Genomic DNA, 111,897 nt, shown 5'->3' with positions numbered 1-111,897 from the left:
GACCTCGCCGTTCGGGAACAACGGCTACAATCCCGAAGGCGTGCGGATCGGCCAGGACAAGAGCCGCCACGGCCGGGCGGTGAAGGTCTGGGACAAGCGCGAGTACAAGAACCTCGACGACAGCGTCGAACTGGGCACCCGCAACATCAAGGTCGCCCTACGCCGCCTGCGAAAGTTCGCCCGCACCGGCGCGGCCGAGGAACTGGACCTGAACGGCACGATCAAGGGCACGGCTGAGAAGGGCTATCTAGACATCCAGCTGCGGCCCGAGCGCCGCAACGCCATCAAGGTGCTGATCTTCTTCGACATCGGCGGCTCGATGGACGGCCACATCAAGCTCTGCGAGGAGCTGTTCAGCGCCGCCAAGACCGAGTTCAAGAACCTGGAATTCTACTACTTCCACAACTGCCTCTACGAGACGGTCTGGAAGGACAACAAGCGCCGCCACACCGAGAAGATCCCGACCTTCGACGTGCTCCACAAGTTCCCGGCCGACTACAAGGTGATCTTCGTCGGCGACGCGACCATGAGCCCGTACGAGATTACCTATCCGGGCGGCAGCGTCGAGCACTGGAACGAAGAGCCCGGCGCGATCTGGATGCAGCGCGTCACCGACATCTACCAAAGCTGCGTCTGGCTGAACCCGACGCCCGAACGGCACTGGGACTACACCCAGTCCATCGGCGTGATGAAGCAGATCCTGTCCGACCGGATGTATCCGCTGACCCTGGAAGGCCTGGACAAGGCCATGCGCGAGCTGGTTCGCGGCTGAGGGAAGCTACCGCGCCGGCGCCGTCTCGCCGAAGAAGTTCGTGTCGATCACGGGCTGCCCCACCACCGGGACAGCCGGCGCCGCGGCGTGGTCGGCCTCGATCGTGGCCCCGATGCGGAAGGTCGCGGTGTTGGCGCCGCCCAGCAGGATGAAGACGTCCTCGTGTCCGTCGCCATCGATGTCAAAGCCCACGCGCGTACCCGCCACCGTGCGGGTGACGTCGGCGACAAGATGCGCCGTCGCCTCGCCCAGCACAGCCTCTTGAGCGGCCAGCACATCGCTGACGGCCGTCGTGCTGACGACGGTGAGCTGCCCCTTGCCCAGGACGGCGAGATGGTCGCCCTGAGCGGCGGCGTAGTCGAGGACCACGCCCAGAAGCGCCTCGGCCTTGTTCGTCGGCGCCTTGGCCGAGATCAGGAAGGTGTCCGCTCCGGTCCCCCCGCTGGCCACCACGCGGGCGTTCATGACGATCCGGTCGTTTCCGGCGCCGCCATCAATGCGGTCGATCCCGCTGCGCGCGCCGCCGCCGTCGATATGGTCATCCCCGGCGCCGGCGCGGATCACGTCGCCGTCCGCCGTGCCGACGACGTTGTCGTTGCCAGGGGTGCCGTTGATCACCGACGCCGTCCCGGCGAACCCTTGCGTACCGCCAGCCTCGCCTGTCTTGGGAGCGTCAGACTGCTGGAGCTGGGCGGGAGGCTCCGAGGTCGGCGGCGCGATCGCGATCGTCTGCGCCTGCGCCGCCTTTGACACCAGGAGACCCGCCAGGGCCGACCAAGGCGCCTCGATCGCCGACGCCGTGACGCCTTCGGGCTTGATGGGCGGCTGGGTCACGTTCTCGTTCGCCGGCGCGTCCAGCGGGACGCCGCGGCTTTCGGCCCGATCCTCGCCGAGGTTGAGAGCGGCGATCAGCTTGGACGCCACGCCTTCGATCGCCAGATCGTCGCCGCGCGGCAGGCTGCCGAAGTCCAGGCGAGAGATTTCGCCAAAGCCGGCGTCGCGCAGCTCCAGGTAAAGACCGACCGCGATGACCAGCGACAGGAAGGACTGCGCCTCGCGACTGGCGGGATTGAAGGACACGACCACGCCCGCCGGCTCCTCGGACGCGCCCGAAGCCAGCATCTGGCGCAGCGCGCTCCACAGGCTGCCGACCTGATGGAACATGTCGACGGCGGCGTCGTGGACGACGAACTGGCCGTCAATCCGGGCCACATGGACCAGCACGTCCTGGTTGGCGTCGGTCACGACGTACCAGGGGTCCCCGGAGTCCGTCTGGCCGAAGATGGCGTCGACCTCGCCGTAGCTCTTTTCCAGATGCTGGGTGAGCAACAGCAACAGGCCCCGCTCGCTGGCGGTCCAGTCTCCGGCCGGCGGCCGGGGCGCGAAGGCGAGAACTTCACCCATCGCGGCGCTCGTCAGCCTTGCGCCGCCCGCTCGGCGACGGCCGGCGCGTCCGCGTCGGCGGCGCCTTCGAACAGCAGTCGGTGGAGCTCGGGCTCATAATAGCGCAGCAGGGTTCGAGCGAATTGGCTGGGATCCAGGCCGAGGCTTTCGGCCCAGACGGCCTGGGCTTCGATCGGCACCCGTCCCAGGCCGTTCTCAACCTGGGATACAAACGTGTAGTAGCGCAGTCCGGTCCTCTCGGCCAGTTCCGCCTGGGTCAGACCCGCGGCCTCGCGCGCGGTCTTCAGCCAGCGCCCGGCTTCACGTCGGAGAGACTTGGTCAGCGCCGCCTTGGCGGGATTCATCGCCGTTCGTGACATCGCAAAGCCGTTTCAGCGCTCCCAGGTGAGCGCCCCCTAGTTGTTACACATTGCATAAAAACGCAACAACCTGTTGCGCGGCGCGTTCGGCCCCTTGCGAACCAAGGAACCATGAACTACAGTTTTTACGCAACTATTTTGAACGCAGCGAGCGCATGTACATCGCCATCGATTCCACCGCCACCCGCGTCGCGTCAGCGAAGGCGTCCCCGCGCGTGTCGGTGATCATGGTCGTCTATATGACCGGCCCCGCGCTGATGGAGAGCGTCCGGCGCGTGCTGGCCGAGCCCGTCGTCAGCGAGTTCGTCATCGTCGACAACGGTTCGTCCCTGGCCGACGCGGCCTGGCTGCGCGAACTGGCCCGGCGCGAGCGGCGCGTGCGGCTGCTGCAGGGGTTGGGCAATATCGGCTTCGCCCGCGCGGCCAACCTCGGCGCGACCAGCGCCAAGGGCGACGCCCTGGTTTTTCTCAATCCGGACGCCTTCCTGACCCCGGGCGCCATCACCGCGCTGCTGGACGCCGCCCGCGACCGGCCCTCGCCGTGCGTGATCGGCGCCCGGGTCTTCAACACCGACGGAACCGAACAGCGGGGCGCGCGGCGCGGCGAGATTACGCCCGTCACGACCCTGCTTAGCCTCTCGAAGCTCAGCGCCTTACTGCCCCCGCTGCGCCGCTTCGAGATCCACCGGGAGGGTGAGCCCCCGCCGCCCTACCCGGTGGACACCCCCACCATCTCCGGCGCCTGCTTCCACATGTCGGCCGAGGATTTCCAGGCCCTGGGCGGCTTCGACGAGGGCTATTTCCTGCACGTCGAAGACATCGACCTGTGCTGGCGCGCCCGGCGTCAGGGCGGCAGCGTGCTGTTCCAGCCCAACGCCCACATCGTTCATGTCGGCTCGACCAGCCGCGAGAGCCCGCTCGTGATCGAATGGCACAAGGGCAGAGGCCTCGTGCGCTACTTCCTCAAGCGCGCCGATCGGAAACGGCGCAAGGCGCTGGCCCTGGCCCTCGCCCCGCTGATCCTGTTCACCGCCGTGGCCCGTCCGCTGCTGCGCCAGTTGCGACGCGGCCGGATGGGGCGCCCGGTCGAACGCCTGCGCCCCGTCTTGGCGGAAAGATCGATCTCCAGCGCCCCGTCGGCGTAATTTGCATTGTACGGATCGATCTTGACGCTTGCGCCAAATTCGAACGGTCGTAAGACTTCCCCACGGGTAAAGGGGATTATCGAGTGAGTCCGACGACCGACGCCGCCGCCTCCGTCGAAACCGAGGGCGCGGAGACCGAAGCCGCCACCAAGAACCTGGTGTTCGTCGCCGCCGAGCGTCTGTTCGCGTTGCACGGCTTCCAGAACGTCTCGGTGCGCGACATCACCGCCGCCGCCGGCGTCAACCTGGCCTCGGTGAACTATCACTTCGGGTCCAAGGACGCGTTGCTGTTCGAGATCTTCAAGCGGCGCACGGCCGAGCTCAATCGCGAGCGGGCCAAGATGCTGCACGAGGCCAATGACCGCAACGCCGGCTCCCCGCCGCTGCGCGAGATCCTGGCCGCCCTCCTGACCCCGCCCCTGCGCTGGCTGGCGCCCGACCACGAGCGCCGCATCTCGCTGCAGTTCCTGATCCGCGCCCGCAGCGAGGGCACCGACGAGATCCGCCAGGTGCTGAAGACCGACGTCTCGCACCTGCGCCGCTTCTCCGACGCCCTGCTGCGCGCCCGCCCCGACCTGTCGCCGGAAGAAGTGTACTGGCGCCTGCACTTCACGCTGGGCATGCTGCACAACAACCGCTTCGCTGAGTTCGACCGGCTGAACGTCCTGTCGGAAGGCCAGACCAGCGAAGCCGACGTGTCCGCCCTGCTGGAGCGGATGCTCAACTTCGCCGAGGCCGGCTTCCGCGCTTAAGCGGTTCGGCGGAACCCAAGTCTCGGTCGTGCTTTTGGGTTCGACATGGGACGGCTGCGCATCCTGCACGAGACGCGGTACTATTACGAACGGCCGGTGGGCTTTGGTCCCCAGCGGCTGATGATCCGGCCGCGCGACAGCCATGCCCTGCGCATCGTCGAGGCCTCGCTGCGCCTGTTCCCGCCGGGCGACACCCGCTGGAGCTATGACGCCAACGGCAATTGCATCTGCACCTTCCAGCCGAACGGGCGGGCCGACGCGATGCGGGTGGCCAGCGAACTGATCATCGACCGCTATCCTGCTCCTCTGGTCCCGCAGCGGATCGAGAACCCCGACACCCTGACGCCCATCGTCTATTCGCGCGAGGACCGCGCGACGCTGGAGCCGTTCATCGCCCCGGTCACCGACGACCCCGACGCGGTGCTGCTGCGCTGGCTGCGGGGCCTGGCCAGCCACCGGGACGAGCCGGCCCTGGCCTTTCTGCTGCGGGTCAACGACCTGATCCACCAGCAGTTCGAGTACAAGGCGCGCGAAGAGGAAGGCGTCCAGTCGCCGGTCGAGACGCTGGAGAAGCGCAGCGGCGCCTGCCGCGACCTGGCCTGGCTGATGGTCGAGGGCCTGCGCCGCCTGGGCTACGCCGCCCTGTTCGCCACCGGCTACATCCACTCGCCCAACACCCAGATCCGCGGCGCCGGCGCGACCCACGCCTGGTGCGAGGTGTTCCTGCCCGACCTGGGCTGGCTGGAGTTCGACCCCACCAACGGCCTGGCGGAGTCGCCGGACCTGATCCGCGTGGCGGCGACACGCACCCCGGCGCAGGCCCTACCCGTCTCGGGCGCGATCATCGGCGATCCGGGCAAGGCGCGCCTTCACGTCTCGGTCGACGTACGGTTGGTCGATGAAATGGGGCGCGCGGCATGATATGGTGAACAGCGTACCGGAGGAACGGTCATGACCAGCGGCTTCCAGAACCAGAACCCGATGACCAATGTCTGCTTCCCCAAGGCCGAGCCCAAGCCTCAGCACGGCCAGAAGCCCGATCTGGCCTGCGTCAAGCTGAAGGAAAAACGGACGTTCCAGCCTCGTCCCGGCCACTGACACTTTCGGGTCTCTAGACCCCTGTCCCGCACGGGCGTAACACGCCCGCGTGTCCGATCCCTCCAAAGAGCCTGAAGCGTCAGAGTCCGCGACGTCCCCGCTGTCGACCCGGCTGGTCTCGATCGCCGTCGCCAGCGCGCTTTTGATGGAGTTCATCGACTCCACCGCGCTTTCCACCGCCCTTCCGACCCTGGCCCGCGCCTTCGCGGTGGATCCGATCCACCTGAAGCTGGCTCTGACCTCCTACATTCTTGCGTTGGCCGTGTTCACCCCCGCCAGTGGCTGGGCGGCCGAGCGGTTCGGGGCGCGGCGCGTCTTCCTGTCGGCGATGGCGGTGTTCCTGCTGGGCTCGGCGCTATGCGGGCTGTCGCGCAATCTGGAGGCCCTGGTCGCTTCGCGCATCATCCAGGGCCTGGGCGGGGCGATGATGACGCCGGTGGCGCGGCTGATCGTGGTCGGCGCGACGCCCAAGGCGCGACTGCTGTCGGCCATGGGCTGGTTCACCATGCCCGCCCTGGTCGGCCCGCTGATCGGCCCGCCGATCGCCGGCCTGGTGCTGAGCGTCGCCGAGTGGCCATGGATCTTCTACATCAACCTGCCCGTGGGCCTCCTGGGCGCGATCGCCGTGATGCGATTCGTGCCGCCCAGCCCGCCCCAGCGCGACCTCGGACGGTTCGACACCCTGGGCTTCGCCCTGTCGGCGGCGGCGATCAGCGGGCTGGTCGTGGTGGCCGAAACCTCGGGCGTCGGCCTGCTGCCGCCCTGGGTCCAGCTCGTGCTGCTGGCGCTCTCGGTCGCCTGCGGCCTGGTCTATCTGAAGATCTGCCGGCGCACCGGTCGTCCGATCCTGGACCTCTCTCTGCTGCGCTATCCGACCTACCGGGCCAGCCTGCTGGGCGGGACGCTGGTGCGGTTGGGCATCGGCGCCAGCCCGTTCCTGATGCCGCTTCTGCTGCAGGTGGCCCTGGGCTGGAGCCCGCTGAAGGCCAGCTTCGTCACCCTGACCACGGGCGTCGGCGTGCTGATCGCCCGGCCGTTCGCGGCGGCGGGCCTGCGCCGGTTCGGCTTCCGCACCTCGCTGGCGGTGTTCGTGACGCTCACGGGGCTGTTCACGGCCGCGCCCGGCTTTTTCACGCCGGAGACGCCGATGGTCGTGATGATGGCGGCCCTGCTGCTCGGCGGGTTCTGCCGGTCGAACCAGTTCATCGCCGCCAACACCATCGCCTATGCCGACGTGCCCGACAGCAGCACGGCCGCCGCCTCGACCCTGTCGGCCGTGGTCCAGCAGGTCGGCCTGGCGCTGGGCGTCAGTTTCGGCGGCGTGATGCTGCACGTGGCGCGCGGTTCGGGCGGGACCCTGACGCCCGACCGGTTCGTCTTGCCGTTCATGGCGATCGGCCTGGTGACCCTGCTGGCCCTGCCCGTCTACCTGGCCCTCGACAAGGACGCCGGCGCGGCGATCAGCGGGCGGGCGAAGTCGGCTTAGGCCTTCCGTCGCCGACCGCCGCGCGAGTGGCCGGCGGTCATCGGATCGGGCTTGGGCGGCGGGACCCAGCCCTCGGGCTTTCGCGGAACAGGCTGGTCCGTCCCCAGGCCCATGCGCCCGGGAACCTGGCGCTTGAAATAGGACGCCTGGGGCGGATCCTCGACGTCGCGCACCAGGGCGCTGTGCTGGATGGACAGGATCTCGTCGCGCAGCCTGGCCGCCGTCTCGAAATCCTGAGCGGCGACGGCGTCTTCCAGCTGCGTCTTCAGATCGTCGAGATGGGACATGGCGTTCTCCGGAGACAGGCCTGCCCCCGAAGAACGCGCGAGCCGAGCTTTAGGCGCGGGCCGCGGCGATGCGGGCCCGAGCGATCTCGTCGGCGACCAGGTTGGCCGGACGCTTCTCGGCGATCGACTGGTCGATAACCTCGGCCAGGGTCAGGGCCAGACGGTCCAGCTTGGCGGCCACCCAGGCCCCGTCGAACGACGTCCCGGATTCCAGGCCGCGAATCTCGGCGGCCACATTGATGATGCCGCCGCCGTTGATCACGTAGTCGGGGGCGTAGAGCAGGCCGCGCTCGAACACGGCCTGGCCGATCGTGGCGTCGGCCAGCTGGTTGTTGGCGGCACCGGCGATGATCTTGGCCTTCAGGCGCGGCAGGGTCGCGGCCGAGATGGCGCCGCCGAGCGCACAGGGGGCGAACACGTCGGCCTCGACATCGAAGATGGCGTCGGTCGGCACGATCTGGGCGCCGGTCTTGGCGGCCACGGCCTCGAGGGCGGGCTGGTTGACGTCGGCGATGGTCAGGCGCGCGCCGGCGGCGTGCAGCTTCTCGGCCAGATAGCCGCCGACATGGCCGACGCCCTGGATAGCGACATGGACGCCGTTGAGGTCACGGTTCAGAGCGCGCTCGACGCACAGTCGTACGCCCCGGAACACGCCCTCGGCCGTGACCGGCGACGGGTCGCCCGAGGCGGCGGCGTGGCCTTCCAGGCCAGCGACGAAGCGGGTGGTCTTGCGGGTGCTTTCCAGGTCGGCCGGCGAGACGCCGACGTCCTCGGCGGTCCAGTACTGGCCGTTCAGGCTGTCGACGGCGCGGCCGAAGGCCTCGAACAGTTCCGGCGTCTTCTGGCTGCGGCTGTCGCCGATGATCACGGCCTTGCCGCCGCCCAAATCGAGCTCGGCCATGGCGTTCTTGTAGGACATGCCGCGCGACAGGCGCAGGGCGTCGGTGATCGCCGCGTCGGCGCTGGAATAGTCCCACATGCGGCAACCGCCGGCGGCCGGGCCGCGGGCGGTGGAATGGATCGCGATGATCGACTTCAGACCGGTTTTTTCGTCGAAGAAAGCGTGGACGCCTTCGTGTCCCTCGAAATCGGGGGAATCGAACAAGGTCATGCCGTCGGTCTCGCCTCAGCCAGAATGAATTGGCGCGGGGTTTACGCCCCCTCGCCGCCCCGAACAACCCTCAAGACCGGCGCCGCGACAACTTCGACTTGGCGAGCTTGGGCGGGTCCAGGGCGTTCATGGCCTCGACCGAAGGCGGAATGGCCGGCGCGCCCGACGGCGGCCACGACGCTGCCGGGCCACGCAAGAAGGCCTCGGCGTCGCCCCAGACCCGCTCGGCTTGGCGGTCGACCAGCAGCAGGTGATAGCCGTTGGCGTAATAGGCCGTCCGGGCGCCGTCCGGCAGGCGACGAACCGCCTCGACCGTGGGCTCACGCGGGATGATCTGGTCGCGCGCGCCGTAGAACCAGGCGACCGGAACGCGGATCTGGTCGGTCGAGCGCCACCCCCGCTCCATCAGCCCCACCAGGCCGTAGATCGCGTCCGACCGCGCGCCCCAGATCATCAGCGGGTCGCGCCCCATCCGGCGCAGCTCGTCGATATTGTCGCTGGCCATGATGTTGCGCGCCAGCCAATCGGGCGGCTTGACCACCCACTCGCCCATCAGATGGGCCGTGGCCCACAGGCTGACGCGGTTGGGCAGCGGCTGATTGGACCAGCCCCAGACCGCCGGGGCGAACAGCATCAGCTTGTCGACCGGCGGCGGATCGCTCGAGGCCATGGCGCAGATCGCCAGCGCCCCGCCCATGCTGATCCCGGCCAGGGCGACCTTGGCGTTCGGATGCCGCTCGCGAACGGCGGCGACCAGGGCGCGCACATCCTCCAGCACCAGATCGGTCGGCGCCCAGACGCCGCGCTCGGGCGAGCGCCCGAAGCCTCGGACATCGAGGGCATAGGTCGCGATCCCGCGCCCCGCCCACCAGGCCGCCGCCAGGTGATAGGCGTTGGCGTAGTCGTTCATGCCGTGCAGGCCGACGATTACCCAGTCCGGCTCCGTGGCGGGCAGCCAGCGCATCAGGCCCAGCCGCGCGCCGTCGAAGCTGACGAATCCGTCGTCGAGCAGCCTTGGCCCTCGGAACCCCAACGCGGCGAGCTCCGGCCTCTGCGCCAGCGGCGCGCAGGCGGTCAGGCCCAGGGCGGAGGCCGAAAGGATCAGGGCGCGACGGTTCATGACCCGAGGATTTCCCCGATCCGCTGGCGAAGATAGGGCGTCACCTCGGCCTCGAACCACGGATTGCGCTTCAGCCAGGCGGTGTTGCGCCACGACGGGTGCGGCAGCGGTAGGACATTCGGCCCAAAGTCGCGCCAGGCGGCGATGGTGTCGGTCATGGTCCGGCCGGTGCGCCCCGGCAGCGCCCAGGTTTGCGCGTAGCTCCCGACCAGCAGGGTCAGCTCGACGTTCGGCAGCTGCTCCAGCAGCCGCGCCCGCCAGGTCGCCGCGCAGCGCGGCGGCGGCGGATAGTCGCCGCCCTTGGGGTTCGTGCCCGGAAAGCAGAAGGCCATGGCCGCGACGCCGATCTCCGGACGGCCGTAGAAGGTCTCGCGATCGACGCCCATCCACTGGCGCAGGCGATCCCCCGAGCGGTCGTTGAAGGGCAGCCCCGTCTCATGCACCACACGCCCCGGCGCCTGGCCGGCGATCAGGATGCGGGTCTCGGGTCGAACTCGGACCACCGGCCGGGGCGTATGCGGCAGGTAAGGCGCGCAAGCCCGGCAGGCGGCGATGTCGGAGAGGAGCGCGTCGAGCGACATGTCGCCAATCTAGGAACGCGGCCCTCGCCTCCCAAGCCTAGTCCTCGTCGCCGCCAACCTCTTCCTCGAACGAGGTCGGATCGCCTTCCATGCGCAGGCGGATGCGGTAGACGCCGCGGAACTTCTCCGGATTGGTCGGCTTGTTGTGGCGCAGGATCACGACCTTGCCCTCGCGGGCCAGCTCGATGGCGTTGGTGCGCACATGGCCAAGGATCTGCTGCCAGCGCTCGGGCTGGATGGCCTTGGCGACGTTCATCGGGTCGATCGACTTGCCCTGCGGCAGCGCCGCCAGCTGGGACAGGATCGTGTCTTGGATCGGGGAGGTCATGGGCGCTCCCATGCCACGGATTGTCAGCAGAGGCGAGACCGGGCGCTTGCGCGCCGTCGCCGCGGCATCTAACTGAACATCGATAATATCGAGGGGGATGCGATGGACGGCGGCAACGAAATCACCAGCGGGCCTCGCATCGTCGAGTCGGGCGACTGGGCCGGCTGGCGGACCTGGTCGGGCCTGGACCCGTTCGAGGACCAGTCCGGCCCCTTCTATTTCCGCGAGGGCGAGGACGGCCGCGTCACCACCGCCTTCCGCGCCGAGACAAAGCACATGAACGGCGGCGGCTTCATGCATGGCGGCTGCATGATGACCTTCGCCGACTTCTCACTGTTCGCGATCGCCTGGAAGGAGCTGGCCGACAGCCGCGCTGTGACGGTCAGCCTGAACGGCGAGTTCGTCGGCCCCGCCCGTCCGGGCGACCTCGTGACCGCCACCGGCGAGGTGGTGCGCGCCGGCGGCTCCCTGCTGTTCGTGCGCGGCCTGGTCTCGACCGGGACCGGCCCGATGCTGAACTTCTCGGGCGTGATCAAGAAGATCAGGGCGCGGTGAGCAGATGATGCTCCCCCGCGATGCGGGGGAGCCGTCACGGAGTGACTGAGGGGGCTAATGCGGCATGCGTCCAGCTTGCCCCCTCCGGCCCTCTGGGCCACCTCCCCCGCATCGCGGGGGAGGATCTAAACCCCCGCCTTCGCCGCGGGGCGCTCCATCATCCCCTTCAGCCAGCGGTTCACGTGCGTGAGCTCCTCGGGCGGCCGGAAGCGGACCATGCGGGCGAAGTCGATGCCCGTCACCGCCAGGATGTCGGCGATGGTCAGGCGGTCGGCGGCGATGAATTCGCTTTCGGCCAGGCGGCGGTCAAAGACCTTCAGCGCCCGCTCGGCGGCCTTGCGGTTGGTCTCGGCGATCTCGGGAACCTGGGTCTCGATCGCCGCCAGCGCCGGGTGGCTGTGGCGCACGGCCATCATCAGCGGCGTCGACAGCAGCATCTCGGCGCGCCGCGTCCACATCTCGATCACCGCCGTCTCCAGCGGATCGCGGCCGAACAGGTTCGGCTCCGGATAGACGCTCTCGAGATAGCGGCAGATGGCCACCGACTCGGTGATGCACGTGGTCTCGTCGATCTCCAGCGCCGGCACGTTCGGCAGGCCGGCCTTGGCCAGGTAGTCGGGCTGGCGGTGCTGGCCGCCGAAGATGTCGACATCGACGATCTCGATGTCCTCGATCCCCTTCTCGGCCATGAACCAGCGCACCCGCCGAGGATTGGGCGCGCGACGGCTGTCGTAGAGCTTCATAAGAAAAATCCTCCCGGCTTTTGACCGGGAGGATGCTTGGTTTTCGCAAGGGAATGAAAGGGCCTTAAAGCCCGAACAGCGACCGCGGCATAAGGCCGACCAGCGAGCCGGTCAGGCAGGTCGCCAGGAAGCCGGCCATCATCGCCTTCCAGACCAGGCTCAGGATTTCCTGGCGGCGCTGGGGGACCAGCACCGAGAAGCCGGCGACGTTCATGCCGACCGAGCCGATGTTGGCGAAGCCGCACAGCGCGTAGGTCATGATCATGCGGGTGCGCTCGTCCAGCGCCGTCCCGCCGACCTTGGCCAGCTGGATGAAGGCGGTGAACTCGGTCAGGATCAGCTTGACGCCCAGCAGGCCGCCGGCGGTCCCGGCTTCCTTCCATGGCACGCCCATGGCCCAGGCCAGCGGCGAGAAGATCACGCCCAGGCCGCGGGCGATGCTCAGCGGCTGACCGCCGACCGGCGGCATGGCGCCCAGGATCTTGTCGACCATGGTGGCGAGCGCCACGAAGACGATCAGGGTGGCGCCGACGTTCAGGGCGATCTGCAGGCCGTCGGTGGTGCCCTTCATCACGGCGTCGATCGAGCTGCCATAGGACTTGTCCTCGGTGGCGAGGTCGAGGTCGGCGCCCTTCTCCATCGGATCCGAGGGCACGATGATCCGCGCCAGCAGCACGCCGGCCGGGGCCGAGATGATCGAGGCGGTCAGCACGTGGGCGGCGGCGTTGGGCAGCACGTCGGCCAGGATGGTGGCGTAGGCGACCATGGTCGAGCCCGAGACGCAGGCCATGCCGACCGCGATCAGCATGAAGAGCTCCGAGCGCGACAGCTTGTCGAGATAGGCGCGGATGAAGATCGGTCCCTCGATCTGACCCATGAAGATGGTGGCGGCGGTGGCCAGGGCCGGCGGGCCGCGCAGGCCCAGCGTCTTCTGGAACAGCAGGCCAAAGCCCTGGGCCAGCCACTTCAGGATCCTCCAGTGCCACAGCAGCGCCGACAGCGCGCAGACCACCAGGATCACGGGCACGACCCGGAAGGCGAAGATGAAACCCGCGCCCGGATTGGTCACCGTGTAGGGCTGATCGCCCCCGGCCAGGAAGCCGAACACGAAGGCCGTGCCGGCCTGGGTCGAGGAGGCGAGGCCCTCGACCGCGCCATTGACGCCCTGCATCAGCTTCTGAGCCTGCGGCAGGCCGAACAGGACCAGCACCAGCAGCACCTGGACGATCAGGGCGGCGATGGCCAGCACCCAGGGGAATCGCTTGCGATTTTCGGAGACGAGCCAGCAGAGGCCCAGGGTGAGCGCCAGACCCGCGAGGGCCTGAACGTTCTCGGGACGGAACATCAAGACGAAGACCTTACAAAAGGGCGACGCCCCCGCGACGCCCGCCAAGGCGCGAAATGACACCAAGTCAGCCGTCGCACGCAAGCGGATTACTTAGGAACTGGTTAAGGAAGGCGCGCGGCGCCTAAGTCAGAACCCGCTTACCAGCGAAACCGCCACCCCGGCCGGGCGCGAGAACCAGCGCCGGCCAGGGTGGCGCCTCAAGATTAGGCGGTGACGTTGGTCCCGCCGCTCGCCGTGCTGGACGAGGACGACGTGCTCAAGGCCGAATCCAGCTGCGCCAGCAGCTTCTGCATCAGATCGGCCGCGACGTTGGAGCTCGACAGCAGGCTGGTCAGGGACGAGGTCGAGCCGCTGCTGCTATCGGCGTCCTTGCCCTTGTCGAGCAGGGCGTAGAACTCCCCGCCGCTCAGCGAACCATCGCCGTCCTGATCGGCCGTCTTGATCAGATCGGAGGCGGCGCTGGCGGCGTCCGTGCTGTCCGAACCGTTGGCGGCGGCCAACTCGTCAGCCGAAACGACGCCGTCCTGGTTGGCGTCCAGGCTCTCGAAGACGCCGCTGGAGCCACTGGCTCCGCCCGCCTCGCCGGGCGGAGGACCGGGGGGCGGCCCGCGCATCGCCTGCGCCGACGAGCGGCTGGAGGCCGCGTTGGAGATCGCGCTGGAGATCTCGTCCTTCGACAGGCTGCCGTCGCCATCGGTGTCGAGCGCCGACACGATGTCGGAAGCCATCTTGCCGCTAGCGTCCGCCGGCGCGTCCGAGGGCGCGTTGGCCGAGAGGGCCGACGAGATCTCGCCGGCGCTCAGCAGGCCGTCGCCGTCGGCGTCGCCAGCCGACATGACCGAGCTGGCGACGTCGTCGACCGACTGGGTGGAGAGCAGCGCCGAAAGCATGTCGCCGCCGAAACTTTCCGACGGTCCGCCGCCGCCGCGCATCGGAGGAGGACCGCGATCCTGCCCCGCGCCCTGCATCTTTTGCCCAATGGACTGGAACTCCGCCTGCGATAGCTGTCCATCGCCGTCGGCGTCGGCGGACTTGAACGTCGCCGCCTGTTGCAATTGGCGCAGCTGCGCCAGGCTCGTAGAGGACGTGGCGCTGGTGACGCTCATGATCGCTCTCCCTCTGTGAAGGCGCCGAAAGGCCGGCGCGGGAGAGGTCGAGCGAAAAATGTTCCAGCTTGCGGCGTGTTGCAGCCCGGAAATGAAGCCTTGGCCGGCCGCCGCGCCAGCCTTACCCCGATTTAACTTGGACCTTCACCGATCGCCGGTCATTCCTGCGACCTAGGGTTTGGGGAGCGAGAGTCCGAATGTCGTTGGCCTTGTCCACTCTGCTATACGAGTGGCGTCGTTACATGGCGGCTGTTGTCGCCCTCGCCTTCTCAGGGCTGCTGGTGCTGGCCCAGGTCGGCATGTTCGTCGGCATCGGGAAGGGCTTCACCGCCCAGATCGACCGCGCCCGCGCCGACATCATGGTGCTGGGCCCGGGCGCCAAGGCGCTGTTCGGCGGCCCTTCCGGCCTGCCCCGGCGCATGATCCCGCTGGTCTACAGCCACCCGGAAGTGACCCAGGTCGCGCCGCTCGACGGCTCGGGCGGTCGCTTCCAGAACATCCTGTCGCCCGAGCAGCAGGCCAAGGAAGAGGCTCGCGCCAAGCGCGCCAGCAAGGGCGAGAAGGGCGGGGGCGGCGGCACGGCCCGCAAGACCGAATTCGTCAACGTCACGGTGATCGACGCGATCCCCGGCTATGTCACGGTGCCCACCGACTACACCCAGTCGATGATCGAGGCCCTGCGTCGCCCCTACGCGGTCGCTGTCGACGAGACGGCGCTGAAGCGCCTGGGCGTCAAGAAGGGCGACAAGGCCCTCTACAACGGCAAGACCATCAACATCGCCGTCGTCACCCGCGGCTATCCCAACATCATCCAGCCGACCCTGGTCATGTCGCGCGACACCCTGCGCATGCTGGGCGAGGCCGACACCGGCCAGCGCGTCGGCCCGCTGATGGTCGAGATCCGCGACCCGGCTCGCGCCGAGATCGTCGCCGCCCAGCTCAACAAGAAGGCCGACGGCAAATTCCGCGCCTGGACCCGCCAGGAGCTGGCCGACGCCAATTCCAACGCCATGCTCGAGGACCAGATCATCGGCATCATGCTGGGCTTCTCGGCCTTCCTGGGCCTGCTGATCGGCGTCGCCATCACCTGGCAGACCCTGCGCGGGGCGATCATGGCCAACATCAAGGAGTTCGCCAGCTTGCGCGCCCTGGGCGTGTCGATGGGCGACCTGCGCAACATCGTCATGGAGCTCAGCTTCTGGGTCGGCGTCGTCGGCGTCCTGGCGGCGGGCCTGCTGACCTGGCTCGTCACCCTGCTGGCGACCGCCGGCGGCGTCCCGATGTACTTCCCGCCGACGCTGGTGATCGTGGTCGCGGTCTTCCTGATCGTCATCGCCATGCTGTCCGGCTTCCTGTCGCTGGGCATCCTCAAGAACAGCCAACCCGCGGACCTGCTGCGATGAACGGCGACAACGCTCACAAGAAGGGCGAGAGCGCCCTTGTCGCGAAGGGCCTCGTCAAGCGCTTCAAGACCGGCCGCACCTTCATCGAGGTGCTCAAGGGCGTGGATTTCGACGCCAAGCATGGCGACGTGACCATGGTCATGGGCCCCTCGGGCTCTGGCAAGTCGACCCTGGTGGCGGCGCTCTCCGGCCTGCTGATGCCCGACGAGGGCAAGGTCTCGGCGCTGGAGGCCAAGGACCTGTGGGCCCTGCCCAAGGGCAAGATCGACAAGTTCCGCCTCGACCACTGCGGCTTCATCTTCCAGGGCTTCAACCTGTTCCCGGCCCTGACGGCCAAGCAGCAGGTGATGACGGTGCTGAAGTACCAGGACGTCAGCCCTGGCGAGGCCGCCAAGCGCGCCCAGGCGGCGCTGGAATCGGTGGGCCTCGGGCCCCGCGTCAACCAGCGCCCGTCGGAGCTGTCGGGCGGTGAGAAGCAGCGCGTGGCCATCGCCCGGGCGCTGGCCAAGAACCCGAACCTGATCTTCGCGGACGAACCGACCTCGGCCCTCGACGGCAAGAGCGGCGAGACCGTGATCCGACTGCTGCGCGCGGCCGCCACCGAGCGCGGCGCGGCGGTGATCTGCGTGACCCACGACCCGCGGCTCGAGGCCTATGCCGACCGCGTCATCCACATCGAAGACGGCCGGATCCTGGACGACGTGCGCCGCACGCCCGACGCCAATCCCGCGCCGCTCAGCCACTGATTTTCTGGGGGAACCACCATATGCCCGGCTTCCTGCGCCGACCCGCTTTCTGGATCGCCATCATCGTCGTCGTGCTGCTTGGCGGCGGCTTCTTCTACATGAAGGGCCAAGCCGCCGAGAAGAAGAAGAAACTCGAGGCGGCCGCCGCCCGCGAGGAGCCCTCCCCCTACGCGGCGATCGCCCAGGGCAAGGCCGACGTCGAGGGCGGCGTGATCCAGGTGGCCGCGCGCCGCCAGGGCATCGTCCGCGAGGTGTTCGTCCAGGAAGGCGATATCGTCAAGGCCGGCCAACCCCTGGCCAAGCAGGAGGATGATGACGCGCGCCTGGCCGCCCAGACCGCGAGCGCCGCCCTGTCCTCGGCCAAGGCGCAGTTGCAGCTCTATCAGGTCCAGCTGCGCACGGCCCAGCGCGAGTATAACCGTCTGCAAGGCCTGACCGCCTCGAACTTCGTCGCGGCCCAGCGTCTGGACGGCGCCCGTGACAAGATCGCGGAGGCCCAGGCCAATATCGGCGCCCAGCAGGCGGCCATCAGCGTCGCCTCGGCCCAGCTCGCTCAGGCCCAGTACACTCAGGAACTGACGGTGATCCGCGCGCCGGCCGACGGCCGCATCGCTCGCCGCCAGGCCAATCCCGGCGCCGGCGCCTCGACCCTGAACGTCACCGCGATGTTCGACCTCGAGCCGAACACCCAGCGCATCGTCCGCGCCGAGATCGTCGAGGCCGACATCCCGAACGTGACGATCGGCCAAGAGGTCGAGATCCAGCCTGAAAGCGATCCCAGCAAAACCTATGTCGGCAAGGTGCTGCGCCGCGCCGCCGTCTTCGGGGCCCGCAAGCTGGCGTCGGACGATCCCAGCCAGCGCAGCGACGAGCGCGTCGTCGAGGTGGTGGTCAGCGCCGACGGCGCCCCGCTGCTGGTCGGTCAGCGCGTCCTGGTCAAGTTCATGAAGCCCGGCCAGAAAGCCGGCGTGAAGCGCGACAAGCCGACCCCGCCGGTGGCGGGCGGGAAGACGAAGAAGGCGTAGGAAAAGAGCCCTCCCCGTATCAACCAGATCCTCCCCCGCGATGCGGGGGAGGTGGCCCAGAGGGCCGGAGGGGGCCGGCTCGGCCAATATCCAGCTCGCCCCCTCCGTCGCTCCGCGACACCTCCCCCGTGTCACGGGGGAGGATCTTTTACGGGCGTTCGCGGCGCTCTATCATCCGCGTATCCGGAATCGAACCCAGCGATTTCAACTACTTCCCACTTTTACACGCCCCTCCATCATCCGCGTTGAAACCGCCCGTATTCTCTACCCACCTCGTCGCGAGGAAAGGGCGCATGGCCAGCGACCATTTGCGGCGGCGGGGGGCGATCGAGCGGGGCTAGGTTCGAGGGGGATACTCGGACGGTCCGGGGATCTGGTTGCTGGCCAGACCCGCCCGCCGTTGGCGTGGTTGAAGGCAAAAGGGCGTGTCTGGCTGGAAGCCCGTCCTCTTCGACCGCTGGGTCTTCTGGAAACGGAAGCGCCCAGGTCCCGGTAAGGCCTGAACAGGGCCACCCGACGGGACGCTGGCGGATAACGGTCGCGCGGAGCGTCGGGCTTCGTCGAAACGGTATTTACTACTCAAACCTCCGGACGTCGTCCGGCGCTCCGCGTCCCTTTCCATCCCTTCAGCGGGCGACCGCGTGAAGCGGCGGTGACGCGCCTAAATCCTCCCCCCAGCGGGGGAGGTGTCGGCGCGCAGCGACGACAGAGGGGGAAGAGACAAGCTCAGCAGGACTTCCCCCTCCGTCCGCTTCGCGGACACCTCCCCCGCTGGGGGGAGGATTTAGAGGAGGAGCCTCCCCTTGACCTCCCCTGTCCCGCGCCGCACAACACGGCCAAACCAAACACGCGTTTGAGGGAGACTTGGGCATGGCGGACATCCGCTTCGACGGCAAGGTGGCGATCGTGACGGGCGCCGGCGGCGGGCTTGGCCGACAGCACGCCCTGGAGCTGGCGCGTCGCGGCGCCAAGGTGGTCGTCAACGACCTGGGCGGCAGCGTCGACGGCTCGGGCGGCTCGTCTGAGGCGGCGCAGAAGGTGGTCGAGGAGATCAAGGCGTTCGGCGGCGAGGCCATCGCCAACGGCTCGTCCGTGACCGACGACGCCGGCGTCGCCCACATGGTCAAGCAGGCCATGGACGCCTGGGGCCGCATCGACATCCTGATCGCCAACGCCGGCATCCTGCGCGACAAGACCCTGACCAAGATGGAGCTGGCCGACTTCGAGCTGGTCATGCAGGTGCACGTGTTCGGCACCTTCAAGCCGATCAAGGCGGTCTGGGACATCATGAAGGCCCAGAACTACGGCCGCATCGTCGTGACGACCTCGTCGTCGGGCATGTACGGCAACTTCGGCCAGAGCAACTACGGCGCGGCCAAGATGGCGGTGCTGGGCCTGATGAACACCCTCAAGCTCGAGGGCGCCAAGAACGACGTGAAGATCAACGCCATCAGCCCGGTCGCGGCCACCCGCATGACCGAAGGCCTGATGCCGCCCGAGGTGCTGGCCAAGCTGGCGCCGGAATATGTCACGCCGGGCGTTGTCTACCTCTGCTCGGAAGAGGCCCCCACCGGCGCGATCCTGACCGCCGGCGCCGGCGCCTTCGCGCTCTCGCGCATATACGAGACCGAGGGCGTCTATCTGGGCGAAGGCGGCCTGTCGGCCGAAGAGGTGCGCGACAGCTGGGACAAGATCACCGACGAGGCCGGCCAGAAGGCTTACTTCAACGGCGGCGAGCAAGGTCAGAAGTTCTTCCGAAAAATGGCGGGCGGTTGACGTTGGCGGAAGCAATCCGTCTCAATTGTCAGGCTAAAGGCATAGTTTTGACATAACGATGATTGATCTGGGGTCCTTGCGACCCCAGATCTTTAACGAAACTGACAAAATTCACGCTTCGATCAATTTAGAGCAACATTCTTCCTCGAGGTGCGTTAAAGCGGCGCTCAAAGGCGCCGTCGGGTGATCGGCGAGCCTAGAAATTTAACAAGGTCGTCAGTCTCATGTCTTTTACGCGTAACCGCCTCGCCGCCGGCGTCGCCCTCCTGACCCTCGCCGCCGCCACCCAAGCCTCGGCCTCGGCGTTCTACATCCAGGAACAATCCGTTCGCGGCGCGGGCCGCGCCTATTCGGGCGAAGTGGCCGACACCGGCGTGGCCAGCCTGTGGTGGAACCCGGCCTCGATCGCCCGGGTCGAACGGGGCGAAGTCTACACGGGGCTGCACGGCATCCTGATCAACTCCGAAGCCGCCAACAATGGCTCGACCATCACACGCCCGGGCCAGCCGACGGCCGCCATCTCCGGCCAAAGCCGCGCCAGCAATCCGCTGCTCAACGGCCTCGTGCCGAACCTCGGCGGCGCCTGGCGCCTGAACGACAAGATCGTCGTCGGCCTGTCCACCGCCGCCCCGTACAACTTCACCACCAAGTACAGCTCGACCAGCGTCGCGCGCTATGACGCCCTGAAGTCCCGCCTGACCTCGGTCGATATCCAGGGCACGCTCGCCTATCGCCTGAGCGACAAGCTGGACCTGGGCGTCGGCCTCAGCGCCGAGTACATGGACGCAAACCTGACCAACGCCCTGCCGCAGATTTCGCCGCTGCTGGCCGACACCGGCCGCCAGGCCCTGACCGGCGACGGCTGGGACTACGGCTGGAGCGCCGGCGCCCAGTATCACCCGACCTCGACCCTGACCTTCGGCGCCAGCTACCGCTCCAAGATCAAGCACACCCTGAAGGGCAATATCGACGTGTCCGGCCTGGCGAGCCTGCTGGCCGCCAGCAACGGCTCGTTCGACGGCGAGGCCGAGATCACCACGCCGTGGATCGCCACGATCGGCGGCCGCTGGGCGGTCACGCCCAAGACCACCCTGAACGCCTCGGTCAACCGTATCGGCTGGAGCGAGTTCGACGCGATCCGCGTCACCCGCTCGACGGGCACGACCGTGATCCCGCAGAACTACAAGGACGTCACGACGATCGCCGTGGGGGTGGACTACCAGTATAGCCCCCGCCTGACGCTGCGCGCCGGCGTGCAGAAGGATCCGACCCCGACGCCGGACGTCGGCCGCACCGCCCGCGTGCCGGACGGCGACCGCATGATGTACTCGACCGGCGCGACCTGGGCCGCCAAGTCGAACCTCAAGCTGGACGTCGCGGCGACCTATATCGACTTCGACGACAGCGCCATCAACCGCAGCGACGTCTTCTACGCCGGCACCGCCGCCGCGACGGCGACGGCCCTGAAGGCCAATGCGACGGGGTCGGGCGTGGTGCTCTCGGCCGGCGCCCGCCTGACCTTCTAAGGCGCGCGACGCTCAAAAGGCAAAGCCCGCTCGGAGCGATCCGGGCGGGCTTTTTCGTGGCCTATCCGACGGCTTTCCAGAGCGCTTTCGCCGCCCCGACGAACACCTGAGCCGCCTGGCCCTTGGGCTCGCCGATGACGGCGGGAACGCCCTCGTCGCCGCCGATCCGCACGCCCATCTCGATCGGCACGCGGCCCAGCAGCGGAACCTTCAGCCGCTCGGCCTCGGCCACGCCGCCGCCCTCGCCGAAGATCGGGATCGGGGCGCCGGTCGAGGGATCGGCGAAGAAGGCCATGTTCTCGATCAGGCCCAGGATCGGCGTCGCCGTCTTCTCGAACATCACCGCCGCGCGGCGGGCGTCGATCAGGGCGATCTCCTGCGGCGTGGTCACCAGCACCACGCCGTCGATCCGCAGCTTCTGGACCAGGGTCAGCTGAATGTCGCCGGTGCCCGGCGGCAGGTCGACGACCAGCACGTCGAGAGGCTCTTTCTCCGAGCCCCAGGCGACGTCGTGGATCATCTGGCGGACCGCCGACGAGGCCATCGGCCCGCGCCAGATCATCGCCTTGCCCTCGTCGACGATGAAGCCGATCGACATCAGTCTGACGCCATGGGCTTCCAGCGGCTGAAGCTTTTCGTTCTCGAACAGCGGGTCGCCGTCGACGCCCATCATCTTCGGCGCCGAGGGGCCGTAGACGTCGGCATCGAGCAGGCCGACGCGCAGGCCCATCTGGGCGAAGGCGACGGCGAGATTGGTCGAGACGGTGGACTTTCCCACGCCCCCCTTGCCCGAGGCCACGGCGATCACGTGGCGGACATGGGCCGGCTTCTCGGCTTCCGGCGGCGGGACCATGCGGGCCTGCGGGTCCTCGGAGACCTTGGCGCCCTTGCGGACCCGGGTCGCGCCCTCGGCGGCCTGGGCGGTCAGCACGACCTGGGCGACGTCGACGCCGGGCAGAGCGGCCAGGGCCTTCTCGGCGGCTTCGCGCACCGGAGCATAGGTCGCGGCCTGGCTGGCGGGGACCTCCAGCATGAAGCCGGCGCGGCCATTGCGGACCACCAGCCCCTGCACCAGCTCGGCCGCCACCAGCCCTCGCCCGCTGACGGGGTCGAGGATGCGGTCCAGCGCCGCGCGGGCGTCGTCGAGGGTAGCGGGGGTTACGCCGGTCACGTCAGTCAGGCCTCGTGTTGCGGGCCCTCATATCCGCGCCGCGCCCGGCTTTTACAAGAGCGGGCCGGCTTCGGAGGCTTCAGACCGACGCCTTCAAGAGGTCCATCACGTGATGCAGGCTGTCGGCGATGTGGACGCACTTGTCGTGCATCTCCTCGTTGGGATCGAGGATGTCGGGCACCATCACCGTCATCATGCCGGCCGCGTGGGCGGCGCGGACGCCGGGGTGCGAGTCCTCCAGCGCCAGGCAGTAGCGGGGATCGACGCCGATGCGCTCCGCCGCCAACAGGTAGGGATCGGGGTTGGGCTTGTGACGCGCCACGTCATGGTGCGCGACCACCGCGTTGAACCGGTGCAGCAGGTCGAAGCGCCCCAGATAGCGCTCGACGGCGGCCATGCCGTTCGAGGTGGCGATGCCGCGCGGCAGGCCGCGATCATCAAGGTAGTCGAGAATTTCGACCACGCCGGACTTCAGCTTCGTCTCGGCTTCCAGGAGGTCCTCCACGTCGGACCAGACCCGCTCGAAATAGGCCTGGACCGGAAAGGTCTCGCCATAGAGCTCGCGCAGCATCACCCCGCACTCGGGATTGGTCTTGCCGACCATCGAGGCGTAGGTCTCGCCGGTGAACTGAACGCCGAAGACGGTCCCCGCCTCGATCATCGCCGCGCGATAGACGATCTCGGTGTCCAGCAGCAGGCCGTCCATGTCGAAGACCACGGCGTCGACGCGGCGAGGGAAGCTCACGAAACAAACTCCTCGGCCTTGTAGCCCTGGAAGTAGAGCAAGGTCGTCAGGTCGGTGTGATCGACCTTGGCGTCGGCCTGCGCCGCCACGATCGGCTTGGCGCGGTAGGCAACGCCCAGGCCCGCGGCCTCGATCATCGCCAGGTCGTTGGCGCCGTCGCCGACCGCCAGGGCGTCGGCCGGCGTCAGGCCCAGGGCCGCCGTCTCCTCGCGCAGGGCGGCCAGCTTGGCCTCCTTGCCCAGGATCGGGTCGCCGACCTCGCCCGTCAGGGCGCCGCCCTGCTCGATCAGGGTGTTGGCCCGGTTCAGGTGGAAGCCCGCCGCTTGCGCCACGCGGCTGGTGAAGAAGGTGAAGCCGCCCGAGACCAGGGCGCAGCGCGCGCCGTGCTGGGCCATGGTCGTGACCAGGGTCCGCGCGCCGGGGTTCAGTTGGACCCGCTGGTCGTAGCAGCTCTGCAGCGCATCGACCGACAGGCCTTTCAGCATGCCGACCCGCTCGCGCAACGCGCCCTCGAAGGCCAGCTCGCCGCGCATGGCCCGCTCGGTGATCTCCGAGACCTGGGCCTTCACGCCCGCGAAATCGGCCAGTTCGTCCAGGCACTCGACGTTGATGATCGTCGAGTCCATGTCCGCGATCAGCAGGCGCTTCTTGCGGTTCTCGACCGGCTGGATGGCGAAGTCGATCGCCAGCTCGGCGAACCCAGCCTTCACAGCTTCCAGATCGCCGCTATTGACGAAGACGTCGGCGGCCAGCGGCCCCAGATCCTCGCGGTGGCTGGACAGCAGGCGTTCGACGCGCGAAACGGCTTCTGCGTAAGCGTCGGGGCTTGCCCCCACGATGGTGAGGACGGTCGGCATGGTGGAGAGTTCGGACATCGCGCCCCGCATCTGGCTGATCGCGGGCCCGACCGCAAGCGGCAAGTCGGCCTATGCGCTGCAATTGGCCGAACGGATCGGCGGCGAAATCGTCAACGCCGACTCCATGCAGATCTACGCCGGCCTTCGCGTGCTGACCGCCGGCCCTTCGCCCGAGGAAGTCGCCCGCGCCCCACACCACCTGTTCGGCGTCGCCGATGCGGCGGTCGGCTGGTCGGTCGGACGCTGGCTGGAGGCCGCGACCGCCGCGCTCTCCGAGATTGCCGCGCGCGGAAACCCAGCCATCGTCGTCGGCGGCACGGGACTCTATTTCCGCGCCCTCACCCACGGCCTGGCCGACGTGCCGCCGGTGCCCGAGACCCAGCGGGAGATCTCCGGCCTGCTCTATGCCGCGCGGGGCGAGGCGGAATTTCGCGAGATCCTGAAGCCGCTCGATCCGGAGGCCGAAGCCCGCATCGAGGTCGGCGATCGCCAGCGCCTGGTCCGGGCCCACGCCGTGGCCATCGCCACCGGCAAGTCGCTGACCGCGTGGCAGACCGACACCAAGCCCGCTCTAGAACCTGGAAGCTGGAAGGGTCTGGTGCTGGATCCGCCGCGCGCCGAACTCTACGCCCGCTGCGACGCGCGCCTCGCGGTCATGCTCGAGCAAGGCGCGCTGGAAGAAGTGCGGGCGATGGAGGCGCGCGGGCTGGACCCGTCCCTCCCGGCCCTCAAGGCCGTCGGCTATCGCGAGTTCGCCGCCCATCTGCGCGGCGAGACCACGCTCGACCAGGCGCTGGAAGCCGCGCGGCAGGAGACCCGCCGCTACGCCAAGCGCCAGCTGACCTGGTTCCGTAACCAGACGCCGGACTGGGAGCGGATCAGCGCTCCGTGACCCGCGCGGCGCCTCCGGGCGGTCGGGGCTTCACCGCAGTCGGTTGGCGGATCGGTGTTTGCGCGCCCGCCACTTCCCCCTAAGGAGAGGATCGACAGCCCGAGGAAATCCGATGTCCGACCTTGCCGCCCTCGCCGAACGCGTCGCCGAACGCCTGATCGCCCGAGGCGAGACTGTCGCCATCGCCGAGTCCTCAGCCGGCGGCCTGATCTCGGCGGCGCTGCTGGCCGTGCCCGGCGCGTCGAAGTTCTATGTCGGCGGCGCGGTCGTCTACACCGCCCGGGCCCGCCTGACCCTGATGGACATTCCGCAGAAGGCCATGGACGGCCTGCGCTCGGCCAGCGAGCCCTATGCCGAGCTGCTGGCGCGCGTGGCCCGCAAGAACCTGAAGGCCACCTGGGGCCTGTCGGAAACCGGCGCCGCCGGCCCCGACGGCAATCGCTATGGCGACGCGCCCGGCCACTGCTGCATGGCCGTGGTCGGCGAAGAGACCTCGGTCACCGCCACGCTGGAGACTGGCTCGGCCGAGCGTCCCGCCAACATGCAGGCGTTCGCGGCGGCCGCGCTGGCGCTGCTGGCCAAGACCCTCGAGGCCTGAGCCTCAGGCCGAGACCACCCACGGCGGGATGGTCGCGAACAGGGCGTAGGCCAGCGCGTCCATCGCCTTCTGGCTCAGGCTGGTATTGTTGAGCAGCACGACGGTCGTCTGGTCGTCGAACCTGTGGCCCAGCACCGAGCGATAGCCGGCCGCATTGCCCGTCTCCCAGGCGAAGGCGCGCGGCATGCCGTCGGTGAACAGCGTCTTCACCCGCCCGCCCAGGGCGTAGTTCTGCTCGGGCCAGTTGACGGTCAGCAGCTCGCGCTCGCGCCCCGGCGGCAGGAAGCCCCCGTCGAAGACCGCGTGCGCGGCCTTCAGCAGGTCGCCCGCCGTGCTGACGAAGCCGCCGCTGGCGGCCATGAACGGGAAGCGCTGCATCGGCTTGCGCGTCGGCGGTTCGGCCGTCACGTACGAGACGGCGATGTCCGACGGGTCAGAGGTCCAGGTGCGCGAAAGGCCGAGCGGCGTCAGCACCAGCTCGGTCATCGCCTGGGCGTAGGTCTTGCCGGTGACGGCCTCGATGATCGCCGTGACGATGATCCAGTTCGTCATCTGGTAGTCGAACTTCGTCCCCGGCTCGAAGATCAGGTCGCCGGAGCACCACAGCCTAACGGCCTGCGCGGTCGTGAAGGTCTTCGTGAAGAGGTCGGGATCCGGATTGGCCTTGGTCCAGGGCGTGAAGCCGTTAGGGACGCCGCTGATATTGCTCATCAGCTGGCGCAGAGTGACCTTGCCGCCGGTGTCGGCGCGGTAGTCGGGCAGCCAGCGGATGATCGGCGCGTCCAGATCCAGCTTGCCGGCCTCGGCCAGGCGCAGCAAGGCGATCGAGGTCAGCCACTTGGATATCGAGGCGATCAGATAGGGCGTGTCCAGGGTGGCCGGTCGCTTGGCCTCGATGTCGGCGAAACCCACGGTGCGTGAATAGACCGGCTTGCCGGCCTTGCCGATCAGAACCACGCCCTGGAACGGTTGAGCCTGGAGGAAGGCGTCCACCGCCTTGTCGGCCGCGCCGCCCGAAAGCGCCGCCGACGACGACTTGGTGGCGACGCCCAGCGCCGCGGCTCCAGCTAGAAATTCGCGCCGACCGAACACTGAACGCTCCTCGATTGCGGAAGCGCGACGGTGAGGGGGAAAACCTGCCCCTGTCACGTGAAACTGCGGTAAGGTCACGCCCACCCAGAAAGGCACATCCTTGCGGCAATGCGCGCCTTGACGGGTTAACGCTCGCATGCGATCACCCATTCTGTAGCTTTGGAGCAAGACTCGTGCGCAAAACCATGATCGTACTTATGGAGCGGCCGTCCGCGACGTGACCTTAGAAGTCACGCCGTAGTTCGGTCGCGCGCGCAAAGGTCCTTCGGGACCTTTTTTCTTTTCCACCTACTCCCTTCCCGCTTCCCACCGGATCTGTCCCATGACCGCCCACCAGACCATCGAGAGCCAGGCTCCCGCCCAGACCAGCGATCGCGCCATGACCGGCGCCGAGATCGTGGTTCGCGGCCTCGTGGACCAAGGGGTCGAGGTGCTGTTCGGCTATCCGGGCGGGGCGGTCCTGCCGATCTACGACGCGCTGTTCCACGAGCCGCGCCTGCAGCACATCCTGGTCCGGCACGAGCAGGGCGCGACCCACGCCGCCGAAGGCTACGCCCGCAGCTCGGGCAAGCCGGGCGTCGTGCTGGTGACCTCGGGCCCCGGCGCGACCAACGCCATCACCGGCATCATGGACGCCCTGATGGACTCGATTCCGATGGTCGTCATCACCGGGCAGGTCCCAACGCACCTGATCGGCACCGACGCCTTCCAGGAAGCCGACACGGTCGGCATGACCCGCTCGTGCACCAAGCACAACTACCTGGTCAAAGACGTCCGAGACCTGCCCCAGATCATCCATGAGGCCTTCAAGATCGCCACCACCGGTCGCCCCGGCCCGGTGCTGATCGACATTCCGAAGGACGTCCAGTTCGCCAAGGGCGAGTATCTGGCCCCCGAAGAGGTCCAGTCGACCCACGCCTACGCGCCGCGCGTCAAGGGCGACGCCGGCCGCATCGCCGAGGCCGTCAAGATGATCGCCGGCGCGCGTCGTCCGATCTTCTACACCGGTGGCGGCGTCATCAACGCAGGCCCCAAGGCCAGCGAGGCGCTGCGGGCGTTCGCGGCCATGACGGGCGCGCCGGTCACCTCGACCCTGATGGGCCTGGGCGCCTTCCCGGCGGCCGATCCAGCCTGGCTGGGGATGCTGGGCATGCACGGCACGTTCGAGGCCAACAACGCCATGCACGACTGCGACGTGATGATCTGCGTCGGCGCCCGCTTCGACGACCGCGTGACCGGCCGCCTGGACGCCTTCTCGCCGGGATCGAAGAAGATCCACATCGACATCGACCCATCGTCGATCAACAAGAACGTCCGCGTCGACCTGCCGATCGTCGGCGACGCCGCCTCGGTGCTCGAGGACATGGTCGCCGCCTGGAAGGCCGCGAACTTGCAGCCCAACAAGGCCGCCCTGACCGACTGGTGGGCGCAGATCGATCAGTGGCGCGCGCGCCAATGCCTGAAGTACGGCGCGTCCGACACGGTCATCAAACCGCAGTACGCCATCGAGCGCCTGTACGAGCTGACCAAGGACAAGGACGTCTACATCACGACCGAGGTCGGCCAGCACCAGATGTGGGCCGCCCAGTTCTTCCGCTTCGAGGAGCCGAACCGCTGGATGACCTCCGGCGGCCTGGGCACCATGGGCTATGGCCTGCCCGCCGCCCTGGGCGTGCAGCTGGCCCATCCGAACAGCCTGGTCGTCGACATCGCCGGCGAAGCCTCGATCCAGATGTGCATCCAAGAGCTGTCGACGGCGATCCAGTTCGACCTGCCGGTCAAGATCTTCATCCTGAACAACGAATGGATGGGCATGGTCCGCCAGTGGCAGCAGCTGCTGCACGGCGAACGCTACAGCCACTCCTACTCGGACAGCCTGCCCGACTTCGTGAAGCTGGCCGAGGCCTATGGCGCTCACGGCATCCGCTGCGACGATCCCGCCGAATTGGACGCCAAGATCCTGGAGATGATCAACAGCGACAAGCCGGTGATCTTCGACTGCCGCGTCGAGAAGCACGAGAACTGCCTGCCGATGATCCCGTCGGGCAAGGCGCACAACGAGATGATCCTGCCCGAGGAGGTCGAGGACCTGGGTAGCGTCATCGACGAAGACGGTCGCCGGCTGGTCTAAGCCGCGGAACGGGTTAGAAGAAGAGCAACATGACCACGAACACCCAACCCGCCCCGGCCTCGGCCTACGACCTCAGCCCCAACGAGCAAGTCGAACAGACGGCGACGTTCGCCCTGCTCGTCGACAACGAGCCGGGTGTGCTGCATCGCGTCGTCGGCCTGTTCGCCGCGCGCGGCTACAATATCGAAAGCCTCACGGTCGCCGAGACCGACCGCAAGGCCCACACCAGCCGCATCACCGTGGTGACCCGCGGCACCCGCCAGGTGCTGGACCAGATCGAGGCCCAGTTGAACAAGGTCGTGAACGTCCGCCGCGTCCACGACGTGACCCGCGACCCGAACGGCGTCGAGCGCGAGCTGGCCCTGGTGAAGGTGCGCGGCTCGGGCGTCGACCGCGTCGAGGCCCTGCGCATCGCCGAGATCTTCCGCGCCAAGCCGGTCGACACGACGCTGGAGAGCTTCGTGTTCGAGATTTCGGGCGCGCCGTCCAAGATCGACAAGTTCCTGGACCTGATGCGCCCCCTGGGCCTGGTGGAACTTTCCCGCACCGGCGTCCTTTCCATCGAACGGGGCGTCGAGGGCATGTAGCGGAGATGGGCGGATGAGCGGCCTGACCGGAGTGATCGCGGGGCTGGCCCTCGCGGCCCAGCAGGCCCCGCCGCCGCCCGATCCCGCCGCCTGGTGGTCTCCCAAGGTCCAGCGTCCCTCGTCCGAGGTCGAGCCGCTCTACGGCCGTCGCCTCGGAAAGGCTGAGCGGCCGATCCCGATCGATCACGGCGTCGAGCCCCTGCTCTACCGGCTCTGGGGCCTGCAGCCGCTGCAGAGCCAAGTCCTGCGCAAGGGCGAACTGATCCTCGAAGTCTGGGCGAGACCCGCGGGCGATGTCCGTCAGGCCGTCACCCGCCTCACGCTGCGCGACGACGGACGCGCCTTCGTCCAGGCGCGCGCCGGCCTAGGTTGCTGCGCGCCGGAGATCGCCCGCCGCGTCGACATCAACGCCGAACTCGACCGGGCGTCCGCCGAGACGTTGAGATCCGTCGCCGCCGATCCCGTCTGGAGCCAGCCCCGCTCGGTCATCGTCGATTATGGCGGCGGAGCGGTTTCGGCGTTGTGCGTCGATGGCGTCTCCTGGGACGTCACCCTGCTCATCCCTGGCCAGGCTCGCCAACTGCGGCGCGCTTGCGATGACGCCGAGGTCGGTTCGATCGCGAGGATTCTCACGACGGCCTTGGGCCCAACGATCGGGCGGGACCCGCGCTTCGACGCGATCTTCCCAAGAGGCGCGGACTTCTCGCGGCAAGCCGGCGCCTACGCGGCGCTGATCCAGTCCGGCGGTCGTCTGATCCCAGGCCAGACCAGCCCGCCTCCGGCCGCTACGCTCCCGCCGCCGCCATCTCCGGCTGCTCCCGAAGCCGCGCCACGTCCCTGAGGGGCGGCGCGCCGAACAGGCGGGCGTATTCGCGGCTGAACTGCGAGGGGCTGTCGTAGCCGACGGTGTGACCCGCCGTCGCCGCGTCCAGCCGCTGGACCAGGATCAGGCGGCGGGCTTCCTGAAGGCGGATCTGCTTCTGGTACTGCAGCGGCGACAGCGAGGTGACCGCCTTGAAATGCTGGTGCAGCGCCGAAGGGCTCATCCGCGCCTCCTCGGCGACGACGTCGATGCTGAACGGCTGGTCGAAATTGCGCTTGATCCAACCAATCGCGCGGTTGATCTGGCGCAAGCGGCTGTCGCGGCGAGCGATCTGGGCCAGACGCGGCCCGTGCGGGCCGGTCAACAGGCGATAGAGAATCTCGCGTTCGATCAACGGCGCCATCACCGCCACATCCTCGGGCGTGTCCAGCAGCGAGACCATCCGGTGAACGGCGTCGAACAGCTGGGGCGTCATGGCGCCAGCCGACATCCCGCCCACCAGCGGCGCGACCGCGTCGAGGCGCGCGGCCAGGCCGGTCTCCATGATCATCTCGCTGATCAGCTTGGCGTCCAGCACGATCCGGAAGCTGAGATACGGCTTGTCCGGCGAGGCCTCGACGACCTGGCCAGTGACCGGCACGTCGATCGAGGACAGGAAGAAGTTGCGTTCGTCATACTCGTGGATGGCGTCGCCCACGGTCACGCGCTTGCGCCCCTGCGCCAGAACGCAAAAGGACGGATCGTGAAGGCCGTGATTGGGCTCGCTGGGCTGGGACAGGCGATACAGGTTGACCCTGGGGCAGCAGGTGTCGACCGGCCCTTCCTCCGGCGTGAATCGTTCAATCAGGGCGGCGAGCGCCTCGCGCGTACTCATGGCTTTTCCTTGTGCGGACGAGGCCATTTGTAAGCCTTGCACGATCCTCCGTCACGCGACGGCGTTCGGTTCCGGAGGATCGTGCAATCATGCCGGAGCATCGATCTACCGACTGGACGTCCCGGCGCCCCATAGTGGCCTCGTTCCGCTCCCCGACGCGGCCAACTCCAAAAACCTGAGCTCTGCGATGAGACGCTACACGCCCCGACGCGGCGGCGTGACGGCTCCGCGCTGGTTCGTCGCCGCTCTCCTGGGCGGGACGGCCGCGCTGACCGCCGCCACCGCCGTGCTTCCGAAACCCGCGCCGACGCCGCCCCAGAACGAAACCTTCCAGATTGGGAGCCTCGCCCGATGATGATGTCCGCCATCGTTCCCCACATCCCCGTCGCCGGCGTTTGGACCTCGCCCGACGGCCACATCTCGCTTGAACTGCGCGCCGACGGCCGCTTCATCGAGACTCGCGACGACTTCGCCGACGTGTTCACGGGGGTCTATGTCCTGGTCGGCGAAACGCTGAAGCTGTTCGAGGACCGCGGCGCGGTCGTCAGCGGCACCTTGTCCAATGGCCGCCTTAGCCTGGGGACAGTCCAGCGCCCGGCCTTCCATACCGAGGGCGAACACCCTATATTGTGATTGTCCGGCTTCGGCCGAACTATGGGGATAAACGCGCACGTAATAAGCGGACTGGACCCGGGTGCGATTCCCGGCGGCTCCACCAAATCTCTCCCAAGTTATCATGGGACTGCATGGGGCCGATCAGCATCGACAGACGTGTAAAGGTGACTGCTTTCTCTCGGCTTGGCCCACCGTTTCGGGCCTTTATCTAAATGCGAACGATAACTTCGCTGAAGAGTTCGCCGTCGCCGCGTAATGCGGCGCCGTTGAATTCGCCTCTTAAGTCCTAGGGGTTCAGATCCCTAGGCGGGGCCCGGAGGGAGCCTGCCAACAGAATCCCTCCACTCTCATATGCATTGCCGAGGCTCCCTCCTCTCTTTTCGAGAGCGTCGCAAACGGTTGCGCCGCGCCCCGCGCGTGACGACCGCGACCTTGGCGCGCGGACCACATCGGAGAGCTTTGCGATAGGCGTTCGACACGCTAGGCTCGCGGCTTCGTTTTCAGTCCGAAGTATCGACCTCAGCGCATGTCCCAGACCGAACAGCCCGAAGACCTCATGCAATACGAGGCCATGGCCCAGGACGCCCTGCGCGGCGTGGTCAGGGCCGCCCTGAAGAAGGCGGCCGAGCCGGGCGGCCTGCCTGAGCCCCACCACCTCTACATCACCTTCAAGACCAAGGCCGCCGGCGTCTCGGGCCCGCAGGACCTGCTGGGCAAGTATCCGGACGAGATGACGATCGTCCTGCAGCACCAGTACTGGGACCTCGCCCCGGGCGAGAGCGTCTTCTCGGTGACGCTGAAGTTCGGCGGCCAACCCAAGCGCCTGACGGTGCCCTATGCCGCCGTCACCCGCTTCTATGACCCGTCGGTGCAGTTCGCCCTGCAGTTCGCCCCGCCCGAGATCGTCGAGGATGATCCCGAGCCCCAGGACGAGCCCGAAGCCAAGGGGCCCGCGCCGTCCGGCGACGAGGGTCCGAAGATCGTCTCCCTGGACCAGTTCCGGAAGAAATGAGCGACGTCGTCTCCGACGCTCCGCAGACCCTGAGCGACGAGGCGATCCTCGCGCGCTTCCGCGCATCCAAGAACCAGCCCAGCGGATCCCAGACCCTGGGCTTCGAGCTGCTGGCCGTGCGCCAGGCCGATCGCGAGATCGAGGTTGGCTTCAACGCGCGCGCCGACCTGCTCTGCAATCCGATGGGACAGATCCAGGGCGGCTATGTCTGCGCCATGCTGGACGAGGCGATGTCGGTCGCTGGGATGATTACCTCGGGCATGACCCATGTCGTCCCCACGCTGGAAATGAAGACCAGCTTCCTGCGCCCAGCCATGCCCGGCGCGCTGCGCGGCGTCGGCCGCGTGGTGAAGTGGGGCCGCACCGTGTGCTTCATGGAAGGTGAGCTCTACGACGCCGAAGGCCGCCTGCTGGCCAAGTCGACCGGCACGGCGCTGCCGACGCCCTTCGCCAATTTCAAGAAGAAGTAGCCGAGGGGGACGGGCCATGCGGGCGGCGGCGGCGGTCATCGGACTTCTGGCCCTGCTTCTCGCCCCCTTTTCCGTCGCCTGGGCCGGCCCGTTCTCGAACTGGACCGCGGTCGTCGTCGCGGGCGACTACCACGCCCATTCCGGCGGCCCGACCGAAGCCTTCGACAACGCCCGGCGCGATGTCTCCAAGGCGCTGGTCGAGCTTGGCTTCGACAAGGCCTCCATCCAGCAGTTCTCGGTGCGTCCCAAGCGCTATCCCGCCGACGCGCCAGGGACGGCGGATGCGCGAACGCTCTATGACTCTCTCCGCGCCAGCGCTCAGACCGCCAAGGCCGGCTGCCTGTTCTACATCAGCTCGCACGGCGGGCCGGACGGCGCGATTCTCGGCGAGGAGTTGCTGCGCCCGCATCTGCTGGCCGCCATCCTTGACGACGCCTGCCCTAATCGACCCAGCGTCGTCGTGATCTCCGCCTGTTTTTCAGGCGTGTTCATCCCGCCCCTGCAGAAGAGCGACCGGCTAATCCTGACAGCCGCCCGCGCGGATCGCGCCTCGTTCGGCTGCGGCGAGAGCGACAAGTACCCCTATTTCGACGCCTGCTTCCTGGCCTCCGTCCCCGACGCGCATGACTTCGCCGCCCTAGGCGCGCGCGTTCAGACCTGCGTCGCGCGCCAGGAAAAGGAGACCGGCGCGGAGCCTGCCTCCGAACCCCAGGTGTGGATCGGCCCGGCTCTGCGTCCCCTGCTGCCGCTCTACGCCTTCGAGCGATCTCCCCCCAGAACGCCTTGAGCGGTATCGGGTTTGACCCGCGCGGCAAGCAGGTTACACAAACCCTAGAAGTTACTGCTTCACCCAGGGGACATCGTTGACGTCGCGCGTTTCGCCCGCGGCCGCCCTCGCGGCGGCCTTCATCGCACTATGGTCCGCTCTGGGTTCGGAGGCGCGCGCTCAGGACGCCACGCCGACACCGCCGCCGGCCAGTGACGCGCCCGCAGTCGAGCCGGGCCCCCGCCCCTATTCCAGCCTGCGTCCGCGTCGCGTCCGTCCGGCCCAGCGCCCCGCTGAATCGCCCAAGCCCGCGACCGTTGCTCCGGCCACCCAGGCGCCGAGCCTACCCGCCGCCCAGCCGGTGGCGGTCGGCGTCGCCCCGCTGCCCCGCCCGGAACTCGAAGCCTTCGTCGACGGCGTGGTGCAACGCGCCATGACCCGCGACCACATCGCCGGCGTGACCATCTCGGTGGTCCAGAATGGTCAGGTGGTCCTAAAGAAGGGCTACGGCTTCGCCAATCTGGGCCAGCGCCGCCCCGTCGATCCGGACAAGACCCTGTTCCGTATCGCTTCGATCTCGAAGACGTTCACCTGGATCGCCCTGATGAACGAGATCGAGTCGGGCCACATGCGCCTCGACGGTCCGGTGAACCTCTACCTGCCCGAGCCGCTGCAGCTGAAGGACCAGGGCAAGAAGACTCAGGTTCGCTTGCGCGACCTGATGACCCATACGGGAGGCTTCGAGGACCGCGCGATGGGTCAGCTGTTCGAGCGTGATCCCAACCGGATCCGCCCGCTGGCGGACTATCTGCGCCAGGAACGTCCGCGCCGGGTGCGCGAGCCCGGCCTGCTGCCAAGCTATTCGAACTATGGCGTCGCCCTGGCCGGCGCCGCGGTCGCCAACGTCACCGGCAAGCCCTTCGAGCAGTTGATCAGCGAAGAGATCATCCTGCCGACCGGCATGCGCCATACGACCTTCCGCGAGGCGCGGCCGTGGCGCGACAACCTGCCGGCGCCGATGTCGGAGGACCTGGCCGCCGAGCTGTCCGATGGCTTCTCCTGGACGTCGCTGGGCTGGAAGGTTCAGCCGCGTGAGTTCATCGGCCAGGTGGCGCCCGCGGGTTCGGCCTCAAGCACCGCCGGCGACATGGCCAGGTACATGACCCTGCTGCTGAACGGCGGCGTGATCGACGGCAAGACCGTGTTCTCGCCCAAGACCGCCCAGGCCTTCCGCACGCCGATGTATCGCCCCGCCCCGGAAGCGGCCGGGTGGAACGCCGGCTTCCAGGACATCCCGCTGCCCGGCGGACGGCGCGGTTTCGGCCACGCGGGGGCGACGCTCTTTTTCCACTCGAACATGGTCATCGCGCCGGACCTGGGCCTGGGCGTCTTCATCTCGGTCAACACCGACAGCGGCGTGAACCTGCCCGCCACCCTGCCCGCGACGATCATCGAGCACTTCTACGCCAAGCCGCCCGCCGTGCCGCCCGCCAGCGCTATGACATACGAGCAGGCCAAGCTCTATGAAGGCGACTACCTGACGACCCGCCGCGCCTATGGCGGCCTGGAAGGCTTCATCAACCGCATCATCGGCCGGGCCACGGTGCGAGCGACGGCGGACGGCCGCCTGTCCATCAGCGAAGGCGGTTCGGCCGCGCTGTTCAACGCCGCCGGACGACCGGGCGTCTTCAAGGCAGTGGACGGCCCGCTGATCATCGTGTTCGACGCCAACGGCGATCGTCCGTCGCGCTTCTACGCGGCGCGCGGTTTCGCGACCTATGAGCGGATCGGCCCCATGCGGTCCGCGAGCCTGCTGCTGGCGACGGTCGCCCTGGCCGGACTCGCCAGCCTGGCGACCGTGCTGGGGACCATCGTCCGCAACCGTCGCGAGGCCCGCCAGACGCCGGTCCAGGCCCGCGCCAGCCAGATGCAGACCGCCCAGGCCGTGCTGTGGCTGATCTCGGCCGTGTGCATGGGCGTCTTCGCGATCCGCTCTTCGGACCAGACGGCGGCCTTCTTCGGCTGGCCCAGCGGCTGGCTGCTCAGCGCCTCGGCCTGCGCCCTGGTCGCGGCGCTGATGTCGGTGCTGACCCTCGGAGCCCTGCCGATGGTGTGGCGCGGCGGCCGCCGGGTCGACAGCTGGACCGCCGGGCGCAAGGTTGCCTTCACCTTCACCGCCCTGCTGTTCGTGTTCCTGAGCGTGCTGCTAGGTCTGTGGGGCTATCTGCTGCCCTGGAGCTGAGGCGCGGCTCTTAGTCCTCCAGGGTGCGCCGCATCAGGTTGGTGCTCAGCTTGCGCACCTGGATGACGATGCGCTCGCGATCGCCCGGCCGCCGCTCGACCAGCAGCCGGGCGACCTGGGCGTCGTCGTGGAAGGCATAGCCCTTGATCGCGTCCAGCAGCGCCTTGGCCAGGTTGTCGAGATCCATCCACGGCGGCTCGCCGACATATTCCATGCCGATCTCGACGCTGAACTCGCCCCAGGCCGGGCGTGAGCCGCGCCAGGACTTGCGGAAGAACTCGTAGATCAACGGCTTGTAGTACTTGCCCTGGGTCGTCAGGCCATCGACGACCAGCGTCAGCTCCCCGCCGGCCTCGCGCGCTCGCACCTTGCCGTGATGCGTCCAATCCGATCCATCGAGAACCTGACTCACGCGTCCATCATCCCGGCCAAGGCCATCACCGTGTTCCAGTTGCGCGTGGTCCCGACGGGCGAACGCTTGGTCTTCTTCCAGTCCCGATCCAACACCGAGTCGGCCATGCTGATCGGAAAGTCGAGATAGAGCTCGCAGGCGCCGACCACAAAGCGTTCCGGCCCGGTGATCGCCGCGCGCAGGATCGCCTCGTCCTGCGCCGGCAGCGGCGTCTTCAGGAAGTTGACGATCACGTGGCTGGGGTGGTCGGCCGCCTCGGCCTTGAACGGATTGCCGTCGATGATCGCCCGGATCTGCGCGGGCGAGCGCACCATGAAGTCGGTCCGCAGCCCCATCCGCGCCTCCAAGGCGTCTTCCAGCGCCCTCTCCAGCGCCACGCCGCCTTCGTGGTCGCCCCATAGAACGAGATTGCCGCTGGCGAGGTAGGTCCTGGCGTCCTTGAAGCCCGTATCCCGCGCGATCCCGAGCAGGTCGTCCTTCAGCACCTTGCGCTTGCCGGTGTTGATCGAGCGGGGCAGCGCCACATAAGGGCTCATGCGGGTCTCCTTCGCGTGGGCGAACATTGCCCTCCCGGCGCTCAAGGTCTAGACCGCGCACGACCGTTTTTCCGGAGATCGCCGCATGACCGCTACGCGCACCGAGACCGACACCTTCGGCCCCATCGAAGTCGCCGCCGACCGCTACTGGGGCGCGCAAGCCCAGCGTAGCCTCGGCAACTTCAAGATCGGCTGGGAGAAGCAACCCCTCCCCGTCGTGCGGGCCCTGGGCATCGTCAAGCGCGCCGCCGCCGAGACCAACACCAAGCTCGGCAAGCTGGATCCGAAGCTGGCCGAGGCCATCATCCAGGCCGCCAACGAAGTGATCGACGGCAAGCTGAACGACCACTTCCCGTTGGTCGTCTGGCAGACCGGCTCGGGCACCCAGTCGAACATGAACGCCAACGAGGTGATCTCGAACCGCGCCATCGAGATCCTGGGCGGCGAGATGGGCAGCAAGAAGCCCGTCCACCCGAATGACCACGTCAATATGAGCCAGTCGTCGAACGATACCTATCCGACGGCCATGCACGTGGCTTGCGCGGAACAGATCGTTCGCGACCTGCTGCCGGCCCTGAAGCACCTGCACACGGCGTTGAAGGCCAAGTCGGACGCCTGGGCGGACATCATCAAGATCGGCCGCACCCATACGCAGGACGCCACCCCGCTGACGCTGGGCCAGGAATTCGGCGGCTACGCCCAGCAGGTCGAAAACGGCATCGAGCGCATCGAGCAGACCCTGCCCAAGCTTATGCAGCTGGCCCAGGGCGGCACCGCCGTCGGCACCGGCTTGAACGCGCCGATCGGCTTCGCCGAGGGCGTGGCCGAGGCCATCGCCGCGATCACCGGCCTGCCCTTCACGACGGCCCCGAACAAGTTCGAGGCCCTGGCCGCCCACGACGCCATGGTGTTCAGCCACGGCGCGATCAACACGGTCGCCGCCAGCCTGTTCAAGATCGCCAACGACATCCGCTTCCTGGGTTCGGGCCCGCGCGCCGGCCTTGGCGAGCTGTCGCTGCCGGAGAACGAGCCCGGCTCGTCGATCATGCCAGGCAAGGTCAACCCGACCCAGTGCGAAGCGCTCACCCAAGTCTGCGTCCAGGTGTTCGGCAACCACGCCGCCCTGACCTTCGCCGGCAGCCAAGGCCACTTCGAGCTGAACGTCTTCAACCCGGTGATGGCCTATAACTTCCTGCAATCGGTCCGCCTGCTGGCCGACGCGGCGATCAGCTTCACCGACAACTGCGTGGTCGGCATCGAGCCGCGCATCGACAACATCAAGAAGGGCGTCGAGAACTCGCTGATGCTGGTCACGGCCCTGAACGGCCGCCTGGGCTATGACATTTGCGCCAAGATCGCCAAGACCGCGCACAAGAACGGCACGACCCTGCGCGAGGAGGCCGTCGGCGGCGGCTATCTGACGAACGAGGAGTTCGACCAGTACGTCCGTCCGGAAAAGATGGTCTCGCCGGGCTGAGGCGCAAGCTACCGAAACGATCGAAGGGGTCGCCGAGAGGCGGCCCCTTTTCTTTTGCGCCTAGCGCCGGACGACCTCGAGGCCGACGGGCGCCAGGGCGATGCGGGCGAACTGCAGGTCCTTGATGGCGAACGGGATGCCGATGATGGTGATCCCTTCGACGACCGCGACCGCGACGTGGCCCAGGGCCAGCCACCAGCCGGCCAGCACGAACCAGATCACGTTCAGGCCGCAGCCCAGAGGCCCGGTGCCCAGGTCCTGGCGGCCGGTCAGGATCTCGCGGCTGACGATCTCCTTGCCGAACGGCCAGAAGGCGAAACCGGCGATCCGCCAGGCGGCGGCCGCATAGGGCAGGCCCACGATGGTGATGGCCAGGATTAGGCCGGCGAGCAGCCAGCCCAGGCCCATGACGAAGCCGCCGAAAAAGAACCAGAGAACGTTCAGAATAAAGCGGATCAAGTTCGCGTCCCCGTCAGGCCAAGCCGGCCCCAGACCGCTTAGGTGGCCCTGTTCCGCGCGCCTGTGAAGATCGCCCGGGCCGGATTACGCCGAATTCACCGCGCGGTCCGAGGGTCTAGGCCGTCCGGCTGACCGCGAAGTCGGCCAGGCTTTCCAGGGACTCGCGCCAGTCATTGGCCGGGAAGATCGCCAGCGCCGCCTTGGCCTTGTCGGCGTACTCGGTCGCCAGGTCCAGGGTCGCGTCCAGCGCGCCGGTGCCGATGATCAGCTCGCGGGCCCGGCGGAAGTCGGCCTCGGTCTGCTCGCGACGGCCGACGGCCCGCTCCCAGAACTCGGCCTCGCGCGGCCCCGAGCGGGCGATGGCCAGCAGCAGCGGCAGGGTCGCCTTGCCTTCGCGGAAGTCGTCGCCGGCGTTCTTGCCCAGCGTCTCGGTCGCGCCGCCGTAGTCGAGGGCGTCGTCGACCAGCTGGAACGCCAGGCCCAGGTTCAGGCCGTAGGCCTTCAGCGCGTCGGTCCTGGCCGCGTCGACCCCGGCCGACACCGCGCCGGCCTCCGAAGCCGCGGCGAACAGCTCGGCGGTCTTGGCCTGGATGATCTCGAGATACAGCGCCTGCGACAGGTTCAGGTCGTGGCTGCGCATCAGCTGCATGACCTCGCCCTCGGCGATGACGCGGCTGGCGCGGGCCAGGATCTCCAGCGCCTTCATCGAGTTGGTCTCGACCATCAGCTCGAAGGCGCGGGCGAAGAGGAAGTCGCCGACCAGCACGCTCTGCGCCCCGCCCCAAATCAAGTGCGCGGCGACCTTGCCGCGACGCAGGGCGCTGCCATCGACGACGTCGTCGTGCAGCAGGGTGGCGGTGTGGATGAACTCGACGGCCGCGGCCAGCTTCAGGCAGTGGTCGTTGTCCGAGCCCGCCAGGCGCGCGGCGGCGACGGTCAGCAGCGGGCGCAGGCGCTTGCCGCCGGCGGCGATCAGGTGCTCGGCCAGAGCCGGGATGATCGGCACGTCGCTCTGCATGCGCTCGGTGATCAGGCGGTTGACGCCGGCCATGTCGGTCTCGGCGAGGCGCACGAGACGATCCACCGAGCCCGACGTCCGGGGGAGGGTCGCTGCGGCTGCGTCCAAAACCATGATCTCCTTGCGGCGTCCCCCTCTTCGCTATCCGGAGGGATCTACCGTTGCGAGGGACAATGGTGGCGGGATAGGTCAGGGTCAAGGCGAGCACAAGGCCCCAAAAGCATTGGACGATCGACAGGTGACGGAGGATCGGGTTCTGGGGGGCCGCGTGCGGCTGCGCCAGAAGGCCGACGGCTACAGGGCCGGCATGGACGCGGCCCTGCTGGCGGCCGCTTGCGACGCCCTGCCCGGCCAGCGCGTGCTGGAGCCTGGCTGCGGCGTCGGCGGCGCCTTGCTGGCCGCGGCGACTCGCCGGCCGGAGGTCCTGTTCCAGGGCGTCGAGCGCGACCCGGCCCACGCCGCCCTGGCCGTGGAGAACGCCAACCTCAACGGGCTGTCGGCGCGAGTCGCCATCCAGACGGGCGATGTCGATTCGGGCTTCCGGGCCCTGGGCCTGCCGGTCTTCGACGCGGTGATGACCAATCCGCCGTTCTTCGATGACGCCGCGACCCTGCGCGCCCCCCACCCCGCCAAGAGCGGCGCGTGGATGGCCGACGGCGGCTTAAAGGCCTGGACGACCTTCTGCCTGAAGGCCGTGCGCGAGGGCGGGACGATCACGATCATCCACCGCGCCGACCGCCTGGCCGACATCCTGGCGCAACTGGCGCCCAAGGCCGGCTCGTTCCGCATCCGCCCGATCGCCCCCTTCGCCGACGCCCCGGCCAAGCGAGTGCTCGTCCGCGCGATCAAGACCGGCAAGGCCCCGCTCGTCTTGCTGCCGCCCCTGGTGCTGCACGACCGCGACGGCGGCAAGCACACAGCGCAGGCCGAGGCGATCCTGCGGGGCGAGGCGGCGCTGGGGTGGTGAGCGCGCCCGCGCACGGCTTCGCCGCCTCACGCGGCTGGCCGCTGAAGGGATGGAAGGGACTGCGGAGCGTCCGGGCGACGCCCGGAGGTTGGAAGTGTGTGTACCGTTTCGACGAAGCCAGACGCTCCGCGTAGCCGTTATCCGGTGAGCCAGCGGGGCGCGGGGTTTTAACCCGCTCCCGACAGTCGGCCCCCGACGGGCGGGCCGGGGCGACGAACCCCGGTCCCGGAACGCCCGGGCGATTTCAGCCCGAACCTGTCGCGCCGCCGAAGTCTTCGCCGCCAGAGCTTCGTCCCGATGTTTCAGGGAACCTGCACCTGGATCCGTCGCGAAGACGCCTTCCCGAAGAAAGACCGGCGAGCGCTTCCCGCTCGACCACCCCCAACAGCCGTCACGATCGCCGGCCGGACGTCCCTTCCGCGCTATCGGGTGAGATCAGTATGGAGGCGGTTTTTACGCGGATGACGCAGCGGCGTCTAAAATCGACAAGCGATTGATTTCATTGGCTGCGATCTCGCCAACTACGAGCGTTCGGCGCCGCGAATACCCTCTCTCATGGAGAGAGGGATTTTCGCGCCTGCCCCCGCTAGTCAGAGCCCCGTCCCCAGCGACGGGAGCCATCCTTACATCTCACGGCGAGACGATCGCAGGGCTGTCCGGGTTGCTCAAGGACCGCCCTCCGGGCGGCCGCGCCGCGGCGGCGAAGCCGTCCTTGACCAACCCGGTCAGCCCTGCACGCTGCGGCCTCCAAGAGATGTAAGGTTCGCACCGACCTCGGGAGGTCGGCTTGCGGCCCTTTGCGGACAAATCCTCACCCTGTGGGAGAGGTGTCGGCCCGAAGGGACGACGGAGAGGGGAGCGCAGCCGAATCTCAGCTCCACGCCCCCCTCCGGTCGCTGACGCGACCACCTCCCCCACAGGGGGAGGATTTGAAGCGCGTCCGCTCGCCACCCATTCCGGACCTTCCGAAGGTCCGCTTCCCCCTACTCCGCGTAGAGCCCCAGCGCCTCCAAACACAGCTCCAGCCCCGTCAGATCCCGCAGCGGGTCGTGGGTGACGATCACGAACAGCCGCCGCGCCTCGCCCCACAGCATGACGGTCTCGGGCAGGCCGTGGTCTTCGACCTGGCAGTCGTCGGCGTCGCGCCAGACGCGGTTCTCGTCGAGCGTGGCGCCCAGCATCTGGTCGACGCGGGCGACGTACTCGGCCTCGATCTCGCTGGCGACGTTCAGATAGGCGAAGATCGGCCGGCCCAGGCCCGCCAGCACGCCGGCCTCGAACACGGCCGCCGTGTCGGCCGAGGGGCCTCGGAACGGGGTCAGGTTGACGATGGCGGCGTCGGCCTGGCGCAATTGCGCCATGCGGGCGGCGTAGAACTGCCTCGCCGCCAGCTCGTCGCCGCCCTCGCCAGGCGGCATGACGGCGGGGACCAAGGGTTCGAAGCCGGCGTCCAGGCACATCGCCCGCTCGCGGGCGGCTTGGGCTTCGGAATCGGGGAGCCAGACCTGGGGGCCGGCGAGCCATAGGGAACGGACGGGACGCATGCGCCTTACGTCTGGTCCCGAGGCCACCCTGTCAATGTTTGTCGGAAGGCTAGATGACGTCCATCGCGCGAAGAACCCTGTTGGCCGGCGGTCTCGCCGTCGCCGCCGCGTCCCTCGCCCGCGCCGCCCGCGCCGCCCCGGCCCAGCCCTGGTTGGCCTATGAGCGCCGTCTGCGCGGCCTGCTGGCCGACCCGCCCGGCGGCGACTTCGACGAGGATTTCGAGCAGACCCTGCTCGACTTGAACAATCTGATCCGCCGCCGCGAGGGCGCGGCGGCGCTGGCCTGGGATCCGGGCCTCGCCGCCGCCGCCCGCGCCCACGCCGCCGACATGGCCGTGACCGAACGCTTCGACCACCTGACGCGGGAGGGCTACTCCCCCGCCGGCCGCGTCGGCCTTTTGGCCCGCGACCTGGTCGGCGCGCCGGCCGAGAACATCGCCATGCGCCGCAACGCCGACGGCGCGGTGCGTCCCGACCAGATCATGAACCAGTGGCGCGACAGCCCGGGCCACCGGGCCAATCTGGTCGCGCCCAGCTTCACCCATGTCGGCTACGGCGCCCTGCGCCAGGGTCCGCGCGTCATCGCCGTCGGCGCCTATGCCGAGGTCGCAGCGCGCCTGGCGGCCCCCGCCCCGCTGCGGGTGCGCGGCCCGGACGAGATCGCCCGGGCGCTGTCCAACGCCGCCCCGCCGATCCGCCAGTTCTCGGTGTCCGAGCCCGGCGGCGAGGTGCTGACCGTCACCTATGTCGAAGGCCGCCCGCCCAGCGTGCTGCAGCCGGGCGCCTGGCAGCTACGCCCGCACCTGTCCTCGGGCGAGCACCGATACCAGCTGGGCTGGGGACCGGTGTTCGTCCTGGAATAGCGGCTCAGGCGACCAGCTCGACCAGCAGCTCGTCCAGCTGTTCGAACTGCACCTGGAAACCCTGGGCCGAGCCTTGAAGCGCCTCGTCGCAGGCCGCCTTGCTGGGATAGAGCTCGCTCAGCGTCAGCAGCGTCTTGTCGCCCTGGGCCTCGAAGGTGACCGTCGTGACCGACACCTCGCCGCCCTCCTCGTTGGTCCAGACGATGCGCGAGGGCGGGGTCACGTCGGTGTACTTGCCGAAGAAGGCCATGCTGTTGGCGGCGTCCAGCCCGAACTCCAGGCGATAGCCGCCACCGGTGCGGACATCCATCTCGCAGGCGCGCAGCGGCACGCCCAGCGCCTTGGGGACCCACCAGCGCTGGAAGAGCTCAGGCTTGGACCAGGCCTCGAACACCAGGCGCACAGGGCCGTCGAAGACGCGGGTCACGACCAGCTCCCGGTCCGACTTGCGCGTCACGACCGTCTCATTCTTTCCGGACATCCGGGTCCTCCCTCTGCTTGAGTTCCTCGACAACGTCGTCCAGCGCGTCGAACCGCAGCGCCCAGCGCTGGCGATAGCGCTCGATCCAGGCGGCCTCTTCCTCCAGCCCGCCCGCGGCGAGCCGGCAGGTGCGGACGCGGCCGATCTTCTGGCTCGTCACCAGCCCGGCCTCCTCCAGCACCGCGACGTGCTTCTTCATGCCCGTCAGGGTCATCTGGAAGTGGTTGGCGAGCTCGGTGATCGACGCCTCGCCACGGCTCAGCGCCTCCAGCACCCCGCGCCGGGTGGCGTCGGACAGGGCGGCGAACGAGGCGTCGAGGCGGGCGGCTAAATACTGAACCATTTGGTTCAGTTATGCACGGAGAACGTCGTTGCGCAAGCCGCAAACGAAAAGCCCCCGGCCTGGGAGGGCCGAGGGCTTCGTGGGATAAGCTTTGGGTACTGAAGCTAGAGGCTCGAAAGCCATTTTTGCTTGCCGCGCGATGGCCGCCGAAACCGGCGACCACTTTCGGCTATCGCGCTTTAGTTCTTGGCCTGATCGACCAGCTTGTTCTTGGCGATCCAGGGCATCATGTCGCGCAGGCGACCGCCGACTTCCTCGATCTGGTGCTCGGCCGCGCGACGGCGAGTGGCTTTGAACGAGGGCTGGCCCACTTGGTTTTCCAGCATGAAGTCGCGGACGAACTTGCCCGACTGGATGTCTTCCAGCACGCGCTTCATCTCGGCCTTGGTTTCCGGCGTGATGATGCGCGGACCCGTCACGTACTCGCCGTACTCGGCGGTGTTCGAGATCGAGTAGTTCATGTTGGCGATGCCACCCTCGTACATGAGGTCGACGATCAGCTTCAGCTCGTGCAGGCACTCGAAATAGGCCATTTCGGGCGCGTAGCCGGCTTCCACCAGCACTTCGAAGCCGGCGCGGACCAGCTCGACCGTGCCGCCGCACAGGACGGCCTGCTCGCCGAACAGGTCGGTCTCGCACTCTTCGCGGAAGTTGGTCTCGATGATGCCCGAACGGCCGCCGCCGATGGCGGAGGCGTAGGCCAGGCCGAGGTCGAGGGCGTTGCCGGTGGCGTTGTGGTGCACCGCGATCAGGCACGGCACGCCGCCGCCCCTCTGGTACTCGCCGCGCACGGTGTGGCCCGGGCCCTTCGGCGCGACCATCAGCACGTCGATGGTGTTCTTCGGCTCGATCAGGCCGAAGTGGACGTTCAGGCCGTGGGCGAACAGCAGGGCCGCGCCGTCACGGATGTTGGGGGCGATGTCGTTCTTGTAGATCGCGGCCTGGTGCTCGTCCGGCGCCAGGATCATGATCAGGTCGGCCCAGGCGGCGGCCTCGGCCACCGTCATGACCTTCAGGCCCTCGCCTTCGGCCTTCTTGGCGGTCGGCGAACCGGCGCGCAGGGCGACGGCGACGTTCTTGGCGCCGGAGTCGCGAAGGTTAAGCGCGTGGGCGTGACCTTGGCTGCCATAGCCTACGATGGCGATCTTCTTGTCCAGGATGCGGGCGATGTCGGCGTCGCGGTCGTAGTAGACGCGCATGTTTTTTCTCCAGGACTGGTCGATCAGGGTCGCCCCACGCAACGGAAGAGCGACGAAGGCCGGGCGTTTGAGCGTTTTTTTGCCGTTTCGTCAAGGCGGAGCCGACAGAACGCGGAAATCGCGAAGCCTTCGCGACCCCGTTTTAGGCGGAGGTTCGCGGCTTCGCCATGGCGGGGTGAAAAAACCCGCGCCGCCGGCGCGAAAAAAGGGCGGAGGATCGCTCCCCCGCCCCGCCTTGATCACCAGAAGAGATCGCGCCAGACGCTGAGCACCTGGCCGCTCCAGATGTCGACGAGGATGGCGTCGTCGCCGACCCGCACCCACTCGCAACCGATCGGCGGCTGGGGCAGGCCGTACCGCCAGGCGTCGAGATAGTAAGAGCTTCCGTACCAGCCGCCCGGCAGATAGTCGCCGAACGACCAGCTCCGCACATACCAGCCGCGCGGATAGCGATAGACGGGCGCGCGATAGCGCTGCGGCGCCGAATAGAAGGGACGATAGCTATAGCGGTCATAGCGCGGCCGCCCGCGATCGCGGTCCCGGTAGCGGTCGTGGCCCCGGTCGTTCCATTCCCAGCTACGATTGTCGTTCCAGCGATAGTCGTTGCGATCCCGGTCGCGGTTGTCGTTCCAACGATAGTCGTTGCGGTCGCGGTCGCGGTCGCGATCACGGTCGCGGTCACGATCCTGCCAGCCAGGACGGTTGTTGTCGTTGCGGTCCCCGCCGCCCCGGCGGTCGTCGCCGCCGCGATCGCGGTCGCCGTCCGGACGCGCGGGTTGAGGCTGGCCCTGCGGCGGCTGCGGGCGATCGCCCCGGTTCCAGCCCCCGTCGGGCTGGCGAGGACCGCCGCGATCACCGCCCCGCTCGCCTCGATCGCCACCGCGATCCGGGCGCGGACCGCCGTCCCGCTGCTGCTGTTCGCGCTGCTGTTGCTGCTGCTGAGCGACCACCGCCCCCGCCGCGCCGGCCTGAGCCGCGCCCGCCAGCAACGAAAGCGCCAGGGCGGTCGTGATCACACGTTTCATATCTTGCTCCGAAGGGCCTTGATGGCAGACCCGGGCTTGTCCCTTGATAGCAGTCTCGGACTCGCCGGATGAACCGAGCTTGAACATGGACGGTGGAGACACGATGGCCGCGCATCCCAATGACATCGTCGCCTTCTGGCGCCAGGCCGGCCCGACCAAGTGGTTCGCCAAGGACGCGGCGTTCGACTCCGCCATCGCGCTGAAGTTCGAGCAGACCCACTACCGCGCCTCGATGCGCCGATATGACGCCTGGGCGGAAACGGCCGAGGGCGCGCTGGCCCTGCTGATCCTGCTGGACCAGTTTCCGCGCAACATGTTCCGCAACACGCCGCACGCCTTCGCGACCGATCCGCTGGCCCGCATGTTCGCCCGCGCCGCCATCGCCGCCGGCCACGACCACGACCCCAGCATCGAGCCCACGCTGCGCCCCTTCTTCTACCTGCCGTTCGAGCACTCGGAGTCGCTGGTCGACCAGGAGTTCAGCGTCCAGCTGTTCGCCGGCCTGCAGGCCGACACCGGCGACGAGGAGTCGATGAAATGGGCGCTCGCGCACCGCGACATCATCGCCAGGTTCGGCCGCTTCCCGCACCGGAACGGGGGCCTGGGCCGCGAGACCACGGCGGCCGAACAAGAGTTCCTGGATGAAGGCGGCTTCGCTGGCTAACGGCGCCGTAACTTTGCTTTGTAAAAATTCACCTGTACGAGTGCGCCCGCACACTTGTTCGGGGAATGCCAAGATATGAAAGCCTTCCGCAGCGCGCTGATCGTCGGCCTGACGCTTTCCGCCCTCACGCCGGCCACCGGCTTTGCTCAAGCCAAGGCCAGCAAGGGCCAGCAGATGCAGACCCAGGCTTCCGGCGAAGTCCCGCGCTGCACGCGCAAGCTGGGCACGCTGTCGATCGTCGACGGCGACGACTCCAGCGGCTGGACCCAGTACAACCTCGCTTCGCCGCAGAAGGTGCTGCGCGCCATCGTCCAGCGCTCGGGCTGCTTCAACCTGGTCGATCGGGGCGCGGGTCTCAGCGCGGCCGAGAAGGAGCGCGCCATCGGCGGCAACCTCGGCCTGCAGCGCGGCTCGAACGTCGGCCAGGGCCAGGTGAAGGCGGCCGACTACGTGCTGGTCGCCGAGGTCCAAGGCAGCAACAGCAATGTCGGCGGAACGGCCGTGGCCGGCGCCATCGGCGGCCTGATCGGCGGTCGCGTCGGCGGCCTGGTCGGCGGCATCAAGACCAAGAAGCTGGAAGCCAACACCGTCCTGTCGCTGACCAATGTCCGCACCACCGAGACCATGTCGGTGTCGGAAGGCTATGCGGTGAAGAACGATATCGGCTGGGGCGCGGGCGGCGGGCTGGGCTTCGCCGGCGCGGTGGGCGGCGGCTATGAGGACACCGACATCGGCCGCATCGTCACCCTGTCGTTCATCAACGCCTATTCGAAGATGATCGGCGACCTCGGCCTGCTGTCGGAAGCTGGTCCGGCCGCCGCGACCGCTCCCGCCAAGACCTTCACCGCCCAGCGCCCCGTCGCCATGCGCGCGACCCCGGTCGCCGGCGGCAAGCTGATCCGCACCCTGCCGGCCGGCGCCATCGTCTATCCGACCGGCAAGCAGCAGGAGCTGTGGTGGGAAGTGGCCGACGAGAACGACAATGTCGGCTGGGTGCTGAACACGGGTCTCGCGCCGAGCAAGTAGCAATTTGTGAGGTGGTCTCCTCAACGATCCTGAGGAGACCACTAGTTTGCACCTCGAGCCGACTCAGCCTCCCCTTACGGTTAACGACGCTAAGCGAACATCCGTCGTTATTGCTTTCAGCTAAGCATTCCTGAGGCAGAAAAGCCGCCGCAACGACTATCCACAGAACTTTGTGCGTAAGCTGTGGTTAACCAACTGCGCCCACAAGCGTTGTGGATAAGTGCGACTCGTACTGTGAGGTCCCGTGTACGATAGCGAGTTCAATATCGCGGCATCGCGCCAGATGCCTCAGACCGATCAAGTCAACTCGATCGGTGCTCCCTTGAACATTCATACCCCGCTCGCTGGTGTCGCCCACGACCACCCCGAATGGCAATATCTCGACCTCCTGCGCGACATCCTCGACCACGGCGTCCAGCGCGGCGACCGCACGGGCACGGGCACGCTGGGCGTCTTCGGCCGGCAGATCCGCTTTGATCTTTCCAAGGGCTTCCCGGTCCTGACCACCAAGAAGCTGCACCTGCGCTCGATCATCATCGAGCTGCTGTGGTTCCTGAAGGGCGACACCAACATCGCCTATCTCAAGGACAACGGCGTGCGCATCTGGGACGAGTGGGCCGACGAGAACGGCGACCTTGGCCCGGTCTATGGCAAGCAGTGGCGCTCGTGGGCCACCCCCGACGGCCGCGTGATCGACCAGATCAGCAACCTGGTCGAGAACCTGAAGACCAATCCCAGCAGCCGCCGCCACATCGTCTCGGCCTGGAACCCGGCCGATGTCGACGACATGGCCCTGCCGCCCTGCCACTGCCTGTTCCAGTTCTTCGTGGCCGATGGAAAGCTGTCCTGTCAGCTCTACCAGCGCAGCGCCGACGTGTTCCTGGGCGTGCCGTTCAACATCGCGTCCTACGCCCTGCTGACCCTGATGGTCGCCAAGGTCGTCGGCCTGGAGCCGGGCGAGTTCGTCCACACCTTCGGCGACGCGCACCTCTACCTGAACCACCTCGACCAGGCCCGCGAGCAGCTGACCCGCGAGCCTTATCCCTTCCCGACCATGACGATCGCCGACAAGCGTGACCTGTTCGGCTTTGAGTACGAGGACTTCACGCTGGAAGGCTACCAGGCCCACCCGCACATCAAGGCCGAGGTTTCTGTTTGACCTGGGCGACGGATCGGCTGGATCAGCTCGCCTCCGGTGATGCAATCCTCCCGCCCGTCGTGCAGACCCTGAAGCTGGGCGCTCTGGACGCCTGGGGGCCGGGCTGGGCCCGGAAGACCTGGCGGCCCTCGCCGGAACTGCTCAATGTCGACGGCTCGCTGTTCGGCGGCTATCTCGCCGCCCTCGCCGACCAGATCCTGGCCTTCGCGGCCATGACCGCCGCTCCCGCCGACGCGGCCTTCCGCACCAGCAACCTGAAAATCGACTTCATCCGCGTCGGCAAGGCCGAGCCGCTACGCCTGGAAGGCCGCGTCGTGGCCAAGACCAAGTCGATCATCCACGTCGAGGCCGACTTCTTCCGACCCGACGACGAACTGATCGCCCGCGCCAGCGCCCAGCAGATCATCACGCCGTTTGGCGGCTAGGGCGGTCCAGCGCCTTGAGCAGACATGACGATCGTCCGAGATGGGTGGATGCCGGGCGTCGACTGCCGCATTGTCGGCAGTATGCGCTCGATCCGTCTTCAAGTCGCCGCCGTGGGCGCCTACGCAAGTCTGAACCTCGCGGCGTGTTCTGCTCCGGCCCCTCCTGTCGCACAGGTCGATGCACAAGCGATCCTGCCCGCCGCTGGCCTAAGGAAGACGGACTTCGTTCGGCACTACATGCTGATGACAGTCCGCGACCGTGATGAGCTTCCATTCACCACCTCTGGCGAACCGCCCGAGCTAGACTCGCCCCGAAGAGTATGGGTTGCGGTGTTCGTGCGGACCCCTAGTGTTTGGACGTCCGCGCCTGCGGGAGTCCACCTTGTGCGCGAGCGAGATCAGTTTCCAGAATACTTCCATGGGGGCTGTCAGGTCGTGAATTTGATCTAAGACGCGGCCACGGGAAAGACGCTGTCCAGCTGGTGTAACATCGACACCGGAGTCTCAAGCGACAGGCCAACACCTATCCCTCATTTCGACGCGAAGAACTCGCCGTTTCGTTAGTGCAAAGCAGCCCCACACCGCGTCGGTCATGGGTAGGAGGCGGACCTAGGTGTCCAAGGTAGTTGCCCCCCAGCATCCACCTCACCCCTGCCACATGCACTCAAACGGGGTCTTGGCTCGACCTATAGTCGCGCTAGGATGCGGCTCGCCCAACTCATGAGGATTGCATGGCGCGTTTGGACAGGTTCGCGGCTGCCCTTGGCTCAGCGCTCGCGATCGTAGGGTTGTCGGGCTGCAGCAGAGAGAGCCAGCAAGATTCCTACGTGCGCGCGCAGGCGCTCGATCTGGTCCAACGCGAAGACAGGAGCCGAAAGCCAACGCGAATAGAGGACGCGATCCTGTCGGCGGACAGGAAAGCCATTTGCGGGCATGCCAAAATTGGGTCCCGCAAACACGTCCCCTTTATCATCAATTACGCGAAGCCGCTTCCGGAAGCCGGCCTTTTCGCAACCGTCGACTTGGTCCTCCTAGTTCCGCGGTATCGCGGCGCCCCTCTGGAAAGTGAGACCGCTCAGGCGAGCAGGATTACGAGCAAATGCCGCGACGCCGGCATCGCTCTTAAAGTTCCGAACTAATCAACACCCAAGGTTGATTCTCAAATAACACGACTTCAGGTTTATTCCGTCTCATTGACGGAGGTCGACTATGAGTGGTCCACCAGTTCCTCAGTACGGGCATTTCGGGGGTAACGGCGATAACGATGCCTGGGAACAGGCAGACCGGTACGCCACGTTTATGGCGAACGGCTACAATATTGCGAGCCATGTTGGCGGGCCGCCAGGCGGCGGCAATCTAGATGATCCACGGGACTATTACGCACCGGTGACGGTCCATATTCCCAGAACCGCAGCAAATGTGGCTTTCGTTAAATCGGTGCTGCAAGAGATCGATCGCGTCCCGATCAATGATCTCGACACCGCATATCTGAATCACGACTTAGGCTACGTCACAGACAATGCGATGACGAATGTTGTCAACAATGTCGTCATGGGCGGATCGGTCTGGACCGTTCTGACTTTCGATGGCGGTACACTCGACCCCTACGGGCGCCTTTATGGCAACGCTTCCATCCCCTTCATCGTAGGCATTGGCAGTACTTACAACGTTCTTACCGCCACAAAGAACACAACGCCTTTGCCGCCACAATGGGTCGCAGACACAGTCTACGTAACTTCAACTACATCCAATTCGAATAATACCATCGACGTCGGGATGACGCTGGTCTCTTCGGGAACAACAATAAGCACGAATGTCTCATTTACCTCCCAGGTCTGGAATAGCTTCACCTCGGCGCTCGGGTCTACCTGGAGCAATATCTCGTCCTCATTGAGCGGAGCTTGGGATTGGTTCAAGTCGCACATCTTCGGCAGCGACAACGCCAGCTCCAACCTCATGTTCAATCCGTCCGACGCTTTGGGCGTGCAACTCTCGACCCCGGACAAGATCAAAGACTTGCTCTATGGCACGAGCAACTCAAACACCTACCAGTACGTAAAGGTCTCAGCCGGCGACCGGATCGATCCGTCGAAATATTCTGAGTATGATGACAATCGCGACGGCGTCATAGACCTCAACGACAAGATCGCAGCCTCGCTCGGCATTGTGACTACCAACACATCGACAACCCCAGGCACAGCGTCCCTCAGAGCGCTTACCGCGGCCGACGCCATCGATGTGACAACGGGCCGTAACACTGACGGCAGCTTGGCGACGCTCGGTGCCACGAAGGACTTCTATAACCTTGTGACGGCGGTCGGCGGTGACGGAGCCGACTTCGATTGGGCTATCGCGCCCGATCGTGGAAGCGTCGCCCTTGTGGGCAACATCGACGCTCAGCCCTACGGCGCGGCTATTGCGTGATACCTGCTCCGCAACTGGGGCTAATAGGCTGTCTTGGCCCCGCGCGAGCGGGGCCATTTGCTTAAGAATAAAAACGCCAAGCTTTCGCTGGGCCCCGTATTCAACCTCTTCGAAATTGCTCGGCCGTATGCGTTGGGCAGCACCGCAAAGCCCGTTGATTACAGAAGCAACCTCGGGTGGGCAACGCAGCCTAACGCAGAGAACCACTAGTCCTGTGCGGCCTCAGCGCGACGCGCAAGTAGACTTCCCCTACTTCTGACTTGTGTCGAAAGCCGCCCTTCGCCCCCCGCCGCCGCTCTACGGCCTCAGCACGATCTTGCCCGCCAGCTTCGCCGACTGCAGCAGCGCCTGAGCCTCGCCGGCCTCACTAAGCGGCAAGACCTTGGCGATCGTCGGCTGGATCGCGCCCTCTCCGATCAGCTTCAGAACCTGGGTGAGGTCCTGGCGGTAGGCCTCCGGCCGGGCGTCGCGCCAGGACGTGACGTTGTAGCCGACGACGCCCCGGCTTTCGCTGAACAGCTTCAGGGCCGACAGGCGATCGGCCAGCAGCATCTTCAGCATCGCGCCCGGCCGCGCCTTGCCGCCCCTGGTCGCGTCATAGCCGCCGTAGAGCACCGCGGTCCCGCCATCGCGCAGGGCGGCCAGCGAGGCGGTCTTCAAGTGCGGCCCGCCGACATGGTCAAAGGCCGCCACCACGCCGCCACCTGAAATCTCGATCGCCCGCGCCGCAACGGCCTCTGCGCGGTAGTCCACATGCACGCCGCCCTTGGCCTCGACCTCGGCCTTCTTGCCCGCCGAGGCCGTGCCGACCGCCTTGACGCCGGACAGCCGCGCCAGATCCAGCAGAAGCCCGCCAACGCCGCCCGCCGCGCCGTGGACCAGCACCCACTCGCCCGCCACGGAGCCGGCGACGCGGTGGAACATCTGCCAGGCGGTCAGGCCGTTCAGCACGCCGGCGACCAGGGCCTCGGCCGGCGCCCCCTCCGGCGCGGCGACAAGCCAGCGCGCCTCGACATTGCGCCGCGTGGCGTACGAGCCCGTGACCGTCAGGGCCGCCACCCGCTGGCCGACCTGGAAGCCCTCGACGCCTGGCCCCAACGCCTCGATCCGGCCGACGAAGTCGTAGCCCGGGGTCACCGGGGCCTTCACCCCCGGATAGAGGCCGGTGCGCATGACGATGTCGGCGAAGGCGACGCCCGCCGCCTCGATCGCCACGCGCGCCTCGCCGGGGCCCGGCGGCGGCGGCGCGATCTCGCGCCCGCGCAGGACCTCGACTCCGCCCGTCCGGGCCATGTGCATCTCGAACGCCGTCGCCGACATCGCGCCTCTCCCCGTCCTGTGTTCTTGGAAGCCAGAGTGATCAACGTTCAGGTTTCGATCAAGCCATGGCGCGCCAAGCCGACGCCCGCTAATCAAGAGCCATGACCCTGCCCACCCTCGCCATTGTCGTCGCCCGCGCCGCCAACGGGGTGATCGGTCGCGACGGCGACCTGCCCTGGCGGCTGAAGTCGGACCTGGCCCTGTTCAAGGCCAACACCCTGGGCAAGCCCATCATCATGGGCCGCAAGACCTGGGACAGCCTGCCGCGCAAGCCCCTCCCCGGCCGGATGAATGTCGTGCTGACCCGCGACCAGAGCTTCGAGCCCGAAGGCGCGATCGCCTGCGAAACCTGGTCGGAGGCCGTGCAGATCGCCAGGGAGCAGGCCGCCGACGATGGCGTCGACGAGGTCTGCGTGATCGGCGGCCGCGCCCTGTTCGAGCTGGCCCTGCCCAAGGCCAGGCGGCTCTATCTCACCGACGTCGACGCCCAGGTCGATGGCGACGTTCATTTCCCCGTCTTTGACGAAAACGCCTGGACCGAGGTTCGCCGCGAGGCGCACGCCGCAGGCGAGGGTGACGATCACGCGTTCGTATTCAGAGTATTGGAGCGCCGCTGACGGAACGCGCCGAGGACGTAAACCCGATCGCAACGACAACCTGCGACACCCACCCTGGATAGGGGGAACCAACCTTGATCGCGGCTATCCGAATTCCGTCGCGCGACGACCAGACTTTGCGGATCGCGGGCCTCTTGGCGGCCTTCGGAGGCTCCATCGTCTTCAGCCTGTTCCTGGCTGGCGCGACCCACAACCTGCCGTCGATCTGGACGGCCAACGCCGTGATCATCGCCGGCCTGCTGACTCTGAAGGGCAAGGCGCGATGGATCATGCTGGCGCTGGCCGGCGTCGTCCACGTCGCCATCGAACTGATCGCTGGCGTGCGCCTCTCGTTCATCGTGCTGGTGGTGCCGCAAGACCTGATCCAGAACGTCCTCATCGCCTGGAGTCTGGAGCGTCTGGGCCTGACCAACCGGATGCGCAGTCCGTGGGGCCTGGCTCGCCTGACCGCCGCCGCCGCGGTGCTGGTTGTCGTGTTCTCGACGATCACGACCGTCAGTCTGGCGCTCTCTCGCGGCAGGCCCATGTGGAGCGGCTGGGCCGACTGGATCCCGCCGAACGTGCTGGGCCTGTTCCTGGCGATGCCGACCACCATCATGCTGATGGACCGCCGCCATAAGCCGATGTTCCCGGCCTCGCCCTGGCAGATCGCCATGCTCACGGCGCTGGTGGTCATCAGCGCGGTGGCGATCTTCACCTGGGATCCTGGCTTGCAGGCCCTGCTGTTCGCCCCCGCCATGCTGGCCGTGTTCCGAGGCGGGCCTCGGGCGGCGGCGATCCTGGTCATCGCATCCCTGGCCGCCTCGATCCCCGCGGTGCTGCATAGCGTCGGCATCGACCGCAACGCGGCGCTGACGCCCCTGCGGCACGCCGTGATCTTCCACGTCATGCTGTTCGCGGTCTGCCTGACCGCCGCCATGATCCTGGAACGGCAGAAGCGCCTGCAGGCCCTGATGACGCGAGGCCGTGACGCGGCCCGCGACGCCCAGGCCAGCGCCCAGGCCGCCAACAAGGCCAAGTCCGAATTCCTGGCGACGATCAGCCACGAGATCCGCACGCCGCTGAACAGCATCCTGGGCTTCGCCGACCTCGTGGCCGGCGACCCTGGCCTGTCGCCCGACAGCCGCCGACGCCTCGATCTGATCAATCGCGCCGGCCGCTCGCTGGTCGAGATCATCAACGACCTGCTGGACTTCTCGAAGCTGGAAGCCGGCCGGATGGAGCTGGACCCGGGGCCGCTGGCGCCGGCCGTCGTGCTGCGCGACGCGGTGGCGATCGCCGGCCCCGCGGCGGAAGCCAAGAAGCTGGCTTTGAGGATAGAGATCCAAGGCGGGGACGAGCGGCCGCTCTTCCTGCTGGACGAAACGCGCCTGCGTCAGGTGCTGCTGAACCTGCTGTCCAACGCCATCAAGTTCACGCGCGACGGCGCCGTCACCGCCCGGCTCGACGTGTCGGACCAACGACTTCGGTTCGAGATCTCGGACACCGGCATCGGCATCGCGCCCGACGTCCAGGCGCGTCTGTTCCAGCGCTTCACCCAGGCCGACAGCTCCATCAGCCGCGGATATGGCGGCACCGGCCTGGGCTTGGCGATCAGCAAGGCTCTGGTCTCGCGCATGGGCGGCGAGATCGGCGTGATCAGCGCGCCGGGCCGAGGGTCGTGCTTCTGGGTCGAACTGCCCGCGATCCCCGCGCAGCCGACGCCCACACTGGACTCGGCGGCCTCGTCGCCGGCCGACCTGCGCGGCGCCCGGGTGCTGCTCGTCGACGACCACCACGTCAATCGCGAGCTGGGCTACGCCCTGCTGACGCTGGGCGGGCACGAGACGATCACCGCCGAGGACGGGGCGACGGCGGTGTCCCTGCTGCGCGACCAGGACTTCGATCTGGTGCTGATGGACGTGCACATGCCCGTGATGGATGGCCTGGCCGCCACTCACGCCATCCGCGCCATGGAGGGCGCCAAGGCTCGCGTGCCGATCCTGGCGCTCAGCGCCGACGTCATGCCCGAGCAGATCGCCCGCTGCCTCGCCGCCGGCATGGACGGCCACCTGGCCAAGCCGATCGTTCGAGAGGATCTGCTGGCGGCGGTGGCGCGCTTCACCGCCGCTTCGCCCGCGACCGTTACCCTCTAGGCGCTGACCGACCAGGGGAACGGAACCCTCGCCAAGTTCAAACGCGCGTTTATAGTCTCCTCATCGCCCGTGAGAGGCGAGACAGGGAGAGACGCGCGATGGACATCCAACTGGCGGCCGAAGGCCTGCAGTTTCCCGAAGGCCCCGTGGCCATGGCCGACGGCTCGGTCATCGTCACCGAGATCCAGGGCCAGCGCCTGACGCGGATCTGGCCCGACGGCCGCAAGGAGACGGTGGCGCAGACCGGCGGCGGCCCCAACGGCGCGGCGATCGGCCCCGATGGCGCGCTCTATGTCACCAACAACGGCGGCAGCTTCGCCTTCTTCGAGGCCAATGGCCTGAACATTCCCGGCCCGACGCCGCCGACGCACACGGGCGGCTCGATCCAGCGGGTGGACCTGGCGACCGGCGCGGTGACCACGCTCTACGCCGAATGCGACGGCAAACCCCTGGTCGGGCCCAACGATCTGGTCTTCGACAAGCAGGGCGGCTTCTGGTTCACCGACCACGGCTGCTCGACGCCGGACGGCCGAAAGTACGGGGCGCTCTACTACGCCCTGGCCGACGGCTCGAAGATCACCCGCTGGCGGGACCACTTCGTCTCGCCCAACGGCGTGGGCCTCTCGCCCGACGAGAAGACCGTCTACATGGCCGACACCATGCTGGGCCGGCTATGGTCGTTCGACGTGGCTTCGCCCGGCGTCCTGGCCGAGGCCGCGCCGCTGATGCCGGGCAATGTGGTCTGCAACCTGCCGGGTTACCAACTGCTGGACAGCCTGGCGGTCGAGGCCGGCGGCAAGATCTGCGTGGCGACGATCATCAACGGCGGCGTCACCGCCTTCGATCCCGATGGCTCGACCGAGCACTACGCCTTCCCGGACGTCATCGTGACCAACATCTGCTTTGGCGGCGCCGACATGCGCGACGCCTGGATCACCGCGTCGGGGACGGGGAAGCTCTATAAGGCGCGGTGGCCGCGGCCGGGGCTGAAGCTGAACTTCAACGGGTAGTTCCTCCCCCGCGATGCGGGGGAGGTGGCCCAGAGGGCCGGAGGGGGCTACGCGGCAAACGTCCAGCTTGCCCCCTCAGTCGCTCCGCGACAGCTCCCCCGCATCGCGGGGGAGCATCTTACGGCAGGCCTAGTACAGAACCCCCAGGGCCTGACGCTCGAAGCTCTTCAGCTCGTCGTTGCGGCCCTCGTGGACCTTCACGACCCATTCCGGATCCTGCAGCAAGGCGCGGCCGACGCCGACCAGGTCGAACTCGTTGCGCTCCAGGCGTTCCAGCAGGCGGTCCAGCGAGGCGGGTTGGCTGCCTTCGCCGCCGAACGCCGCGATGAACTCGCCCGACAGGCCGACCGAGCCGACGGTGATGGTCGGGGCGCCGGTCAGCTTCTTGGCCCAACCGGCGAAGTTCAGGTCGCTGCCCTCGAACTCCGGCTCCCAGAAGCGGCGCTGCGAGCAGTGGAAGATGTCGGCGCCGGCGTCGGCCAGCGGCTGCAGCCAGGCTTCCATCTCCTGCGGCGTGGTCGCCAGGCGGGCCGCGTAGTCCTGCTGCTTCCACTGCGACAGGCGGATGATCACCGGATAGTCCGGGCCGACGGCGGCGCGAACCGCCTTCAGGATCTCGGCGGCGAAGCGGCCGCGCTCCCCGATCGTCGGGCCGCCCCACTTGTCGGTGCGGACATTGGTGCCCGACCAGAAGAACTGGTCGATCAGATAGCCGTGGGCGCCGTGCAGCTCGACCGCGTCGAAGCCCAGGCGCTTGGCGTCGGCCGCCGCCTGGCCGAAGGCGGCGATGGTGTCGGCGATGTCGGCGTCGGTCATCGGCTCGGTGAAGGGCGTCCCGCCGGCCTTGGACAGGCCCGAGGGGCTGTCGACCTTGCCCAGCTGATCCGGCCCCTTGGCGGCGCCGACGTGCCACAGCTGCGGGGCGATCAGGCCGCCGGCGGCGTGGACCTCGTCGACGACCTTCTTCCAGGCCGCCAGTTCCTTCTCGCCGTGGAAGCGCGGCACCTTGGCGTCGTTCAGCGAGGCCGGACGCGCGACGCCCGTGCCCTCGGTGACGATCAGCCCGACCTCATTCTCGGCGCGGCGGCGATAGTAGGCGGCGACGTCGTCGGTCGGCACGCCGCCGGGCGAGAACGACCGCGTCATCGGCGCCATCACCACCCGGTTGGGCAGCTTCAGCGACTTGAACTCGAAGGGCTTGAACAGGGCGTCGATGGCCATGGGGAATCCATTGCGAAGGGACTAGCCCGCGATCCAAACATTTGTTCGCGAGCTAGGCCATGCAGAAAAACTGGAACCGAAGGTGTGACGGGCAGGATTAAAGCCCCAGCACCATCTTGGCCATGATGTTGCGCTGGATCTCGTTGGAGCCCGCGTAGATCGAGGTCTTGCGATAGCTGAAATAGGCCGGCGCGGCGGGCGCGGCGTAGTCGGGGCCCGCCCTGCCCTCGTTGCTCTTCGACCAGGTGTCGCGCACGAACGGCGCGGCGTAGGCCCCGACCGCCTCGAGGGTCAGTTCGGTGATCGCCTGCTGCTGCTCGGAGCCGACGCACTTCAGCATCGACGAGGCCGGGCCGATGGCCTTGCCCGCCGAGCGACCGGAGAAGATCCGCAGCTCGCTGGCGTCCAGCGCCTGGACCTGGATCTCGAGATTGCTGATCTTGCTGCGGAAGTCGGGATCGTCGATCAGCCGCCCGCCGTCGTCGGCCAGCTCCAGGGCGGCGATGCGCTTGACCTTCTTAAGCATGTGCATCAGGCCCGGCGCATAGGCGTTGCCCCGCTCGAACTCCAAGAGGTACTTGGCGTAGGTCCAGCCCTTGTTCTCCTCGCCGATGCGGTTGGCGACCGGCACGCGGACATTGTCGAAGAAGACCTGGTTGATCTCCTGCTCGTTTTCCGGCGGACCGTCCAGGGTGGGCAGCGGCTTGATCTGGATGCCGGGCGTGTCCATCCGCAGCAGCAGGAACGAGATGCCCTCCTGCGGGCGCCCCTCCGTCGAAGTGCGGACCAGGCAGAACATCCAGTCGGCCCACTGGGCGTGGGTGGTCCAGATCTTCGAGCCGTTCAGCACATAGTCATCGCCGTCCCGCTCGGCCCGCATCTGCAGGCTGGCGAGGTCCGAGCCCGACCCCGGCTCGGAATAGCCCTGGCACCACCAGACGTCGGAGCTCAGGATCGGCGGCAGGTGCTGGGCCTTCTGCGCGTCGGACCCGAAGGCCATGATCACCGGCGCGACCATCTTCAGCCCCATCGGCGACGAGGTCGGAACGCCCGCCAGGCTCATCTCCATGTTGAAGATGTAGCGCTGCGAGGCCGTGAAGCCCGGCCCGCCATGCTCGACGGGCCAATCCGGCGCCGCCCAGCCGCGTTCATAGAGCTTCTTCTGCCACTTCACCTGGCCGGCCTTGTCCAGATAGCCGTTCTTGGACTGGCTCATCTGGCGGCGCAGGTCGTCGTCATAGGCGGTGGCGATCCAGTCGCGCACCTCTTGCTGGAAGGCCAGATCCTCGGCCGAGAACGCCAGGTCCATCGCCCTACTCCACCGCGTCGAGGTACTCGATGTTCGGGGCGGCGGCCATGGTCGGCCCCATCGCCGCGCCGGCGGCCTTGAAGTAGTCGGTGCCGCCGTGGTGCTTGAGAGCGTCGGTCGAGGCGTAGAGCTCCAGCACCTTGTAGACGCCGGCTTCGGTCTTGGACTTGGTCAGCTGGTACATCAGGCAGCCCGGCTCGTTGGCCTTCACCTTGGCCGCGAGGTCCAGGAACACCTTTTCGAATTCAGCGGTCTTGTCCGGCTGGACGTACAGAGTCGCGACGACGCCGATCATGCTTGCCTCCCAACATTTGTTTGAAAGGCAGGATGGGTCAGGCGCGCGGCCGGGGCAAGGGCGACGTTGGGGAAGGCCGGTGGGCTACGCGAAATCGCGCACACCCTTCTCCCGATCTCCCCGGCGAATGCAAGGGGCCCAGATTCATCCGGAGAGTCTTGGGATGACGCGCCAGCCGCCGCGCGAGAACACAGTGGAGGGTGGGTTCGATCTGGGTCCCGGCATCCGGCGGGAAGATCGGAGTGAGTCTACGGCCGCTCGTTCCAGCCGTAGGCGACCCAGGAGTGGCCGCCCACGTTGCGGGCTTCGATCAGGCTGGGATCGGCGTTGCGGGCGCTGGCCATCTTGCGGCCCCGGAAGGCGAAGGCCGCCAAGCCGAACAGCGCGCTGCCGATGAAACCAACCACCACGACGGTGGCGGCGAAGACCACGGCCAGGACCGCGCCGATCACCACGGCCGCCGACGTCGCGAGCGCGCCCGCGATCCAAGCGAGGTTACGCAAGGGCGAAACTGCGGCGGTGTTAGTCATCGGCGTCCTCTCGTCACGCTCATGATCCTTCTTAGGTGGTTCACAAGCGCTGAACATCAACTGAACACCCGCCGATCGCGGATGAAAAGCCTTTTTCCCTCGCTCGAAGCGAGACGAAACGCCTCACCTCAACCGGCGGCGGCGAGTCCCAGTTCCCGCCGTTCGCGCATCACCGTCGAGAAGGCGGCGTTGATCGCGGCGGCCTTGGCCTCGGCCACCTCGATGAACTCGGCGGGCAGGCCCCGCGCGCGGGCCCGGTCAGGGTGCGCGTTGGTCAGAGCGATCTTCCAGGCCTTGTGGACCGTGGCGTCGTCGGCGTCGGCCGGCACCTCGAGGATGGCGTAAGGATCGTCGGCGCCGACGCCCAGGTGCGTGGCGCGCAGGCGACGGAACGCCAGCGGCGACATGCCAAACAGGCTGGACACCCGCTCCAGGTAGGCCAGCTCGTCGTGGGTGACCACGCCGTCGGCCTTGGCGATGTGGAACAGGCCGTCGACCACGTCCTCCAGCAACTGCGGGCAGCTGGAATACCGCTTGGCCAGACGCTTGGCGTAGCTCTCGAAGCCGTGAGTCGTCTGGCGGGCCAGCTCGTACAGGCGGTGGATGTTCGGTTCGGAGGCGGGGTCCGGCTGGAACACCTCGGTGAAGGCGGCGAACTCGTGCCCGTCGGCGCGGCCGTCGACCTTGGCGAGCTTGGCGCCCAGCGCCGTCACCGCGGTCGAGAAGGCGGGATCCTCGCCCGGCAGGCCGCCCGGACATTCGGTGCAATCGGCCAGGTCGAGGCGCCGGGCGGCGATGTTCGCGATATTGCGCCAGAAGCTCATGAATCGCCTCGAAACCAGCGACGGACATTGACGGATACGGGGGGCGACCCGGTGCGGATCACCTCACGGAAGGTGCTTCTAGCACATTGAGAATGATCATTCACATGACTTCGTTGCAATGCGGCGAAAGCGCATGGTCGTAGGCGGGGAGCCGATCTCCCTCTCGCCCGTTATGGCTCCGCTTGGCGATCGCCACGCAACGGTCCCAATCCGGACCGAAATGATCTAGTCACTCCGTACTGAAATTCGAAAGGACCTCCGCCGCATGGCGAACGCCCTCTTTCTCGCTCTCGCGCTGTTGGCCCAGGACGGCCAGGCGAGCGCGTCCCTGAACGCCCCGCCGACCGACGAGTACGGCTATGTCGCCTGGTGCTACGGCGCTCTGGGCGGTTACGCCAATCTCTACGACCGCGTGATGCCGGAGGTGACGCGGATCGAGAAGGCGTTCCCGGGTCCGGACGGCGTGCAGGCCGCGCTGAAGACCTATCCGGAAATGCGCGCCCAGGCGCAGAAAGACCTCAAGACCTTCGCCTCGGCGATCACCGCGGCCGAAAAGGCCAGTCCGCGTCCGATCTCGGAATATGGCGCGGCCCAGGTCAAGCGCGGCGCGGCCATCTGGCAGGGCGCCGGCTCGGTCGACAAGGCGCGGCTGGCCCAGATGTGGATGAGCTGGAGCCCGCCCGGCGACTGCGAAAAGCGCGCCAAGGCGCTGGAGATGAAGTCGAGCATCCTGGGTCGGGCGCTGAACTATAACGCCGTCTCGGCGACGACGCCCTCGCCAGCGCCCGCCACGCCGAGCGCGCCGCCGCCGGAGGCGCCCGCGCCGCGGCCGGCTCCCGAATCCGCTCAGCCCAAACCCGAGGCCGCCCAGCCCGCGGCGGAAGCCGCCAAGCCGGCCCCGGTCGCAAGCGCGCCGCCCAAGGCCAAGGCCCCGGCGCCGGCCAAGAAGCTGCCGCCGATCGGCGGCAACGAGATCATCGTCGATCCCGTCAACCCGGTTCCCTGCGCCGGCAGCCTGATGCCCGCCAAGCGCGGCGGCCGCGACGTTCTGATCTGCAAGCCGAACTGACGGCAAATCCTCCCCCTAGCGGGGGAGGTGTCGGCTCGAAGAGACGACGGAGGGGGAAAGAGGCAGGCTCTCCAGCACTTCCCCCTCCGGCCCTTCGGGCCACCTCCCCCGCTGGGGGGAGGATCTTTACCGCTCAACCAACACCCCGCTCTCCGCCAGGGCCTTGAACCACCGGTACGAGGCCTTCGGCGTCCGCACGCCGGTCTTGCGGTCCATCGCCACCAGGCCGAACTTCGAGGTGTAGCCGAGGTCCCATTCGAAGTTGTCGATCAGGGTCCACTCGAAATAACCGCGCACGTCGCAGCCGGCTTCGCGGGCCGCCAGCACCGCCTGGAGATGGCGGCGCAGATAGGTGATGCGGAACTGGTCGTCGAGGATCGCCGGGCCCGTGCTGAACGGGTCGGAGCAGCCGTTCTCGGTGACCAGCACGGGCGGCGCGCCATAGTCGCGGCGCACCCTGTCCAGCACCTCGAACAGACCCGACGGATCGATATGGCGGCCAAAGGCGTCCAGCTCCGCGCCCCTGGGCGGGGCGGCCTGGGCGATCTTGCCGGGCGCGTTCAGGTCCAGGCGGACATAGGCGGGCGCGTAATAGTTCACGCCCAGGAAGTCGACCGGCTGGCGCGTGATCGCCATGTCCCCGTCACGGACGACGCCCTTCAGGAAGTCGTCCATCGCCTTGGGATAGGTCCCCTTGAACAGCGGGTCGAGCCACGCGCCGTTCCACAGCGAGTCCAGACCGTCCGAGGCCAGCCGGTTCCAGATCGCCCACGGCCCGCCCGCCGGGCGGCAGGGCTGCAGCGCCATGGTCGTGCCGACCTTCAGCCCCGAGCCGCCCGCCCGCAGCGCCCGCATCGCCAGGCCCTGGCCAAGGTTCATGTGGTGGATGACCGGCCCGAGCAGCTTGTCGTCCTTCAGGCCCGGAGCCTGCTCGCCCAGCACGTGGCCGAACACGGCGTGCACCGCCGCCTCGTTCAGCACGATGTAATTCTTCAGTCGGTCGCCCAGTTTTTCGACCACCGCGTGGGCGTAGTCGGCCAGGCGCTGGGCGGTGTCGCGGTTCTTCCAGCCGCCCTTCTCCTGCAGGCCCTGCGGCAGGTCCCAGTGGAACAGCGTCGCGTAGGGCGCGACGCCCTTGGCGAGTAGGGCGTCGACCAGCCGCGAATAGTGATCCAGCCCCGCCGGGTTCACGGCGCCCTCACCCGTCGGCAGGATGCGCGACCAGCTGATCGAGAAGCGATAGGCGTTCAGGCTGGCCCCCGCGATCAGGTCGACGTCCTCCTGGAACCGGCGATAGCTGTCGGTGGCGACGGTGGCGTCCGAGCCGTCCTTGACGTGACCGGGGACCTTTTCGAACCGGTCCCAGACGCTGGGCCCGCGTCCGTCGGCGGCTTGCGAGCCCTCGGTCTGGAAGGCGGCGGTCGCCACGCCCCAGACGAAGTCCTTCGGGAATTGCCGGCTCTTGGGCTTCAGGTCGGTCTCGCCCGGCCCTTCACATCCCGCCAGTCCCAGCGCCGCGCCACCCAGGGCCATGGCCCCCAGCGCTCGCCGGCTCACGCCCGAGCGTTCCATGTCGTCCCCTCCCTTTTTCGTTGGGAGGAGGATGCGTTGGGATATCACGGTTCGCAATCCTCCCCCTAGCGGGGGAGGTGTCGGCTCGAAGAGACGACGGAGGGGGAAGAAGCAGGCGCTCAAGCACTTCCCCCTCCGGCGCTTCGCGCCACCTCCCCCGCTTGGGGGGAGGATTTTCTGTCTCTACGCCGCCGCGCCGCGCGCTCGGGCCAACGGGTCGTAGTTCAGGATCGGCGACAGCCAGCGTTCGGCGGTCGCCAGGTCCCAGCCCTTGCGGCGGGCGTAGTCCTCGACCTGGTCGGCGTCGATCTTGCCGACCCCGAAATAGTGGGCCTGAGGATGGCTGAAATAGAGGCCCGAGACCGCCGCCCCGGGGGTCATGGCGTAGCTCTCGGTCAGTTGCAGGCCGGTGGCCGCCTCGGCGTCGAGCAGCTTGAACAGCGTGCCCTTCTCGGTGTGGTCGGGCTGGGCCGGATAGCCGGGCGCGGGGCGGATGCCCTGGTACTTCTCGGCGATCATCACCTCGGTGTCGGCCGCTTCGTCGGGCGCATAGCCCCACAGCTCGACGCGGGCCTTGTAGTGCAGCCACTCGGCGAAGGCTTCGGCCAGCCGGTCGGCCAGGGCCGAGGCCATGATGGCGTTGTAGTCGTCGCCGGCCGCCTTGAACTTGGCGACAATCTCGTCCTCGCCATGGCCGGCGGTGACGGCGAAGCCGCCGACATAGTCCGCGCCCTGCCCGATCGGCGCGACGAAGTCCGAGAGCGCGACGTTCTGCTTGCCTTCGCCCTTGTCCATCTGCTGGCGCAGGGTGTGCAGGCGCGAGAACTCGGCCACGCGGGTCTCGTCGGTATAGAGCACGATGTCGTCGCCCTGGGCCTGAGCCGGCCAGAAGCCGATCACGCCCTTGGCCCCGAACCACTTCTCGGCGACCACCTTGTCCAGCATGGCGCGCGCGTCGCGATAGAGGTCGGTGGCGGCCTGGCCGACCACGTCGTCCTCCAGGATCTGCGGGAAGCGGCCGATCAGCTCCCAGCTGGCGAAGAACGGCGACCAGTCGATGAACGGGACCAGCTCGGCCAGCGACGGCTCGAACACCCGCGTGCCGATGAAAGCGGGTTTCGGCGGTGTGTAGCCCTTCCAGTCGATGGCGAAGGCGCGCTCGCGGGCCTCCTTGATCGAGGCGCGGGCCTTAGTGGTCTGGCCGCGCGTGTACTGCTCGCGGACCTTCACGTATTCGGCGCGGGTCTCGGCGATGATCCGGTCGCGCTCGCCCGGCGACAGCAGGCCCGAGACCACGCCGACGGCGCGGCTGGCGTCGACGACATAGGTCGTCGGGCCCCGGCGATAGGCCGGCTCGATCTTGACCGCCGTGTGGGTGCGGCTGGTGGTGGCGCCGCCGATCAAGAGCGGGATGTCGAAGCCCTGGCGCTCCATCTCGGCGGCCACGAACACCATCTCGTCCAGCGACGGCGTGATCAGGCCCGACAGGCCGATCATGTCGACCTTGTGCTTCTTGGCCTCGTCCAGGATCCGGTCGGCGGGGACCATGACGCCCAGGTCGATGACCTCGTAGTTGTTACACTGCAACACGACGCCGACGATGTTCTTGCCGATGTCGTGGACGTCGCCCTTCACGGTCGCCATCAGCACCTTGCCGGCGGCCTGGCGCGCCTGGCCTTCCTTCTCGGCCTCCATGAACGGCATCAGCCAAGCCACGGCCTGCTTCATGACGCGGGCCGACTTCACGACCTGGGGCAGGAACATCTTGCCCGCGCCGAACAGGTCGCCGACGACGTTCATGCCGTCCATCAGCGGGCCTTCGATCACGTGCAGCGGCCGCTCGGCGGCCAAGCGCGCTTCCTCGGTGTCGGCCTCGATGAACTCGGTGACGCCATGGACAAGCGCGTGGGTCAGGCGCTCGTTCACCGTGCCCTCGCGCCAAGCTAGGTTGGCGACCTGCTGCTGGCCCTTCTCGCCCTTGTAGCGGGGAGCCATCTCGACCAGGCGCTCGGTGTTGGTCTGGTTCGGGTCGCGCTGGGGACGATTGAGGATCACATCCTCGACGGCCTCGCGCAGGACCGGGTCGATATCGTCATAGACCGGCAGGTCGCCGGCGTTGACGATGCCCATGTCCATGCCGGCGTTGATCGCGTGGTACAGGAAGACCGAGTGGATCGCCCGGCGCACCGGCTCGTTGCCGCGGAAGCTGAACGAGACGTTCGACACCCCGCCCGACACCCGCGCGTAGGGCAGCATCTGCTTGATGCGCCGCGTGGCCTCGATGAAGTCGACAGCGTAGTTGTCGTGCTCCTCGATCCCCGTCGCCACCGCGAAGATGTTGGGGTCGAAGATGATGTCCTCGGGCGGGAAGCCGACCTTGTCCACGAGGGTGTTGTAGGCCCGCTCGCAGATCTCGACCTTGCGCTTTTCGGTGTCGGCCTGGCCGACCTCGTCGAAGGCCATGACCACCACGGCCGCGCCGTAGCGCAGGCACAGCTTGGCCTGCTGGAGGAACTTCTCCTCGCCTTCCTTCAGGCTGATCGAGTTGACGATCGCCTTGCCCTGGACGCACTTCAGGCCCGCCTCGATCACCTCCCACTTGGAGCTGTCGATCATCACCGGCACGCGGGCGATGTCGGGCTCGGCGGCCATCAGGTTCAGGAAGGTGACCATGGCCTGCTGGCTGTCCAGCAAGCCCTCGTCCATGTTGACATCGATGACCTGGGCGCCGGCCTCGACCTGCTGGCGCGCGACCGACAGCGCCTCAGGGTAGTTCCCTTCGACGATCAGCTTCTTGAACTTGGCCGAGCCGGTGACGTTGGTGCGCTCACCGATGTTGACGAAGACGGGTCTCATAATCGCTTAGGCCAATTCGAACGGTTCGAGCCCCGCCAGGCGCATGGCCTTGGGGCGCTCGGGGATCTGGCGGGGCTTCACGCCGCGCACTTCGTCGGCGACGTGGCGGATGTGGTCCGGCGTCGTGCCACAGCAGCCGCCCAGGATGTTGACCAGGCCGTCCTTGGCCCATTCGTGAAGGGCGTGGCCGGTCTCGTGCGGCTCCTCGTCATACTGGCCCATGGCGTTGGGCAGGCCGGCGTTCGGATAGGCCGCGACCAGGGTGTCGGCGATGCGGGCCATCTCGGCGATGTGCGGGCGCATCAAATCAGCGCCCAGAGCGCAGTTGAAGCCCACGGCGAACGGCTTGGCGTGCTTGATCGAGTTCCAGAACGCCTCGGCCGTCTGACCCGACAGGGTGCGGCCCGAACGGTCGGTGATGGTGCCGCTGATCCAGATCGGCAGCTCCTCGTGGCCCTCGTCGCGCAAGTCGAGGATGGCCTTGATCGCCGCCTTGCAGTTCAGGGTGTCGGTGATCGTCTCGATCAGGAAGAGGTCGACCCCGCCCCGGTAGAGCGCGTCCACCTGCTGGCGATAGGCCTCGTAGACCTGGTCGAAGGTCACCTTGCGCGCGCCCGGATCGTTCACGTCCGACGACATCGACAGCATGACGTTCAGCGGCCCGATCGAGCCGGCGATGAACTTGGGCGAAGCGGGGTTTTCGGCGTTCCAGCGGTCGGCGACCGAGCGGCCGATCCTCGCGCCTTCGATATTGATGTCCCAGACGTCCTGTTCGCTCAGATGATAGTCGGCCTGGGCGATCGTGGTGCCCGAGAAGGTGTTGGTCTCGGAGATGTCGGCGCCAGCCGAGAAATAGGCGTCGTGCAGCTCCGCCACGAGGTCCGGCCGCGTCAGGCACAGGATGTCGTTGTTGCCCTTCATCTGGCCGTCGTGGGCGGCGAAACGCTCGACCCGGTAGTCGGCCTCGGTCAGGCCCTTCTTCTGGAACATCACGCCCCAGGAGCCGTCGAGGATCAGGATGCGCTCCTTGGCGGCGGCTTTGAGCGCGGCGACGCGATTGGAGCGGATGGAAAGGTCGGTCATCGGTGAAACTCCGGGGCGCGAGCGCCCCCTCCGTCACGCCGCGTATCCGCGGCGCGCCACCTCCCCCGCTGCGCGGGTGAGGAGGAATGTACTGCATCCTCCCCCGAGAAACGGGGGAGGTGGATCGGCGCGAAGCGACGAGACGGTGGGGGCGCTCTCATCGCGCGCCTCCGCCCGCCTGCTGGCGCGCCAGCTCCTTGTTGAAAGCGGCCTCGTAGCCGTCGACGAACCGGCCAAGCTCGGCCGGATCGACGAAGGCGTTCGGGTCGCCGCGCAGCTGCTTCTGGCGCTTGGCCAGCAGATCCCCCTGCTCCTCGTGGCTGGGCAGCACGACGTCGGTCGGGAGGGTCCGCATCTTGGCGAAGCTGGCGCGATAGTCGGCGACGATCGTCTTATGGCCCTTGTTGCCGACCAGCACGTTGCCCGCCACCGACAGCGAGCACGGGAAGGTGACGTTCAGCGGCCGCCCCTTCTCGATCACCGCCGTCGTCCAGGTGGTGCAGCCGATCGTATGGCCGGGCGTCAGGTGGGCCACCATGGCGGTCTCGCCCAGCTTCAGTTTGGTCTCGTCGCCAAAGGCGCGGTCGACCTTCACCGCCGGGAAGGGCGTCGGGCCGTTCTCGTTGTCGCCGATGTGGTGGCCCTGCTCGATCGCCGGCTCGTCGCCGCGCGAGATCCACAGCTTGGCGGTCGGGATATCAGCCTTCAGCTGAGCCAGCCCGCCAGCATGGTCGAAATGGGCGTGGGTGTTGATCAGGATCTTCACGTCCGCCAGCTTGAAGCCCAGCGTGGCGATGTTGCGCTCGATCTGCTTGCCGACCTCGGCGTTCGGGCCGCCGTCCAGGATGACGTGGCCCTCGGACGAGGTGATCAGCCAGGACGAGATGCCTTCCGTCCCGACGTAATAGATGTTGCCGACCACGCGGTAGGGCTTGGTCGGCTTGGTCCAGCTGGCGGGCATGTCGGCGCGGGCGGCCGGCGCGAGGGCCAGGACCGACGCCGCCAGGGCGATGACGAGACGCTTCATGCCGCGGCCTCCGCAGGGGCCGGCGAGGTTTCGCGCAAACCCAGCACGCGGCAGATCGCATAGACAAGGTCCGCGCGGTTCAGGGTGTAGAAGTGGAAGTCCTCGAAGCCTTGCTCCTGCAGCTTGGCGCACATCTCGGTGGCGACCGAGCAGGCGATCAGGCGGCGGGTCTCGGCGTCGTCCTCCAACCCGTCGAACAGGTTGGCCAGCCAGCCCGGGATGGTGGTCTGGCAGGCGGCGGCCATCTTCTTCAGGCCGCTGAAGTTGGTCACCGGCATGATGCCCGGCACGATGGGGATCGTGATCCCGGCGGCGCGGACCTTGTCGACATAGCGCAGGAAGGCGTCGAGATCGAAGAAGAACTGGCTGATGCCCAGCGTCGCCCCGGCGTCGACCTTCTGCTTCAGCACGTCGATGTCGTGCTCCAGCGAGGGGCTTTCCGGATGCTTCTCGGGATAGACCCCGACCAGCACCTCGAACGGCGCCACGCCCCGGATGGCCTTGGTCAGTTCGGTGGCGTTGGCGTAGCCGTCCTCGCGCGGGACATAGACCCCGCCGATGCCGCCCTCGCCAGGCGGCGGATCGCCGCGCAGCGATACAATGTGGCGGACGCCGATGTCCCAGTAGTCGCGGATCACCTCGTCGACCTCGGCGCGCGAGGCGCCCACGCAGGTCAGGTGGGCGGCGGGCTTGAGGCTGGTCTCGTCCAGGATGCGCTTGACCGTCCGGTGCGTGCGCTCGCGGGTCGAGCCGCCGGCGCCATAGGTCACCGAGACGAAGGCCGGATCCAGCGGCGCCAGGCGGGTGATCGCCTGCCACAGGCTCTCTTCCATCTGCGGCGTCTTGGGCGGGAAGAACTCGAACGAGACGCGAGGACGCTCCGTGCGCTCGCCGGCGCGGGCGACAGGACCGATCACGCGGCGGGTGGGCGGAAGGGTCATGCGGCGGTCCTTTCGGCGGCGACGCTCAAGGGACGACGCGCGGTCCAAATCTTCACGGTCAGCCCTTCGCCGGTCGAGGGCGGCAGGGCGATGTTGCTTTCCAGCTGAAGACCGCCGGCCCGCAGCCACGGGACGATCTCGCTGTCGTCGAAGCCCAGGCGACGGTGCTGGTGCACCTCGCGTAGGAACTCGTGGTCGTGCGGGGCGAAGTCGGCGATCAGCAAGAGGCCGCCGGGCGCGACCAGGCGCGCGGCCTCGGCCACCGCATTGGCGGGATCGGACAGGTAGTGCAGCACCTGGTGCACGGTGACGAGATCGGCGCAGCCGCCCGGCAGGCCGGTGCGGAAGATGTCGCCGTGACGCAGCTCGCAGCTGGCCAGGCCCGCCTTGGAGACCTCGTCGCGGGCAATGTTCAGCATCTGCTGCGAGAGATCCAGACCCAGGGCGTTGCTGGCGCGCTTGCCCAGCAGGGTCAGCATGCGGCCCGCGCCCGCGCCCAGGTCGACCATCTCGTCAAAGGGCCCCTCCCCGGTCGCACGCAGGATCGCGGCCTCGACCTCGGCCTCGTCGACATACAGCGAGCGGATCTCGTTCCAGCGCGCGGCGTTGCGGGCGAAATAGGCCTGGGCGTCCATCGAGCGCTCGGCGCGCACCGCGGCCAGCTTGTCGGCGTCCAGGCGGATGACGGGATCGGTGTCATCGATCAGATCCAGCGCCTGCTCGACCAGGAACCGACCGGCGGACTTGGCGGCCAGGCGGTAGAACACCCAGGCGCCGTCCGGGAAGCGCTCGACCAGACCCGCCTCGGCCAGCAGCTTCAGGTGCCGCGAGACGCGCGGCTGGCTTTGGTCGAGGATGCGGCACAGCTCCAGCACCGACAGCTCCTCGGCCGCCAGCAGGGCCAGGAGACGCAGGCGCGTGGACTCGCCGGCGGCGCGCAGCACCTCGACGACCTGTTCGGCGGCTAACTTCATAGGGACATAAAGATATCTTTATGTCCGTTTTGGCAAGAGGAAATTATGCCTCGGCGTCGGCCTTGGCGGCTTCCCAAAGCTCGATTTTCACCCCGGCCGGGTCCATCAGCCAGGCGAACCGCCCATAGCCTTCGTCCTGCCGGCCCAGCGGCTCGACACCCTCGGCGGCCGCCCGCGCCAGAACCCCATCGATATCATCGACGATGAAATTGATCATGAACGGCGCGGCCGACGGCGCGAAATAGTCGGTGTCGGCGGCGAACGGCGACCAGGTCGCCTGGCTGCCCTTCGGAGGCTCGAACACCGCCCCGCCCCAGTCGTGAACCTCGAATCCCAGCACCCGCGCGTACCACTCGCGCACGGCCTTCGGATCCTCCGACTTGAAGAAGAATCCGCCGATCCCGACAACCTTGGCCATATCCGCCCTCGCCACCACACTCGTTAAAGGAGAAATAGAAATTTTACCACCATAGGAGACCCGACTTTATCAAGAGGAACTATCATGGCCGACACGGATAACCAGACCATCGCCTCTTGGGTCGACAGGCTAAACAACCTACTGCCATTGGCGACAACTGCCGGATTCATCTTGGCACTCGCCTTTTTGGCTGGCGTCTTCGATGGCTGGAATCTTTCTATCATTCAACTGATCGAGCCTGGTGAAGTTCTGCTTCCCGGATTTTTCCTGGCGAGCATTTTCATCTTCTTAGCCGGCGTAGTGCTCACCGCTCACGGACCGTTCAACATGATCCTCGGCAAGCTCAAGTTCGACCGAAGAATCCACGTCTCTGCACTAATCGTCATTGGCTTGATGTGGGCGTGGATCCCGGGTTGGCTCCACCCTCCAACTTGGATGCAGGCCTTAGCCTCCATCGCTGCGTTGGGATGCGCAGCAAACATCGTGGCGAGTCTTCCGGCATTGCGCGGTGCCAACACCATCACGTTCTTTGCGGCGCTGATCGCGTTCAGTCCTCTTCCAGTATGGGGAGTTACCGCCTGGGACATATCGACCCAAACGGTCATAAATCGAGGCTTTGCGGGCGGCCTATCTGTAACCAAAGCAAACGGCGCACCGTGCGATGGAAATGTGCTGTGGCTCGGAGGCAAGACGGTGGTGGTCCGCTGTGGCCTATTAAACGAGGGCGTTCAGGTCATGCCTTTCAGGGACGATCTTAAATTGGTTCACCGCCCGACGACTTCACACTGACCAATGGCGACCGCCCCAAGCCGTCACCGCGCCGCGCCCTAAGCCGCCACCGGCGTGGCCAGCGGCTCGCCGTGGAAGTAGCGGCGCAGGTTCTCCAGGGTAAGGTTGACCATGGCCGGGATGCTGTCCAGCGTCGCGCCGGCTGTGTGGGGGGTCAGCACGACATGGGGAACCCCTTCCCACCGCGCGGCCGGCGTCGGCTCGTGCTCGAAAACGTCCAGGGCGGCCATGCCCAGCGCGCCCGACTTGAGGGCGGCGATCAGGGCGTCCTCGTCGATCAGCGAACCGCGCGCAACATTGACGATCAGCCCCTGCGGCCCGACCGCCTCGATCACGGCGCGATCGATCATGTGCCGGTTGTCGGCGTCGGGCCGGGCGCAGACGACCAGGACGTCGCTCTCGCGGGCCAGGGCCATCAGGGTGTCGGCGCGCGGGTAGTCGCTGTCCTTTGAGCGCGGCCCCCACCAGGCGATCTTCATTTCAAAGGCGGAAAGTCGACGCGCCACCGCCTCGCCGATATGGCCAAGACCGACGATCCCGGCCTTGCGGCCGCGCAGCCCGTGGCGCGGCGCCATGCGTTCGGCGTGGGTCCAATGACCGGCCCGTACGCGCTGGTCGCCTTCGACGATTCCGCGCCAGGCGGCCAGCACAAGGCCCACCGCATGGTCTGCCACATCGGCGGCGTTGAGGCCGGTGGAATGGGTCACGGCGATGCCGTGCGCCTTGCACCACGGGACGTCGATGCCGTCATAGCCGACGCTGACGCAGGCGATCAGGCCCAGCTGCGGCATCTCCGAGAGCATGCCCCGCCCCAGCGCCATCTCCCCCGCATGGACGATCGCCTTGATGCTGAGGCCGGGGCCTTCGAGAAAGGCCAGCCGATCCGGATAGTCCCACAGGCGATGCACCTGGTACGCGCCCTCAAGCAGCGGCTGCAGCGGCAGCAGCATCTCATGCGAGATCAGGACGTGCGGCTTCTCGACGGGGGTTTGCGGCATCCAGGCCTCCATGGGCGGCCATGAACCTGGCCGACTTGCTCAAGGACCAAGCTACTCCACGCGGAGCGCTTATCCAGAGCTAAGCGGCGTACGGAGCGCCCGCCACCGTGAGGCTGATCACGACCTGGTGACGCCCTGAGGCCGCGGCAGGCGGCCGCTGGACGGCCAAGCTGTGAACAACGAAGGTCCAGGAACGTTCCGGGCAGGACGCCATACGGCGTCCCAGGCCCGGAGAAACCACGATGTTGACCAAGACGCTCGCCGCGACCGCGGCGCTCTCGATGCTGGTCGGCGGCGGCTCGGCTCTCGCCCAGTCGAAATCTTCCGCCATGGTCGGCCCCAAGGAACCGATCCCCTACTCCCAGCTCAACGCCTATATGAAGGCCTCGCCCAAGGCCCGCGCCAGCAAGGACTGGTGGGCCAGCTCGCCGACCGCCCCCACCGGTATGTCCGCCGACACCTCGGCCACCGCGCCGGACGCCAGCACGATGAGCGGAGCGGTGAACCCGCCGGCCCCAAGCGCGTCCAGCATGCCCTCGACCCCGCCGATCGACGGCGGCGCGCAGCCCAACGGCTCGACCCTGCCGAACCCGGCCACGCCCACCGACCCGATGGGCTCGTCGACGGCCACGCCGCCTCAGCCGAAGTAAGCTCGAACGTCCGGGACGGTCCAGCGCCGTCCCGGCGTCAGGCGCCGCTATAGATGAAGTCGGACCTGTAGTAGCCCTTGGCGGGATCCAGGATATCGACCGCGAACGGCGCGGAGCCGTCGGCGAGGTCGGTCAGCCAGGCGTCGTTGGACTTCACCATGACGCCCAGATCGGCCTTCTGCGCCTCGGCCAGAAGCCATCCCACCATCGCCGCCTTGGTTCCGATCCCGTTGGCCCCATCGCCGCCGTAATAGGCGAAGTAGTCGGTGCGGCTGTCGATCAGCGCATGGGTTTTCTCATCGGTCGGCGTCCCGCCGAAGATGGCCTTGTAGGCCGCCTTGGTGGCGTCGAAGAGGCTCAACGCGCCGTACTTGGCCGTGAAGGCCTCCTTGCCCTCGCCGTTTTTGCCCAGGTTCACCGCGAAATTGATGTAGCGGTTTTCCAGATTGAATGACTGGTAATAGGCGCTGTTGAGGTTGTTGGGGTTCGGCCCGGTCGGCGAGACGAGGTAGTCGATGCCCGCGTCCCCTGGAATCTTGCCGGTGAAGAACTCGTAGGCCAGCGTCGCGACCGAGGTGGTGGCGCCGGCGGCGCGCACCACCAGTTGCAGCGCCTCCTGCGTCGAGATCGCGCCGGTCATGGTTAGCGCCAGGTCGCCCAGGGGGCCCTTCTCGATCGCTGACGCCACCGAGGTTCGCAGCAGCGACGAGAACAGGGTCTCGTTCGCTGCGGGTACGTTGAGCGGCGACAAGATCGTCGAACGGTCAGAGAACCGAAGAACCTCGACGTTCCTCAGGCCGTCAGAACCCTCCGGGGCGTTGCCTCGCAGGTCCTTGACGCTCACCGAGCCATCGGCGGCTATGACCCAGCTGTAGTTCGAGGATGCGCCGGCGTATTGCGCCACATCGACGCCCGCGCCGCCGTCCAGAACATCGTCGCCGCCGCCGCCGACCAGCACGTCGACGCCGTCGCCCCCGCTCAAGGTGTCGCTGACCGCGCCGCCGGTCAGACGGTTGGCGTTGGCGTCCCCTTTCAGCACCGACCCGAAGTCGCCCCCGCGCACCGCCTCGAAGCCCGACAACGCCAGATTGCCCATGCCGGTGTTCTGGCCCTGGTCGAGCCCCAGATCGACGGCCACGGCGGTCTTGGCCAAGCTGAGATCCAGCGTGTCGAAGCCATAGTCGCCGCTGATCGACAGGGATGAAGCCGTCGGCTGAGCCGCCTGCAGGATAAAGGTATCGTCGCCGTTACCGCCGCTTAGCCCATAGATGCGGCGGTTCTCGCCAGCGCGCAGTTCGCCCAGATATATCCGGTCGTCGCCGTCCCCGGCATAGACATAGTTGTCGCCGATATCGGCGTAGATCGTGTCGCCCTGAAAGCTGCCGTAGATCGAGTCCGCGCCCGCCTCGCCGTAGATGACGGCCGGCCCCGCGCCGCCGTGGATCAAGTCGTCGCCGTCGCCGCCATGGGCGATGCTCAGATCGCCCAGCTGGATGGTGTCGTTGCCCGCGTCGCCAAAGATATCGCCGCTGGCATAGATCCGGTCGTCGCCCTCGCCGCCGTGGAACTCCCCGCGCGCGCCGGCGGCGCCGGAGATCATGTCGTTACCGGCGTCGCCGTAGATGACGTCGACCGCATTGACGTCGTTGACGCCGTTGCTCCAGTCCATACCGGCGAAGAGTTCGTCGTCGCCCTCGCCGCCATGGATCAGGTCATTGCCGGCGCCGCCGACGATGTGGTCGTTGCCAGCGCCGCCGTCGAGCGTATCCGCGCCCTCGCCGCCGAGGATGGTGTCCGCCCCGTCATCCCCCCAGATCTGGTCCGCCCCGGCATTGCCCATCAACACATCGGCGCCGCCGCCGCCATGGATGAGATCGTCGCCACCCATCCCGTAATAGACGTCAGCCGCCGCTACGCCGGTGAAGGTGTCGGCCGCGGCGGTTCCCAGGGTGGCGGTGAAATAGGCCTCCTTGAAGCTCGCGGCGTCGATGACGGCGCGGTTCGAGAACTTGACGACCATGTCCTGGGTCGAAACCACGCCGTTGCGATCGAAGTCGGCGAAGAGGTAGGTGCCGTCCGACGTCGACCACGTCCAGAACTGGGTCGCGCCCTCGCCCAGGTCGTCCGCGCCATATCGCTGACCCGCAGACACCGCGAAGTTAGCGGTCGTCACCGCGCCACGGAATACGAGCGAGCCGACCGCATAACCGCCGACGGCGCCAAGATCGATGCGGTCGCCGTCGGCGGCGTTGAAATCGGTGATGACGCTGAAGCCGTACTGGCCCCACCTCCAGAAGTCGTTGTCGCGAGCCTCGAACAGGTCCGCTCCCGCACCGCCGGTGACGGTGTTTCCCGTCAGGATCCACAGCTTGTCGACGCCAGCGCCGCCATCCATCGTGACATTGGTGGCCTTGATCTCGTCGTCGCCGTCGCCGCCGTTGAAGATGTCGCCCGGCGTATCCTCGCCATAGGCGACCGTCAGCAAGTCGTTGCCCGCGCCGCCGTCCAGAATGTCCTTGCCACTGCTGGAATAGAGCGTGTCGTCGCCCTCGCCGCCGTTGAGCCGGTTTACAGAACCCAAGCTGTCGGCAAAGCCCAGCATACCCATCTGGCCGGCGTAGAGCGTATCGCCGCCCGCCCCTCCATTCAGGGTGTCCGCCCCCAGGCCGCCGGACAGGACATCGGCGCCGTCATCGCCGTTCAGGATGTCGTCGCCCGCTTCGCCCAGCAGGGTGTCGCCCCCGCCGCCGCCGTTGAGGGTGTCGTTACCAGCTCCGCCGGACAGCTGGTCGGCGCCGTCCTGCCCACTGATCACATCGTCGCCGCCGAAACCGAAATAGATGTCGGCGCCCGCGCCGCCTGTCCACGTATCGGCGTTGGCGGAGCCGACCACCGCCGAGAAGGTTTCAGCCTTGAAGGCGGAGGGCGCGAGGGTCGGCGAGCCCTGGAACTCGATCACGACGTCGCCGTCGTTGAGCGTGCCGTTACTGTTGTTGTCGATGATCAGATAGGTGGAGCCGGCGTTGGTCCAGGTCGAGACAGAGACGAACCCCGGATCCGGCGCGTCGGGCAGCGTCGCACCCGCGACCAGGCTGAACCCCGGCGTCGTGATCGCTCCGAACCACAGAAGATAGTCATTGTTGCCCGACAGCCGCCCCCCGGTCACGCCCAGAGAGATCCTGTCGCCCTCCGCGGCGGAGAAGTCCGTGATCACGTCGCGCGCGCTGATCGTCGAGGCGGCGTAGCTGCCAGAGCCGATATAGGCCTCGAAAACGTCCGCGCCGGAGCCGCCCGTCAGGGTATCGACAAACGCGTCGAACTCGATCGCGATCCTGTCGGCGCCCTCCCCGCCGTCCACGGTGTCACGTCCGTAGCCCGCCACGAGGTAGTCCGCGCCGGCGCCGCCCAGAAGGACATCATCGCCGCTGCCGGAGTACAGCGTGTCGTCACCGTTCCCGCCCTCGAGGCGATCGCGGCCGTCATAGGCGTAAAGCTGGTCCGCGCGTCTCCGCCCAGAAGGATGTCGTCTCCGCCGTTGCCATTGATGGTGTCGTCGCCGGAGGTTCCGGTCAGGGTTTCGTTGGCGGAGGTGCCGTAGATATAGGCCACTGTGATGGTCCCTCGGCTGGATCCGCCGGGTCTGAGGTTGAACCGTGTTTGGGACGTCAGCCCCCGAAGATGGAGTCGGCCTTGTAGTAGCCCCCGGCCGGATCGAGGATGTTGATCGCGAACGGGGCGTCGCCGTCGGCCAAGTCGGCCAGCCAGGCGTCGTTGGACTTGGCCATCACCCCGACATCGGCCTTCTGCGCCTCGGCCAGCAACCAGCCGACCATGGCCGCCTTGGTCCCTATCCCGGTCGCGCCGTCGCCGCCGTAGCTGGCGAAATAGTCCGCGCGCGTGTCGATCAGCGCGTGAACCTTGGTGTCGGTCGGCGCGCCGCCGAAGATCGCCGCATAGGCCTTGCGCGTCGCTTCGAACAGCGAGAGCCCGCCGTAGTCGGCGGTGAACTTGGCGTTCCCCTCGCCGATCTTGCCCAGATTGACCGCGAAGTTGATGTAGCGGTTCTCAAGGTTGAACGACTGGTAGTAGGCGCTGTTGAGATTGTTGGCGTTCGGCCCCGCGGGCGAGACCAGATAGTCGATGCCCGCCTGCCCCGGGATCTTGCCAGTGAAGAACTGATACGACAGCGACGCCACCGAGGTGGTCGCGCCGGCGGTCTTGATGGCCTCGTTCAGCGCCCCCAGCGGCGTTAGCCCGCCGTAGGTCAGCTCGAACGTCAGCTCGGCCCCGTAGTTCATGGCCCTTTCGGCATCCAGGCGCAGGATGTTGCCGACGATCAGCGGCATGCCGTCGCCCAGATAGCGACTGCCGCTGTTGGCGATCAGGCTCTCGACGTTCCGGACCAGATCGACGCCTTCCGGCGACCCTTCGCGAAGGTCGGTGATCTTCCAGCCATCGGGCGTCCACTGGATCTTGAGCTGGTCCAGACGGGCCGAGGTCGCGATGCTGTCGTAGCCCCCACGACCATCGATGAGGTCGTCGCCGCGCTCGCCCCTCAAACTATTGTCCTGCGCGTCGCCCAGCAGGGTGTCGTTGAATCGCGAGCCCTGCACGTTTTCGACGGACACGAATGTGGCGAAAATGCTGGGCGCGACCTCCTGCCGTCCCACCAACGCCAGGTCTACGTACAGGCCCGCCGTCGACACCGAGAACTCGATCGAGTCGGATCCAGCGCCGCCGTCATAGAGGTCGACGCCGAAATCGCCCCAGAACTGGTCATCGCCGGCGTCGCCGTAGAGACGATCGTTGCCAACGCCGCCGGATATGCTGTCGTCGCCGTCGCCGCCGCGAATCTCATCCGCGCCGTCTCCGCCGGTCAGGAAATCGGCCCCGCCGCGCCCATCGATGACGTCGTCGCCGCCAGCGCCCTGGATCTCGTTCGCGCCGTCGTCGCCCTTGAAGACATCGTTGTAGGGCGATCCCAAAATGCCTTCGATGGAGACGAAGCTGTCGCGCCCTTCGTTGGTGTCCTGCCCCCCCTTGATCGCGAGGTCGACGCGGATACCGATGTTCGACTTGTAGAACTGGGCGTAGTCGAGACCGTCGCCGCCGTCATAGAGGTCGTCGCCGCCCGCTCCCCAGAGTTGGTCGACGCCGCCCATGCCGTACATGCGATCATTGCCGAGCAGACCTTCGATGGACTCGTTGAGGTCCGTGCCCGTCAGCACGTCGTCAAGCGGGGTGCCCTCGATGTACCCTGGATTAACCGCCACAATCGCACTCGCGGAAATCGCTGATCAACGCGCCCGCGCCCCACCGTCAACCTAAGATCGACCGTAGAGACAGGCCACACCTCCGTCAAACCCGAGGTTGAGCCCCACATAGAAAAAGGCGGCGGGAAACCCCGCCGCCTAGATCTTTCCGCATTTGAGCGGAGAACGAGAACTAGCGCGCGAACTTCTGGAACTTGATGCGCTTCGGGATGAGGCTGTCGGCGCCCAGGCGGCGCTTCTTGTCTTCTTCGTACATTTCGAAGTTGCCCTCGAACCATTCGACGTGGCTGTCGCCTTCGAAGGCCAGGATGTGGGTCGCCAGTCGGTCCAGGAACCAGCGATCGTGGCTGATGACCACGGCGCAGCCGGCGAACTCTTCCAGCGCCTCTTCCAGGGCCTGCAGGGTTTCGATGTCCAGGTCGTTGGTCGGTTCGTCGAGCAGCACGAGGTTGCCGCCGGCGGCCAGGGTCTTGGCCAGGTGGACGCGGTTGCGCTCACCGCCCGACAGCAGGCCGACCTTCTTCTGCTGGTCGCCGCCCTTGAAGTTGAAGCTGCCGACATAGGCGCGCGAATTGATCTCGCGCTTGCCGACCATCATCACGTCGGTGCCGCCGCTGATCTCTTCCCAGATCGTCTTGTTCGGGTCGAGGGCGTCGCGCGACTGGTCGACATAGGCCAGCTTCACCGTCTCGCCGAGCTTGATCGTGCCGGCGTCGGGTTGTTCCTGGCCGGTGATCAGCTTGAACAGCGTCGACTTGCCCGCGCCGTTCGGGCCGATGACGCCGACGATGCCGTTCGGCGGCAGCTTGAAGGTCAGGTCCTTGAACAGGACCTTGTCGCCATATTCCTTTTCGAGGCCGGTCACTTCCAGCACCACATTGCCCAGGCGCGGGCCCGGCGGGATCTGGATGTGGGCGTAGGTCTGGGCCTTGGAGGCGTTCTCCTGGTCGGCGACCATCTTCTCGTAGGCGGCCAGACGGGCCTTCGACTTGGCCTGGCGAGCCTTGGCGCCCGAACGGACCCATTCCAGTTCGCGGGTGAGCGCGCGCTGGCGGGCTTCCGATTCCGACTGCTCCTGGACGACGCGCTTCTGCTTCTGCTCGAGCCAGCCGGAGTAGTTGCCCTCGTAGGGGATGCCCTTGCCGCGATCGAGCTCGAGCGTCCACTTGGTGACCTGGTCCAGGAAGTAGCGGTCGTGGGTGACCAGGATCACGCAGCCGGGGAAGTCTTCCAGGTGGTGCTGCAGCCAGGCCACCGACTCGGCGTCCAGGTGGTTGGTCGGTTCGTCGAGCAGCAGCATGTCGGGCTTGCTGAGCAGCAGGCGGGCCAGCGCGATGCGGCGCTTCTCACCGCCCGACAGCTTCTCGATGTTGGCGTCGTTGGGCGGGCAGCGCAGGGCGTCGATCGCCATCTCGATCTTGGAGTCGATGTCCCACAGATCCTTGGCGTCGATGATCTCCTGGAGCTTGGTCATCTCCTCCATCAGCTCGTCGGAGTAGTCCTCGCCGAGCTTGGCCGCCAGTTCGTTGTACTTGTCGAAGACCTTCTTGTCCTCGCAGTCGGCGATCACGTTGCCCCAGACGTCGAGGGTCGGATCCAGGTGCGGCTCCTGCGGGAGATAGCCGCGCTTGATGCCGTCGGCGGCGCGCGCCTCGCCCGAGAACTCCTGGTCCAGGCCGGCCATCACCTTCAGCAGGGTCGACTTGCCCGAGCCGTTGACGCCGACAACGCCGATCTTGGCGTCGGAGTAGAACGACAGCCAGATGTTCTCGAAGACCTTCTTGCCGCCGGGATAGGCCTTGGTCAGGCCCTGCATCTGGAAAATATATTGCTGCGCCATGAGGCTCGCGTTCTCGCTGGACGGGGTTTCGGGAATTGGCCGCTGAAATAGCGGTCCGGGCCGCTTCGCGCAATCGCGGCTGGGAATCCCGGCGTCTGCGGCCTTCACCATTTCGTCGCGCGAGTGTCGGCTATCCGACATGGAACCGTCGCTTGCGCGTCGCCGACCCTTGTTAGCCGAGCGCTGATCCGAAGCTGATCCGCGTCGGACAAGGGGATTCGAACAATGAAAAAGAACCAGATGCTTCTGGGCGCCGCCGCGCTCGTCCTCGTCATGGCCGCCGCGCCCGCCTTCGCCGACGACAAGGTCGACGCCGCCGCGACGCCCGCCGCCGCGCCCGCCGACAATTCCGAAGTCGACGCCCTGATCATCATCGGCCAAGGCCAGAGCCGCCAGATCCAGACGCTGAACAGCGAGGCCATCGGCCTGCAGGCGGCCGGCACCAGCGCCCTGAAGGCGATCGACAAGCTGCCCGGCGTGACCTTCCAGTCGGCCGACGCCTTCGGCGCCTACGAATGGTCGGCCCGCATCTCGATCCGCGGCTTCAACCAGAACCAGCTGGGCTTCACCCTGGACGGCGTGCCGCTGGGCGACATGAGCTATGGCAACCACAACGGCCTGCACATCAGCCGCGCCATCGCCTCGGAAAACATCAGCCGCGTCGAGCTGGCCCAAGGCGCCGGCGCGCTGGGCACCGCCTCGACCTCGAACCTGGGCGGCACGCTGCAGTTCTTCTCGCGCGATCCGTCCGAAGCCATGGGCGGCGAGCTCGACCTGACCGGCGGTTCGGACAACATGCACCGCGTGTTCGGCCGCTTCGAAACCGGCGCCATCCAGCAGCTGGGCGGCCTGCGCGGCTACATCTCGGTCGCCGACCAGAAGGCCGACAAGTGGAAGGGCGGCGGCGAGCAGAAGCAGCGCCAGTACGACGCCAAGGTGGTGATGCCCCTGGGCCAGCGCGGCGACCTGACCGGCTTCTACCACCGCTCGGAACGTCGCGAGCAGGACTACCAGGACATGTCCTTCGCGATGATCAAGCGCCTGGGCCGCGACTGGGACAACACCCAGCCGAACTGGGCCCTGGCCGTCGCCGCGGCGCGCGCCTATCAGACCGGGACCGCCCTGCCCGCCCCGTTCGCGACCGTGGACGACGCCTACTACGCCGGCGCCGGCGTGCGCGATGACGATCTCTACGGCGCGTCGCTGAACCTCGACATCACCGACCGCGTGAAGCTGGACGCCACCGCCTACCAGCACAAGAACAAGGGCCAGGGCCTGTGGTACACGCCGTACCTGGCCAGCCCGGGCTTCGGAACCGCCGGCTCGGCCGCCGCGCCGCTGTCGATCCGCACCACCGAATATGACATCGACCGCGGCGGCCTGACCGCCGGCCTGACGATCGACTTGGGCGCTCACCGCCTTAGCGGCGGCTTCTGGCACGAAGTGAACCACTTCAACCAGGCGCGCCGCTTCTACGCCGAGACCGCCGCGGCCCCGTCGCGTGATCCGCTGGACTTCCAGGAGAACCCGTTCTTCACTCAGTGGCAGTACGCGTTCGAAACCAAGACCACGACCGGTCACGTCGAGGACGAATGGACCCTGACCGACGCCCTGAAGGTCAACTTCGGCTTCAAGGCGATCAAGGTCACCAACAACGTCAAGACCGTGGTCGGCAATCCGCTGGCCGGCGAGATCGAGAGCAAGGACAACTTCCTGCCGCAGGTCGGCTTCGTCTACAAAGCCTCGCCCGACTTCGAAGTGTTCGGCGGCTACACCGAGAACATGGGCGCCTTCGTCTCGGCGGCCACGGCCGGCCCGTTCGGCTCGCAGAACCAAACCGTCGTCAACTACGTCGCCAAGACCCTGAAGCCGGAAAGCTCCAAGACCTTCGAACTGGGCGGACGCTATCGCACCGAACGCTTCCAGGGCGTGGCCGCGGTCTATCACGTGGCCTTCGACAACCGCCTGCTGGCGGCCAACACCGCCTCGCCGATCCTGGGCCTGCCGGCTCTGCTGTCGAACGTCGGCTCGGTCGAGACCAAGGGCGTCGAGCTGGCGGGCACCTATCGCCTGACCGACGCCTGGAGCCTCTACGGCGCCTACACCTACAACGACTCCAAGTACGAGGACGACGTCGTCGACGGCACAGGCAAGGTCACGGTCCGCACCAAGGGCAAGACCGTCGTCAATACGCCCAAGAACATCTTCAAGGGCGAGATCGCGTTCGACCAGGCCGGCTTCTTCGGCAAGCTGGGCGTGAGCTACACCGACAAGCGCTACTACACCTATGAGAACGTGGGCGGGCAGGTCCCCTCGACGACCGTGGCCGACCTGACCGTGGGCTACCGCTTCCCCGAGGAAGGCTGGGGCAAGGGCCTGGAAGTCCAGGTCAACGTCACCAACCTGACCGACAAGGACTACATCTCGACCATCGGCTCGGGCGGTTTCGTCAACAGCGATCCGACCGGCGAGGCCATGACCGTCCTGCCGGCCCCGCCGCGTCAGGCCTACCTGTCGATCAAGAAGCGCTTCTGATCCCTTCGGGGGCCCTCAAGCCCCCGATCTTCCTTCCCTCCATGACTTGGCCGGGCGCGCGTCGCCCGGCCTTTTCTTTTCGCCGAGGACATGAGCGCCGCTGGTCAACCGGCAAAAGAAAAGCCCGGCCAAACGACCGGGCTGAAAGTTCATAGGGAGGAAACGCCCAGGAAGGGCAGAGGCGCTCGGCGCCTCACGGGTTGTTGTTAGCGCTAACACCGGTGCGATTGCAAGCGATTCTTACGCGGCGCGGCGCCGCAGAGCGCAGAAAATTTTCCCGCCGCTTTACGGCTCATCGAAGAGGTCATACCAGTGTTACCGCTACCGCCTCAGGCGGAGTGGGAGAGAAACGCTGATGATGTTGCGTACGCGTCGATCGCTGGCCGCCCTGGCCCTGTCCTTCGCCATGGCCCTGCCTCTGGGCGCTCACGCCGCCGAGGCGCGGGAACGCTGGGTCGGCGCCTGGGCCAGCGCCCAGCTGGCGCCGGACGCCAAGAACAGCCTCGCTCCTGAAGACTATCGCGACGCCACCCTGCGCCAGATCGTGCGGCTCAGCCTGGGCGGCGACAAACTGCGGGTCCGTCTGTCCAACACCTTCGGCACTCGCCCGCTGACGATCAAAGCGGCCCACATCGCCGTCTCGGCCGCGCTCGACAGCGCCCGCATCAAGCCCGAAACCGACCGCGCCCTCACCTTTTCGGGACGCACCGAGGTCACCATTCCGGCCGGCGCCGAGTACTGGTCCGATCCCGTCGCCCTGAAGGTCGCGCCCCTGACCAGCCTGGCGATCAGCCTGCGCTATGTCGAAGCCCCCGACGTGCAGACCGGCCACCCCGGCTCGCGGGCGACGTCCTATGTCCTGGCCGGCGACCACGCGGCGGACGCCGACCTGCCTGGCGCCAAGACCGCCGACCGCTGGTTCCAGATCGCCGGCGTCGAGGTCGTTCCGACCGCCAAGAAGGCCGGGGCCATCGTCGCCTTCGGCGACAGCATCACCGACGGCTACGGCGTCCAGCCCAACACCAACCTGCGCTGGACCGACGCCCTGATCGAGCGGCTGAAAGGCAAGGATCTGGCCGTCCTGAACCTGGGCATCGGCGGCAATCGCGTGCTGCTGGACGGCCTGGGCCCCAACGCCCTGGCGCGGTTCGAGCGGGACGTCCTCAGCCAGCCGGGCGTCACCCACGTCGTCCTGCTGGAGGGCGTCAACGACCTGGGCGTGCTGACCCGCGAAGCCCCCGCGACGCCGGAAGCGCACAAGGCCCTGGTCGAGCAGGTGATCGCCGCCTATCGCCAGATGACCCAGCGCGCCCACGCCCGCGGGATCAAGGTGATCGGCGCGACGATCCTGCCCTATGGCGGCTCGGCCTATTATCACCCCGGCCCCGAGAGCGAGGCCGACCGCCAGGCGATCAACGCCTTCATCCGGGCGCCGGGCAATTTCGACGGCGTCATCGACTGGGACAAGGCCCTGCGCGACCCGGCCAAGCCGACCCACCTGCTGGCGGCCTACGACAATGACGGCCTGCATCCGAACCTGGCCGGCTACAAGGCGATGGCCGAGGCCATTCCGCTCGGCCTGTTCGGGAACTAGGGCATGCGCATCCTGCTGGCCGCCGCGTTCGCCTTCGCGACCACCGCCGCCCACGCCGCGCCCAAGCCGGTGATCGCCTTCACCTGGGACGACCTGCCGGCGCACAGCGCCCTGCCGCCCGGCGTGACGCGCGTCCAGATCGCGGCCGACCTGCTGAAGGCCTCGGCCGACGCCAAGGCGCCCGCGTTCGGCTTCATCAACGGCGTCCAGACCGAGCGTGAGCCCGCCTCCACGCCCGTCCTGAAGATGTGGCGCGACGCCGGCCAGCCGTTGGGCAACCATACCTGGTCGCACCCGAACCTCGCCGCCCTGACACCCGACCAGTTCACGGCCGAGATCGCGCGCAACGAGCCGATGCTGAAGGAGCTGATGGGAGACCGGGACTGGCGCTGGCTGCGCTATCCGTTCCTGTCGGAAGGCGATACGCCCGAAAAGAAGCTGGCGGTGCGCCAGTGGCTGGCCGCCACCCACTACAAGATCGCCAGCGTCACCATGAGCTTTGACGACTGGGCCTTCAACGAGCCCTACGCCCGCTGCGCGGCCAAGGGCGATCAGGCCGCGATCGCCGAGCTGGAGAAGCGCTATCTGGACGGCGCCGCCGCCGTGGCGGATCGATCGCGCGCCATGGCCAAGACGCTCTACGGCAAGGACATCCCCTATGTCCTGCTGATGCACGCCGGGGCCTTGGACGCCCGCCTGGCGCCGCGCCTGTTCCAGCTCTATCGCGACAAGGGTTTTGGGTTCACGACGCTGGAGAAGGCGCAGAAGCATCCGTTCTACAAGACGGATGTCGATCCCAGCCTGCCGCCCGCGCCCACGACGCTGGACAACGCGCTGAAGGCCAAGGGCTTGCCTGCGCCGCCCAAGCCGGTGGACCTGGACGCGCTCAACGCAATGTGCCGATAGCGTTTCAAGTCTGCAACAACTTCGCTGCTGACAACCGCGACGCGCCCGCATAGCGTCCCGCGCCATGAAAACGCCCTCGCTCACGGCGCTCGCGGCCGTCCTCGCCCTCTCCTCGCCCGCTCTCGCGGAAAAACTCACCCCCGAACGCATCTTCGCCGATCCAGGCCTGTCGGGCCCGACGGCCAAGGGCGTGGCGCTGTCGCCGGACGGCAAGCGGGTCACCTATCTGAAGGGCAAGCCCGACGCCGCCAACGTTCAGGACCTGTGGGCGGCCGACGTGAAGGGCGGCGAGCCCTACCGCCTGATCGACTCAGCGGCCCTGTCGTCCGGGACCAAGGAGCTCTCGGAAGCCGAGAAGGCCCGCCGCGAACGCGCCCGCGTCGCCGCCACCCGCGGCATCGTGGAGTACAGCTGGGACAAGCAGGGTCGCTTCATCCTCGTGCCGCTGGACGGCGATCTCTATCTGGACAGCGTCGCCGACGGAAAGGTCACGCGCCTGACCGAAACCCCGGGCGACGAGGTCGACGCCAAGGTCTCGCCCAAGGGCGGCTATGTCTCCTACGTCCGCGACCAGAACCTCTACATTAAGCCGGCCGCCGGCGGGGCCGAGACGGCCCTGACCACTGACGGCAAGGACGCCCTGTCGTTCGGGACCGCCGAGTTCATCGCCCAGGAGGAGCTCGACCGCTTCACCGGCTACTGGTGGAGCCCGGACGAGGCCCGCATCGTCTACACCCGGGTCGACGAGAGCGGCGTCGACATCGTGCCGCGCGCCGACATCGGCCCCAGCGGCGCGACCATCGTCAACCAGCGCTATCCGCGCGCCGGCCGCCCCAACGCCGTGGTCGAGCTGTTCGTCCGCGACCTGGCTTCCGGCAAGGTGACCGCGCTGGACCTCGGCGCGAACAAGGACATCTACCTGGCGCGCGTCGACTGGTCGGCCGACGGCAAGACCGTCTACGCCCAGCGCCTGACCCGGGACCAGAAGACCCTGGACCTGATCGCCTTTGACGCGGCGACGGGCAAGGGCCGGACGATCCTGACCCAGACCGACCCGCACTACATCGAGGTCGCCGACGACTTCCAGCCGTTGAAGGACGGCTCGTTCCTGTGGTCGTCCGAGCAGGACGGCAATCGCCACCTCTATCGCTACGCGGCCGACGGCAAGCTGATCGCCCAGGTCACCAAGGGCGACTGGCCGGTCTCGGCGCTGGAAGGCGTCGATGAAGCCCGCAAGGTGGCGATCTTCGCCGCCTCGATGGACACGCCGCTGGAGCGTCGCCTGTATGAGGTCAGCTACGCCAAGCCCGGCAAGCCCAAGGCCCTGACCTCGGACGGCGGCTGGTGGTCGGCCAAGGTGGCCAGCAACGGCGGCGCCTTCGCCGGCTCCTACAGCGATCCCAAGACCCCGCCCCAGACCGCGCTCTATTCCGCCGACGGCAAGCGCGTGCGCTGGATCGAGGAGAACAGGCTGGCCGAGGGCCATCCCTACTGGCCCTACGCCGCCAACCTGCCGGTTCCGGAGTTCGGCAGCCTGAAGGCCTCCGACGGCGAGACCCTCTATTACGAGATCCTCAAGCCGACCAATTTCGATCCGGCCAAGAAGTATCCGGCCATCGTCTCGGTCTATGGCGGCCCGCACGCCCAGCGCGTGACCAAGTCCTGGCAGAGCCCATCCGAGCGCACCTATCTCGAAGCCGGCTATGTGATCTTCAAGCTCGATAACCGCGGCAGCGGCAACCGCTCGGCCAAGTTCATGCGGGCGTTGGACCGCCGCATGGGCACGGTCGAGGTCGAGGACCAGCTGCAGGGCGCCAAGTTCCTGGCCGGCCTGCCCTATGTCGATCCCGACAAGCTGGGCGTGATGGGCTGGTCGTACGGCGGGTTCATGACCCTGATGCTGATGACCGCCGAGAACACCCCGTTCAAGGCCGGCGCGGCCGGCGCCCCACCGACCCAGTGGAGCCTCTACGACACCGCCTATACCGAGCGCTACATGGGCAAGCCGGACGAGAACAAGGCCGGCTACGCCTATGCCGATATCAACACCCGCCTCGACCATCTGAAGCCCGGCAGCCTGCTGCTGCTGCACGGCATGGCCGACGACAACGTGATCCTGGAAAACAGCACCCGCGTCATGGCGGCTCTGCAGAAGAAGGCGATCCCGTTCGAGATGGCGCTGTATCCCGGCGAGCGTCACGGCGCCGGCAGCGGCAAGTCCAAGGGCCTCAGCGTGCTGAAGACCCACCTCGACTTCTTCGACCGCAAGCTGAAGGGCGCTCAGTAGGCGCCGATCCCCGCGCGGCTTAGGCCGCGCGGGCCCTGCGGCGACATGCGGCGCCGGCATGACCCCATGTCGCAGCGCTTTTGGCTGTCTTAACCACTACTCTTGTCCTCAGGTTGTGAGGCAAGACCATGAGCAAGACCCACGCTGACGCCGTTGAATGGCTGATCGAGACCGTCAAGGAAGCCCTCGAGAACGGGACCGCGACCGAGGACGATCTGCAGGAATGGCTGCTGGCCGCCGTGCTCCTTGAGGAGATGGCGGTCGAGGAAGAGGCCGAAGGCCGGGCGCTGGACGCCTGGACCGACGCCTCCCCGACGCTCCACTAGACCTCGGACAGCCAAGGGCGCTTGACTTCCGTAGCGAAAGAAAACGAACTTTCGCGCCATGACCTCCTACACTGAGTTGCTCGCCGGCGTCACGGCCACCGAGACAGGCTACGCCGCCCACGTCACCGACGACTGGAAACAGGGCCGCACTACCTATGGCGGGCTGTCGGCCGCGCTGTGTGTCGAGGCCGCCCAGCGGGCCTTTCCGGACGCGCCGCCGCTGCGCTCCGGACAGTTCGCCTTCGTCGGCCCGGCGGCGGGTGAGCTTTCAATCCAGGTGACGACCTTGCGTCAGGGCAAGTCGACCCTGTTCGCCAGCGTTGACCTCGTTGGCGAACAAGGCGTCGCCACCCACGCCACCCTGACCTTCGGCGCGGCCCGCGAGTCGCACCTGTCCTACGAGGATGCGCCCTGCCCCGCCGTGGCGCCGCCCGATCAGTGCGAGCCGTTCCACAAGGGCGACACCAGCATGGCGCCCAGCTTCGTCCGCCAGTTCGACTTCCGCGTCGCGGGTGGCGGCCGGCCGGGTTCGGGCGAGCCGCCGGAGTACCTGCTGTGGATCCGCCATCGCGATCCGGCGGCGACCTCGTTGTCGGCCCTGATCGCTTTGGGCGACGCCCCGCCCCCGCCAGCCATGACCCTGTTCCGGCAGTTTGGTCCGATCTCGACCATGACCTGGTCGCTGGACGTCGTGGGCCTGCCAGACCCCAGCGACGACGGCTGGCGCCTGCTGCGCAGCAAGGCCGAGACGATCGGCCATGGCTACTCGACCCAGGAGATGCAGGTCTGGGACGCCAAGGGCCGGCCCCTGCTCCTGGCGCGGCAGAACGTTGCGGTGTTCGTCTAGATCGCGAAAGAACCCGTTCGCGGGCCTTGGCGAACACGGAAATTTGCCCTCATCCTCCTGCCCTGGCCGTCGGAATCGCGGCCCGCGTGAGGGGAAACGTCCATGACCAAGATCGCCTGCCTAGCCGGCGCGGCCGCCCTGGCCCTGCTCCCTGGAGCCGCCCACGCTCAGTCGGCGGAGGACGCGACCAAGGCGGCGCTGGCGGCGATCCAGGCCAGGAACGCGACGCTGCACGCGGTGATCGCCACGAACCCGAACGCCCTTTCCGAAGCCAAGGCCCTGGACGCCGAGCGCAAGGCCGGCAAGGTCCGCTCGGCGCTGCACGGCGTCCCGATCCTGCTGAAGGACAATATCGAGAGCGCCGATCCGCTGCCGACCACCGCCGGCTCGCTGGCGCTGAAGGACAATGTCACCGGCCGCGACGCGCCCATCGCCAAGCGCCTGCGCGACGCCGGCCTCGTGATGCTGGGCAAGGCCAACCTGTCGGAATGGGCCAATATCCGCTCCAGCAAGTCGATCAGCGGCTGGAGCGCCGTCGGCGGTACGGTGCGCAACCCCTACGTCCTGGACCGTAGCGCCTGCGGCTCGTCCAGCGGCTCGGGCGCGGCGGTGGCGGCGGGCCTCGCGCCGCTCGCCATCGGCACCGAAACCGACGGCTCGATCACCTGCCCGGCGGCGATCAACGGCCTGGTAGGCCTGAAGCCCACGGTCGGCCTCGTCTCGCGCACCCACATCGTGCCGATCAGCCACAGCCAGGACACGGCCGGCCCGATGACCACCACGGTCGAGGACGCCGCCAAGGTGCTGACCATCATCGCCGGCTCCGATCCCGCCGATCCGGCCACCAAGGACGCCGACGCCCACAAGACCGACTACGCCAAGGGCCTCTCCAAGGACGCGCTGAAGGGCGTGACCCTGGCCGTCGCGCGGTTCTACGCCGGCTACTCGCCCAAGACCGACGCGGTGTTCGAGCGGGCGCTGAAGGAGCTCCAGGCCCAGGGCGCCACCCTGGTCGACGTCAAGGACTTCGACGAAGGCCCGATCGGCAAGGCCGAGGGCTTGGTGCTCTACACCGAGCTCAAGGCCGACATGGCCGCCTACCTCGCCTCGACCGATCCCAAGAAGGTCCAGACCCGCACGCTGACCGACCTGATCGCCTTCAACAAGGCGACCCCGAAGGAGTTCGAGTGGTTCGGCCAGGAGACCTTCGAAAAGGCCGAGAAAACCAAGGGCCTGACCGATCCCGATTACTTGAAGGCCCTGGCCGACTCCAAGCGGATGGCCGGTCCCGAAGGCATCGACAAGATCCTCAAGGACACGGGCGCGGTCGCCATCGTCGCCCCGACCACCGGCCCGGCCTGGACCATCGACCCGCTGAACGGCGACAACTACGGCGGCTCGGCCACCACCCTGCCCGCCGTGGCCGGCTACCCGCACCTGACCGTGCCGATGGGCGACGTCACCGGCCTGCCGGTGGGCCTGTCCTTCATCGGTCCGGCCTGGAGCGAGAAGCTGCTGCTGAATCTCGGCTACGCCTACGAACAGGCGACCCACCACCGCAAGCCGCCGACCTTCCTGAAAACGATCGCGCCATAAGAGTGGGTTCGAGGGTGGCGCGCCCGAAACGAATTGTTATATTATAACGATGCGCCAAACATCCCACGCCACAGCGGCCGAGCTCTTCAACCGCGAGCTGGCCGACGCCTATGATCGGCGCAACAGCGCGCTCGCGCCCGTCTCCGACGGCCTGCATTTTCTGCTGCGGCTGGTTCTGGCGGACCTGCCGGTCGATGCGCGCATCCTGTGCGTTGGCGTGGGTACCGGCGCGGAAATCCTGTCGTTGGCAAAGGCCAATCCAGGCTGGTCTTTCGTGGGCGTCGATCCGTCCGAGGATATGCTGGCCGTGGGACGCCACAGGCTCGAACAGGCTGGGGTGCTGGACCGCTGCCGGCTTGTTCACGGCTATGTCGACGACGCCCCGCGCGACGGCTTCGACGCCGTCGTCAGCCTGCTGGTGGCGCACTTCATCAAACGGGAAGACCGCCTCGCGTTTTATTCCGCCATCCACGACCGCCTGAAGCCAGGCGGCTATTTCGCCAGCGCCGAGATCAGCGGCGACCTGGACGCGCCCGATTTCCCCGACGTGCTGGAGGATTGGAAGCGTATCCAGGTGCTGATGGGCGCCACGCCAGAGTCGCTGGCCAAACTGGCCGACACGTTGCGGAACGCGCTCAGCGTCCTTTCGTCGGCGGAGACGGAAGCCTTATGGCGAGCCGCTGGCTTCCCCCAGCCAGTCCCATTCTTCCAGGCCTTCATGATCAGAGGCTGGCACGCCCAGCGGGCGTGATGGCCGGGCTGCAAGGGCGCCTTGGCTAGGTCAAAACCTCTCAAGGGGTCGTCATGAGGCCTCCCCGACGCTTGTCGAAGAGGCCCGCCCCAATCACCGCCCGGTCGGCATGTCCTTGAACGCCACGTCCTTGTCGACGCGGACGTCACCCGGCAGGCCCAGGACCCGTTCGGCGATGATGTTCTTCAGGATCTCGTCCGTGCCGCCGGCGATGCGAAGGCCCGGCGCCCACATCAGGCTCTGCTGGAACGCCGCCTCGGCCGGGGCCTGGTCGGGATCGACGAGGATGCCGTATTGGTCCTCCATCTCGACGGCGGTGTTGGCCAGCTCCTGCAGCTGGTTGGCCGAGATGATCTTGCCGATCGAGCTTTCCGGGCCTGGCGTCTGGCCGCGCGACAGAGCGGTCATGGTGCGGAAGCGGGTGAACTTCAGCCCCTCGGACTGCACGTACCAGTCAGCCAGCTTGTCGCGGAAGCCCTGGTCCTTCAGCGCCGGACCGGCGACGCCCGACAGCTCGCGCGCCAGCTTCATGATCTCGCGATAGTTCGGGCCGGCCGAGCCGCCGACCGCCAGACGCTCGTTCATCAGGGTGACCAGGGCCACCTTCCAGCCGTCGCCGACCTCGCCCAGGCGCTGGCTGTCCTTGACGCGCAGGTCGGTGAAATAGACCTCGTTGAATTCGCGCCCGCCCGACATCTGGTGGATCGGCCGGCACTCGACGGCGGCGTCGCGCATGTCGATCCAGAACATGGTCAGGCCCTTGTGCTTGGGCACATCCGGGTCGGTCCGCGTCAGCAGGATGCCGTAGTCGCAGTAGTGCGCGCCGGTGGTCCACACCTTCTGACCGTTGATCACCCACTCATCGCCGTCCTTGACGGCGCGGGTGCGCAGCGCCGCGACGTCGGAGCCGCCGGCCGGTTCGGAGAACAGCTGGCACCAGATCTCCTCGCCGCGCACGGCCGGGCCGACGAAGCGTTTCTTGGTGTCGCCGTCGGCGAAGGCCATGACGGTGGGCACGCACATGCCCAGGCCGATCGTGAAGTAGCCGTAGCCGAGGCCGGCCTTGGTCTCCTCCTGGCCGAAGATGACCGACTGGATCGGCGTACCGCCGCCCCCGCCGATGGCCGCGGGCCAGGTGATGCAGGCGTAGCCGGCCGAAGCCTTGGTCGCCTGCCAGTCCTTGGCGGCGGCCATGTGCTCGGGCGTGTTGGGCTTCAGCTCGCCCCACTTGGCGCGATGGGCGGCGGCGTGCTCGGCAAGCCACGCGCGGGCCTTTTCGCGGTAGGCGGCTTCTTCCGGGGAGTCGTTGAAATCCATGATCCTGTTCCTCCCTTGGGCCTTAGGCGGCGTTCTTCTGTTCGAGCTGGCTGACCAGCCGTTCCTTCCAGACCTTGGGCGCGCCGGCGACCAGGCTGAGCTGCCGCGAGCGGCGGTAGTAGAGGTGGCAGTCGACGTCCCAGGTGAAGCCCATGCCGCCGTGCACCTGGATGTTCTCCTTGCTGGCGAACCAGAAAGCTTCCGACGCGGCGATCCGCGCCGCCGACGCCGCGATCGGCAACTCCGGCGCGTCGTCGTTCAGCGCCCAGGCACCGTAATAGGCGTTGGAGCGGGCGACCTCGTTCTTGACGTACATGTCGGCCAGCTTGTGCTTGATGGCCTGGTAGCCGGCGATCACGCGACCGAAGGCGTAGCGGCCCAGGGCGTATTCGCGGGCCATCTCCAGGCAGCGATCGGCGCCGCCCAGTTGTTCGAAGGCCAGCAGGACGGCGGCGCGATCCAGGATCGCCTGGACGATCTCGAAACCCGCGCCCGCGTCGCCGATCCGCTCGGCCGCCGCGCCAGCGAAGGTCAGCTTGGCGACGTTGCGGGTGGGATCCAGGCTCTTCAGCGTCTCGCGCGTGACGCCCGGGCCGGTCAGGTCGACGAGGAACAGGCCCGGACGGCCGCCTTCGCTGGCCAGCACCAGGGCCACGCCCGCGACGTCGCCGTCCGTGACCGGGACCTTGGTTCCGGTAAGCTTGCCCCCCTCGACCCGGCACTGCAGGCTGGCCGGGCCGACCACGCCCGGACCTTCCGAGGTCGCCAGGCAACCAATCAGTTCGCCGGCGGCGACGCGCGGCAGGATCGAGGCTTTCTGAGCGTCGGAGCCGAACGCCATGACGCCTTCGGCCAGGACATAGACGGTCGAGGCGAACGGGATCGGCGCGACGGCGCGGCCCAGCTCCTCGGCGATGGCGCACAGCTCAACACGACCCAGACCCAGGCCGCCGAACTCTTCGGGAATGCAGGCGCCCAGCCAGCCCTGCTCGGCCACGCCCTTCCACAGCTTCTCGTCAAAGGCGCGCTCGGCGTTGTCGAGCACGCCGCGCACGACGGCGACGTCGCAATGGGCGGCGAGAAATTTGCGCGCCTCGTCCTTCAGGAACTTCTGGTCGTCCGAATAGTCGAAATCCACTGGATCCTCCCTGGACCGGGCTCTTTCGGCCGGCCTCGGGAGCACACTGAACGACGTTCACGCGAAGGGAAAGCCTGCCCCGGCGTCAAGAAATTCAAGCCGCGGCGGAGGCCTCGGGCGCCGCGTCCGGACGCGCCTGGAACATGCCCTTGCGCCACGCCATCCACAGCACCACGACGGCGACCGAGGTCCCCACCACCATCGCCGGCAGCGACGCCTCGGGCCCGAACGCGCCGCCGCTGAGGAACTCCGGCGCGCCCGGCTTGGGCGTGCTGACCAGCCAGCTCTCCTTGACCGGAATGCCCGACACCGACGCGCCCCAGATCCAGCCCTGGGTGAAGTTCCAAGCCGCGTGGACGCCGATCGACATCCAAAGACGCCCCGTCAGCAGGTAGAAGCCCGCCAGCATCAGCCCGGCCTCGATCGCGATGGCGACGGCGGCGGTCAGGGTGGCGTTCGGATTGGCCAGGTGCATCGCCCCGAACAGCAGGGCCTGCAGCGCCAGGGCGGGCCATATGCCGAAAGCCCGCATCAGGAGCCGCAGGACGATCGCGCGCATGATCAGCTCTTCCATCACGCCGGACTCAATCGCCATGGCGATCGTGCTCCAAGGTGACGCCGAGCGCGGACCGCTAATCTGATAGACTCCCAGCGCGTAGAGACCGCCGACCGCCGCGCTCAGCATCAGGGCGCCGATCAGGAGACCCAACACCAGGTCCAGCGGCGCCTTGCGAAGGCTCAACTCCTCCGGCCATCGCCCTTCGCCAAGACGGACGACGAGCGCGTAGAGGCCCAGGCCGGCCAGGCAGGCCGCCGTGACGCCCAGCACCGCCGCGCCATGGCCGGCCTTGTGCAAGATTGGGCTCTCGATGACCTGCGCCCCCGCATAGACGAGCATGAAGACCAGAAAGAGCGCCGCCATCCATCCGAGCGCTCGCAGCCAGCGCAAAGGCCCAGGGTGCAGCACCCGCTCGCGCCCGACCTCCAGACCTCTTTGACCTTCCATCCCGACTAGCCCCTCGTTCAAGTCGGACAACTTGGCCGTTACTTCGGCCAGGACTGTCAACCGGCATCCGTCTGGAGCGTTCGCTGGCGGGCTCCCCGCCCGCCTTAGAAGTTGCGGTACGCAGGTGCGAAAGCCTCCGGTTACGAGGCTTTGGACAAGAGACGAGCGACAGAACTCGGCTCGGCAAGGTTAGCCAAGTCGTTATACGGTTGTATAAATGCACCAAAGGTTGAGCCGCTCGCGCTATTGGCGGCAATATTTACTCTTACAGTATGCGCATCGATAAGCCATGCTCGCAGAACGCGATTCTCCAAAAGCCATGGCCAAGGCTCAATTCAAGAAAAACCAGCGAGTATGGGTAGATAGCGTCGGCGCGTGGGCGACCGTCGAACGCGTCGTACCTGCATGGGTCGGTGGTTTGACTGAACCGGTTCGCGTGACCTACGACGTCGGCCTCGGCCGCATGTTTCATGCGTTCGAACTGACCGCCGATCCCCGAGACGCTCCGGAACCGCCCAGCCAGGAGACGTGGCGCGTGGCGCGCGGCCCCAACCGCTGGCGGGGCCGCGACGAGACCCGGCGCCATCCGATCCCCGGCACATACCCGATCGTGTACACCGATCCCCAGGACTGGGGCGGCTGGCGCGTGCCGCGCTCGGAATACGACCGCGACCCGGCCCGCATCGAGTCCCAGGCGCGGATGATCGCCGCCGCCCCGAAGATGCGCGCCTTGATCCAGGACCTGATCACCCTGATCGCCAACGACGCGGCGACGCCCGAGGTGCTGCGCGGCCTGGCCCGCCGCGCGGCGACCTTGGAGCTGGAGTTGCGGGACCTGCACGGCGACGAAGCGGCCAGAATCAAGAAGCCGCTCCCATCGCAGGCAGACGCGCCCCCGCAGGCCCCCGCGCGAGCGCCGCCGATCGCGCCGCAAGACCTCCAGGCGACTTCGCTTTCAGAGCGCATGGCCGCGCTCGAACGCGAGCTCAACCTGCGTCCGCGAGCGCCAGCCTTCACACGAGCGCCGCCGGGGAGCGAACCGGGTCCATCGAAAGACACAACGCCTTCGCCGCAAGCGGAGGCGTTGAAGACGCATGCGACAACTGAAGCGGCCTCGCCCAAACCGCGGGACCTCCGAGCGCCTTCGCTTTCTGAGCGCATGGCCGCGCTCGAGCGCGAACTGAACCTGCGTCCTCGGACGCCGGCCCCCAAGCCCGCGCCGCCCCGCGTCGATGCGGGCCCGTCAGAAGACGCTTCGCAGGAACCTGTCGCGACGAATTTCCTGCGAGGACGTCCCAAGTAATTGCGCCCGACGCTGGCGCAAACGGTCCGGCCGCCTTAGCTAAAGACCATGCGCACCGACACGCCTCAGCCGATCCGGCTGGCCGATTACCGCCCCTTCCCGTTCGCGATCGAGACCACGCGGCTGGTCTTCGACCTCCATCCGTCCGCGACCCGCGTCCGGGCCGAGCTGGCCGTGCGCCGCTCCGGCGCCGCCGGCGAGGCGCTGACGCTGAACGGCGAACGGCTGAAGCTGCTGTCGGTCGCGATCGACGGGCAGGCGCTGGGCGCCAATCAATATGTCGCCGACGCGGAGCATCTGACCGTCCACGAAGTCCCGGACCAGTTCGTCCTGACCACCGAGGTCGAGATCGATCCGCTGGCGAATAAGGCGCTGACCGGTCTCTACATGTCCGGCGGCCGCTTCTGCACCCAGTGCGAGGCCGAGGGCTTCCGGACCATCACCTACTTCCCCGACCGCCCCGACGTGCTGAGCCGCTACAGCGTGCGCATCGAGGCCGACGGCGGCCTGCCGCACCTGCTGAGCAACGGCAACCTGGTGGACCAGGGGTCGCTGGACGGCGCGCGGCACTTCGCCGAGTGGGTCGATCCGTTCCCCAAGCCCTCGTACCTGTTCGCCCTGGTCGCGGGCGACCTTGACGTCGTGACCGACAGCTTCGTGACCATGAGCGGTCGCGAGGTGGCTCTGAAGATCTTCGTCGACCCTGGCCAGGCCTCCCGCGCGACCTATGCGCTCGACAGCCTCAAGCGCGCCATGAAGTGGGACGAGGAGGCGTTCGGCCGCGAGTACGATCTCGACCTGTTCATGATCGTCGCGGTCCGCGACTTCAACTTCGGGGCCATGGAGAACAAGGGGCTGAACATCTTCAACAGCTCCCTGCTGCTGGCCGATCCGCAGACCGCGACCGACGCCGATTTCGAGCGGATCGAGGCCGTCGTCGCCCACGAATACTTCCACAACTGGACCGGCAACCGCATCACCTGCCGGGACTGGTTCCAGCTGTGCCTGAAGGAGGGCTTCACGGTCTTCCGCGACCAGAGCTTCAGCGCCGACATGCGCGGCGCGGTCGTGCAGCGGATCAAGGACGTGAAGGCGCTGCGCGCGCGGCAGTTCGCCGAGGACGCCGGCCCTCTGGCCCACCCCGTGCGGCCGTCCAGCTATCTGAAGATCGACAACTTCTACACCGCGACGATCTACGAGAAGGGCTCGGAGATCATCCGCATGCTGAAGACCATCCTGGGCGCGGAAGCGTTCCGGAAGGGCTGCGATCTCTACTTCGATCGCCACGACGGCCAAGCGACGACGGTCGAGGCCTTCATCGCCTGCTTCGCCGAGGCGTCCGGCCGCGATCTGTCGAACTTCTTCGCCTGGTACGAGCAGGCCGGCACGCCGTCGGTGACGATCGCCAGCGATTATGACGCCGACGCCCAAGCCCTGACGCTGACTCTGCGCCAGTCGACCGCGCCCACGCCCGGCCAGCCCACCAAGAAGGCCCTGCCGATCCCGATCGCCGTCGGCCTGCTGTCGCATGACGGCGAGGTCCTGCGCGACACCGAGGTGGTGATGCTGGACCAGGAGGCCATGACCTTGCGCTGGGAGAGCGTGACCCAGCCGCCGGTCCTCTCGGCGCTCCGTAACTTCTCGGCCCCCGTCAATCTGACGACCGACGCGCGCGCTTCGGACCGTTATGTCCTGTTCGGCTCGGATCCGGACCTGTTCAACCGTTGGGAAGCCGGCCAGACCCTGGCGCGTGACCTGATCCTGGCCCGCGCCGACGGTTCGCCCGACGAGGTCGGCGAGGAACGCTACGCCGCCGCGTTGGGCCACGCCCTGGTCGACGACGCGGCCGAGCCAGCCTTCAAGGCGCTGCTTCTGAACCTGCCTTCCGAGCCCGATCTGGCCCTGATGGCCGAACCAGCCGATCCGCTGGCCTTGCACGAGGCGCGGGACTCCCTGCGCGTTCGGATCGCCGTTCACCTGGGCGACCTCCTCCGCAGGCTGCACGGCGAGATGCAGAGCAACGGCGCGTTCTCGGCCGACGCCGAGGCCGCGGGCCGACGCGCGCTGCGCAACGCCTGCGCCGACATGCTGTCGGCGGACCCGCACGACGACAACCTGATGCGCCTGGTGGGACACTACGAGGCGTCGCGCAACATGACCGACATGATTGGCGGACTGTATCCGCTGATCTGCATCGGCGGCGTGGCGCGCGAAAAGGCGCTGTCGAAATTCTACAGCGCCTGGGCTGACGAACCGCTGGTTCTGGACAAGTGGTTCGCGATCCAGGCGCGGGACACCAACCCCGACGCCCTCGACCGCGTGATCGCCCTGACCAGCCATTCCGCGTTCGAGCCGACCAACCCCAACCGCCTGCGGGCCCTCGTCTCGACCTTCGCCAACTTCAATCCCGCCCGTTTCCACGACCCCAGCGGCGCCGGCTACCGGTTCCTGGCCGACCAGATCCTGGCCGTGGACAAGTTCAACCCGATGACGGCCGCGCGCCTGATCGAGCCCCTGGGCGCCTGGCGACGGTACAGGCCGGAGCTCGGCGCGCTGATGCGGCAAGAGCTCGAACGCATCGCGGCGCATCCGGACCTGTCCAAGAATGTTCTGGAGCTGGTCACCAAGTCCTTGGCCTGAAGTCCGCGAACCTTGGTATCCAATTTATTGCGACTAATACGCCCATCCGCGCGGATTTGACGGTTCGGCGGTGACGTCGATGCGGCCCGTAAGCTAGATTCACCTTCTGGCGAAGTGACTCGCCGGGGGTGTTCCACGGGAGTCGTGCGTTTGGCTAAAGGCAGGGCGAGACACGGAGGGACGGCCAAGGCCGGACCGACCGCGCCCGCGGCCTCGCGGGCGAGCCGTACGCGCGCGCCCTCGCAAAGCTTCGCTCGCATCGCGATCCTGTCGGCCTTGCTCCTGCTGGCCCTCTACACCGCCTTTGGCCTGAAACGCATCGAGGACCAAAGCCGAGCACAGCCGCGCGCCCCCGGATTGGCGGCGAAGGCGGGCCTGATCGCCGGCCGGGTCGAGACCAACCTCGCGGCGCAAAGAGCGGGGCTTTCGGCCGCCGCGGACCTGCTGGCCCGCGATCCCGACGCCACGGCCGAGGCCGCCCAGATCGCCTTGCGCGCCGCCGGCGGCGAAGCCGCCGCCGTCGCCGTGGTCGCGCCTCCCGGCATTCTGGCCGTGGCTGGACGCGATGACGGCGCGGACTGGAAGTCGGCGGCCCGAGCGGCCGAGGCGTCCGGCCGGACGGTCTGGACAGGCTCCGTCGGCGCCTCCGGACGGCTCTATGTCGCGACCTTGGCGTCGCTCGGCGGGGCCCGCGCCGTCATGATCGCCAGCGGCGACGCCTCCCGCCTCGTCGAGGAGCCCGCGCGCGGCGAAAGCAGCGCCCTCGCCCTCCCCGACGGCTCGCTGATCGTCGCGCGCGGCGGTCTCGCCCAGGGCGCGACGGCGCTCCATCCAGCGTTCGCGCTGAAGCCGGAGGTCCTGCGCCGCGCCGCGAGCGACCTTCGGGGCCGGGCCCTCGACGGCAAGCCCATCGACGTCGCCGTCAAGCCGGTGGGCGAAGGCGCGCTGGCGGTCGTTGCAACGGCGCCCAGCAGCGGCGACGAAGGTGTTCCCGCCAGCAGCGCCCTCGGCCTGCTGATCCCCTTGGCCGCCGGCATCGCCCTGGCCCTGCTGCTGGTGATCCAGAGCCGCAAGTCCGAGGCCGCGCAGCGCGAGTTCATCGACAGCGAGCAGCGCTTCCGCCTGGCCGTCGAAGCGGCGCGCTGCGGCATCTGGGAGTGGGACCTGAACGCTGACGAAGTGTTCCTGTCAGACGTGACCGGCGCCATGTTCGGCTGGGGCGGCGGCGGCGTCGTCTCGGGCCAGGACCTGCTGGACCGTATCGCGCCGGACCACCGCGACCGGCTGAGGAAAGCCCTGGCCAACGCGGCGATGTACGGCGCCTTCGACGTCTCCTTCCGCGTCCCCGCCGCCGCGCAGGGCCAGCGATCGCTGTGGATCGACGCTCGCGGCCAGGGCTTCGGCAAGGCCGACGCCGACGGCTATTCCCGCATCATCGGCGTCGCCTTGGACGTCACCGAGGAGCGGGTCGCCCAAGCCCGCGCCCAGGCCGCCGAGAACCGGCTGCGCGACGCTATCGAGAGCGTGTCCGAGGCCTTCGCCCTCTGGGATCGCCACGGGCGGCTCCTGATGTGCAACCGCAACTACCGCAACGTCTTCTCTCTTGACCCCAAGCTTCTGAAGCCCGGCGCCGCGCGGGCCGAGATCAATCGCCACGCCGCCCGGGCCATCAAGCAGGACCACGCCGCGCCCGACGGCGCCAAGGGCGTGCGCGAGGCCGAGCTGCAAGACGGCCGCTGGATCCAGATCAGCGAACGCCGCACCGCCGAGGGCGGTCTCGTCATGACCGCCGCCGACATCACCGCGATCAAGAACCAGGAAGAGTCCCGCCGCCTCAACGAGGAGCAGCTTCAGAACGCCGTGGCGGGCCTGGAGCGCAGCCAGGAACAACTGGCCGAGCTTGCGCGCAAGTACGAGACCGAAAAGGTCAGGGCCGAGGGCGCCAACCGGGCCAAGAGCGAATTCCTGGCCAACATGTCCCACGAGCTGCGCACGCCGCTGAACGCCATCAACGGCTTTTCCGAGATCATGATGAACGAGATGTTCGGGCCCCTCGGCGACGAACGCTACAAGGGCTACAGCCAGGACATCCACTCGTCGGGCCAGCACCTGCTGGCGCTGATCAACGACATCCTCGACATGTCGAAGATCGAGGCCGGCAAGATGAACCTGAAATTCGAACCGATGCACGTCGAGGATGTCGCCGAGGACGCCGTCCGCCTGGTGCGCAACCGGGCCGAGGCCGCCGGCCTGAACCTCAGCATCGACTTCCCGCCCCTGCCCGAGATCGAGGCCGACTATCGCGCCATCAAGCAGGTGCTGCTGAACCTGCTGTCCAACGCCATCAAGTTCACGCCCCGCGCCGGCAGCGTCACCCTGCGCGCCGAGGTGCGCCGCGATCCGTTCGGCGACATGGTCCGGGTGTCGGTTTCCGACACCGGCATCGGCATCGCCAAGGAAGACCTGGCGCGGCTGGCGCGCCCGTTCGAACAGGTCGAGAGCCAGTTCTCCAAGACCACGCAAGGCACCGGGCTGGGCCTGGCCCTGACCAAGTCGCTGATCAGCATGCACGACGGCGTGCTGGACATGGAGTCCACGCCCGGCGAAGGCACGACGGTCAGCTTCGCCCTGCCCATCCGGCAGAGCGAACACGGGATCGCCCGAGACTTCGCGGCGGCCTGACACAAATCCGAAATATTACTTTTACTTCATAAGCTTAATTCGACGTCATGACTCAGTCGTAACGGGTGTTCCCCGCTCGCCGAGACTACACCTCTCTTCAACAGACCGCCGCTGGCGGCCACATCGAAGAAGAGGGAACCAGTCATGAGCAAGCTTGTTAGCCGCGTCGCCGCCATTGCCGCCCTGGCCCTGGCCGCCACCCCGATCATCGGCCTGACCGCCGCCCACGCCGAAGAGCCGACCGCCCGCATCGCGGTTGGCGACCTGAAGCTCTCCAATCCCGCCGACGCCCGCCAGTTCGCCAAGCGCGTGGACATGGCCGCTCGCAAGGCTTGCGACGCCTACGGCAACCGCGCCATCGCCAACCGCGCCTGCGTCGCCGACTTCAAGACCGACGTCCGGGACGCGCTGTCGGAACAGCAGATGGCTGAACTGCGCACGGCCAACCGCGCCGGCGCCCGGGTCGCCCTGGCCTCGAACTAGCCCCGCCGCAGCCACGCCGCGACCGCCCAGGCATGGGCGTCGTGGCGTAGGGCGACCACGGCGTCGCGCGGGTCCAGCCAGACCAGCGCGTGGTCGTCCTCGACCTTCAAGGCCGGGTTGTCGCCCAGCAGTTTGACGACATAGACGCCGCCGTGATTACGGACCGGCTGACCGTCGGACTTCAGGAAATGCTGCGAGACCGTCTCGATCAGGCGAACAGCCTCGACGACGAGACCCGTCTCTTCGCCAAACTCGCGCGCGACGGCCTGCTCCTCGGTCTCGTCGCCGTCCACCGCCCCGCCGGGCAGGTCGAAGTACGGCGCCTTGCCGGGCTTGGTGACCTGCGCGAGGGCGATCTGGCCGAGGGCGTTCTCGGCCACGCCAAACGCCGCCCGACGGTCGAGATAGGTCAGCCCGTCCACGGGCGAGCCGAACCTCAGCACGCGCCTAGTCCTTGCCGTAGAGGTCGAACCACGGATCGGCCTTGCCGGTCTCGACGTCGGTCACGCTGATCTCCGGACGGTAGCCGATCTTGCCGTTGGCGCTCTCGCGCCAGGCGTCCGTGACCAGATCCCGCAAAGCCGTTGCGCCGGCCGCGACGCGGGCCCGCACGAAGGTCTTGGCGCGAGGATCGGTCTCGACCATGCCGCCGGCCTTCTCCAGCTGATACAGCGGCTCGACCTGTTTCCAAGTGTCGGTCAGATAGCCGACGACGCGGGTCTCGATCGAACACTCACAGGGCTTGTAGGCCGGCACTAAAGCCTTGATCGACGCCTCGTCGGCCAGGGCCAGGGTCAGCGGCCCTTCGAACTGGAAGTGGGTCGACCGCGCCTGGGTGTAGCCGTTCGGGTTGGGGTAGTCGCCCCAGCCATTGTAGTGCACCGACAGGTGCAGCGGCTGGCTGCCGTCGCCGACATAGTGCGCCCAGACCCCCAGGTCGCGCAGCAAGAGATCCTCGCGACGCTTCAGGTCGGCCTTGTAGTAGGCCAGACGGGTCGGGTCCTTCTCCAGCTTCACGGCCGCGGTCAGGATGCGCCAGTAGGTGAAGTCCTTCACCAGCTGCTGGTAGCCGTCGATAATGGCGTAAGGCAGATAGCCGGCCTTCCAGCTGTCAGTCCCAGCGGCCTGCAGGGCCTTTTCATAGTCGGCGCGTGTCGGCGGCAGGGTCGCCACCGTGAAGGCGGGACCGCCGTACATGCGCCCCTGGTCATCGACATCCAGGAAGTGCGCCGCGTCGCGATCGGTGTCGTGAATCTTGCCCGAGCCCTTCCAACGATCCGGCTCGCGGGCGTATTCGCCAATGGCGGCGACAGCCTGCGGCGTACGCAGGAAAGCCGGCACGTCAGTCGGCAGGCTCGCCGCGCCGACGACGCCCACCACGCGGTGGCCTGAAGCGCCCCAGGCGAGCGCCGAAGACGCCGGCGCGGCTGCCGCGGCGGCCAGGGCGAGGACTTTCAGGCTGGTCGATAGACGCAAGATGGAACTCCGACGATCAAATAATACCGAGCGCGGCTTCGGTGCGGCCCACCCAGGCCTTCACGGCCGGATAGAGCGCAAGGTCGAACCCGCCTTCGTGCGCCACGCGGGTGTAAGCCACCAGAGCGACGTCCGCCAGGGTGACCTGCTCGCCGACCAGAAATGGCGTCTGCCGCAGCTGGGTTTCGAGGCGGGCGAGGGCTTGGCCGCCGCGCTCCACAAGGCGTTGCTCAAGTTCTTCGCGCGGCTTGCCAAGGTACAGCATCTGAAAGCGCGCCACGGCGACATAGGGCTCGTGGCTGTACTGCTCCCAGAACATCCACTCCAGCATCTTGGCGCGCGCGAAAGCGTCGCCGGGGATCAGCGCTGATCCCTCGGCCAGATACGAGATGATGGCGTTGGACTGCGACAGCGGGCGTCCGTCCTCCAGCACGACCAGCGGGACTTGACCGGCGGGGTTCATCGCCAGGAACGCCGGCGTGCGGGTCTCGCCCGTCAGGACGCTGGTCTCGATCCACTCGAACGGCAGGCGAAGGTGCTCGGCGACCCACTTCACCTTGAGGCAGTTGCCCGAGATCGAGTCGCCGTAGATCCGCATCGCCATGGCGGTTCCTTCTGTGAAGCTGTCTGAGTCGAGAAAATCGGCGGGAAAGGGCCAGGTTTCAAGTCGCTGAATCCATGCTCGTTTTTCGCGCAGCAAGCGAAGCCGTACCCGCCTCGGGCGGGGTTAAGGGTTGTCACGCGGCCGTGATCGGACTATCCAGACCCCCGCCCGACAGACACGCCGATAAGAGGATCCCCTCGATGCGACGCAAGCTCGCCGGAATTTTGGCCACCGCGGTCATCTCCGCGTTCGCCGCTCCCGCTCTCGCCCACGCTGCTCCGGACTTGGACTCCGCGTCCGCCGCGACGCCGCGCGTCGACCCGCTGGGCGAGCTGATCAGCACCGCCCTGGGCGGCGGCGCCCTGCCCGGTTCGGTCGAGTACAAGATGCGGGCGACCATGTATCACGCCGGCGCCAAGGGCATTCGGGCGTTCGACTCGCTGGGCTGCAAGGTCGCGGCCATGCGCACCGTCGCGGTCGATCCCAAGGTGATCCCGCGCCGCACGGTCCTCTTCATCAAGGAAACCGTCGGCCTGCCGATGCCTGACGGCACCACGCACGACGGCTACTGGTACGCCTCCGACATCGGCGGCGCGATCAAGGGTCTGAAGCTTGATCTCTTCAGCGGCTTCGGCGCCGCCTCGATGAAGACCCTGCGCGGCCTGGACCTCTCAAGCCTGTCGGTCAGCAAGGTCGGCGAGTTCAAGGGCTGCCCGCCCCAATAGCACCTGACGTCCGCGGTCAGACGCGGACTGGAATTGATCTCCAAACTCGGCTTGGATCGCGGCTCTCGCGCGAAGCGGTTTGGGGAAGATCATGAAAAATCTGTCGGTCAGCGTCCTGGCCCTGGCCTTGAGCGCCGCGCTCGCCACGACACCGGCCCGCGCCGCTGACGATCTGGCGCGCCTGAAGACCCGCGCCGCCGCCGTCTCGATCACCCGCGACGACTGGGGCATCGCGCACATCCACGGCAAGACCGACGCCGACGCGGTGTTCGGCATGGCCTACGCCCAGGCCGAGGACGACTTCAACCGGGTCGAGACCAACTTCATGACCGCCCTGGGCCGCACGGCCGAGGCGGAAGGCGAAAAGGCGATCTGGGCCGATCTGCGCCAGAAGCTGTTCATCGATCCGGTCGTGCTGAAGGCCGACTACGCCAAGAGCCCCGCCTGGCTGAAGGCGCTGATGAACGGCTGGGCCGATGGCCTGAACTTCTATCTCGCCACCCATCCCAACGTGAAGCCCAAGGTCATCACCCGCTTCGAAGCCTGGATGGCGCTCAGCTTCTCGGAAGGCAGCATCGGCGGCGACATCGAGCGCGTGGCCCTGACCCAGCTCGAGAGCTTCTATGGTCAGCGCCAACTGGCCATGACCGCCGACGAGAAGGGCCTGCTGTTCAAGGAGCCCAAGGGCTCGAACGGCGTCGCCATCGCGCCGAAGAACACGCTGGACGGTCACGCCTTGCTGCTGATCAACCCGCACACCAGCTTCTTCTTCCGCTCGGAGATGCAGGTCTCCAGCGACCAGGGCCTGAACGCCTATGGCGCCACGACCTGGGGCCAGTTCTTCATCTACCAGGGCTTCAACGCCAAGGCCGGCTGGATGCACACCTCCAGCGGCGTCGACGTGGTCGACGAGTTCGCCGAGACGATCGTCGAGAAGGACGGAAAGCGGTTCTACAAGTATGGCTCGGAATTGCGGCCGCTGAAGACCGAGGTCATCACCGTCCCCTACCGCGCCGTCGACGGGTCGATGGCGCAGAAACGCTTCACCGTCTTCAAGACCCACCACGGCCCGATCGTCCGCGAGGCCGATGGCAAGTGGATCAGCATCGCCCTGATGAACAAGCCGGTGGAAGCCCTGCAGCAGTCGTTCCTGCGCACCAAGGCCACCAATCTGAAGAGCTTCATGAAGGTGGCCGAGCTGAAGGCCAATTCGTCGAACAACACCCTGTTCGCCGACAGCAAGGGCGAGATCGCCTATCTGCACCCGCAGTTCATTCCGATCCGCGACGACCGCTTCGACTATACGAAGCCGGTCGACGGGTCGGATCCCGCCACCGACTGGAAGGGCCTGACGCCGCTCGCCAAGACGCCTCAGGCCGTGAACCCGGCCACGGGCTGGGCCTTCAACACCAACAACTGGCCGTGGACGGCGGCCGGTCCTTACAGCCCGAAGAAGGCCGACTTTCCGAAGTACATGGACACCGCCGGCGAGAACCCGCGCGGCCTTCACGCCCAACTCGTGCTAAAGGACGTCAAGAACCTCACGCTCGGCGGACTGATCGAGAAGGCCTACGACCCGTACCTGACCGCCTTCGCCCGACTGATCCCGACGCTGGAGGCGGCCTATGCCGCCACGCCCGACGGCGATCCTCTGAAAGCCAAGGTCGCCGAGCAGGTGAAGACGCTGAGCGCCTGGGACCGCAAGTGGTCGGCGCGCTCGACCGAAACCTCGCTGGCGGTGTTCTGGGGCGAGGCCATGTGGGCCAAGGCCGCGCCGGCGGCCAAGGCGCAGGGCCTCAACACCTATGACTACATGGCCGACAAACTGACGGCCGCTGAGAAGCTCGCGGCCCTCGCCGAAGCCTCGGACCGCCTGACCGCCGACTTCGGGTCATGGAAGACGCCGTGGGGCCAGATCAATCGCTTCCAGCGCAATGACGGGTCGATCGTCCAGACGTTCGACGACGCCAAGCCGAGCATCCCGGTGCCCTTCACCTCGGCCCAGTGGGGTTCGCTGGCCTCGTTCGGCGCCAAGCGCTGGCCGGGGACCAAGAAGTACTACGGCACGCTGGGCAACAGCTTCGTGGCGGTCGTGCAGTTCGGCGACAAGGTCCGGGCCCGCGCCGTCTCGGCCGGCGGCGAAAGCGGCGACCCCGCCTCGCCGCACTTCAACGACCAGGCGCTGCGCTACAGCCTCGGGAACCTTAGGGACGTCTACTTCTATCCCGAGGACGTGAAGAAGCACGCGGTGAAGACGTACCGGCCGGGGGAGTGAGCCTCCCAAATCCTCCCTCTAGCGGGGGAGGTGTCGGCGCGGAGCGACGACGGAGGGGGAAGGGTCAAGATCGCAAGACTTCCCCCTCCGGCGCTTCGCGCCACCTCCCCCGCTGGGGGAGGATTTAGCCCTCAAATATCCCCACCCACGTTCGGCGCGACGCCGGGCGCGCGGGCGACGTGGATGCCGCACTCGGTCTTTTCTTGCCCGGCCCAACGCCCCGAACGTCCATCTTCGGAGGGCTGGGTGCACGGCCAGCAGCCGATCGAGGCGTAGCCTTGGGCGACTAGGGGATGGGCCGGCAGCTGGTGCTCGGCGACATAGGCGTCGAGCTCGGCCTTGCCCCAATTGGCCAGCGGATTGAACTTCACCTTGCCGTCGGCGGCCTCGACCACAGGCAGGCTCAGGCGATCGCCGCCATGGAAGCGCTTGCGGCCGGTGATCCAGGCGTCGAAACCGCCCAAGGCGCGATCCAGCGGCAGCACCTTGCGGATGTTGCAGCAGGCGTCGACGCTGGTGCGCCAGAGGTCCGACTGGGGGTCCTGGGTCGCCAGATCGGCATAGGCCGGACGCAGGTCGCGCACGTCCGTCAGGCCAAGCTGCGCCGCAAGGTTCTTGCGGTAGTCCAGCGTCTGTCCGAACAGCATGCCCGTGTCGAGGAACAGGATCGGAATTCTGGGCGAGACCTGGGCGGCCAGGTGCAGCAGCACCGCCGACTCCGCTCCGAACGACGAGACGAGAGCGAGGCGCGCGCCAAACTGGTCGAGCGCCGCGCGCAGCACGGTGGCCGGGTGGGCCTCGCGCAATTCTGCGTCCAGACGCGCGGCGACACCCGCGGCGGTTCCCCCGATCTCGTCATAGGCCATCAGGAGGCCCTTTCCTCGAACGCCACGGGCCGCGCGTCGGCGGCGCGTTGATAGACGTGGCGGAAGCGGCTGGCGGCCTTACTCCAGGCTTCGGGTGTCGCGCCGTCGGCCGGCTCGAACGCGTCGAAGCCGCAGCGGACCATGAAGCCAGCCTGCTCGCGCAGCACGTCGCCCACGGCGCGGATCTGGCCCTGATAGCCGAACCGCTCGCGCAGCAGGCGGGCGGAGGTGTAGGCGCGGCCGTCGCGGTACTTCGGGAAGGCCAAAGCGACCACCGCGAGGCGCGGCAGGTCGTAGGCCAGCACCTCGACCTCCTGGTCGGGCTCGATCCGCACGCCGACCCGGCGGCTGTTCGAGGCCAGCAGGGCGTCGCCCTCGGCTTCGAAGCGGGCCAGGGACAGGATCACGTCGCCGCTTTCCGGGATGGCGTCCTCGTCGGCGACATGGACGAAGGCGTCCTCGGCCCAGCGGGCCTCGTTTTCAACGAGCTCAATCAGCTTGGGCATAGACAGCCTCCTTGAAGGGCTCGAGGCCGACGCGGCGATAGGTGTCGAGGAAGCGCTCGCCATCGGCGCGGACGGCGAGATAGGCGCCCACCAGCTGGTCGACGGCCGTGGCGACCTTGTCCGCGGGAAGCGCCGGGCCGAGGATCTTGCCGATCGAGGCGTCCTCGGCGCCCGAGCCGCCCAGCGACAGCTGGTAGAATTCCTCGCCCTTCTTATCGACGCCCAGGATGCCGATGTGGGCCACGTGGTGGTGGCCGCAGGCGTTGATGCAGCCGCTGATCTTGATCTTCAGCTCGCCGACCTGTTCGGCGCGATCGAGATCGGCGAACTGGCGGGCGATGTCCTGGGCGATCGGGATCGCGCGGGCGTTGGCCAGGGCGCAGTAGTCGAGGCCCGGGCAGGCGATGATGTCGCTGACCAGGTCGATGTTCGGCGTCGCCAGGTTCGCCGCCTGCAAGGCCGCGAAGACAGTCGGCAGGTCGTCCAGCTTGATGTGCGGCAGGACGAGGTTCTGAGCGTGGGTCACGCGCAGATCGTTGAAGCCGTAGCGCTCGGCCAGATCCGCGACGACCTCCAACTGATCCGCCGAGGCGTCGCCTGGCGTCTGCTCCTGGGCCTTCAGCGAGATCTCGACGATCGCATAGCCCGGCTGCTTGTGGGCGCGGACGTTGTTGCGCACGAAGCGGGCGAAGGCGCTGTCGTTGGCCTTGGCCGTCTCGAACGCCTCCGAACGCGCCGGCAGGGTCTCGAACGGCGTCGTGGCGAAGGCGGCGCGGATGCGGGCCAGTTCAGAGGCCGGCAAGTCGGCGCGGGCGGCGTCGATCTTGCTCCACTCCTCCTCGACCTGGCGGGCGAATTCCTCCGCGCCCAGGGCCGCGACCAGGATCTTGATCCGGGCCTTGTAGATATTGTCGCGACGGCCGTGGCGATTGTAGACGCGCAGGACCGCCTCCAGATAGCTCAGCAGGCGGTCGGTGGGCAGGAACTCTTTGATGGTCGGGCCGACATAGGGCGTGCGCCCCTGCCCGCCGCCGACAATCACCTCGAAGCCCTGCTGGCCGTCGCGGCCCTGGCGCAGCAGCAGGCCGATGTCGTGCACCTTGGCCGCCGTGCGGTCCTTGGCCGAGGCGGTGATGGCGATCTTGAACTTGCGCGGCAGGAACGAGAACTCCGGGTGCAAGGTCGACCACTGGCGGATCACCTCGCACCAGACGCGCGGATCGTCGACCTCCTCGGCCGTGGCGCCGGCATAGGGGTCGGAGGTGGTGTTGCGGATGCAGTTGCCGCTGGTCTGGATGGCGTGGAGATCAACCTCGGCTAGCTTGTCCAGGATCTCCGGCGCGTCCTTCAGCTTGATCCAGTTGAACTGGATGTTCTGACGCGTCGTGAAGTGGCCGTAGCCCTTGTCGTAGTCGCGGGCGATCTCGGCCAGACGGCGGGCCTGGGTCGGGTTCAGCGACCCGTACGGGATCGCCACCCGCAGCATGTAGGCGTGCAGCTGCAGATAAAGCCCGTTCATCAGCCGCAGCGGCTTGAACTGGTCCTCGGTCAACTCGCCGGCCAGGCGGCGGGCGACCTGCCCTCGGAACTCGGCCGAGCGGTCGGCCAGGAATTCCTTGTCGATGAGATCGTACTGGTACATGCCGCCCTACTTCCTGCGGATCAGATCGACGCGGCCGGTCGAGCGGGCCGCGCCGGACGCCTGACGCAGCGCCTCGACGACGTCGCCGCCGTCGGCCTGCTTGCCGTGCGTGGGTTCATTGGTGGGGCCCAGGGCCCGGATGCGCTCGCGATAGCTGAGCGGCGCCCAGCCCCCTCCGGACTGCACGAGGTCGATCGGATAGACGTCGACCACGACCGTCGGCTGGCCCTTGCCGGCCGCGACGGCGGCCTCGATGTCGGCGGCGTGGTGGTCGTCAAACAGCTGGGCGTCGCCGAAGCGATCCACCCACTGGCCCGACTTCCAGAACACGACCTCGCCGTCGATCAGGCGGTTGGCGGTGATCGCTTTCACTCGGTAACTCCGCTCATCCCCGCCACGGCGGGGAGCCATTCCGAAACCTCGCTCCCGCCTTGGCGGAGAGGGGCTGAGTCCTGTTGGGCCATGGCCATCGCCTCCCCGACCATCAGCAAGGCGGGGCCCTTCACGCTCTGGGCGGCCTCGGCGAGACCTGACAGCGTGGTGAGAACCCGGCGCTCGTCGGCGCGGCTGGCGTTCTCGACGATCAAGGCGGGGGTGGAGCCGGCCCGGCCGGCGGTCGTCAGGCGCTCGGCGATCAGGCCGGCGGTCGAGACGCCCATATAGACCACGACCGTCTGGTTCGGACGCGCCAGGGCGGCCCAGTCCAGGTCCGGCTCGCCGTGAGCGGCGTGGCCGGTGACGAAGGTGACCGCCTGAGCGCTGCCCCGGTGGGTTAGCGGCGCGCCGGCGCCTGCGCTGGCGGCCAGGGCGGCGGTGACGCCGGGCACCACGTGGCACTCGACGCCCGCGTCGCGGCAGGCGGCCAGCTCCTCGCCGCCGCGCCCGAACAGGAACGGATCGCCGCCCTTCAGGCGCACGACGTTCAGACCGTCGAGGGCCAGGGCGACGAGCAGTTGGTTGATATCGTCCTGCGGCAGGGTGTGGCGCGACTTGCGCTTGGCGACGTTGATCCGCCGCGCGCGGCTGGGCGCCAGGTCAAGGATCTCCTCCGAGACCAGGCCGTCATGGACAACAACGTCGGCGCCGCGCAGGGCGTTGAAGGCGCGGAAGGTCAGGAGGTCGGGATCGCCCGGTCCGGCCCCGACCAGCCACACCGCGCCAAGGGCGCGCTGGGCCCGGGTCCCGCCGATGACGACGAGGCCAGGCTTCCTGTTTCGGGCCGGCTGGCGGGTCATGGGTTTTAGAACCTCTATCAACGCGCTTGGAATAAGACGGTGGAACGCAAGACGGGGTCGCCCCTAAAGACGACCCCGCTCGCACTCGCTGACGAAAAGGGCCAATCCGCCAGCGAACGCTTGCAAACTCGGCCCGAAGAGGCCAATTCGCAAACAAGGACTTCTGCCGGGGCGTTCAGTAAAACTATGGAAAGACCCAACGAGCGCCGCCGCCTGCCGCCTCTCAACGCCCTGCGCGCGTTCGAGGCGGCCGCGCGGCACCTGAACTTCAGCCGCGCCGCCGATGAGCTGTCGGTGACGCCGGGCGCGGTCAGCCAGCAGATCCAGAACCTGGAAGACTACGTCGGCGCGGCCCTGTTCAAGCGCACGCCCAAGGGCCTGTTGCTGACCGACGCGGCCCAGACCGCCCTGCCCGCCCTGCGCGAGGCCTTCGACCGCCTGGCCGAGGCCGCCAGCTTGCTCACCGCCGCCGTCGACGGTCGCCGCCTGACCCTGACCGCCGCCCCGTCCTTCGCCGCCAAGTGGCTGGTGCCGCGTCTGGGCAAGTTCGAGCAGGCCCATCCGCAGGTCGACGTCTGGCTGTCGGCCGGCATGGAGGTCGTGGACTTCGCCACCGGCGAGGTCGACATGGCCATCCGCTACGGCTCGGGCCGCTATCCGGGCCTGGAGGTGATCCGCCTCATGCAGGAATCGGTGGTGCCTGTCGCCAGCCCCGAACTGCTGGAACAGAACGCCCTGGAGCGCCCGGAGGACCTGGCGCACCATATCCTGCTGCACGACGGCTCGCCCGACGCCGACGACAGCTGCCCCGACTGGGCGATGTGGCTGGCGGCGCGCG

Annotated in this window: 105 protein-coding genes, 1 other RNA gene and 4 pseudogenes (2 of these 110 only partly in view); 56 read left to right on the top strand and 54 right to left on the bottom strand. The window is 67.7% G+C overall.

Annotation, left to right across the window (positions count from 1 at the left end; all coding sequences use genetic code 11):
* Positions 1 to 772 carry the 3' portion of a VWA domain-containing protein gene (locus CSW60_RS19235; RefSeq protein ID WP_099538773.1) on the top strand. The gene continues 407 nt to the left of window position 1, outside the view, so 772 of the gene's 1,179 nt are visible here — the last part of the coding sequence; its start codon lies off the left edge, out of view; its stop codon occupies positions 770 to 772.
* 6 nt (positions 773 to 778) lie between these two features.
* On the opposite strand, the gene CSW60_RS23535 is transcribed toward CSW60_RS19235, so the two are convergent.
* Both CSW60_RS23535 and CSW60_RS19225 read right to left on the bottom strand, forming a co-directional pair.
* Positions 779 to 2,176 carry a calcium-binding protein gene (locus CSW60_RS23535; protein WP_099538772.1) on the bottom strand — a complete coding sequence of 466 codons (1,398 nt, stop codon included), beginning with the start codon at positions 2,174 to 2,176 and terminating at the stop codon, positions 779 to 781.
* Positions 2,177 to 2,187: 11 nt separating this feature from the next.
* On the bottom strand, positions 2,188 to 2,535 hold the full coding sequence (locus CSW60_RS19225; protein WP_099538771.1) for a helix-turn-helix domain-containing protein: 348 nt from the start codon (positions 2,533 to 2,535) through the stop codon (positions 2,188 to 2,190).
* 155 nt (positions 2,536 to 2,690) lie between these two features.
* On the opposite strand from CSW60_RS19225, the gene CSW60_RS19220 reads away from it, so the two are divergent.
* The 5 genes from CSW60_RS19220 (at position 2,691) to CSW60_RS19205 (ending at position 7,016) form a co-directional block, all read left to right on the top strand.
* Entirely contained in the window at positions 2,691 to 3,680 is a 990-nt protein-coding gene (locus CSW60_RS19220; protein ID WP_099538770.1) for a glycosyltransferase, read from the top strand.
* An 83-nt stretch (positions 3,681 to 3,763) separates the two neighbouring features.
* Positions 3,764 to 4,432, top strand: a complete 669-nt coding sequence (locus CSW60_RS19215; RefSeq protein ID WP_099538769.1) for a TetR/AcrR family transcriptional regulator — start codon at positions 3,764 to 3,766, stop codon at positions 4,430 to 4,432.
* A gap of 45 nt (positions 4,433 to 4,477) precedes the next feature.
* Positions 4,478 to 5,353 carry a transglutaminase family protein gene (locus CSW60_RS19210; protein WP_099538768.1) on the top strand — a complete coding sequence of 292 codons (876 nt, stop codon included), beginning with the start codon at positions 4,478 to 4,480 and terminating at the stop codon, positions 5,351 to 5,353.
* A gap of 30 nt (positions 5,354 to 5,383) precedes the next feature.
* A complete protein-coding gene (locus tag CSW60_RS23750) occupies positions 5,384 to 5,530 on the top strand; it encodes a hypothetical protein (RefSeq protein WP_201723092.1) in 147 nt (48 codons plus the stop codon).
* A 49-nt stretch (positions 5,531 to 5,579) separates the two neighbouring features.
* Entirely contained in the window at positions 5,580 to 7,016 is a 1,437-nt protein-coding gene (locus tag CSW60_RS19205; protein WP_099538767.1) for an MFS transporter, read from the top strand.
* Here the strand turns inward: CSW60_RS19205 and CSW60_RS19200 are convergent.
* From CSW60_RS19200 to CSW60_RS19180, 5 genes are all read right to left on the bottom strand, one after another.
* Positions 7,013 to 7,303, bottom strand: coding sequence for a UvrB/UvrC motif-containing protein (locus CSW60_RS19200; protein ID WP_099538766.1), 291 nt, complete (start codon positions 7,301 to 7,303; stop codon positions 7,013 to 7,015). The two genes, CSW60_RS19205 and CSW60_RS19200, sit on opposite strands and share 4 nt — an antisense overlap.
* A 49-nt stretch (positions 7,304 to 7,352) precedes the next feature.
* The gene (locus tag CSW60_RS19195; protein ID WP_099538765.1) at positions 7,353 to 8,414 is read right to left on the bottom strand and encodes a Glu/Leu/Phe/Val dehydrogenase; all 1,062 of its coding nucleotides are present in this window, start codon (positions 8,412 to 8,414) and stop codon (positions 7,353 to 7,355) included.
* Positions 8,415 to 8,484: 70 nt separating this feature from the next.
* Positions 8,485 to 9,534, bottom strand: a complete 1,050-nt coding sequence (locus tag CSW60_RS19190) for an alpha/beta hydrolase (protein WP_099538764.1) — start codon at positions 9,532 to 9,534, stop codon at positions 8,485 to 8,487.
* The gene (locus CSW60_RS19185; protein ID WP_099538763.1) at positions 9,531 to 10,115 is read right to left on the bottom strand and encodes a uracil-DNA glycosylase family protein; all 585 of its coding nucleotides are present in this window, start codon (positions 10,113 to 10,115) and stop codon (positions 9,531 to 9,533) included. Before CSW60_RS19185 ends, CSW60_RS19190 begins: the two co-directional genes overlap by 4 nt.
* Before the next feature lie 37 nt (positions 10,116 to 10,152).
* Positions 10,153 to 10,443: a DUF3253 domain-containing protein gene (locus CSW60_RS19180; RefSeq protein ID WP_099538762.1), complete on the bottom strand. Its 291-nt coding sequence runs from the start codon at positions 10,441 to 10,443 to the stop codon at positions 10,153 to 10,155.
* A 102-nt stretch (positions 10,444 to 10,545) separates the two neighbouring features.
* Between CSW60_RS19180 and CSW60_RS19175 the strand changes: the two genes are divergently transcribed.
* Complete coding sequence (locus CSW60_RS19175) at positions 10,546 to 10,998, top strand: PaaI family thioesterase (protein ID WP_099538761.1); 453 nt, start codon at positions 10,546 to 10,548, stop codon at positions 10,996 to 10,998.
* A 125-nt stretch (positions 10,999 to 11,123) separates the two neighbouring features.
* On the opposite strand, the gene CSW60_RS19165 is transcribed toward CSW60_RS19175, so the two are convergent.
* From CSW60_RS19165 to CSW60_RS19155, 3 genes are all read right to left on the bottom strand, one after another.
* Positions 11,124 to 11,741 (bottom strand): glutathione S-transferase family protein, encoded by a 618-nt coding sequence (locus tag CSW60_RS19165; RefSeq protein ID WP_099538760.1) that lies wholly within the window; start codon positions 11,739 to 11,741, stop codon positions 11,124 to 11,126.
* Between the two features lie 64 nt (positions 11,742 to 11,805).
* Entirely contained in the window at positions 11,806 to 13,086 is a 1,281-nt protein-coding gene (locus tag CSW60_RS19160; RefSeq protein ID WP_099538759.1) for a NupC/NupG family nucleoside CNT transporter, read from the bottom strand.
* Between the two features lie 206 nt (positions 13,087 to 13,292).
* A complete protein-coding gene (locus CSW60_RS19155; RefSeq protein WP_099538758.1) occupies positions 13,293 to 14,195 on the bottom strand; it encodes an EF-hand domain-containing protein in 903 nt (300 codons plus the stop codon).
* Positions 14,196 to 14,392: 197 nt separating this feature from the next.
* Between CSW60_RS19155 and CSW60_RS19150 the strand changes: the two genes are divergently transcribed.
* The 6 genes and pseudogenes from CSW60_RS19150 to CSW60_RS19120 all read left to right on the top strand — a co-directional run bounded on the left by CSW60_RS19150 (position 14,393) and on the right by CSW60_RS19120 (position 20,671).
* The gene (locus CSW60_RS19150) at positions 14,393 to 15,598 is read left to right on the top strand and encodes an ABC transporter permease (protein WP_099538757.1); all 1,206 of its coding nucleotides are present in this window, start codon (positions 14,393 to 14,395) and stop codon (positions 15,596 to 15,598) included.
* Entirely contained in the window at positions 15,595 to 16,344 is a 750-nt protein-coding gene (locus CSW60_RS19145; protein WP_099538756.1) for an ABC transporter ATP-binding protein, read from the top strand. Before CSW60_RS19150 ends, CSW60_RS19145 begins: the two co-directional genes overlap by 4 nt.
* 20 nt (positions 16,345 to 16,364) lie before the next feature.
* Positions 16,365 to 17,369 (top strand): HlyD family secretion protein, encoded by a 1,005-nt coding sequence (locus CSW60_RS19140; protein ID WP_099538755.1) that lies wholly within the window; start codon positions 16,365 to 16,367, stop codon positions 17,367 to 17,369.
* Between the two features lie 444 nt (positions 17,370 to 17,813).
* Positions 17,814 to 17,894 (top strand): annotated as a pseudogene (locus CSW60_RS24155) (hypothetical protein); the annotation flags it as partial.
* Positions 17,895 to 18,239: 345 nt separating this feature from the next.
* On the top strand, positions 18,240 to 19,145 hold the full coding sequence (locus tag CSW60_RS19125) for an SDR family NAD(P)-dependent oxidoreductase (RefSeq protein WP_066680862.1): 906 nt from the start codon (positions 18,240 to 18,242) through the stop codon (positions 19,143 to 19,145).
* A gap of 224 nt (positions 19,146 to 19,369) precedes the next feature.
* On the top strand, positions 19,370 to 20,671 hold the full coding sequence (locus tag CSW60_RS19120) for an outer membrane protein transport protein (RefSeq protein WP_099538754.1): 1,302 nt from the start codon (positions 19,370 to 19,372) through the stop codon (positions 20,669 to 20,671).
* Between the two features lie 61 nt (positions 20,672 to 20,732).
* Here the strand turns inward: CSW60_RS19120 and CSW60_RS19115 are convergent, their stop codons facing one another.
* From CSW60_RS19115 to serB, 3 genes are all read right to left on the bottom strand, one after another.
* Positions 20,733 to 21,842 carry an Mrp/NBP35 family ATP-binding protein gene (locus tag CSW60_RS19115; protein WP_099538753.1) on the bottom strand — a complete coding sequence of 370 codons (1,110 nt, stop codon included), beginning with the start codon at positions 21,840 to 21,842 and terminating at the stop codon, positions 20,733 to 20,735.
* Between the two features lie 79 nt (positions 21,843 to 21,921).
* A complete protein-coding gene (locus CSW60_RS19110; protein ID WP_099538752.1) occupies positions 21,922 to 22,587 on the bottom strand; it encodes an HAD family phosphatase in 666 nt (221 codons plus the stop codon).
* On the bottom strand, positions 22,584 to 23,462 hold the full coding sequence (gene serB, locus CSW60_RS19105) for a phosphoserine phosphatase SerB (RefSeq protein ID WP_201723091.1): 879 nt from the start codon (positions 23,460 to 23,462) through the stop codon (positions 22,584 to 22,586). Before serB ends, CSW60_RS19110 begins: the two co-directional genes overlap by 4 nt.
* On the opposite strand from serB, the gene miaA reads away from it, so the two are divergent.
* Together miaA and CSW60_RS19095 are read left to right on the top strand one after the other, a co-directional pair.
* On the top strand, positions 23,443 to 24,336 hold the full coding sequence (gene miaA / locus CSW60_RS19100; protein WP_099539188.1) for a tRNA (adenosine(37)-N6)-dimethylallyltransferase MiaA: 894 nt from the start codon (positions 23,443 to 23,445) through the stop codon (positions 24,334 to 24,336). The two genes, serB and miaA, sit on opposite strands and share 20 nt — an antisense overlap.
* Before the next feature lie 112 nt (positions 24,337 to 24,448).
* The gene (locus CSW60_RS19095; RefSeq protein WP_099538750.1) at positions 24,449 to 24,934 is read left to right on the top strand and encodes a CinA family protein; all 486 of its coding nucleotides are present in this window, start codon (positions 24,449 to 24,451) and stop codon (positions 24,932 to 24,934) included.
* Between the two features lie 3 nt (positions 24,935 to 24,937).
* Here the strand turns inward: CSW60_RS19095 and CSW60_RS19090 are convergent, their stop codons facing one another.
* Complete coding sequence (locus CSW60_RS19090; protein ID WP_099538749.1) at positions 24,938 to 26,026, bottom strand: serine hydrolase; 1,089 nt, start codon at positions 26,024 to 26,026, stop codon at positions 24,938 to 24,940.
* A gap of 173 nt (positions 26,027 to 26,199) precedes the next feature.
* Here CSW60_RS19090 and CSW60_RS23745 point away from each other — a divergent pair, with 173 nt between their 5' ends.
* From CSW60_RS23745 to CSW60_RS19075, 4 genes are all read left to right on the top strand, one after another.
* Complete coding sequence (locus CSW60_RS23745; protein WP_193852718.1) at positions 26,200 to 26,247, top strand: hypothetical protein; 48 nt, start codon at positions 26,200 to 26,202, stop codon at positions 26,245 to 26,247.
* 101 nt (positions 26,248 to 26,348) lie between these two features.
* On the top strand, positions 26,349 to 28,157 hold the full coding sequence (locus tag CSW60_RS19085; protein WP_099538748.1) for an acetolactate synthase 3 large subunit: 1,809 nt from the start codon (positions 26,349 to 26,351) through the stop codon (positions 28,155 to 28,157).
* A 29-nt stretch (positions 28,158 to 28,186) separates the two neighbouring features.
* A complete protein-coding gene (gene ilvN, locus CSW60_RS19080; RefSeq protein ID WP_099538747.1) occupies positions 28,187 to 28,744 on the top strand; it encodes an acetolactate synthase small subunit in 558 nt (185 codons plus the stop codon).
* A 13-nt stretch (positions 28,745 to 28,757) separates the two neighbouring features.
* Positions 28,758 to 29,585 carry a hypothetical protein gene (locus tag CSW60_RS19075; protein WP_099538746.1) on the top strand — a complete coding sequence of 276 codons (828 nt, stop codon included), beginning with the start codon at positions 28,758 to 28,760 and terminating at the stop codon, positions 29,583 to 29,585.
* Here the strand turns inward: CSW60_RS19075 and CSW60_RS19070 are convergent.
* Positions 29,530 to 30,441, bottom strand: a complete 912-nt coding sequence (locus tag CSW60_RS19070) for an AraC family transcriptional regulator (protein WP_099538745.1) — start codon at positions 30,439 to 30,441, stop codon at positions 29,530 to 29,532. The genes CSW60_RS19075 and CSW60_RS19070 overlap by 56 nt on opposite strands.
* Before the next feature lie 187 nt (positions 30,442 to 30,628).
* Between CSW60_RS19070 and CSW60_RS23740 the strand changes: the two genes are divergently transcribed.
* From CSW60_RS23740 to CSW60_RS19040, 7 genes are all read left to right on the top strand, one after another.
* Entirely contained in the window at positions 30,629 to 30,796 is a 168-nt protein-coding gene (locus CSW60_RS23740) for a hypothetical protein (protein ID WP_201723090.1), read from the top strand.
* A complete protein-coding gene (locus tag CSW60_RS19065; protein WP_161495664.1) occupies positions 30,793 to 31,074 on the top strand; it encodes an Atu4866 domain-containing protein in 282 nt (93 codons plus the stop codon). The genes CSW60_RS23740 and CSW60_RS19065 overlap by 4 nt, the downstream gene beginning before the upstream one ends.
* Positions 31,038 to 31,402: a transfer-messenger RNA gene (ssrA, locus tag CSW60_RS19060) on the top strand. Before CSW60_RS19065 ends, ssrA begins: the two co-directional genes overlap by 37 nt.
* A 180-nt stretch (positions 31,403 to 31,582) precedes the next feature.
* The gene (locus CSW60_RS19055) at positions 31,583 to 32,068 is read left to right on the top strand and encodes an SspB family protein (protein ID WP_099538744.1); all 486 of its coding nucleotides are present in this window, start codon (positions 31,583 to 31,585) and stop codon (positions 32,066 to 32,068) included.
* Positions 32,065 to 32,538 carry a PaaI family thioesterase gene (locus CSW60_RS19050; RefSeq protein ID WP_099538743.1) on the top strand — a complete coding sequence of 158 codons (474 nt, stop codon included), beginning with the start codon at positions 32,065 to 32,067 and terminating at the stop codon, positions 32,536 to 32,538. The genes CSW60_RS19055 and CSW60_RS19050 overlap by 4 nt, the downstream gene beginning before the upstream one ends.
* Positions 32,539 to 32,554: 16 nt before the next feature.
* Positions 32,555 to 33,325: a C13 family peptidase gene (locus CSW60_RS19045; RefSeq protein WP_099538742.1), complete on the top strand. Its 771-nt coding sequence runs from the start codon at positions 32,555 to 32,557 to the stop codon at positions 33,323 to 33,325.
* Between the two features lie 76 nt (positions 33,326 to 33,401).
* Entirely contained in the window at positions 33,402 to 35,546 is a 2,145-nt protein-coding gene (locus tag CSW60_RS19040; protein ID WP_099538741.1) for a serine hydrolase, read from the top strand.
* A gap of 10 nt (positions 35,547 to 35,556) precedes the next feature.
* Here CSW60_RS19040 and CSW60_RS19035 read toward each other — a convergent pair whose 3' ends face one another.
* Both CSW60_RS19035 and CSW60_RS19030 read right to left on the bottom strand, forming a co-directional pair.
* Complete coding sequence (locus CSW60_RS19035; RefSeq protein WP_099539187.1) at positions 35,557 to 35,997, bottom strand: RusA family crossover junction endodeoxyribonuclease; 441 nt, start codon at positions 35,995 to 35,997, stop codon at positions 35,557 to 35,559.
* A complete protein-coding gene (locus CSW60_RS19030) occupies positions 35,955 to 36,494 on the bottom strand; it encodes a DUF1697 domain-containing protein (RefSeq protein WP_099539186.1) in 540 nt (179 codons plus the stop codon). Before CSW60_RS19030 ends, CSW60_RS19035 begins: the two co-directional genes overlap by 43 nt.
* A gap of 85 nt (positions 36,495 to 36,579) precedes the next feature.
* Here CSW60_RS19030 and fumC point away from each other — a divergent pair, with 85 nt between their 5' ends.
* Complete coding sequence (gene fumC, locus CSW60_RS19025) at positions 36,580 to 37,971, top strand: class II fumarate hydratase (RefSeq protein WP_099538740.1); 1,392 nt, start codon at positions 36,580 to 36,582, stop codon at positions 37,969 to 37,971.
* A gap of 60 nt (positions 37,972 to 38,031) precedes the next feature.
* Here the strand turns inward: fumC and CSW60_RS19020 are convergent, their stop codons facing one another.
* Both CSW60_RS19020 and CSW60_RS19015 read right to left on the bottom strand, forming a co-directional pair.
* Positions 38,032 to 38,430, bottom strand: coding sequence for a YccF domain-containing protein (locus CSW60_RS19020; protein ID WP_099538739.1), 399 nt, complete (start codon positions 38,428 to 38,430; stop codon positions 38,032 to 38,034).
* Positions 38,431 to 38,545: 115 nt separating this feature from the next.
* Positions 38,546 to 39,556, bottom strand: a complete 1,011-nt coding sequence (locus tag CSW60_RS19015) for a polyprenyl synthetase family protein (protein ID WP_201723109.1) — start codon at positions 39,554 to 39,556, stop codon at positions 38,546 to 38,548.
* A gap of 115 nt (positions 39,557 to 39,671) precedes the next feature.
* On the opposite strand from CSW60_RS19015, the gene CSW60_RS19010 reads away from it, so the two are divergent.
* Both CSW60_RS19010 and CSW60_RS24150 read left to right on the top strand, forming a co-directional pair.
* A complete protein-coding gene (locus CSW60_RS19010) occupies positions 39,672 to 40,415 on the top strand; it encodes a tRNA1(Val) (adenine(37)-N6)-methyltransferase (protein ID WP_099538737.1) in 744 nt (247 codons plus the stop codon).
* Positions 40,416 to 41,042: 627 nt separating this feature from the next.
* Positions 41,043 to 41,114, top strand: a pseudogene (locus tag CSW60_RS24150) (hypothetical protein); the annotation flags it as partial.
* 284 nt (positions 41,115 to 41,398) lie between these two features.
* Here CSW60_RS24150 and CSW60_RS19000 read toward each other — a convergent pair.
* Positions 41,399 to 41,959: a nucleoside 2-deoxyribosyltransferase gene (locus CSW60_RS19000; protein WP_099538735.1), complete on the bottom strand. Its 561-nt coding sequence runs from the start codon at positions 41,957 to 41,959 to the stop codon at positions 41,399 to 41,401.
* A gap of 53 nt (positions 41,960 to 42,012) precedes the next feature.
* Here CSW60_RS19000 and CSW60_RS18995 point away from each other — a divergent pair, with 53 nt between their 5' ends.
* Positions 42,013 to 42,822: a CAP domain-containing protein gene (locus CSW60_RS18995; protein ID WP_099538734.1), complete on the top strand. Its 810-nt coding sequence runs from the start codon at positions 42,013 to 42,015 to the stop codon at positions 42,820 to 42,822.
* Between the two features lie 4 nt (positions 42,823 to 42,826).
* Here the strand turns inward: CSW60_RS18995 and CSW60_RS18990 are convergent, their stop codons facing one another.
* The 4 genes from CSW60_RS18990 to CSW60_RS18975 all read right to left on the bottom strand — a co-directional run bounded on the left by CSW60_RS18990 (position 42,827) and on the right by CSW60_RS18975 (position 45,870).
* Complete coding sequence (locus CSW60_RS18990; protein WP_099538733.1) at positions 42,827 to 43,303, bottom strand: SRPBCC family protein; 477 nt, start codon at positions 43,301 to 43,303, stop codon at positions 42,827 to 42,829.
* The gene (locus tag CSW60_RS18985; RefSeq protein ID WP_099538732.1) at positions 43,287 to 43,646 is read right to left on the bottom strand and encodes a helix-turn-helix transcriptional regulator; all 360 of its coding nucleotides are present in this window, start codon (positions 43,644 to 43,646) and stop codon (positions 43,287 to 43,289) included. Before CSW60_RS18985 ends, CSW60_RS18990 begins: the two co-directional genes overlap by 17 nt.
* Positions 43,647 to 43,825: 179 nt before the next feature.
* On the bottom strand, positions 43,826 to 44,869 hold the full coding sequence (gene ilvC, locus CSW60_RS18980) for a ketol-acid reductoisomerase (protein WP_369801044.1): 1,044 nt from the start codon (positions 44,867 to 44,869) through the stop codon (positions 43,826 to 43,828).
* A 215-nt stretch (positions 44,870 to 45,084) separates the two neighbouring features.
* Positions 45,085 to 45,870: an RcnB family protein gene (locus tag CSW60_RS18975; protein ID WP_099538730.1), complete on the bottom strand. Its 786-nt coding sequence runs from the start codon at positions 45,868 to 45,870 to the stop codon at positions 45,085 to 45,087.
* 103 nt (positions 45,871 to 45,973) lie between these two features.
* Between CSW60_RS18975 and CSW60_RS18970 the strand changes: the two genes are divergently transcribed.
* The 5 genes from CSW60_RS18970 to CSW60_RS23265 all read left to right on the top strand — a co-directional run bounded on the left by CSW60_RS18970 (position 45,974) and on the right by CSW60_RS23265 (position 51,568).
* Positions 45,974 to 46,534, top strand: coding sequence for a DUF924 family protein (locus CSW60_RS18970; RefSeq protein ID WP_099538729.1), 561 nt, complete (start codon positions 45,974 to 45,976; stop codon positions 46,532 to 46,534).
* A 75-nt stretch (positions 46,535 to 46,609) separates the two neighbouring features.
* On the top strand, positions 46,610 to 47,560 hold the full coding sequence (locus tag CSW60_RS18965; protein WP_099538728.1) for an SH3 domain-containing protein: 951 nt from the start codon (positions 46,610 to 46,612) through the stop codon (positions 47,558 to 47,560).
* A 322-nt stretch (positions 47,561 to 47,882) separates the two neighbouring features.
* The gene (locus CSW60_RS18960; RefSeq protein ID WP_099539185.1) at positions 47,883 to 48,719 is read left to right on the top strand and encodes a thymidylate synthase; all 837 of its coding nucleotides are present in this window, start codon (positions 47,883 to 47,885) and stop codon (positions 48,717 to 48,719) included.
* Positions 48,716 to 49,144, top strand: coding sequence for a PaaI family thioesterase (locus CSW60_RS18955; RefSeq protein WP_099538727.1), 429 nt, complete (start codon positions 48,716 to 48,718; stop codon positions 49,142 to 49,144). Before CSW60_RS18960 ends, CSW60_RS18955 begins: the two co-directional genes overlap by 4 nt.
* Positions 49,145 to 50,353: 1,209 nt before the next feature.
* Positions 50,354 to 51,568, top strand: coding sequence for a hypothetical protein (locus CSW60_RS23265; RefSeq protein WP_143324220.1), 1,215 nt, complete (start codon positions 50,354 to 50,356; stop codon positions 51,566 to 51,568).
* Positions 51,569 to 51,865: 297 nt separating this feature from the next.
* On the opposite strand, the gene CSW60_RS18935 is transcribed toward CSW60_RS23265, so the two are convergent.
* Positions 51,866 to 52,888 carry a zinc-binding dehydrogenase gene (locus CSW60_RS18935; RefSeq protein WP_099538723.1) on the bottom strand — a complete coding sequence of 341 codons (1,023 nt, stop codon included), beginning with the start codon at positions 52,886 to 52,888 and terminating at the stop codon, positions 51,866 to 51,868.
* Between the two features lie 101 nt (positions 52,889 to 52,989).
* On the opposite strand from CSW60_RS18935, the gene CSW60_RS18930 reads away from it, so the two are divergent.
* The 3 genes from CSW60_RS18930 (at position 52,990) to CSW60_RS18920 (ending at position 56,650) form a co-directional block, all read left to right on the top strand.
* Complete coding sequence (locus tag CSW60_RS18930; protein ID WP_099538722.1) at positions 52,990 to 53,505, top strand: dihydrofolate reductase; 516 nt, start codon at positions 52,990 to 52,992, stop codon at positions 53,503 to 53,505.
* A gap of 74 nt (positions 53,506 to 53,579) precedes the next feature.
* Positions 53,580 to 55,640, top strand: a complete 2,061-nt coding sequence (locus CSW60_RS18925) for an ATP-binding protein (protein ID WP_099538721.1) — start codon at positions 53,580 to 53,582, stop codon at positions 55,638 to 55,640.
* Between the two features lie 98 nt (positions 55,641 to 55,738).
* On the top strand, positions 55,739 to 56,650 hold the full coding sequence (locus CSW60_RS18920) for an SMP-30/gluconolactonase/LRE family protein (protein WP_099538720.1): 912 nt from the start codon (positions 55,739 to 55,741) through the stop codon (positions 56,648 to 56,650).
* A 129-nt stretch (positions 56,651 to 56,779) separates the two neighbouring features.
* Here CSW60_RS18920 and CSW60_RS18915 read toward each other — a convergent pair whose 3' ends face one another.
* From CSW60_RS18915 to CSW60_RS18895, 5 genes are all read right to left on the bottom strand, one after another.
* Positions 56,780 to 57,871 (bottom strand): NADH:flavin oxidoreductase, encoded by a 1,092-nt coding sequence (locus tag CSW60_RS18915; protein ID WP_099538719.1) that lies wholly within the window; start codon positions 57,869 to 57,871, stop codon positions 56,780 to 56,782.
* A 97-nt stretch (positions 57,872 to 57,968) separates the two neighbouring features.
* Entirely contained in the window at positions 57,969 to 59,180 is a 1,212-nt protein-coding gene (locus CSW60_RS18910) for an acyl-CoA dehydrogenase family protein (RefSeq protein ID WP_099538718.1), read from the bottom strand.
* Positions 59,181 to 59,184: 4 nt separating this feature from the next.
* A complete protein-coding gene (locus tag CSW60_RS18905; protein ID WP_066682781.1) occupies positions 59,185 to 59,475 on the bottom strand; it encodes a putative quinol monooxygenase in 291 nt (96 codons plus the stop codon).
* Positions 59,476 to 59,723: 248 nt separating this feature from the next.
* Positions 59,724 to 60,062, bottom strand: a complete 339-nt coding sequence (locus tag CSW60_RS18900) for a hypothetical protein (RefSeq protein WP_099538717.1) — start codon at positions 60,060 to 60,062, stop codon at positions 59,724 to 59,726.
* A gap of 71 nt (positions 60,063 to 60,133) precedes the next feature.
* Positions 60,134 to 60,829 carry a DnaJ family molecular chaperone gene (locus tag CSW60_RS18895; protein ID WP_099538716.1) on the bottom strand — a complete coding sequence of 232 codons (696 nt, stop codon included), beginning with the start codon at positions 60,827 to 60,829 and terminating at the stop codon, positions 60,134 to 60,136.
* A gap of 265 nt (positions 60,830 to 61,094) precedes the next feature.
* Between CSW60_RS18895 and CSW60_RS18890 the strand changes: the two genes are divergently transcribed.
* The gene (locus CSW60_RS18890) at positions 61,095 to 61,898 is read left to right on the top strand and encodes a hypothetical protein (protein ID WP_099538715.1); all 804 of its coding nucleotides are present in this window, start codon (positions 61,095 to 61,097) and stop codon (positions 61,896 to 61,898) included.
* Between the two features lie 126 nt (positions 61,899 to 62,024).
* Here CSW60_RS18890 and CSW60_RS18885 read toward each other — a convergent pair whose 3' ends face one another.
* The 7 genes from CSW60_RS18885 to CSW60_RS18855 all read right to left on the bottom strand — a co-directional run bounded on the left by CSW60_RS18885 (position 62,025) and on the right by CSW60_RS18855 (position 70,769).
* On the bottom strand, positions 62,025 to 63,470 hold the full coding sequence (locus CSW60_RS18885) for a GH1 family beta-glucosidase (protein ID WP_099538714.1): 1,446 nt from the start codon (positions 63,468 to 63,470) through the stop codon (positions 62,025 to 62,027).
* Between the two features lie 183 nt (positions 63,471 to 63,653).
* Positions 63,654 to 66,326 carry a methionine synthase gene (metH, locus tag CSW60_RS18880; RefSeq protein ID WP_099538713.1) on the bottom strand — a complete coding sequence of 891 codons (2,673 nt, stop codon included), beginning with the start codon at positions 66,324 to 66,326 and terminating at the stop codon, positions 63,654 to 63,656.
* Positions 66,327 to 66,332: 6 nt separating this feature from the next.
* Positions 66,333 to 67,409, bottom strand: a complete 1,077-nt coding sequence (locus CSW60_RS18875; RefSeq protein ID WP_099538712.1) for a homocysteine S-methyltransferase family protein — start codon at positions 67,407 to 67,409, stop codon at positions 66,333 to 66,335.
* Between the two features lie 157 nt (positions 67,410 to 67,566).
* On the bottom strand, positions 67,567 to 68,436 hold the full coding sequence (gene blaCAU, locus CSW60_RS18870; protein ID WP_099538711.1) for a CAU/MBL1b family subclass B3 metallo-beta-lactamase: 870 nt from the start codon (positions 68,434 to 68,436) through the stop codon (positions 67,567 to 67,569).
* The gene (gene metF / locus CSW60_RS18865) at positions 68,433 to 69,377 is read right to left on the bottom strand and encodes a methylenetetrahydrofolate reductase [NAD(P)H] (protein ID WP_099538710.1); all 945 of its coding nucleotides are present in this window, start codon (positions 69,375 to 69,377) and stop codon (positions 68,433 to 68,435) included. The genes blaCAU and metF overlap by 4 nt, the downstream gene beginning before the upstream one ends.
* Positions 69,374 to 70,351 (bottom strand): metalloregulator ArsR/SmtB family transcription factor, encoded by a 978-nt coding sequence (locus CSW60_RS18860; RefSeq protein ID WP_099538709.1) that lies wholly within the window; start codon positions 70,349 to 70,351, stop codon positions 69,374 to 69,376. Before CSW60_RS18860 ends, metF begins: the two co-directional genes overlap by 4 nt.
* 43 nt (positions 70,352 to 70,394) lie before the next feature.
* On the bottom strand, positions 70,395 to 70,769 hold the full coding sequence (locus tag CSW60_RS18855) for a VOC family protein (RefSeq protein WP_099538708.1): 375 nt from the start codon (positions 70,767 to 70,769) through the stop codon (positions 70,395 to 70,397).
* Positions 70,770 to 70,853: 84 nt separating this feature from the next.
* On the opposite strand from CSW60_RS18855, the gene CSW60_RS18850 reads away from it, so the two are divergent.
* Positions 70,854 to 71,558: a hypothetical protein gene (locus tag CSW60_RS18850; protein ID WP_099538707.1), complete on the top strand. Its 705-nt coding sequence runs from the start codon at positions 70,854 to 70,856 to the stop codon at positions 71,556 to 71,558.
* 38 nt (positions 71,559 to 71,596) lie between these two features.
* On the opposite strand, the gene CSW60_RS18845 is transcribed toward CSW60_RS18850, so the two are convergent.
* Positions 71,597 to 72,556 carry a 2-hydroxyacid dehydrogenase gene (locus tag CSW60_RS18845; RefSeq protein ID WP_099539184.1) on the bottom strand — a complete coding sequence of 320 codons (960 nt, stop codon included), beginning with the start codon at positions 72,554 to 72,556 and terminating at the stop codon, positions 71,597 to 71,599.
* A gap of 242 nt (positions 72,557 to 72,798) precedes the next feature.
* Here CSW60_RS18845 and CSW60_RS18840 point away from each other — a divergent pair, with 242 nt between their 5' ends.
* Positions 72,799 to 73,206, top strand: a complete 408-nt coding sequence (locus CSW60_RS18840; protein ID WP_099538706.1) for a hypothetical protein — start codon at positions 72,799 to 72,801, stop codon at positions 73,204 to 73,206.
* 37 nt (positions 73,207 to 73,243) lie between these two features.
* Here the strand turns inward: CSW60_RS18840 and CSW60_RS23260 are convergent, their stop codons facing one another.
* The 5 genes and pseudogenes from CSW60_RS23260 to ettA form a co-directional block, all read right to left on the bottom strand.
* Positions 73,244 to 75,601 carry a hypothetical protein gene (locus tag CSW60_RS23260; RefSeq protein ID WP_369801043.1) on the bottom strand — a complete coding sequence of 786 codons (2,358 nt, stop codon included), beginning with the start codon at positions 75,599 to 75,601 and terminating at the stop codon, positions 73,244 to 73,246.
* A 96-nt stretch (positions 75,602 to 75,697) separates the two neighbouring features.
* Positions 75,698 to 76,699 (bottom strand): annotated as a pseudogene (locus tag CSW60_RS24460) (calcium-binding protein); the annotation flags it as partial.
* A gap of 23 nt (positions 76,700 to 76,722) precedes the next feature.
* Positions 76,723 to 76,815, bottom strand: a pseudogene (locus CSW60_RS24455) (hypothetical protein); the annotation flags it as partial.
* 56 nt (positions 76,816 to 76,871) lie between these two features.
* Positions 76,872 to 78,479, bottom strand: a complete 1,608-nt coding sequence (locus tag CSW60_RS18820) for a hypothetical protein (protein WP_143324218.1) — start codon at positions 78,477 to 78,479, stop codon at positions 76,872 to 76,874.
* Positions 78,480 to 78,651: 172 nt separating this feature from the next.
* Entirely contained in the window at positions 78,652 to 80,319 is a 1,668-nt protein-coding gene (gene ettA / locus CSW60_RS18815) for an energy-dependent translational throttle protein EttA (RefSeq protein WP_099538704.1), read from the bottom strand.
* 225 nt (positions 80,320 to 80,544) lie between these two features.
* Here ettA and CSW60_RS18810 point away from each other — a divergent pair, with 225 nt between their 5' ends.
* The 8 genes from CSW60_RS18810 (at position 80,545) to CSW60_RS18775 (ending at position 91,161) form a co-directional block, all read left to right on the top strand.
* Positions 80,545 to 82,854 carry a TonB-dependent receptor gene (locus tag CSW60_RS18810; RefSeq protein WP_099538703.1) on the top strand — a complete coding sequence of 770 codons (2,310 nt, stop codon included), beginning with the start codon at positions 80,545 to 80,547 and terminating at the stop codon, positions 82,852 to 82,854.
* A 355-nt stretch (positions 82,855 to 83,209) separates the two neighbouring features.
* Positions 83,210 to 84,448 (top strand): SGNH/GDSL hydrolase family protein, encoded by a 1,239-nt coding sequence (locus CSW60_RS18805; protein ID WP_099538702.1) that lies wholly within the window; start codon positions 83,210 to 83,212, stop codon positions 84,446 to 84,448.
* A 3-nt stretch (positions 84,449 to 84,451) separates the two neighbouring features.
* Complete coding sequence (locus CSW60_RS18800; protein ID WP_099538701.1) at positions 84,452 to 85,354, top strand: polysaccharide deacetylase family protein; 903 nt, start codon at positions 84,452 to 84,454, stop codon at positions 85,352 to 85,354.
* 64 nt (positions 85,355 to 85,418) lie between these two features.
* A complete protein-coding gene (locus CSW60_RS18795) occupies positions 85,419 to 87,641 on the top strand; it encodes a S9 family peptidase (protein ID WP_099538700.1) in 2,223 nt (740 codons plus the stop codon).
* Positions 87,642 to 87,769: 128 nt separating this feature from the next.
* A complete protein-coding gene (locus tag CSW60_RS18790; protein WP_099538699.1) occupies positions 87,770 to 87,967 on the top strand; it encodes a hypothetical protein in 198 nt (65 codons plus the stop codon).
* Positions 87,968 to 88,025: 58 nt separating this feature from the next.
* Positions 88,026 to 88,814 (top strand): thioesterase family protein, encoded by a 789-nt coding sequence (locus tag CSW60_RS18785; RefSeq protein WP_099538698.1) that lies wholly within the window; start codon positions 88,026 to 88,028, stop codon positions 88,812 to 88,814.
* Positions 88,815 to 88,916: 102 nt separating this feature from the next.
* Positions 88,917 to 90,410: an amidase gene (locus CSW60_RS18780; RefSeq protein ID WP_099538697.1), complete on the top strand. Its 1,494-nt coding sequence runs from the start codon at positions 88,917 to 88,919 to the stop codon at positions 90,408 to 90,410.
* A gap of 49 nt (positions 90,411 to 90,459) precedes the next feature.
* Positions 90,460 to 91,161, top strand: coding sequence for a class I SAM-dependent methyltransferase (locus tag CSW60_RS18775; protein ID WP_099538696.1), 702 nt, complete (start codon positions 90,460 to 90,462; stop codon positions 91,159 to 91,161).
* 93 nt (positions 91,162 to 91,254) lie between these two features.
* Here the strand turns inward: CSW60_RS18775 and CSW60_RS18770 are convergent, their stop codons facing one another.
* From CSW60_RS18770 to CSW60_RS18760, 3 genes are all read right to left on the bottom strand, one after another.
* The gene (locus tag CSW60_RS18770; RefSeq protein WP_099538695.1) at positions 91,255 to 92,478 is read right to left on the bottom strand and encodes an acyl-CoA dehydrogenase family protein; all 1,224 of its coding nucleotides are present in this window, start codon (positions 92,476 to 92,478) and stop codon (positions 91,255 to 91,257) included.
* Between the two features lie 22 nt (positions 92,479 to 92,500).
* Positions 92,501 to 93,616 (bottom strand): acyl-CoA dehydrogenase family protein, encoded by a 1,116-nt coding sequence (locus tag CSW60_RS18765; RefSeq protein ID WP_099538694.1) that lies wholly within the window; start codon positions 93,614 to 93,616, stop codon positions 92,501 to 92,503.
* A 94-nt stretch (positions 93,617 to 93,710) separates the two neighbouring features.
* Positions 93,711 to 94,622 carry a CPBP family intramembrane glutamic endopeptidase gene (locus CSW60_RS18760; protein ID WP_099538693.1) on the bottom strand — a complete coding sequence of 304 codons (912 nt, stop codon included), beginning with the start codon at positions 94,620 to 94,622 and terminating at the stop codon, positions 93,711 to 93,713.
* A gap of 289 nt (positions 94,623 to 94,911) precedes the next feature.
* Between CSW60_RS18760 and CSW60_RS23735 the strand changes: the two genes are divergently transcribed.
* The 4 genes from CSW60_RS23735 (at position 94,912) to CSW60_RS24330 (ending at position 101,730) form a co-directional block, all read left to right on the top strand.
* Positions 94,912 to 95,925, top strand: a complete 1,014-nt coding sequence (locus CSW60_RS23735; RefSeq protein ID WP_201723089.1) for a hypothetical protein — start codon at positions 94,912 to 94,914, stop codon at positions 95,923 to 95,925.
* A 48-nt stretch (positions 95,926 to 95,973) separates the two neighbouring features.
* Positions 95,974 to 98,565, top strand: a complete 2,592-nt coding sequence (gene pepN / locus CSW60_RS18750; RefSeq protein WP_099538692.1) for an aminopeptidase N — start codon at positions 95,974 to 95,976, stop codon at positions 98,563 to 98,565.
* 150 nt (positions 98,566 to 98,715) lie between these two features.
* Entirely contained in the window at positions 98,716 to 101,247 is a 2,532-nt protein-coding gene (locus tag CSW60_RS18745; RefSeq protein WP_099538691.1) for an ATP-binding protein, read from the top strand.
* Between the two features lie 144 nt (positions 101,248 to 101,391).
* Positions 101,392 to 101,730, top strand: coding sequence for a UrcA family protein (locus CSW60_RS24330; protein ID WP_099538690.1), 339 nt, complete (start codon positions 101,392 to 101,394; stop codon positions 101,728 to 101,730).
* On the opposite strand, the gene CSW60_RS18735 is transcribed toward CSW60_RS24330, so the two are convergent.
* From CSW60_RS18735 to CSW60_RS18725, 3 genes are read right to left on the bottom strand one after another with little or no spacing between them, the layout of a single operon-like run.
* Positions 101,727 to 102,173: an NUDIX domain-containing protein gene (locus tag CSW60_RS18735; RefSeq protein WP_201723088.1), complete on the bottom strand. Its 447-nt coding sequence runs from the start codon at positions 102,171 to 102,173 to the stop codon at positions 101,727 to 101,729. The two genes, CSW60_RS24330 and CSW60_RS18735, sit on opposite strands and share 4 nt — an antisense overlap.
* Before the next feature lie 4 nt (positions 102,174 to 102,177).
* Positions 102,178 to 103,206 (bottom strand): S1/P1 Nuclease, encoded by a 1,029-nt coding sequence (locus CSW60_RS18730; protein ID WP_099538688.1) that lies wholly within the window; start codon positions 103,204 to 103,206, stop codon positions 102,178 to 102,180.
* 16 nt (positions 103,207 to 103,222) lie between these two features.
* Positions 103,223 to 103,810 (bottom strand): glutathione S-transferase family protein, encoded by a 588-nt coding sequence (locus CSW60_RS18725; protein WP_099538687.1) that lies wholly within the window; start codon positions 103,808 to 103,810, stop codon positions 103,223 to 103,225.
* A gap of 200 nt (positions 103,811 to 104,010) precedes the next feature.
* Between CSW60_RS18725 and CSW60_RS18720 the strand changes: the two genes are divergently transcribed.
* Positions 104,011 to 104,535, top strand: a complete 525-nt coding sequence (locus CSW60_RS18720; protein WP_099538686.1) for a 3D domain-containing protein — start codon at positions 104,011 to 104,013, stop codon at positions 104,533 to 104,535.
* A 91-nt stretch (positions 104,536 to 104,626) separates the two neighbouring features.
* Positions 104,627 to 106,810 (top strand): acylase, encoded by a 2,184-nt coding sequence (locus tag CSW60_RS18715; protein WP_099538685.1) that lies wholly within the window; start codon positions 104,627 to 104,629, stop codon positions 106,808 to 106,810.
* A 131-nt stretch (positions 106,811 to 106,941) separates the two neighbouring features.
* On the opposite strand, the gene CSW60_RS18710 is transcribed toward CSW60_RS18715, so the two are convergent.
* From CSW60_RS18710 to cobA, 5 genes are read right to left on the bottom strand one after another with little or no spacing between them, the layout of a single operon-like run.
* Positions 106,942 to 107,676: a phosphoadenylyl-sulfate reductase gene (locus CSW60_RS18710; protein WP_099538684.1), complete on the bottom strand. Its 735-nt coding sequence runs from the start codon at positions 107,674 to 107,676 to the stop codon at positions 106,942 to 106,944.
* The gene (locus CSW60_RS18705) at positions 107,676 to 108,182 is read right to left on the bottom strand and encodes a DUF934 domain-containing protein (RefSeq protein WP_099538683.1); all 507 of its coding nucleotides are present in this window, start codon (positions 108,180 to 108,182) and stop codon (positions 107,676 to 107,678) included. The genes CSW60_RS18710 and CSW60_RS18705 overlap by 1 nt, the downstream gene beginning before the upstream one ends.
* Complete coding sequence (locus CSW60_RS18700; protein WP_099538682.1) at positions 108,166 to 109,824, bottom strand: nitrite/sulfite reductase; 1,659 nt, start codon at positions 109,822 to 109,824, stop codon at positions 108,166 to 108,168. Before CSW60_RS18700 ends, CSW60_RS18705 begins: the two co-directional genes overlap by 17 nt.
* A gap of 6 nt (positions 109,825 to 109,830) precedes the next feature.
* Positions 109,831 to 110,196 carry a DUF2849 domain-containing protein gene (locus tag CSW60_RS18695; RefSeq protein WP_099538681.1) on the bottom strand — a complete coding sequence of 122 codons (366 nt, stop codon included), beginning with the start codon at positions 110,194 to 110,196 and terminating at the stop codon, positions 109,831 to 109,833.
* Positions 110,193 to 111,059, bottom strand: a complete 867-nt coding sequence (cobA, locus tag CSW60_RS18690) for a uroporphyrinogen-III C-methyltransferase (RefSeq protein ID WP_099538680.1) — start codon at positions 111,057 to 111,059, stop codon at positions 110,193 to 110,195. Before cobA ends, CSW60_RS18695 begins: the two co-directional genes overlap by 4 nt.
* 186 nt (positions 111,060 to 111,245) lie before the next feature.
* Here cobA and gcvA point away from each other — a divergent pair, with 186 nt between their 5' ends.
* On the top strand, positions 111,246 to 111,897 hold the 5' portion of the coding sequence (gcvA, locus tag CSW60_RS18685; RefSeq protein WP_099538679.1) for a transcriptional regulator GcvA. 305 nt of this gene lie beyond the right edge of the window; the window shows 652 of its 957 coding nt (coding positions 1-652); the start codon lies at positions 111,246 to 111,248; its stop codon lies off the right edge, out of view.

Source organism: Caulobacter sp. X, from assembly GCF_002742635.1.
Lineage (GTDB): Bacteria > Pseudomonadota > Alphaproteobacteria > Caulobacterales > Caulobacteraceae > Caulobacter.
The sequence above is the reverse complement of the archived record's forward strand: the minus strand, read 5'-3'. Positions and strand labels throughout refer to the sequence as shown.

Excerpts from the sequence above, each read along its gene's own strand:
- metH (WP_099538713.1), bottom strand. The coding sequence starts at position 66,326 with ATGAGACCCGTCTTCGTCAACATCGGTGAGCGCACCAACGTCACCGGC.
- CSW60_RS19140 (WP_099538755.1), top strand. The coding sequence starts at position 16,365 with ATGCCCGGCTTCCTGCGCCGACCCGCTTTCTGGATCGCCATCATCGTC.
- CSW60_RS19160 (WP_099538759.1), bottom strand. The coding sequence starts at position 13,086 with ATGTTCCGTCCCGAGAACGTTCAGGCCCTCGCGGGTCTGGCGCTCACC.
- CSW60_RS19045 (WP_099538742.1), top strand. The coding sequence starts at position 32,555 with ATGCGGGCGGCGGCGGCGGTCATCGGACTTCTGGCCCTGCTTCTCGCC.
- CSW60_RS18900 (WP_099538717.1), bottom strand. The coding sequence starts at position 60,062 with ATGTTCAGCGCTTGTGAACCACCTAAGAAGGATCATGAGCGTGACGAG.
- CSW60_RS18720 (WP_099538686.1), top strand. The coding sequence starts at position 104,011 with ATGCGACGCAAGCTCGCCGGAATTTTGGCCACCGCGGTCATCTCCGCG.
- CSW60_RS18760 (WP_099538693.1), bottom strand. The coding sequence starts at position 94,622 with ATGGAAGGTCAAAGAGGTCTGGAGGTCGGGCGCGAGCGGGTGCTGCAC.
- CSW60_RS23260 (WP_369801043.1), bottom strand. The coding sequence starts at position 75,601 with ATGGATGGCGGCGCTGGCGTCGACAAGCTGTGGATCCTGACGGGAAAC.
- CSW60_RS18930 (WP_099538722.1), top strand. The coding sequence starts at position 52,990 with ATGACCCTGCCCACCCTCGCCATTGTCGTCGCCCGCGCCGCCAACGGG.
- CSW60_RS24330 (WP_099538690.1), top strand. The coding sequence starts at position 101,392 with ATGAGCAAGCTTGTTAGCCGCGTCGCCGCCATTGCCGCCCTGGCCCTG.
- CSW60_RS19190 (WP_099538764.1), bottom strand. The coding sequence starts at position 9,534 with ATGAACCGTCGCGCCCTGATCCTTTCGGCCTCCGCCCTGGGCCTGACC.
- CSW60_RS18785 (WP_099538698.1), top strand. The coding sequence starts at position 88,026 with ATGACCTCCTACACTGAGTTGCTCGCCGGCGTCACGGCCACCGAGACA.
- CSW60_RS18895 (WP_099538716.1), bottom strand. The coding sequence starts at position 60,829 with ATGAGCTTCTGGCGCAATATCGCGAACATCGCCGCCCGGCGCCTCGAC.
- CSW60_RS18995 (WP_099538734.1), top strand. The coding sequence starts at position 42,013 with ATGACGTCCATCGCGCGAAGAACCCTGTTGGCCGGCGGTCTCGCCGTC.
- CSW60_RS19000 (WP_099538735.1), bottom strand. The coding sequence starts at position 41,959 with ATGCGTCCCGTCCGTTCCCTATGGCTCGCCGGCCCCCAGGTCTGGCTC.
- CSW60_RS18935 (WP_099538723.1), bottom strand. The coding sequence starts at position 52,888 with ATGTCGGCGACGGCGTTCGAGATGCACATGGCCCGGACGGGCGGAGTC.
- CSW60_RS18885 (WP_099538714.1), bottom strand. The coding sequence starts at position 63,470 with ATGGAACGCTCGGGCGTGAGCCGGCGAGCGCTGGGGGCCATGGCCCTG.
- CSW60_RS19125 (WP_066680862.1), top strand. The coding sequence starts at position 18,240 with ATGGCGGACATCCGCTTCGACGGCAAGGTGGCGATCGTGACGGGCGCC.
- ettA (WP_099538704.1), bottom strand. The coding sequence starts at position 80,319 with ATGGCGCAGCAATATATTTTCCAGATGCAGGGCCTGACCAAGGCCTAT.
- CSW60_RS19175 (WP_099538761.1), top strand. The coding sequence starts at position 10,546 with ATGGACGGCGGCAACGAAATCACCAGCGGGCCTCGCATCGTCGAGTCG.
- CSW60_RS18800 (WP_099538701.1), top strand. The coding sequence starts at position 84,452 with ATGCGCATCCTGCTGGCCGCCGCGTTCGCCTTCGCGACCACCGCCGCC.
- CSW60_RS19195 (WP_099538765.1), bottom strand. The coding sequence starts at position 8,414 with ATGACCTTGTTCGATTCCCCCGATTTCGAGGGACACGAAGGCGTCCAC.
- CSW60_RS18715 (WP_099538685.1), top strand. The coding sequence starts at position 104,627 with ATGAAAAATCTGTCGGTCAGCGTCCTGGCCCTGGCCTTGAGCGCCGCG.
- CSW60_RS18700 (WP_099538682.1), bottom strand. The coding sequence starts at position 109,824 with ATGTACCAGTACGATCTCATCGACAAGGAATTCCTGGCCGACCGCTCG.
- CSW60_RS19055 (WP_099538744.1), top strand. The coding sequence starts at position 31,583 with ATGTCCCAGACCGAACAGCCCGAAGACCTCATGCAATACGAGGCCATG.
- CSW60_RS18915 (WP_099538719.1), bottom strand. The coding sequence starts at position 57,871 with ATGGCCATCGACGCCCTGTTCAAGCCCTTCGAGTTCAAGTCGCTGAAG.
- CSW60_RS18790 (WP_099538699.1), top strand. The coding sequence starts at position 87,770 with ATGAGCAAGACCCACGCTGACGCCGTTGAATGGCTGATCGAGACCGTC.
- CSW60_RS18705 (WP_099538683.1), bottom strand. The coding sequence starts at position 108,182 with ATGCCCAAGCTGATTGAGCTCGTTGAAAACGAGGCCCGCTGGGCCGAG.
- CSW60_RS18875 (WP_099538712.1), bottom strand. The coding sequence starts at position 67,409 with ATGACCGACCTTTCCATCCGCTCCAATCGCGTCGCCGCGCTCAAAGCC.
- CSW60_RS19150 (WP_099538757.1), top strand. The coding sequence starts at position 14,393 with ATGTCGTTGGCCTTGTCCACTCTGCTATACGAGTGGCGTCGTTACATG.
- CSW60_RS19030 (WP_099539186.1), bottom strand. The coding sequence starts at position 36,494 with ATGAGCCCTTATGTGGCGCTGCCCCGCTCGATCAACACCGGCAAGCGC.
- CSW60_RS23535 (WP_099538772.1), bottom strand. The coding sequence starts at position 2,176 with ATGGGTGAAGTTCTCGCCTTCGCGCCCCGGCCGCCGGCCGGAGACTGG.
- CSW60_RS19075 (WP_099538746.1), top strand. The coding sequence starts at position 28,758 with ATGAGCGGCCTGACCGGAGTGATCGCGGGGCTGGCCCTCGCGGCCCAG.
- CSW60_RS18965 (WP_099538728.1), top strand. The coding sequence starts at position 46,610 with ATGAAAGCCTTCCGCAGCGCGCTGATCGTCGGCCTGACGCTTTCCGCC.
- CSW60_RS19050 (WP_099538743.1), top strand. The coding sequence starts at position 32,065 with ATGAGCGACGTCGTCTCCGACGCTCCGCAGACCCTGAGCGACGAGGCG.
- CSW60_RS19225 (WP_099538771.1), bottom strand. The coding sequence starts at position 2,535 with ATGTCACGAACGGCGATGAATCCCGCCAAGGCGGCGCTGACCAAGTCT.
- CSW60_RS18990 (WP_099538733.1), bottom strand. The coding sequence starts at position 43,303 with ATGTCCGGAAAGAATGAGACGGTCGTGACGCGCAAGTCGGACCGGGAG.
- CSW60_RS19210 (WP_099538768.1), top strand. The coding sequence starts at position 4,478 with ATGGGACGGCTGCGCATCCTGCACGAGACGCGGTACTATTACGAACGG.
- cobA (WP_099538680.1), bottom strand. The coding sequence starts at position 111,059 with ATGACCCGCCAGCCGGCCCGAAACAGGAAGCCTGGCCTCGTCGTCATC.
- CSW60_RS18890 (WP_099538715.1), top strand. The coding sequence starts at position 61,095 with ATGGCGAACGCCCTCTTTCTCGCTCTCGCGCTGTTGGCCCAGGACGGC.
- CSW60_RS19200 (WP_099538766.1), bottom strand. The coding sequence starts at position 7,303 with ATGTCCCATCTCGACGATCTGAAGACGCAGCTGGAAGACGCCGTCGCC.
- CSW60_RS18780 (WP_099538697.1), top strand. The coding sequence starts at position 88,917 with ATGACCAAGATCGCCTGCCTAGCCGGCGCGGCCGCCCTGGCCCTGCTC.
- CSW60_RS18975 (WP_099538730.1), bottom strand. The coding sequence starts at position 45,870 with ATGAAACGTGTGATCACGACCGCCCTGGCGCTTTCGTTGCTGGCGGGC.
- miaA (WP_099539188.1), top strand. The coding sequence starts at position 23,443 with ATGGTGGAGAGTTCGGACATCGCGCCCCGCATCTGGCTGATCGCGGGC.
- CSW60_RS19145 (WP_099538756.1), top strand. The coding sequence starts at position 15,595 with ATGAACGGCGACAACGCTCACAAGAAGGGCGAGAGCGCCCTTGTCGCG.
- CSW60_RS19065 (WP_161495664.1), top strand. The coding sequence starts at position 30,793 with ATGATGATGTCCGCCATCGTTCCCCACATCCCCGTCGCCGGCGTTTGG.
- pepN (WP_099538692.1), top strand. The coding sequence starts at position 95,974 with ATGCGCACCGACACGCCTCAGCCGATCCGGCTGGCCGATTACCGCCCC.
- CSW60_RS19120 (WP_099538754.1), top strand. The coding sequence starts at position 19,370 with ATGTCTTTTACGCGTAACCGCCTCGCCGCCGGCGTCGCCCTCCTGACC.
- CSW60_RS23265 (WP_143324220.1), top strand. The coding sequence starts at position 50,354 with ATGAGTGGTCCACCAGTTCCTCAGTACGGGCATTTCGGGGGTAACGGC.
- CSW60_RS18850 (WP_099538707.1), top strand. The coding sequence starts at position 70,854 with ATGGCCGACACGGATAACCAGACCATCGCCTCTTGGGTCGACAGGCTA.
- CSW60_RS18725 (WP_099538687.1), bottom strand. The coding sequence starts at position 103,810 with ATGGCGATGCGGATCTACGGCGACTCGATCTCGGGCAACTGCCTCAAG.
- CSW60_RS19165 (WP_099538760.1), bottom strand. The coding sequence starts at position 11,741 with ATGAAGCTCTACGACAGCCGTCGCGCGCCCAATCCTCGGCGGGTGCGC.
- CSW60_RS18860 (WP_099538709.1), bottom strand. The coding sequence starts at position 70,351 with ATGAAGTTAGCCGCCGAACAGGTCGTCGAGGTGCTGCGCGCCGCCGGC.
- CSW60_RS18910 (WP_099538718.1), bottom strand. The coding sequence starts at position 59,180 with ATGGACCTGGCGTTCTCGGCCGAGGATCTGGCCTTCCAGCAAGAGGTG.
- CSW60_RS18770 (WP_099538695.1), bottom strand. The coding sequence starts at position 92,478 with ATGGATTTCAACGACTCCCCGGAAGAAGCCGCCTACCGCGAAAAGGCC.
- CSW60_RS18840 (WP_099538706.1), top strand. The coding sequence starts at position 72,799 with ATGTTGACCAAGACGCTCGCCGCGACCGCGGCGCTCTCGATGCTGGTC.
- blaCAU (WP_099538711.1), bottom strand. The coding sequence starts at position 68,436 with ATGAAGCGTCTCGTCATCGCCCTGGCGGCGTCGGTCCTGGCCCTCGCG.
- CSW60_RS19185 (WP_099538763.1), bottom strand. The coding sequence starts at position 10,115 with ATGTCGCTCGACGCGCTCCTCTCCGACATCGCCGCCTGCCGGGCTTGC.
- CSW60_RS18775 (WP_099538696.1), top strand. The coding sequence starts at position 90,460 with ATGCGCCAAACATCCCACGCCACAGCGGCCGAGCTCTTCAACCGCGAG.
- CSW60_RS18920 (WP_099538720.1), top strand. The coding sequence starts at position 55,739 with ATGGACATCCAACTGGCGGCCGAAGGCCTGCAGTTTCCCGAAGGCCCC.
- CSW60_RS18805 (WP_099538702.1), top strand. The coding sequence starts at position 83,210 with ATGATGTTGCGTACGCGTCGATCGCTGGCCGCCCTGGCCCTGTCCTTC.
- CSW60_RS19095 (WP_099538750.1), top strand. The coding sequence starts at position 24,449 with ATGTCCGACCTTGCCGCCCTCGCCGAACGCGTCGCCGAACGCCTGATC.
- CSW60_RS23740 (WP_201723090.1), top strand. The coding sequence starts at position 30,629 with ATGAGACGCTACACGCCCCGACGCGGCGGCGTGACGGCTCCGCGCTGG.
- CSW60_RS18710 (WP_099538684.1), bottom strand. The coding sequence starts at position 107,676 with ATGGCCTATGACGAGATCGGGGGAACCGCCGCGGGTGTCGCCGCGCGT.
- CSW60_RS18905 (WP_066682781.1), bottom strand. The coding sequence starts at position 59,475 with ATGATCGGCGTCGTCGCGACTCTGTACGTCCAGCCGGACAAGACCGCT.
- CSW60_RS18970 (WP_099538729.1), top strand. The coding sequence starts at position 45,974 with ATGGCCGCGCATCCCAATGACATCGTCGCCTTCTGGCGCCAGGCCGGC.
- CSW60_RS18855 (WP_099538708.1), bottom strand. The coding sequence starts at position 70,769 with ATGGCCAAGGTTGTCGGGATCGGCGGATTCTTCTTCAAGTCGGAGGAT.
- CSW60_RS19085 (WP_099538748.1), top strand. The coding sequence starts at position 26,349 with ATGACCGCCCACCAGACCATCGAGAGCCAGGCTCCCGCCCAGACCAGC.
- CSW60_RS18845 (WP_099539184.1), bottom strand. The coding sequence starts at position 72,556 with ATGCCGCAAACCCCCGTCGAGAAGCCGCACGTCCTGATCTCGCATGAG.
- CSW60_RS19220 (WP_099538770.1), top strand. The coding sequence starts at position 2,691 with ATGTACATCGCCATCGATTCCACCGCCACCCGCGTCGCGTCAGCGAAG.
- CSW60_RS18810 (WP_099538703.1), top strand. The coding sequence starts at position 80,545 with ATGAAAAAGAACCAGATGCTTCTGGGCGCCGCCGCGCTCGTCCTCGTC.
- CSW60_RS18795 (WP_099538700.1), top strand. The coding sequence starts at position 85,419 with ATGAAAACGCCCTCGCTCACGGCGCTCGCGGCCGTCCTCGCCCTCTCC.
- CSW60_RS18985 (WP_099538732.1), bottom strand. The coding sequence starts at position 43,646 with ATGGTTCAGTATTTAGCCGCCCGCCTCGACGCCTCGTTCGCCGCCCTG.
- CSW60_RS23750 (WP_201723092.1), top strand. The coding sequence starts at position 5,384 with ATGACCAGCGGCTTCCAGAACCAGAACCCGATGACCAATGTCTGCTTC.
- CSW60_RS19180 (WP_099538762.1), bottom strand. The coding sequence starts at position 10,443 with ATGACCTCCCCGATCCAAGACACGATCCTGTCCCAGCTGGCGGCGCTG.
- CSW60_RS19155 (WP_099538758.1), bottom strand. The coding sequence starts at position 14,195 with ATGAGCGTCACCAGCGCCACGTCCTCTACGAGCCTGGCGCAGCTGCGC.
- CSW60_RS19070 (WP_099538745.1), bottom strand. The coding sequence starts at position 30,441 with ATGAGTACGCGCGAGGCGCTCGCCGCCCTGATTGAACGATTCACGCCG.
- serB (WP_201723091.1), bottom strand. The coding sequence starts at position 23,462 with ATGTCCGAACTCTCCACCATGCCGACCGTCCTCACCATCGTGGGGGCA.
- CSW60_RS23735 (WP_201723089.1), top strand. The coding sequence starts at position 94,912 with ATGCTCGCAGAACGCGATTCTCCAAAAGCCATGGCCAAGGCTCAATTC.
- fumC (WP_099538740.1), top strand. The coding sequence starts at position 36,580 with ATGACCGCTACGCGCACCGAGACCGACACCTTCGGCCCCATCGAAGTC.
- metF (WP_099538710.1), bottom strand. The coding sequence starts at position 69,377 with ATGACCCTTCCGCCCACCCGCCGCGTGATCGGTCCTGTCGCCCGCGCC.
- ilvN (WP_099538747.1), top strand. The coding sequence starts at position 28,187 with ATGACCACGAACACCCAACCCGCCCCGGCCTCGGCCTACGACCTCAGC.